The organism is Nonomuraea sp. NPDC049480, assembly GCF_044465905.1.
Classification (GTDB): domain Bacteria; phylum Actinomycetota; class Actinomycetes; order Streptosporangiales; family Streptosporangiaceae; genus Nonomuraea.
On sequence record NZ_JBITMD010000003.1, the window covers coordinates 511,400 to 625,809 of the forward strand.

Genomic DNA, 114,410 nt, shown 5'->3' on the forward strand with positions numbered 1-114,410 from the left:
ACCTCCGCCACGGCCGCGTACGGGGCCGCGAGCCACGCGATCGCCCAGTTCGTCGGCACGTACCCCAGCTACTTCGAGGCCGTCAACAAGCCCGTGACGAAGGGCACGTACTTCTTCAACGACGACGTGCTGGCCGCCAGGAAGGTCGTGGTGCTCGGCCAGACGGTCGTGGAGGAGCTGTTCGGGACCGTGGACCCGATCGGCAAGCAGGTCAGCGTGTCCGGCGTGCCGTTCACGGTGGTCGGCGTGCTGAAGGAGGCCGGGTCCACCGGCATGCAGGACGCCGACGACGTGGCCATCGCGCCGCTGCCGGCCGTGCAGCAGAGCCTGAGCGGGTTCGGCTCGCTCAGCTCGATCGTCGTCCAGGCCACCGGCGCGGAGACCACCACGACGGCGCAGTCGGAGATCACCGCTATCCTCAACCAGCGACATGGCATCACCGGCAACACCCCTGACTACCGCATACTCAACCAGGCCACGCTGCAGGAGACCGTCAGCGCGGCGACCGGCACGTTCACCGTGCTGCTCGGCGCCGTCGCCGCGATCTCGCTGCTGGTGGGCGGCATCGGCATCACCAACATCATGCTGGTGACCGTCACGGAGCGCACCCGGGAGATCGGCATCCGCAAGGCGATCGGCGCCCCCAGGAGCGCCATCCTGGGCCAGTTCCTGCTGGAGGCGACGCTGCTGAGCCTGGTCGGAGGGCTGTCGGGGGTCTTGGTGGCGTTCGCGGGGACCCGCGTCACCATCGCCGGCATCGAGCCGGTCCTTGTGCCCTCGTCGGTCGCGCTGGCGCTGGGCGTGTCGGTGGGGATCGGGCTGTTCTTCGGCAGTTACCCCGCCAACCGGGCGGCCAAGCTCAGGCCGATCCAGGCCCTGCGCCACGAGTAGGGCGCCACGAACAAGGAGATGCACATGGACCAGCTCGACTCCTCCCCGTACCCGGACGACCTGCGGGAGGAGCTCGCCGTCCGGCCCGCGAAGGGCATGTCCAAGCTCACGCTGGCGCTGGCCGCCGGCGTCGTGCTGGTGGCCGGGGTCCTCATCGGCCTGCAGGCCGGCAAGCTGTCCGGCGCCGCGGCCGCCGCGCCGGCCGCCGGACCGGGGGCGCAGCAGCTCCCACCCGGGTACGGCGGCCGGCAGGGCGGCTTCGCCCAGCGCATGGGCGGCGGCACGATCGGGACCGTCGAGAAGGTCGAGGGCGGCAAGGTCTACGTCAAGACCATGGACGGCTCCACCGTCACCGTGACCACCACCGGCCAGACCACGGTCCAGATCGCCGAGCCCGGCAAGGTGTCCGACCTGAAGGCGGGCACCACGGTCACGGTGCGCGGCCGGCAGGGCGGCGACGGATCGGTGACCGCGGAGTCGATCACTCAGGGAGGCGGACCGCGATGACCGAGCCCGAGGCCAGGCTGCTGGTGGTCGACGACGAGCCCAACATCAGGGAGCTGTTCTCGGCCAGCCTGCGCATGGCCGGGTTCGAGGTGCTGACCGCCGCCGACGGCAAGGAGGCGCTGCGGGTGGCCGAGGAGAGCTCGCCCGACCTGGTGATGCTCGACGTGATGCTGCCCGACCTGGACGGCCTGGCGGTCGCCGGAAGGCTGCGATCCCGGGGCCGGCGCGTCCCGGTGCTGTTCGTGACCGCCAAGGACTCGCCCGAGGACCGCCTCGCCGGGCTGGGCCTCGGCGAGGACTACGTGACCAAGCCGTTCAGCCTGGAGGAGGTCATCGCCCGCATCAGGGCCGTGCTGCGCAGGACCCGCCGGGGCGCGCCGCCGCCGAACCGGATGCGCGTGGCCGATCTGGAGCTGGACGAGGAGACCCACGAGGTCTGGCGCGACGGCATCCCCGTACGCCTGTCGCCGACGGAGTTCAGGCTGCTGCAGTACTTCATGCTCAACGTGGGGCGGGTCCTGTCGAAGACGCAGATCCTCGACCACGTCTGGAACGGCGACTGGCGCACCGACGTCGGCCTCGTCGAATCGTACGTCTCCTACCTGCGCCGCAAGGTCGACATCGGCGACCGCAAATACCTGCACACGCTGCGCGGGGTCGGCTACATCCTGCGCCCGCCCCGCATATGAGGAAACATCTGGCCCGCACGCCGCTCTGGCTGCGGCTGGTGTCGGCGACCCTGCTGCTGGTCACTCTCGCCATCACGCTGACCGGCCTGTTCGCCGTGCGGCTGCTGCGCGGCTACCTCGTCGAACGCATCGACCAGCAGTTGCACCTCGCCAGCAGCCCGCGCGACGCGCCCCCGCCGCCCATGCCCCGCCCGCCGGGCAAGCCGCAGCGCTTCTTCGGGCTGTTCCACGTGGTGGTGCTGGACTCCTCCGGCCTCACGATCGGCACGCTCAGTGAGTCGCCCGGGGACCACCGGCCCGCCCTGCCCCGGCTGACCGCCGCCGACGTCGCCGCGCTCGGGCGCCGGCCGTTCACGGTCGAGTCGCATACCGCCGGCGGCCCGAACTGGCGGGTCGTCGCCGCTCCCGGGCGCGTGGGCGAGAGCCGGGTGATCGCCGTCAGCCTGGGCGACGTGGACGCCACGGTCTCCCAGCTGGCCCTCATCGTGGCGATGGCCGGCGGCGGCACGCTGGTCGTGCTCGCGGTGGCCTGCTACGGGCTGGTACGCCGCAGCCTGCGCCCGCTGCGCGACATCGCGCACACGGCCAAGGACATCGCGGGCGGCGACCTGTCGCGCCGCGTGCCGCTCTGGGCGGGCACCACCGAGGTCGGCAAGCTGGGCCGCTCGCTCAACACCATGCTCGCCCGGATCGAGTCCGCGGTGCGCGAGCGGGAGGAGGCGGCCGAATCCGCCCGCAGGTCCGCCACGGCCGCCCAGCGGTCGGAGGAGCTGATGCGCCGCTTCATGGCCGACGCCTCGCACGAGCTGCGCACGCCGCTGACGTCGATCAGGGGGTTCGCCGAGCTGTACCGGCTGAGGGAGGAGAAGGACCTGGCCGAGGCCGTGCGGCTGCTGAGCCGCATCGAGGGGCAGGCGGCCAAGATGGGGCTGCTGGTGGAGGACATGCTGCTGCTGGCCCGGCTCGACCAGCGGCGCGAGCTGGCCATGCGGCCCGTGGACCTGCTCAGCCTCGGGGCCACGGCGGTGATCGACGCCCAGACGCTGGCGCCCGACCGGCGGATCGAGCTGGTGCGGCTGTTCGGGGGAGAGGGCGCCGTGGTGGTGACGGGCGACGAGCCGCGGCTGGGGCAGGTGGTCGGCAACCTGGTGAGCAACGCCCTCACGCACACCCCGCCGGGCACGCCGTTCCAGGTGCGGGTCGGCGTGGACGGGGACCGGGCCGTGGTGGAGGTGGCCGACGAGGGGCCCGGGTTCCCTCCGGAGGTGGCGGAGCGGGTGTTCGAGCGGTTCTACCGGGCCGATCCGGCGCGCAGCGCGGGCGGGTCCGGGCTGGGGCTGTCGATCGCGGCGACGCTGGTCGAGGCGCACGGCGGGATCATCGTGGCGGAGGGAGAACCGGGCAAGGGCGCCCTGTTCCGGGTGATCCTGCCGATCGACGGGGCGGCAGACCCAGGCGGTCAGCCGAAGGCGTAGCCGTACAGGCCGGTCCCCTGGCCGAGCCGGCGGACCTTGCCCAGGCGCAGGCCCGCCTTCCTGGAGCCCGGCGCGTACATGACGAGGCCCTGGTCCGGGGCGGCCACCACGAGGCCGTAGAGCGGGTGGCGCTTGTCCAGCGGACGGTAGCGCTCGCCCAGGGGCAGCGCGGCCAGCGAGGCGCCGAAGTCGCGTCCCTTGCCCTTGATCAGCAGGTTCCCGACCCGGGTCAGCCCACCGGAGGCCCGGCCCTGGAGCACCTGGACCGCCCGCTCGCCGGGCACGCCGACCGCCAGCTCGTCCCTGCCGTCGCCGTTGAAGTCCCCGGCCGCCAGCGACGCCCCGAACCGGTCGTAGTAGCGGGGCTTGCCGTCGAGGCTGTTCTGCGACCACGCCTCGCTCTTGTGCGTGCTCAGCCCGTTGCGGGAGCCGTACAGGACGTCCACGGTGCCGTCGCCGTAGTCCAGGGCGCGCTGGTTCTTCGTGATCCCTTCGCCGGGCACGCCGATGGCCAGGTCCGCGCGGCCGTCGCCGTTGAAGTCCCCGGTGGCCAGCGACGCCCCGAACCCGTCCCATTTCTCCGACGCGCCCTTGATGCCCGGGCTGCTCTGGGTGAGCTGCCGCGCCCGCCGGCCCCGTACGTCGATCACCGTGACCGACCCCTGCCCGTCCAGCGTGACGCTGTCGGCAGGAGCGCCGACGGCCAGCTCGTCCCGCCCGTCCCCGTTGAAGTCCCCGGTCGCGAGCGAGGCTCCCCACTGGTCGGTCACGCTCGCCGCCTGCCGCACCCACCGCGTCTTCTGCGTGATCTGGTACGGCTTGCGCCCCTTCATCCAGTACACCGTGAGCGACCCGCCCGACCGGTGGCCGGGCGCGCCCACAACGAGCTCGTCCCGCCCGTCCCCGTCCAGGTCCCCGGCGGCCAGCGAGGCCCCGAACCGGTCGCTCGACGGCTTCGCCGGCGCCAGCTCCCTCCCCTTGACCAGCCCGTCCACGGAGCCGGTGAAGAGCTGGACGACGCCGTTCCCGTCGCCGAGGTGCACCCGCTCGCCGACGAACTCCTCCGACACGCCGACGGCCAGGTCGGCGCACTTGTCCCCGTTGAAGTCGCCCACGGCCAGCGCCGAGCCGAACGCGTCACCCGGCTCCGCGCCGTCCTGCGTGAGCTTGACCTTCCTTCCGGACCCGTACATCACGGTCACGGAACCGGCGCGCGCATTGTCGTAGGGGGCGGCCACCGCGAGGTCCGGGCGGGCGTCGCCGTCGAAGTCCAGGGGGTGCCCGCCGCACGAGCGGGCGGCGGCGGGGGTGGCACCGGAAACGAGGGGAAGAACCAGGCAGGCGGCGAGCAACGCATTCATACCTACAGGTATGTCCGCCGTGCACGACCAGGGTGTGAACTGTTGTCGGCGCTCGCTATGCGAACCTATGTCTGGCCGTAGAACTGTGTTGGTTCTCTCGGCCGGCATGCGGCGAGGCTACGCTGATGTCCGGTTCACTCATGTGCGCACGGAGCCGAAGACGCTTCAGCACCGTGGGAACGTGCCAGGATGGACGGGTGCACATCGACCTCGCCGACCTGGATTTCTGGCGTAAGCCGCTCAAGGAGCGGAACGAGGCGTTCGCCCGGCTCCGCCAGCTGGACCGTCCGGTGTTCTTCCCCGAGAAGAAAGTGCCGTTCCTGCGCTCCGGCAAGGGCTTCTACGCCCTCGTACGGCACGCGGACGTGGTCGAGGCCAGCCGCAACGCCAAGATCTTCTCCAGCGAGCCCGCCGTCACCAACCCCGAGCCGCCCGGCTGGGTGAAGCAGGTGTTCGGCGAGTCGATGGTCAACCTGGACGACCCGCGCCACGCCCGCCTGCGCCGGATCGTCACCCGCTCGTTCAGCCCGAAGATGCTGGCGAATCTGCAGAGCGACATCGAGGCCGCCTGCGCGCGCATCGTGGACGATGTGATCAAGGACGGCCCGCGTGACTTCGTCACCCAGGTCGCGGCCCGCCTGCCGATCCACGTGATCTGCGACATGCTGGACATCCCGGACGAGCTCCGGGAGAAAGTCCACCAGCACGTGGACATCTCCACCGCCTACACCGGCGTGCGCCCCAGCCTCGCCCGCAGCGTCCAGCTGGCCGGCCAGAACATGCTGGCCCTGCTGGCCCTGCAGCGCATGGTCATCAAGCTCGGCCACGAGCGTGTCGCCAACCCCAAGGGCGACCTGGTGTCCCTGCTGGTCAACGCCAACGTCGACGGGGAGAAGCTCACCGACAAGGAGCTCGGCTCGTTCTTCGCGCTGCTGCTGGTCGCGGGCAACGAGACCGCGCGCAACACGATGGCGCACGGCATCAAGCTCCTCACCGACAACCCGGCGCAGCGCGAGCTGCTGATGAGCGACTTCGACACGCACATCAACGGCGCGATCGAGGAGATGGTCCGCTACGTGTCCCCGATCATGCAGTTCCGCCGCACGGTGACCGAGGACTACGCGCTGCGCGGCCTGGAGCTGAAGAAGGGTGACAAGGTGGTGTTGTTCTACGGCTCCGCCAACAGGGACGAGTCGGTCTTCCCGGACGCGGACGCGTTCGACATCACCCGCGACGCCAAGCCGCACGTCGGTTTCGGCGGCCCCGGCCCGCACTTCTGCCTGGGCGCCAACCTGGCCAGGCAGGAGATGCGCACCATGTTCCGCGAGCTGCTGATCAGGCTGCCCGGCATCCGCTCGGTGGGCGAGCCGGAGCTGCTGCTGTCGAACTTCGACAACAGCGTCCGCAGCCAGCCGTTCGCTTTCTAGTCCTCGGCGGCCAGGACGTTCGTCCTGATGGTGAGGAACGTGGTCAGCGCCGACACCAGCATCATCCCGGCGCTGATGAGCATCGCCAGCCGGAACCCGGCGTCGAACACCGGCGGGTTCCGGAACGCGTCGCCCACGAGCCCCACCATGGGCGGCACCGCGGCCACCGCGAGCAGGCTCCCGGTGCGGGCCACCGCGTTGTTGACGCCGCTGGCGGTGCCCGCGTAGCGCTCGTCGGCGGTGGCCAGCACCGTGGAGGTCAGCGGCGCGACCGCCGCCGCCAGCCCCAGCCCGAACACCGACACGGCGGGCAGCACCTGGAACGGGTACGAGGCGCCGGCCCCGATCGTGCTCATCCAGATGAACCCGGCGCCGGCCACCAGGATCCCGATCGTCATGGGCCACCGCGGCCCGTACCGCTTGGCGACCTCACCGGCCCGCGCCGACAGCAGCATCATCAGGATCGTCGTCGGCAACATCGCCAGCCCCGCCGCGATGGGCGAGAACCCGGACACGACCTGGAGCTGCACGACCAGCAGGAAGAACACCACGCCCATGGCCGCGTACATGATCAATGTCACCACGTTCACAGCCGTGAACACGTGGTTGCGGAAGATTCCGACCGGCACCAGCGCGTCGGGCGACCTGCGGATCTCGACCACCACGAACGCCGCCGCCAGCAGCAGCCCCGCGATCAGCGGCACCGCCGCGCCCGTCTCGATCAGCCCGTACGTGATCCCGGCCAGCGCCAGCGCCGCCAGCACCGACCCCAGCACGTCGAACCGGCCCACCGCCTGCTCGTCCCTGCTCTCGGGCACGTGCCGCAGCGCGACGAGCACGACCATCAGCGCGAACGGCAGGTTGATCAGGAACGCCCAGCGCCACCCCACCGTCTGCACCAGCCACCCGCCCAGCAGCGGCCCGATCGCGGCGGCCACCCCGCCGAGCCCCGACCACGCGCCGACCGCCCGCGGCCGGTCCCGGCGTACGAACGACGCCTGGATGATCGCCAGCGACCCCGGCGTCAGCAGCGCCCCGCCGATGCCCTGCAGCGCCCGGGCCGCGATCAGGACCTCGATGTTCGGCGCCAGCCCGCACAGCGCGGACGCCACGGCGAACCACACCGTGCCGACGAGGAAGACGCGTCGCCGGCCGTACCGGTCGCCGAGTGACCCGCCCAGCAGGATCAGGCCGGCGAGGGTGAGCGTGTAGGCGTTGATCGTCCACTGCAGGCCGTCCATGCCCGCGTCGAGCTCCCTGCCGAGGAACGGCAGCGCCACGTTCACCACAGTGCTGTCGAGCAGCGCCAGCCCGGACCCGAGCACGGTCGCCAGGAGCACCCACCGGCCGGGGGCCGACTTGAACTCCAGATGGCCGTCGGTCTGGACCTCTTCAGGGCCGTGAGTCATGGCCCCATCCTGTCACCGCACCCGCCGCTCGATCATCGCAGGGCCCGATGACCGATCATCGGGAGAATCCGCTAGACAGGAGCCTCCGGACTCTCTGGACGGTCACCCAGGGACTCGTTGCCGAGGGCCCGCAGGACGAACTCGCACACCAGCGCCTCCGCCGCCTCCACCGTGACGGCCCCGCTGATGAGCGGAACCCGCTCGGCGCCGACGACGGCGAGGATCATGCGGGCGGTGGCCGGAACCTCGATCACCCGGAAGTCGCCCGACACGACACCGCTCTCCAGGATCTCCACCAGGATCCGCTGCATGGGCGCGACATGCTCGGCGAGCTGCTGGTAGGCATCCGGCCCCAGAGCGGCGCTCAGGTCGGCGGCCCCCGGATGGGGATGGGCGAGCAACCCGGCCAGCTGCAACCGCACGAACGCCCGCAGCCGATCGGCGGGCGAGGCGTCCTCGGGCAGCTCCCGCTCGTAGCTGTCGATGAAGTATTGGGTCACCCGCTCGGTGAACGCCAGCAACAGCGCAGCCTTGTCCGGGAAGTAGTTGTAGAGGACGGTCCGGGTGATGCCGGCCTCGCCGGCCACGTCGGTCATGGAGATGGCGTCGATGCCCTGCGTTCTCGACAGGCGGGAGACGGCCTGCAGGATGCGGTCGCGCGTCTGGGCGCGGTGCTCTCCGATGGTGGCGGCCGAGATGCGGGGCATAGGGCCATGGTAGGCCCACCCTGTGCACGGCGTCCGTGCTTAAGATTCCAAAGAAACCCTTGACATCATGGGATCTTGCTCGCAAGATTCCAAGCATGTCTTTGGAATCCGCGGCGAACCGGCCGAGGCACCTGCTCGACGACCCGGCCGCGATGCGGGCCTTCGCTCATCCGGTCCGGCTGGCGCTGCACGAGTTGCTCATGCGCTCGGGCGCGCTCACCGCGGCGGAAGCGGGCCGGCAGGCCGGCATCAGTCAGGCGCTGGCGTCGTACCATTTGCGCCAGCTGGCCAGATACGGCTTCGTCGAGCAGGCGGAGGCGCGCGACGAACGCGAGCGGCCTTGGCGGGCCACCGAGAGCACCCAGGCATGGGACGACGGCGGCGGCGGACCGGACCAGGCGGCCGCGCGGAGCCTGCTGGAGCAGGTCATCGCCGAGCGGGCGCTGTCGCGGCTGGTCGAATGGCAGCAGCGGCGCCACGACGAGCCCGGGCCCTGGCAGGGGATCGGCGGGGTGGGCAACACGTTCCTCTACGCCACGCCCGAGGAGTTCACCACGCTCGCCGCCGCCATCGAGGATCTTCTGGAGCCGCTGATGGCCCGCATCGACGACCCCTCCGCACGGCCCGAAGGGGCGCGTCCGGTGCTGCTGACCCAGCTGGCGGTGCCGCTACCGCCCACGGCCTCCGGTGACTGAGCCGACGGCGCGTGCGGCGGACGGCGGGATCCGGACCCTGCTGGGTGCCGGCAACCGTGACTACCGCCGGTTGCTCCTGGCCACACTCGCCTCTCAGACCGGCGACTGGGCGATCAGCGCTGCCCTGGCCTTCCACATCTACCGCCTCACCGGATCGACGCTGTCCACTGCGATCATGCTGCTGATCTCGCGATTACCGGATGTCGTGCTCGGCTCGGTGGCCGGGGCGCTGGCCGACCGCTGGGACCGCCGCCGCCTGCTGGTCGCCGCCGACCTGCTGCTGGCACTCGGGCTGCTGCCCCTCCTGCTGGTACGGAATCCGGCCCAGGTGTGGATCGTGTACTGCGTCGCGCTCTGGACAGGCATCCTCAGCACGCTCCTGGCCCCGGCGCAAAAGGCGCTCGTCCCGCAGCTCGTGACGGAGTCCCAGCTGGTACGCGCCAACGCCTTGCTCGGCCAAGGCGGACAGATCGCCCGCCTGCTGGGGGCGATGCTGGGCGGTGTCGCCGTCAGCGCAGGCGGCCTGACCACCGTTGTCCTCATTGACGTAGCCGGCTTCCTGATCTCCGCGGCTCTGCAGTCCACCCTGCGAACCCCGCGCCGTCCGGCGCCGATCGCGGCGAGGCTCAGCAGGCAATGGGTCGCCGGGGTGCACCTGGCCATGGGCGACGCCGGGGTCCGCCTGCTGGTCGTCTACATGATGATCACAGGGCTCGGCGAGGGCGTCTTCGCCACGCTGGCGGCTCCGTTCGTCGCGGACGTGCTGGGAGGCGGAGCCGACGCCTACGGGCTGTTCCTGTCAGTGCAGGCGGTCGGCGGGATTGTCGGCGGCCTCGCCGTCGCCGCGCACCCGGGCAACGCCGCTCCCCGGCTGCTGCTGGGCACCGCGACGATCACCTTCGGCGTCGTGGACCTGGCGTTGTTCGCCTACCCGCTGGCTCTGCCCGAGTTGTGGCCCGCCTTCGTGCTGATCGTCTTGGCCGGAGGGCCTGCGGCGGCCGCGATGGCCGGCTTCACCACCCTGGCCCAGACCGTAACCGCCGATGACCACCGCGGTCGCGTCTTCGGGCTCCTCGGCAGTGCCCAGGCCACAACGGCGCTTATGGGAACCGCGCTGGCCGGTGTCCTGGGCGGTTGGATCGGTATCGTCCCAACGTTATGCCTGCACGCAGGCGGACTCATCGCCGCAGGTCTCCTAGTTCTCGTTAATCGGGGCAATTTTGATTAAATCATTCAGTTGTTTGACTGGATGATTTAATCGTGCTTCTCTTGATGTCATGCTCTACGGCACTCCCTCGCTTGAGCCCGTCGACAAGGCGGTGCTGTCTGAAATCGAGGACATGCGTCAGGACCTGAAGTACCGCCTGGCCGAGACCCATCGCTGGGACGGCCAGTTGCGCAGGCAGCTCCAGGCCCGTGCCATCCAGGGGTCGAACGCCATAGAGGGCTACAAGGCGAGCGTCGAGGACATCGAGTCGATCATGGCGGGGGAGGATCCTCTTGACGCGTCCGCCGCCGTCGCGAAGGAGATCGCCGGTTATCAGCAGGCACTGACCTATATCGGCCTGCTGTCGCGGGCCTCGGTGTTCCGCTACGACGTCGGCGTGCTCAACGCGCTCAACTTCATGATGATCGGTCATCACCGGCACAAGACCCCTGGGGTGGTTCGACCAGGAAGCATCTGGATCCGGGACTCGTCCACCGGGGAAGTCGTGTACGAAGGGCCGGAGGCCGAGCGCGTCCCCGCACTTCTGGATGAGCTGGTCGCGTGGCTCAACGAGGGCGATCAAGACATGCCGAGTTACGTGCGGGCCGCGATGGCCCACTTCAATCTGGTGAAAATCCATCCGTGGCGCGACGGAAACGGCCGGATGTCGCGTGCCCTTCAGACTCTGGTCCTCGGCCGGGACCAGATCATGACGCCGGAATTCAGCTCCATCGAGGAATGGCTCGGGCAGCAGCGCACCACCATCGAGTATTACGACGTGCTCGGTGCGGTCGGCCACCGGCGCTGGAGTCCTCATGGCGACACCCTCGACTGGGTGCGGTTCTGCCTGAGAGCGCACCATATGCAGGCGCAACGGGTATGCCAGCGCCTGGCTGAGGCAGGCGAGATCTGGATGCTGCTGGAAGAGCAGGTCGACGCCGACGGACTCAACACACGGTGCGTGTCCGCCCTCTACGAGGCATTCGTGAGCAGGCGTCTGCGCCGGAGCAGATATCAGGCCGACGAGGAGCTCAGTCAGGGGCAGGCCGCCCGCGACCTACGGGATCTCGCCGTCAAAGGCTGGCTTCAGCCGTACGGCGAAACAAAGGGCCGCTACTACCAGGCGGGCCCCCGGTTGGCGAAGCTCAAGGCCGATTTCGCCGACCGGATCACCCCGTTGCGAGACCCCTATCGCGAGGCGGGTTGTTAGGCGGCGGTCTTGACCACGTGCATGAGCTCGGTCAGCACCTCGGTGTTCAGCTGATAGGCGAGCTTGACCTCGCGGATGATCCGCTGCCGCTCCCGCTCGTCGAGCTCCAGCGCATCCAGCCGGGCCCGGTATTCGTTCTTGAAACGCGGCAGGCTGCCCAGCTCGTCGAAGATGTAGAAGTCCACGCCCCCGCCCTTGGCGTAGCCGTAGATCTTCTGCAGCTCCATCCGGATGAACTGGCCGCCGGACAGGTCGCCCAGGTAGCGGGTGTAGTGGTGGGCGATGTAACCGCCCGGCCAGTCGGCCACCTGGCGGATCCTCGCGACCAGGGCGCCGGTGGACGTGGACGGTGCGATCCTGTCCCGCCACCCCGGGCCGTAGATCGTCGACAGGTCACGCTCCAGCGCCGGCTCCCGGTAGAGCTCGGGGAACACGAACCGACCGGCCACCGGATGGTCGGCGAGCTGTCGCGACACCCCGTCGAGCGCGAGGTAGGCGAAGTAATGCTGGGCGACCATCTCGCCGTACTCGTGCTCGCTCAGCCGGCCGCCCATCAGCTCCGTGAGGTAGCCCTCGGACTCGGCGGACTGGTGGTCGCCCCAGGTGGCGTTCCTCAAGGTCTCGGAGAACGACGTCGTCACGGCCCACCTCTACTCGCACTAACGTTTCATGACGAAGTGTCACAAACGCGGGCGTCGCGCGTCAAGCTTTTGACGACACCATGTCACCAAAGCTCATCTCCCTTCTCACGTACCCAGAAACGAGGGAGTCAAGAGGTCACCCGCTCGGGGTGGCCGAGGGCGATCAGGGCGAGGTTGCGCAGGGACGGGGTGCCCGACCGGAAATAGTCGCTGTGGCCCCCGCGACCCACCTCGAAGATGTGCGCGCCGTAGCCGGGGCTCATCGGGTCGGTGCCGAAGCCCAGCGGGCCGATCTTGGTCTTGGGGACGAACCTGATCCAGTCGTTCTCGCCGAGCCCCGCCCATACGCGCAGAGGCGAGGGTGTCGCGGCGCTCGTCTCGTGGGCGGATGGGAGCGCTGCCCCGGCTGTCGCGTGGCGGGTCGCCGGCCGGGGGAGCGCATCGGTGCCGGGTGCTTCCGCGGGTGGCGTGGTGTGCAGGGCGGCGGCGGACGGGGCGCCGAGGCCGGGGCTGCCGAAGACGGCCAGGTCGGTGACCGGTAAGCCGGGGACGGCCCTGGCGCACAGCACCGAGCCATAGCTATGACACAGCAGGGAGATGGGGGCGGTCGTCCGCGTGCGCAGGTCGCTGACCGTGCGGCGGAGCTCTGCGGCGCCTTCGACGGCCGCGTCGTCGATGATCGCGCCGAGGCTCAGCGTCGGAGGAGCGTCATACCCCAGCCAGGCCACCACGGCCAGCCGCTCCCCGGGAGCCAGCCGGGCCGCCTCCGCCAGCAGCGCTCGCGCCGCGCCCCCCGGCCGTTTCGTGCCGGCCTCGAACGTCTCCACCGTCGTGTCGGCGCCGGGCACGATGATCGCCACCCGGCCGGCCGCGGCCAGGTCGCCGTAGACCTTCACCAACCTGCCGCTGGGCTGTCCCGGCCACATGAGGACCGCGCCGGCCGCCGTCATGATCCCTGCGAGTGCCATCCATCTAAGCATGCCGCGACATTACGGAGCGTGGCTGATCGCGCGCGTCACCGTGAGGTTTGAACTCGCGCGTAGTACCGGAGGGGGACCGCGGTTACCGCGGGCCGCGATGGCGGGATGGGGGTCAGCGGGTGTAGCGGTGCTTGGCGCCCGGCGGGAAGTACTCAGGGTCGCCGGCTTCGCGCAGGCGGATGAACGGCATCTGCTGGGCCGGCGGCACGTACGCGGCGAACTCGCTGTTCAGCCGCAGGAGCTGGGTCAGGATCGACTCACCCACGGCCTGGGCCGTCTCGTCCGCCGGCTTCTCGCCCGGCATCAGCTCCACCGTCACCGTCAGGTGCCGGTCGTGGCGGGAGTCCTCCGTCACCTCCATCACGAACTTGCCCGTCACCGAGCCGCTGACCTCGGGCTGCTCCAGGCCGATCGCGATGTTCTCCGGATAGACGTTCGCGCCGTAGTAGGACACCGTGAAATGGCTGCGGCCGAACACGTACACGAACGGCCGCTCGGGGCTCGGCGCGGTGGGCGCGAAGCCGTGGCGCCGGACGAAGTCCAGCATGCGGTCGTACGGGATCACGCCGCCCTCGTCGGCGATGTGGTAGCGGATGAGCGGGATGCCGTTGTCGCCCGAGAAGAGCAGCGTGCCCTGGTGCTCCTCGAAGAAGCGCACCTCGGGGTCGTACTGGACGAGGGTCGGCAGCCTGGACTCGCCGAACAGCTCCCTGGCGATCCCCGGACGAGCCGACAGGAAACGGCGGATCTCGACCGAGAGCGTGGTCTCGTTGCCGAGGACGCCCGCGTCGGCGGTGCCGTACAGGGAGGCGATGCCGCGGACCGGATCCGCCATCCCGGCGCGCTCGGCGACCAGCGTGCGCCACTCCTCGCTGAACACCTCGCCCGCCGTGACCAGCTTGACGTTCCAGGCGGCCCAGGGGAGGTCCTCGGTGTCGATCACGTTCTTCAGGAACGGCGGGTAGCCGAGGAGCACCACCTGGTCGAAGTACGGGGCCAGCTCCGGCAGCACCCGCGCGATCTCCCTGCGGTCCGTGCCGGGGGCGACCACGGTGATCGGGTAGCCGCGTTCGGCCAGGTGACGGCAGCAGTTGATGGTGAACAGGCCGCCCACCCAGGTGCCGAGCGCGAAGCAGACCACGGCCAGCGTACGGTGCTCGCGGGCGGCGAAGGAGTCGCGGAAGACCTCTTCGAAGCGGGCGGCGATCACGCGTTCGTCCGACGCCGAGCGAGGCCAGAACGAGGGCTCGCCCGTCGAGCCCGACGACACCGCGACCATGTCGCCGATCACGCCGTCCCGGCAGAGGTCGGGCAGGGCATGGCGGTGGGTGTAGGTGTCCTTCGTGGTCATCGGCAACCGCTCGAAATCACCAAATGTCGTGATTTCTGCGGGATTGACGTTGTTCTCCGCCAGAAAGGCCCTGTAGGCGGGCACGGTCGCCGCCACCTGATGGAAGAGCTCAACCGGGTCCATCAGCCGACTGTACGGCGGTCAGTCCCCAGGACGCACCAGCCCCGTCTCGTACGCGAAGACGATCGCCTGCGCCCGGTCGCGCAGCCCCAGCTTCATCAGCACCCGCCCGACATGAGTCTTCACCGTCTGCTCCGCCACGAACAGCTTGTCCGCGATCTCCTGGTTGGACAGTGCCTGGGCCACCAGCGTGAGCACCTCGGTCTCGCGCTCGGTCAGCTCCGCCAGCCGCCGGCCCGCCGCCGGGCGGGGCGCGCCGAGCTTGGCGAACTCGTGGATCAGCCGCTTGGTGATCGCCGGGGCGATGAGCGCCTCCCCGGCCGCCACCACCCGCACCGCCTCGGCCAGCTGCGCCGCGGAGGCGTCCTTGAGCAGGAACCCGCTGGCCCCGGCCCGCAGCGCCTCGTAGACGTAGTCGTCCAGGTCGAACGTCGTCAGGATCAGCACCTTCGGCGACGGACGGCGCGACAGCAGCTCCCTCGTCGCCTCCAGCCCGTTCATGACCGGCATCCGCACGTCCATGAGCACCACGTCGGGAGCCAGAGCCACTGCCTGCTCGACGGCCTCCCTGCCGTTCGCCGCCTCGCCCACCACCTCGATGTCCGGCTGCGCGCTCAGGAACACGGTGAACCCCGTGCGCACCATCCCCTGGTCATCGGCGATCAGCACCCTGATCAAACGCTCCTCCTCGTCCGCGGGCGGGTGTGCCTCATCGAGCGGTCTCCTTCGTCCTTCGTCCTTCGTCCGGCTGGTCGGCAGGGGCACGAGGGGGTGTGTGCCTTCCTCATACGGAGGCCTTGCCGCCGGCGATCCTCATACGGAGGCCTTGCCGCCGGCGATCGGCAGTGTCGCGCGTACCTCGAAGCCTCCGCCCTGTGTCGGACCGGCGTCGAGCGTGCCGCCGAGCAGCGCCGCACGTTCCCGCATTCCGACCAGCCCTTGACCCGCCCCCGGTGGCCCGCTCTCCGCGGCGCCCGGCCCGTTGGCGATGCGCAGCCGCAGCTCGTCCCCGTCACGGACCAGGTCCACTGCCACGGCGGTACCCGGCGCGTGCCGCATCGCGTTGCTCAATGACTCCTGGACGATCCGGTACGCCGACAGCCCGACCGCGGGCGGGAGCCCGTCGAGCGATCCCGCCCGCTTCACCAGCACGGCCAGCCCGGCGGCGCGGGCGTTGGCGACCAGCTCGTCCACCCGGTCGAGCCCCGGCTGCGGTGTGGTGTCGGTGCGGCCGTCCTGGTCGCGCAGCACGCCCAGCACCTGCCGGAGCTCCGCGATCGCCTCCAGCGACAGCTGACGGATCTCCGCCAGCCCCGCCTCCAGCTGCGCGGGATCGCCCGCGGCCTTGAGGGGCACCGCCTCCGCCTGGATCGCGATCACCGACATGTGGTGCGCGACCACGTCGTGCAGCTCGCGGGCGATGCGGGTGCGCTCCTCCAGCACCGCCTGCGCGCCCTCGGCCAGCTGGGTGCGCCGCTCCTCCTCGATCAGCCGCGCCGTGGCGGTCCGCCTGATCCGGACGTTGTAGCCGAACAGCACCGCGATCGTCGCAAGGACCGTGACGAGCGGCATCGAGTTGGGATGGACGATCCAGGCCAGCAGGACCGTGATGATCCAGACCGCCAGCGTGATCTGCCGGTCGCAGCGGACGGCGACCGAGTAGAGGACCATCAGGTACGTCAAGACCGCCGGCATGGTGTAAGGCGGGTCGGCGGCACCGACGGCGATCGTCAGCCAGATGATGAACGGCATCACCACGATCGCGACCCGCCAGGCGGCCAGCGGCCACCGGTCGCGCAACGCCACGGGCAGCGCCACGGCCACGCCGGCGAGGTAGGCGAAGCCCTCCGGGATCGGCTCGGGGCCGCCTGAGGTGCGCGCGGCCGCGACGATCCAGTCGATCAGCGTTACGTGTGTCAGGCTGTACAAGTAGATGGCCAGCGCCAGCTCCGCCACCTGGATGAGGTTGTACGTCCTGAGCGGCACGAGCACGCCGATCCAGCGCGGCACGTTGAACGTCAGCCGCCGCGACTGGGGCGGCGGGTCGGCGTCACCCTGGAACAACGCCAGCCCGAACGGCCGCGCCACCGCCCACCCGGCCCTCCTCACCCTGTCCTGCCATCCCGGCCCCTGAGGACCGTGTCCACGCTCGCGCCGCCTCCACCACCCACGGCCGGGCCCGCGCCGCCCCGCCGATCCTCGACCGGCCCCCTTCCCGCCCACGTCCGGAATGACGTCGTCGGGGGCGTGCCCGTGCTCGCCCGGGGGAGCCTGATCGGTTCGGCGTCCGTGCACGCCGGGGGGAGCGTCGTCGGGTCCACGTCCGCGCACGCCCGGGGGAGCCTGATCGGTTCGGCGTCCGTGCACGCCCGGGGCCGTGTGGTCGGGCCCGCGTGCGTGCACGCCCGGGGGAGCGTGATCGGTTCCGAGACCGGGCGCGTCCGATAGCGCGTCGTCGAAGGCATGTCCGCCCGGCTGTGCGTGGCCGGACCCCTGGCCCGGCTCATCGGGGACGGTGCCGGGGTCGGATTCCGCGGGGACCCCTTCGCGCAGCCCGTCACCCGCCGACGGCTCCCGCAGACGATCACTCTCATCCGCCGGCGTCCGGTAGCGATCCTCGCCCTGTCCGGCGGGTGGCTCCTGGCGGGCGCCTGCATCGAGTGGGCCGGGAGCGGCCTGCTCGCGCTCCCGGCCGGAGTGGCGGCGGCCGAGGCCGAGGGCGCGGAGGACGGAGATCACCTGGTCAAGCCTACGTACACACTCCCGCGACGGCGTCACCCCAGGGGTTGATCTCACCCCTCACCCTCAGGTATCGCTTACATGATTACGATCGCCGTGAGCGAACATCAGCAAAGAAGGGAACAATGAGGGGCTCCAATGAATTGAGTCGGTATAACTCAACCCTTTGGAGTTCGCATGAGTGAGAGCTTGATCCTCCCGGTCCTGCCGCTCGACGACGAGGTCGTCCTGCCGGGCATGGTGGTTCCGCTGGACCTGTCCGACTCCGAGGTGCGCGCCGCCATAGACGCGGCCCGTGCATCCGGTGGCAACAAGCCACAGGTCCTCCTCGTTCCCCGGATTGACGGCCGCTACGGCGCGATCGGCGTGCAGGCCGTCGTTGAGCAGGTCGGGAGGTTGCCCGGCGGCGAGCCCGCCGCGGTGGTCCGCGGCGTCGACCGCGTCCGCGTGGGCACCGGCACGACCGGCCCCGGCGCCGCGCTCTGGGTGGAGGCCGACACGATCGACACCGTCGCCGCCGGCGAGCGCGCTCACGAGCTGGCCAAGGAGTACAAGGCCCTGGCCACCACGATTCTGCAGAAGCGCGGCGCCTGGCAGGTGGTCGACCAGGTCAACCAGATCGACGACCCGTCGGTGCTGGCCGACAGCTCCGGTTACACCCCCTGGCTCTCCACGGCGCAGAAGGTCGAGCTGCTCGAGGCCGCCGACCCGGCCGACCGGCTGGCCAAGCTGATCGAGTGGTCCCGCGAGCACCTCGCCGAACTCGACGTCGCCGAGACGATCCGCAAGGACGTCCAGGAGGGCATGGAGAAGCAGCAGCGTGAGTTCCTGCTGCGCCAGCAGCTCGCCGCCGTACGCAAGGAGCTCAAGGAGCTCAACGGCGACGCCGGGACCGAGGAAGAGGACTACCGGGCCCGCGTCGAGGCCGCCGACCTGCCGGAGAAGGTGCGCGAGGCCGCGCTCAAGGAGGTCGACAAGCTGGAGCGGACCTCCGAGCAGTCGCCCGAGACCGGCTGGATCCGTACCTGGCTGGACACCGTCCTCGATATCCCCTGGAACACCCGGACCGAGGACAACTACGACATCACGGGCGCACGGGGGGTGCTCGACGCCGACCACACCGGCCTGAAGGACGTGAAGGACCGCATCATCGAGCACCTGGCCGTGCGCAAGCGCCGCCAGGACAAGGGACTCGGCGTGGTGGGCGGCCGCCGCAGCGGCGCCGTGCTCGCCCTCGCCGGCCCTCCCGGGGTCGGCAAGACCTCCCTGGGCGAGTCCGTGGCCCGCGCGATGGGCCGCAAGTTCGTCCGCGTCGCGCTCGGCGGCGTACGCGACGAGGCGGAGATCCGCGGCCACCGGCGCACGTACGTCGGCGCGCTGCCGGGCCGCATCGTGCGCGCCATCCGCGAGGCCGGCTCCATGAACCCGGTCGTCCTGCTCGACGAGGTCGACAAGGTCGGCGCCGACTACCGCGGCGACCCCACGGCCGCGCTGCTGGAGGTGCTCGACCCGGCGCAGAACCACACGTTCCGCGACCACTACCTGGAGGTCGAGCTCGACCTGTCAGACGTGCTCTTCCTGGCCACGGCCAACGTCCTGGAGGCCATCCCCGGCCCGCTGCTGGACCGGATGGAGGTCGTCACGCTCGACGGCTACACCGAGGACGAGAAGGTCGCGATCGCCCGCGACCACCTGCTGCCGCGCCAGCTGGAGCTGGCCGGACTGACCGCCGGGGAGGTGACCGTCGAGGACGGCGCGCTGCGCAGGCTGGCCGCCGAGTACACCCGCGAGGCCGGCGTGCGCTCCCTGGAGCGGGCGGTCGCCAGGGTCCTGCGCAAGGTGGCGGCCAACGACGAGCTGCCCGTCACCGTCGGAGAGGGCGACCTGGTCGGCTACCTGGGGCGGCCGCGGTTCGTGCCGGAGTCGTCGCTGCCCGAGGCCACCCAGCGCACCTCGGTGCCGGGTGTCGCGACGGGCCTGGCGGTGACCGGCGCCGGCGGCGACGTCCTGTACGTCGAGGCGTCGCTGGCCGACCCGGAGACCGGCGAGACCGGCCTCACGCTGACCGGCCAGCTCGGCGACGTGATGAAGGAGTCGGCCCGGATCGCGCTGTCCTACCTGCGCTCGCACGGCGCGGAGCTGGAGCTGCCGGTCACCGCGCTGAAGGACCGCTCGGTGCACGTCCACTTCCCGGCGGGCGCCGTGCCCAAGGACGGTCCGTCGGCCGGCGTGACGCTGACGACCGCTCTGGCCTCGCTCCTGTCCGGGCGTCTGGTCCGCGGTGACGTGGCCATGACCGGCGAGATCTCGCTGACCGGGCGGGTCCTGCCGATCGGCGGCGTCAAGCAGAAGCTGCTGGCCGCGCACCGGGCGGGCATCACGACCGTCCTCATCCCGGCCCGCAACGAGCCGGACCTGGACGACGTGCCCGAGGAGGTCCGCGACGAGCTGACCATCCACGCGGTGAGCGACGTACGCGAGGTCCTCGACATCGCGCTCGCCCCGGCCGAGGTCAGGTCCACGGTCGCGGCCTGACCCCGCCTGCCGCCCGCCGCACCCGGAGCGATCCGGGCACGGCGGGCGGTCGCATGTCCGCGGCTCAGCCCGCGCCGTGGGAGTCGTCGGTGATCAGCAACGTCTCCAGCTCCTTCAGCAGCGCCACCGCTCGCTCGGCGTCCGCCGGATCCGGCACCGCCTGCCGTATCGCCTCGTCCACGGGCTGGGTCGCCCGCCGGAACAGCGCATGCATGGCGACGTCTGCCACCCGTACCCGGACGCGCCGCCCGTCGGCCGGATCGGGACCGGTCTCCAGCAGGCCGCGCTCGCGCATCCGGGCCACCGAGGCCGACACGTGGCTCTGCACGAACCCCGTACGGGCCTGGATCTCTCCGACCGAGCTGCCCGGGTGCCCCATGACGTCCTCGAAGACGGCCTCCTCCCCGGGCGTCAGCGGCGACCCCTCGGTCTCGCTCACCTCAGCCTTCGACAGCTCTTGCAGCCTGCGTCCCAGCCTTCTCAGCCTCGCGACATTCATGGTCACATATTACATCTCTACCGATGTATCGTTGACGATATGACTGAGCGGGCGACTGCCATGGCCGGGGGCACGGAGGCATGGTTGTCGCGGTGCGTGATTCGGATCACGAAACGGATGAGGAATAGGGAAATCTCACCGTGTCGTTAGCAACGGCGTGAACGAGGCATACGGGAACGACCACGGCGCCCATCGGGGCATCGCGTGTTGTCGCATGCGTATGGGGCGAATGCCGATCCGCTAGCCCAGACCGTCCGCCCGTTCCCCTCGAAGGTCATCATGATCACACCTGGTTTCGTGCTGCGCAGGCTCGCCCACCTGCCGTACCACCCCGGCACCCGCTGACCCCACCCCGCTCCGGCGATGTCCGTTTCCCGCGGCCCCGATCGTGGCCGCCCTCAGTCGTGGGGATTTTCCGTGATCCAGGCATACGGCCTGCGCAAACAGTACGGCGAGACCGTCGCGCTCGACGGCGTCGACCTGCACGTGCGCGAAGGCGAGATCTACGGCGTGCTCGGCCAGAGCGGCGCCGGCAAGAGCACCCTCCTGCGCTGCGTCAACCTGCTCGAACGCCCCACCGCGGGCACCGTCACCGTGGCCGGCCAGGACCTGACCGCGCTGCGCGACGCCGAGCTCAACCGGGCCAGGCAGCGCATCGGCATGATCCACCAGCACTTCGCGCTGCTCTCCTCGCGCACGGTCGCCGGCAACGTCGCCTTCCCGCTCGAGGTCATGGGCGTGCCCAGGGCCGAGCGCGAGCGCCGCGTCGCCGAGCTGCTGGAGCTGGTCGGGCTCGAAGGCCGCGGCAAGGACCGCCCCCACCAGCTGTCCGGCGGGCAGAAGCAGCGCGTCGGCATCGCCAGGGCGCTGGCCGGTAACCCGTCCGTGCTGCTGTCCGACGAGGCCACCTCCGCGCTCGACCCCGCCACCACGCAGTCGATCCTGGCGCTGCTGAAGCGGCTCAACGCCGAGCTGGGCCTGACGATCCTGCTCATCACCCACGAGATGCACGTCGTCAAGAGCGTCTGCGACTCCGTGGCCATCATGGCGCGCGGCCGCGTCGAGGAGTCCGGCGCCATCGCCGGCCTCCTCAGGACGCCGGGATCCCGTCTCACCAGGGATATCTTCCCGCTGCCCGAGCCCGCCCCGGCCGGCTCGGTGACGCTGACGTTCACCGGCGAACCGGGCCGGCCGCTGGTGTCGGAGGTCGTGCGGAAGTTCGACGTGGACCTGAACATCCTGGGCGGCTCGATCGAGGACCTGGCAGGCGGCTCCGCGGGCCGGCTGCGGATCGCGCTCGAGGGCGCGGACACCGGGGCCGCGCTCGCGTACCTGCGTGACTCGGGCCTGATCGTCGAGGAGGCCGCATGACCTGGGAGGAGATGCTGCCGCTGCTCTGGCCGGCGACGCTGGAGACGGCACAGATGGTCGGCTGGGCGACGCTGTTCACCGTGCTGCTCGGCCTGCCGCTCGGCGTGGCGCTCGTGGTGTTCGACCGGGACGGGCTGCGGCCGATGCCGGTGCTGAAGCCGGCGCTCGGGTTCTTGGTCAACATCGGGCGGTCGCTGCCGTTCATCGTGCTGATGATCGCGATCATCCCCTTCACCCGGCTCGTCGTCGGGACCACCATCGGGACCGCCGCCTTCGTGGTGCCGCTCACGGCCGGCGCGGTGCCGTTCTTCGCCCGGCTGGTCGAGACCGCGCTGAGGGAGGTCGGCGCGGACGTCGTCCAGGCGGCCCAGGCCATGGGCGCGAGCCGGACCGCCATCGTGCGCAAGGTCCTGCTGCCCGAGGCCCTGCCGGGGCTGGTGGCGGGGCTGACCGTGACCGTCGTCGCGCTCATCGGCTACTCGGCCATGGCCGGCACGCTCGGCGGGGGCGGGCTCGGCGACCTGGCCGTCCGGTACGGGTACCAGCGGTTCGAGACCCTGCTGATGATCGTGACGGTCGTGCTGCTCCTCGTCATCGTGCAACTCATGCAGAGCCTGGGCGACTGGGTCGCTCGGCGCCTATCTCCCAAGTAGCGAATCAAGGAACAATCATGAAGATTCATCGTATTGCGGGTGCTGTCGCGCTCTCTCTGTTGCTCGCCGCATGCGGTACGTCGCAGACCGCCACCAACACCGCCGCCGAAGGCGCCGACACCGTGCTCAAGGTGGGCGCCAGCCCGGTGCCGCATGCCGAGATCCTCAACTACGTCAAGCAGAACCTGGCCCCGGCCGCCGGGCTCAAGCTGGAGGTCGTCGAGTTCACCGACTACGTCCAGCCGAACGTGCAGCTCGACGAGGGCCGGCTGACCGCGAACTTCTTCCAGCACAAGCCGTACCTCGACGACTTCAACGCCTCCAAGGGCACGGAGCTGAGTTTCGTCGCCCCGGTCCACCTGGAACCGCTCGGCCTGTACTCCAAGAAGATCACTGCGCTGTCCGCCCTGGCGAGCGGCGCGACCGTGGCCGTGCCCAACGACGCCACGAACCTGGGCCGCGCGCTCAAGCTGCTCGCCGACAACGGCTTCGTCAAGCTCAAGGACGGCGCGGGCACCGCGGCGACCGAGCGCGACGTGGTGGAGAACCCGAAGAACCTGCGGTTCAAGGCGCTGGAGGCGGCCCAGCTGCCGCGCTCACTCGACGACGTCGACGCCGCGGTGGTCAACGGCAACTACGCCATCGAGGCCGGGCTCAAGCCCGCCACGCAGGCCCTGGCGCTGGAGAAGACCGAGGGCAATCCGTACGTCAACGGCCTCGTCGTCCAGGCCGGTCACGAGAAGGACGCCAACGTCGTCACCCTCGGCAAGCTCCTGCAGGACCCGAAGGTCAAGGACTTCATCCAGCAGAAGTACGCGGGCTCGGTGATCGCCGCCGAATGATCGCCGGAAAATGATATTGAAAATCCTGGTGTTGGTCGGCAATATCATCTTGTCTCGCGTTTTGTCGCGTTAAGTGAATTGAAAGTACTGCGCAATGCGGCGGACGTACGAAAGCGGGGTCAGCAAAACCTCTCCCGAGGAGGACCCAAAGTGCGATTCGTTTCACGAATCCTGCTCGGCGTCACCGTCGCCACGCTCGTGGCGATCGGCGCGCCGGTCGCCGCCAACGCGGCGACCGCATCCGCGACGTCCGCCGCGAGCTCGTACGACGCGTGGGGACCCTATTTCTCCGGCGATCACAAGGCCAAGGCCTACGGCCACGTCAGCGTCGAGGAGAAGAAGTTCAAGCACTGGTTCTGGAAGTGGGTCACGGTCAAGAAGCAGACCTGCTGGAAGGACAAGAAGGGCGACAAACACTGCAAGTGGGTCGTGAAGAAGATCAAGAAGAAGTTCTGGGAGTGGCGCTACGACCACTTCTTCAAGGTCCACAGCACGCTTCACAACTACAAGTGGTGGGGCAAGAAGAAGTGCGCGTGGGAGACGTTCAAGGTCGTGAACAAGGACGGCTCGGCGTATTTCAAGCGCTTCTCCAACTGCTCCAAGCACCCGAAGGGCTTCACCTTCTACGGTAAGAACGCCGCCCACATCTACGTGGACGTGAGCCGCGGCACCTGGTCCCACCCGACCGGCCACCACTCCGGCTGGCAGGACGTCTACCACGCGGCCGCCTGATCCCTCTTTTCCGGAGCCGCGACCTCAACGGCGAGGTCGCGGCTTCGCCGTGCTGGCGGGGCGGACGATCAACCGCATACTGTTCCGTCATGCATCCGGGAGCCATCGCAGCAGTCACCCCAGACAAGCCCGCAGTGATCATGGCGGGCTCCGGACGGATCATCACCTACCGCGAGCTGGACGAGGAGTCGAACCGGCTGGCCCACCTGTTCCGCGCGGCCGGGCTGCGGCCCGGCGACCACATCGCCTTCATGCTCGCCAACCACCCCCTGTTCCTGGCCGTGGCCTGGGCCGCGCACCGCTCGGGCCTGTACTACACGCCGATCAGCTCCCGGCTGCAGACCGCCGAGCTGGCCTACATCGTCGAGAACTGCGGCGCCCGGGCGTTCGTCTCGAGCGCCGACCTGGCGGGCGTCGCCACTTCGATCATCGACGCCACACCCGGGGTCGAGCTGCGCCTCATGATCGACGGTACGGCCGGGGGCTTCACGTCGTACGAGCAGGCGGTCGCAGGCCGGCCGGTCACCCCGGTCGACGACGAGTGCGCCGGCGCCGACATGCTCTACTCCTCGGGCACCACCGGCCGCCCGAAGGGCGTCAAGCTGGCCGCCACGCACGGGCCGCTCACCGAGCCCGGCATGCTGCTCAAGCTCGTCGAGGCGCTGTTCACGCCCTCCGGCGACAGCGTCTACCTCTCGCCCGCACCCCTCTACCACGCCGCCCCGCTGCGCTACAGCATGACGTTCCAGCGGCTGGGCGCCACGGTGGTGGTGATGGAGCGCTTCGACCCCGAGCGCTATCTCCAGGCGGTCGAGCAGTACGGGGTGACGCACTCGCAGCTGGTGCCCACGATGTTCATCAAGATGCTGAAGCTGCCAGAGGAAACCCGAACAAAATACGATATTTCATCGCTTAGGTGTGCGATCCATGCCGCGGCCCCCTGTCCCGTCCCCGTCAAGGAGCAGATGATCGACTGGTGGGGCCCGATCATCCACGAGTACTACGCCGGCACCGAGGGCAACGGCTTCCTCTACGTCGGCTCGGAGGACTGGCTCCAGCACAGGGGCACGGTCGGCCGCTCGTTGTTCGGCATCGTGCACATCTGCGACGAGGAGGGCGACGACCTGCCGCCCGGCGAGCGCGGCACGATCTACTTCGAGAGCGGCGGCGCTTTCGAATACCACGGTGATCCCGGCAGGACCCGCGCCGCCCAGGATCCCAGGGGCCGGGGCTGGACCACGCTGGGCGACATCGGTTACCTGGACGAGGACGGCTTCCTGTACCTCACCGACCGCCGCTCGTACATGATCATCTCCGGTGGCGTGAACATCTATCCGCAGGAGGCCGAGAACGTGCTGTCGGTGCACCCCAAAGTGGCCGACGTGGCGGTGTTCGGGGTGCCCGACGAGGAGATGGGGGAGCAGGTCAAGGCCGTGGTCGAGCCGCTGTCCATGGCCGAGGCGGGCCCGGAGCTGGAGGCGGAGCTGATCGCGTACTGCCGTGAGCGCCTGGCCCACTACAAGTGCCCCAAGTCCGTCGACTTCCGGCCCGAACTGCCCCGCCACCCCACGGGCAAGCTCTACAAGCGCCTGCTCAGGGAAGAATACTGGTCGGCCCGGACCTGAGCCCCGAAGGCGGTTGTCGCCCCCGGCCGGGCGGCGGCCACGATGCTGTCCGTATGAACAGTGGCCGTCGCCTGACGTCGCCGGTCGCGATCGGACTGGCAGGGAACATGGTGACCAGCGCGGTCGAGGTGGACGCCTGGTGGTGGATGTGCCGCTGCGGACCGTTGGGCGAATGGAGGCGGTGCGAAGAGCGTCAAGCGGCCGGGAGCCGCCGCTCGTCAGCGGCATAAGGTCGTCCTCCCGGGTAGAGGATGCGTATGGCGAAGCTGATGGATCGAGTACGCAGATATCTGCACAGCCCGCAGGGCAGGCAGACGGTTGAGAAGGCGAAGCGGATGGCTCGTGACCCGAAGACGCAGCAGACGGCGCGGCGCTGGTTGAGCAAGCTACGGCGCCACTGAGCGTCTGCGATTCTCTCTATTTACCTGATTATTTCCGGCAAATCGGGCGGGCGTGGCCGTGGCGGGCCGTCCGCGTGCTTACCCAGAGGGAGGAGAGGTGCTTGGCCCGCCGGGCTCTGTCCACTCCCGGAAGGGAACGGGGCGGGCACCGTGCGCCGGTCGGGCACACGGCTGGAAGTCTTTGAGGTTTCTTCGCCGTGCCGGTGGGCCGCCTCTTGGATCTGTCCCGCGCCGCCGGTCGGGGGTGCAGGCCGGTTCGGGCGCGGCGGAGGACCTCAGAGGCTGTGGCCAGTTCGGCGAAGCGGGCATCGGCGGGTGTGATACCGGTCGGCAGCCGTTGCCGGCGTTCGCGTGCGGCGGCCACGTGTTCGCGCTCGGCCCAGCACGCGGTGGCGGTGGGCTCGATCGAGCTCCTGCCGCTGCGAATCCGGGATGGGCGCCGCGACCGGCGTCTTTCGGCCCGTCATCCCTCGCGTGGGGTACAAGCTCGTGCTTCGATGTTGCTTCGTCCGTACATCGCATGATCGCACGATGAGAGGTTGCCCATGCCGGATCTTGACGACCCGACCGCCACGTTCCAGGAGTTCGACCGCGACGGGGACGGATACATCACGCGCGAGGAGTTCGCGCTCGCGATGAACGCGCGCGGCGATGAGGTCACCGCCGCCGAGCTCGACTCGATCTTCAAGGTCTCGGACGAGCACGATGGGGACGTGGACGGGCGTATCTCGTTGGCGGAGTTCCTGGCGGCCTGGAATAAGTGACGGCGCGCTTGCCTACCGTAAACGATCACCCGGTCGCCCCGGTAGGCAGGCACCCGGTAGTACCGGCGCGCGTACTCCGGCTGGGACTTGCCGTCTCTGAACCTCTTGCTGCCCCGCGCCAACTGGGCCTGCGCCGGCGGGCGGTGGTGCGGCGGTTCTCGCGGGGCGCGAATGGGACGACGTTCCCAACCCATTCAGGCGGCCGGCGCGGAGTGACCATGGTTCCAACCAGCGGCGATATGGGGTCCGTGAGCCTTCTCATACTGCTCTGATCAGCGCCTTAACCAGGTCTTACGCGCCTCTTGCGACCCTAGAGTCATCGGGACCTAGGGAGTGACAGATGGACGCGAACGAGCCTCGCGAGCAGGGCACCGGGTGGAGCCAGTTCGGCGCGACCCCACCGGCCGCCGGGGGCTTCCCCCGGCGGGACACGATCATCATGGACCAGCCGCCGCCGCCACCGCCCGCGCCCCCGAGGAAGCAGGCGTTCTTCGGGAGCAAGGCCGTGGCCGGGCTCGCCCTGGCCGCCACCGCCATCGGGGGCGGCGTCGTGGGGGCCGTCGTCGCCAACGCCTTCCAGCCGGACCCGGTCTCCGTGACGACCACCACCAACTCCAACACCGGCACGCCGAGCCCGGCCTTCAAGACCACCTCCACCGAGCTCACCGTCGCCCAGGTGGCGGCGAAGGTGCAGCCGAGCGTCGTGATGATCCAGGGTCAGACCGGCGAGGGATCCGGCGTGGTGCTGTCGGAGGACGGGCTCATCTTGACGAACAACCACGTGGTCGTGGGTGCGGGGCAGGGCGGGCAGATGACCGTCAAGTTCAGCGACGGCAAGACGGCCAAGGCGAGCGTGGTCGGCACCGACCCGGCCACCGACCTGGCCGTCATCCGTGCCGAGGGCGTCTCCGGACTGACCAAGGCCACGCTCGGCAACAGCGACCTGCTGAAGGTCGGCGACGACGTACTGGCCATCGGAAGCCCGCTCGGCCTCGACGGGTCCGTGACGAGGGGCATCGTCAGCGCGCTCGACCGCACGCTCACCGTCGGTGGCGAGCAGAACCAGCAGGTCCCCCCGGGCTGGGGTCAGCAGCAGCAGAGCCAGGGGAACGCGCCCACCACGATCGGCGGCGCCATCCAGACCGACGCCTCGATCAACCCGGGCAACTCCGGCGGCGCGCTGGTGAACGCGGCCGGCGAGCTCGTCGGCATCAACACCGCGATCGCCTCGGACGCCGCGGGCGGCGGCGTCGGCTTCGCCATCCCGGTCAACACCGCCAAGCAGGTGTCCGACCAGCTCATCAGCACCGGCAAGGTCACCCACGCCTTCCTCGGCGTGAGCGTCACGGACGCGACCGGCGACGCGCCGGGGGCCCTCGTCAGGGAGATCACCGCCGGCAGCCCGGCGGAGAAGGCCGGTCTGAAGCAAGGCGATCTCATTACCAAAATCAATGACAAGGTGGTTGACGGAGGAGATACCGTAGTTGGGCAGGTCAGAGGTTTCAAACCTGGTCAACAGGTCAAGATCACATATATGAGGGACGGGCAGACGAACGAGGTCACCGTCACCCTCCAAGAGAAGAAATAACAGGACCCCCTCATGGACGGGTGTGCCGTTGAGATCGCTGCGGACTCGGCGGCACACCCCCCTCATGTGATCAGGCGAAACGCCGGCCCTCGTCGCGGCGGTAGGCCCACGCCGCGGCCGCGCCCAGGACGACGGTCCAGGCGGCCAGCATGACCAGCGCCACGGTGTCCGGCCTGTTGTCCGCGATCGCCCACCACATCAGCTCGCCCGCGCCCCTGGTGGGAACGTACGGCGAGATGACCTGGATGAACTCCGGCAGGAACTGCGGCGGCATCAGCAGCCCGCCGACGATGGCCATCGGGAAGAACAGGATCTGCGCCACCGCCATCGCGGCCTTCGACGACAGCAGGTTTCCGACGAGCAGCCCCATCAGCATGAACGGGATGATCCCCGCGACCAGCACGCCCAGCCCGGCCGACAGCTTGCCCGGCGTGATCGTCGCCTCCGTGAAGAGCGCGCCCACCAGCAGCACGGGGACGACCGACACCAGCACGACGGCGAGCGCCGTCAGGATCCGCCCCGCGAAGTGGGGGAACGGGCCGGCGGGCAGCGTGCGCAGGTACGGGTGCCACGGCTGTTCGCGATCCTGCGAGACCGAGATGCTGAGCCCCATCACCGCGGAGAACATCGCGCCGAAGAACATCAGCGACCCCGTCGCCATCGTCGCGATCTTAGGGTTCTGGCCCGCGGACGGCACCACGAACGCCACCATCGCGATGGCCGGGAACAGGGAGCTGGCCAGCAGGCCGATCGGCACCCTGATCTGCTCGATCATGAGATAGCGCGTGTGCGCGGCGATCAAGCTAGACATGTGCGCTCTCCTTGGCGGTGATGGCGAGGAAGGCCTCTTCCAGGGTGGTCGGCATGATCTCGAGCCCGGAGAACGGCGTGCCACTCCTGACCAGCTCGACGACCAGCCGGTCGGGGTCGGTGGTGACCAGGCTGACCCGGCCGTCCGCGCGTTCGGAGCCGAGCACTCCGGGCAGCTCGGGGAGGTCCTCGGCGACGAGGGAGACCCGCCGCACCCCCACCATGTCGCGTACGGCCCGCACCGTGTCGTCGGCCAGCACCCGGCCGTGGCCGACCACCACGACCCGCTCGGCCAGGGCCTGGATCTCCTCCAGGTAGTGGCTGGTGAGCAGCACCGTGCCGCCCTCCTCGTGGAACGCCTTGATGCCGTCCCACAGCGCCCGCCTGGCCTCGACGTCCAGCCCGGTCGTGGGCTCGTCGAGGAACACCAGCTTCGGCTTGCCCGCGAAGGCCAGCGCCACGGCCAGCCGCCTCTTCTGCCCGCCGGACAGACCGCCGACCTGCCGCCTGACCAGGTCGCTCAGGCCGAATCTGGCCAGCAGTTCCCCCTTTTCAGTCCGCTCGGGGAAGTGCGCCGACACGACGTCGACGATCTCACCGACGCGTAATGACTCCGGCAGCCCGGTCTCCTGCGGCGTCATGCCCATGCCACGCCGCATGGCCGGGTCCCGCGGCGAGCCGCCGAACAGCTCGACCGTGCCCGACGTCGGGCGGCGCAGCCCCACGAACAGGTTGATCAGGGTGGACTTGCCGGCCCCGTTGGGGCCGAGCAGCCCGACCAGCTCGCCCGCCCGGATGTCGAGCGAGACGCCGTCGAGCGCGAGCACGTCGCCGTAGTGGCGGGTGACCTCGATCGCTCTGGCGAGGATCGTCATGATGTTCCCCCAGCGGTGTCCAGCAAGGCGCGGATCGCCTTGGTGTAGTCCTCGAAGGCCAGCCGGCCGCGCTTGGTGAGCGCCACGTACGTGACCGGGGTGCGGCCCTTGTGCGTCTTGGTGATCAGGACGTATCCGGCCTCTTCCAGCTTGGTCAGGTGAACTGACAGGTTGCCCGCCGTCATCCCGAGCAGGTCCTTGAGCGCGGGGAACGCGATCTCGTCGCGTTCCCCGAGTGTGTTGAGCGTGGCGACCACCCTCAGCCGGGCCTGTGCGTGGATCACCGGATCGAGCTCGGGCAGGGCGCCGTCGGCGCTCACGAGCACCGCCTGAGCCAGAGACCGGCCGCGATCTGGCCGCCGCCGAGCAGGATCGCGGACAGCAGCGTGTGCCAGCCCACCCCGAGCACGACCCCCACGCCGTTGACCGCGGCGGTCCACGCTCCCATGAAGAACATCGGCCAGCTCGTCCAGATCGCGCCGCCGGTCATGTAGAGCAACGCCACGACGGTCAGGGATCCGCCCGCCCACAGCAGACTGACCTCGGCCTCCGGCAGCTGGAGAGTGAAGCGGGAGGCGATGAGCCCCATCAGGAACAGCCCCGCCATCCACGAATAGCCGTACATCGCGCCCTTGGCCGAGCTCTCGCCACGCACCCCCTTGCCGAGCCTCGATATCCCCAGGGCGGTCAGCGCGCCCGACACGAGCTCGGCTCCGAAGAGCACGCCCAGCGCCTGCCACAGGGAGATCGTGGCGTCGGGCACGCCGTCCAGCCCGTAGTGCAGGAAGAGCGCCCCGAACCCGAGCAGCCACGCGACCCCCCACGGCACGATGAGCAGCAGAGGGTCGCCACGCAGGTGCTTCACCGTGGCGGCACGCTGCTCCCCGATCAGCCGCATCGTCTCCTCGGGGCTCGGCACCGGGTCCTCGTCTGCCATCACAACTCCTCTTATGCTCAAACTGGTTTGTATTTTAAACCTCATGGCATCGCAAACTCAACCCGGGTGCCGGGCACGTCATCTTCTGGTGAGGACCTCGGACTCCCACAGGTCCCGGTAGTAGCCGGGGACGGCGACGAGTTCGTCGTGGCCGCCGCGCTGGACGACGCGGCCTTCCTCGAGCACCACGACCTCGTCGACGCTCTCCAGACCCTTGAGCCGGTGCGTCACGAGCAGCGTGGTGCGGTTCCTGGTCACGTCGAGCAGGTCGCTCATGAGGCGGTCGGCCGTCTCCTCGTCGAGCGCCTCCGCGGGCTCGTCGAGCAGCAGCACCGGCGGGTCGTACAGCAGCGCCCTGGCCAGCGCCAGCCGCTGCAACTGCCCGCCGGACACGGTTCGGCCGTCCTCGCCCAGCTCCGTGTCCCAGCCGGTGCGCTCGGCCCAGTCGTCGAGCCTGGCGTCCCGCAGGGCCCGTCCCAGCGTCTCGTCGTCCGCCTCGGGGCCGGCCAGGCGCAGGTTGTCGCGGAGGGTGGCGCGGAAGATGTACGGGTCCTGGGTGAGACCCGTCATGAGGGCCCGCACGTCGTCGCCGGCCAGTTCCCGGATGTCCACGCCGTTGACCCTGATCCGTCCGGACTCCGGCTCCACCAGCCGCATCAACGCGGCCAGCAACGTGCTCTTGCCCGCCCCGCTCGGCCCGACGATCGCCACCCTCTTCCCGGGCGTGAGCCGCAACGACACCCCATCCAGCGCCGGCCGCCCGCCGTTCGGGACCGGCGGCCCTTCTGCCGACGTGGGATGCCCGCCCGCCGACGCGGGCTGTCCGGCGGCCTCCGTCGGGCGGATGCCCTGCCCAGCCGTATCCGCCCCGCGTGCGATGCCGGATGGCACCTCCGCGCCGGGCGCGCCGCCGCCCGGCGCGACCTCGCCGCCCATGCCACCGCTCACCGGTACGAGGGACGTCCTGCCTGCAGCGTCGCGGTGTGGTGAGCGCGCGGGCTCTGGGGTGCCGCCGTGCGCGGGCGGCCTTTCCCGAGGCACGTCATCGGGGGCCGGAGCCGCGCCAGGGGCGGTGTCGTCCGTGCCGAGGCGAGGCGTGTGGCGTACCACGAGGTCGTCGATCTCGATGGTCAGCGGCGCCTCCGGCTTGGGGGCGGGGACGACGGGTTCGGTGACGGCGGGGATGGCCGAGCGGATCTCGCGCAGCCGCCGGAGCGCCGCCATGATCCCCGCCAGCCGCTCGCCCGCCGCCGCCAGCGGCAGCACGGGCTCGAAGGACACCAGCGCGGTCAGCGCGAGCACGGCCGTGCCCACGGAACCGACCCCCGCCCCCTGGGCGAGCAGGACCACGGCCGCGACCGTCAGCCCCTGCACCAGCGTGCCCCCGGCCAGGGCGGCGGCGTGGACGCGGGCCTGGCGGCGTTCGAGCGCGGCCAGCGCCTCGTCGGCCGCCAGCGCTTTGCTCAGGGCCGCGTCATCGGCGCCGTAGGCGGCCAGGTCGGCGGAGCCGTGCACCAGGTCGGCCACCCGCCCCGCCAGCGCCGCCCGGGCCGGGGCGATCCTGGCCGACCAGCGGCGGGCGGCCGCGGCCGTGCCGGCGGGCAGCAGCGCCCCCGCCAGCGCCAGCCCGGCCACCAGCACCAGCGCCGCCACCGGCAGGATGGTCAGCCCGATGACGACGGCGGCCAGCCCGGCCATCGCCGCGGCGGCCGCGGGCAGCAGGCAGCGAACGAGCAGGTCCTGCACGGCCTCGGTGTCGTCCACCATGCGGCTGAGCAGGTCGGCGCCGCCGTGGCGGGGGTGCTGGGGTGGGATCAGCGCCTGGTAGAGGTCCTCACGGGTGCCGGCCTGGGCGCGCAGTGCCACGTCGTGGCCGGTCAGGCGTTCGACGTAACGGAAGACGCCCTTGCTGGTGGCGAACGCCCTGGTCGCCACGATCGCCACGCTCAACGCGGCCAGGGGCGGCTGCTGGGCTGCCCTGGTGATCAGCCAGGCCGCGGCGGCGATCAGGCCCAGCCCGGCCAGGTCGGCCGCCGCCCCGGCCAGCACGGCCCACACCAGTCGCTTCCCCATACGACGGCTCATCGCCCGCCCTCACCTTCCTGCCCCGCCGCCTCGTCACGTTGAACGCCCGTGGGCTCGTCACGTTGAACGCCCGTGGGCTCGTCACGTTGAACGCCCGTGGCCTTGTCGTGTCGGGTGACCGTGGTCTTGTCACTTTGAGCGGCTGTGGTCTCGTCGTGTCGGGTGACCGTGGTCTTGTCACGCTGGGCGGCTGCCGTCTGTTCGCGCCGGGCAGGCGGTGCCTGTTCGCGCCGAACCGCCACCCCCTGGTCGTGCCCCCGCCAACCGCCCCGGCCCGCCCTCGCGCCGTCGGCCGTGGCTGTGCGGTCGGCTGTGGTGGTGCCGTCGGCTGTGGTGGTGTTGTCGGTCGTCGTTGTGCCGTCGGTCGTGGTCGTGACGCCCCATGCGGTGACGCCGTCTGACGCCGTTGTGCCCCCCGGCGCGGCGGCGCTTCCGGACGCCGTTGTGTTTCCCGGCGTCACCGCGCCATTCCGGCTGTCCTCCGTCACGTTCGCCGGCGTGCGCCGCTCTCCGCGGCCCGGCGACGCCGTGGGCTCCTCGCCGGTGGCCTGCCCGGTGGGCGGCGAAGCCGGGTCGTCGGCTGCCGGCCCAGAGGCGGTGGCCGACGGGCCGCGGTTCGCCCCACCGGCGAGGGGGCGGGTCGTGTCGGAGATGACGCGGCCCTCGTGGAGGCGGATGACGCGGTCCGCCAGGTCGATCATGGCGGGCCGGTGAGCGACGATGACGGCCGTGCGGTCGTGAGCCAGCTCCGCCGTCCCCGTCACCACGGCGGCCTCGCTGCGTCCGTCCAGCCGGGCCGTGGGCTCGTCGAGCAGGAGCACCGACGCGTCCGCGCGGCAGAAGGCGCGGGCCAGGGCGATGCGCTGCCGCTGGCCGGCGGACAGGTTGGCGCCCCGCTCGCCCACCACGGTGTCGAACCCCTGGGGGAGCGTGGCCACGAAGCCGGCGTGGGCGGCGGCAGCGGCGCGGCGTACCTCCTCCAGGGAGGCCGAGGGCGCCCCCAGGCGGATGTTGTCGGCCACAGACGTCGTGAACAGGTGCGGCCGCTGGGCCACGAACGCCAGCCGCGACCGCCAGCTCGCCACGTCCAGCTCGCGCAGGTCCGTCCCGTCGACCAGCACCCGGCCCTCCGACGGCTGAACGAAGCCGAGGAGGAGGTGGAGCAGCGTGCTCTTGCCGCCACCGCTCTCACCGACCAGGGCGACCCGCTCGCGCGGGTGGATCGTGAGCGTGACGTCCTCCAGCGCGGCGGCGTCCCTGCCGGGATAACGGACGGTGACGCCCTCCAACCGGATCTCCGGCGCACCCCCGGACCGCGCACCCCCGGACGGCGTACTCCCGGACGGGGTGGCGCGCCGTTCCCCGGAGCCGGCCGCGTCGTCCAGTACGGCGAAGGCCGCGTCGGCGGCCGCCACCCCCTCCATGGAGGCGTGGAAGCGCGTCCCCATGGCCCGCAGCGGCAGGTACGCCTCCGGCGCCAGCAACAGCACCAGCAGCGCCGTCGTCAGATCCAGCGACCCCCCGAGCAGCCGCAGCCCGATAGGCACCGCCACCAGCGCCAGCGACAGCGACGCGCACAGCTCCAGCACCAGCGACGACAGGAACGCCACCCGCAACGTCCGCATGGTGGCGCCGCGGTGCGCGTCGGCCACCTGCCGGATGACGGTGGCCTGGTAGCGCGCCCGGCCGAAGGCCCGCAGCGTGGGCAGCCCGCGCACCACGTCGAGGAAGTGCCCCCCGAGCCGCGACAGCGCGCGGTACTGGCGCTCGGTCACGGCCTTGGTCGTCATCCCGACGAGCGCACCGAAGACCGGGATCAGCGGCAGCGTGACCAGCACGATGACCGCGCTGCCGAGGTCGGCGGCGAACAGCCGGACGAGCACGGCCAGCGGCACCACCCCGGCCACCGCGATCGACGGCAGATAGCCGGTCAGGTAGGCGTCCAGCCCGTCGAGCCCGCGCCCGGCGAGGGTGACCAGCTCGCCGGAGCGGTGCGCGGTGAGCCGCGCGGGGCCGAGCTCGCGCAGGCGGGCCAGCAGCCGGTGGCGCAGCGCCGACTTGACGCCGGTCGCGGTGTGCCCGGCGTAGACGCCCTGCGTCCAGGCGAGCAGCGCCCGTATGCCCACCACCGCCGCCAGAACGGCCAGGGCGGCGACGGTGAACCGGCCGGACAGCACGCCGGCCAGCAGCTCGGCCTGCACGAGCACGAGCAACCCCGTCAGCACGGCCGCGGCCATGGTGACGGCCAGGTGGCGGCGTACCGACTGCTCGGCCCGGATGACCTTCGTGAGACCTTTATGCACGTGTCCTCTAGAAGAACGACGGGAGCTGGAAGGCGTCCTTGCCTGGGCGGAAAGTGCGCCACACCCATAGTTGCGCGCCCAGCATGATGGGCGCGAACGGCAGGACCATGAGACTGAGCACATTCAACGTGGCCGCGGGCGCGCTGTGCTCCAGCAGGTACGGCGCCGCCCCCGCCAGCACCCCCGCCGCGGGCAGCGCGGCCACGGCCCCGGACAGCAGCAGCGCCCGCCCCGACCGCGTCGCCCCGAAGTCACCCGGCGCCCGCCACGCCAGGAACGTCCACCCGTGCCAGGCGAACAGCAGGGTCACCACCACGCCCAGCATCAGCCCGACCGGATGCACAGGGGAGGCCTCGAAGCCGGTGGCCGCCGCGTAGAGCGCCATGCCCCACCCGAACGACAGCCCCAGCGACCCGAACGCGATCATCCCGTCCCAGAACCCGCGCCAGCGCGGGCCGTCGATCCTGCGGCGGAACCACAGACCGGCGTCCCGCAGGATCCAGCTCAGCAGCATCGCCACCACCACGGGGTACAGCGCGAACAGCACCTCGCCCTCCAGCAGCGGATAGACCCCGAACATCGTCCCGGCCACCGCCACCAGCCACACCTCGTTGGCCAGCACGTACGGCGCCACGGCCGCCACCATCCGGTCGCGCCCCTCCCGTGACCGGCCGAGGACGGGCAGCAGCAGCCCGACCCCCAGATCGAACCCCTCCAGCGCGAAGTAGCCGGCCAGCAGCACCGCGAAGAAGACGAACCAGATCATTTCCATGTCAGCACCCCTAGTAGTTCAGCGCCGGCGTACGCGGCTCGCGGGACGAGGACGCGCCGAGGTCGAGGCCCTGCGGCCCGCGCCTGATCACCCGCGCGATGAGCACGTAGTCGACGACCGCCAGCAGCCCCAGCACGACCACGAACCCGATCAAGGAGGCCGTCACCATGCTCGAGGTCAGACCGGGCGACATGGCGTCGGCCACGGTGAGCTTCTCCCAGATCATCCACGGCTGCCGCCCGACCTCCCTCGCCACCCAGCCCATGATCGACAGCAGGAACGGCAGCGGCGTCATCAAGATCAAGATCGGGTGCGTCCACCGCAGGCGCGGCAGGACGCGGATTAGCGGCAGCATCACGAGCAGCACGACGAGCGCCAGCAGCTGCCCGACCTCCATCATGACCAGGAGCCCGATCGCCGCCCCCGCGTTCGAGAATTTGCCGTCCTGGACCCCGGCGAACTGCGCGTACCCGAACCCCATCGTGATGAAGATCCCGATCGCGGCCACGACCACGCCGGTCCGCAGCGACCGGGTGAAGAACTCCGCGTGAGCGGTACGCCGCCGCAGCTGGTACGCGCTGGCCCCCACCAGCACCATCGCCCCGGTGAACAGCCCGGCCCCGACCACGTGCGGGAACGAGAACACCAGCGCCTTGTTGGTGAGCAGCGCGCCGAAGTCGACCAGCTCCATCCGGCCGTCGCGCACGACGGAGCCGGCCGGATTCTGCAGGTACGAGTTGGCCATCATGATGAAGAACGCGCTCGCGTACGCCGTCAGCGTCACGAGCCAGATGCACGCCAGGTGCAGCCACTTCGGCAGCCGGCCCCAGCCGAAGATCCACAGCCCCAGGAACGTGGACTCCAGGAAGAAGGCCACCAGCGTCTCCATGGCCAGCGGCGCGCCGAACACGTCGCCCGCGTAGTGGGACAGCCCGCTCCAGGACAGCCCGAACTGGAACTCCATCACCAGTCCGGTCACGATGCCGAGCGCGTAGTTGATGACGTAGATCTGCCCCCAGAACCGGGTCATCGCCTCGTTCATCGGCCTGCCCGAGAGCGCCCAGCGGGTGTGCATGATCGCCACCAGCGGCGCCAGACCCAGCGTCAGCACCACGAACAGGAAGTGCAGCCCGCTGGTCACCGCGAACTGCGTGCGTGCGAGGTCGAGTACATCCATCAGGTCTCCACGTGATTATGGCTGCCTACATATAGACAGCCTACATGTAGCCTGGCTACATGCGGACCTGTTGCCTAAGATCTGAGTCATGAATCCGGACGCGCTGCGCGGGCACATGGACGCCCTGCTGCTCTCAGTGCTGGAGCGGGAGCCGTTGCACGGCTACGCCATCATCGAGGCGCTCCAGGAGCGCAGCGGGGGAGCGCTGAGCGTGCCGACGGGCACGGTCTACCCGGCGCTGCGCAGGCTGGAGCGCATCGGCTACCTGTCCAGTGAGTGGGCGACCGTGGGCGGGCGCAAGCGCCGCACCTACAGGCTGACGGGCGCGGGCAGGAAACAGCTGGAAGGGGAGAGGTCGGCCTGGCGGGAGTTCACCGCCGTGATCGGCAGCGTGCTCCGCGCGGAGGCCAGGGCGTCAGGATGACGACGCGGAGCCTGCCGCGCCCGGGCGCGAGGCCCGGGTGATGCGCATGCAGCGCACGGCGCCGTAGACCTGCAGGCCCCACATGGCCGCGGTCACCAGGTTGGCCAGCACGGAGGGCAGGGCGTCCAGGGTGTTGGCCCCTTGCGCGCCGTGCGTGAGAATCTGGGCGAGCACGACGGTGACCGGCAGTGAGATCCACACGACCAGCCCGAGTGACCTGGTGAGCAGCCGGGGCCGGCGGATCCACCGGGCGCCGCGGCCCAGCGCGAGCAGCACGAGCCCGCCGTACACCCCGACGGCGAGCTGGAAGATGTCGAGCAGCCGGGAGACCGGCATGTACCACCCGGGCTGGTTGAGCACGACGTCGTCGGCGGCGGGATGGATCCGCCACAGCACCGACCACATGAGCGCGGTGATCGGCACGCTGACGAACAGCAGGAAACCCAGCCGCCGCCCCGACGCGGAGGTCAGCTCGGCCTGGTAGTCCGGCGCGATCTCGGCGACGGGCCCGAACTCGGCCACCGCGACCCGCTCCGCCTCCGTCCGGTCGAGCCCCTCGGCCTCCAGCGCGTCGGCGGTGTCCGTCAGGCTGTCGCGCGCCTCGACGACCAGGTCGCGCTTGGGCCCGGGCGGTCCGGTGATCGCGCGGTTGAGCTCGGCCACGTAGTCGTCGATCAGCATGATCCCTAGTCTACGAAGGGGGTCCTCAGGGGTTCACTCCGGGAATTCCCTGATATTTCGCGGATCGGGTTGTTATGTAGGAAAAACCCTACGTATAGTGGCTGACATGCCGATCTCCTCCATCCTCACCGTCACCGTGCCCGTCGCCGACCAGGAGCGGGCGCTGGACTTCTACACCCGCGTGCTCGACTTCGAGGTACGCACCGACAACCCGTTCCCGATGGGCCGCTGGCTCACGGTCGCGCCCAAGGGCGCCGAGACCACGCTCCTGCTGGCCTCCTGGTTCCCCGGCATGGCACCGATCGGCGGCCTCGTGGTGGGCGCGCCCGACCTCGACGCCCTGGCCGCCCGCCTGCGCGACGACGAGATCGCCTTCGAAGGGCCCACCGACGAGCCCTGGGGGCGGCAGCTGCTGTTCCAGGATCCCTTCGGCAACGGCTTCGTCGTCAGCCAGACATGACCGCCGACCACGTCTTCGCCGCCCTGGCCAGCCCTGCCAGGCGCGAGCTGCTGCGCCTCCTCCTCGAAGAGGGCGGCCAGCCCGCCGGCCGGCTGGCCGAGCGGTTCGACATGAGCCGGCCCAGCGTGTCGGAGCATCTCAAGGTGCTCAAGGACGCCGGGCTGGTGTCCGAGACCCGCAAGGGCAGGGAACGCCACTACCGGCTGGAGGCGGCCCCGCTGATGGAGCTCCGCGACTGGCTCACCCCCTACGAACGGTTCTGGCGCGAGCGGCTCAAGGACCTCACGACCCTGCTCGACGAGATGGAAGACCATGGACAAAGCAGCTGACGACCTCCGCGCGATCAGGCTCGACCAGTTCATCCCCCACCCGCCGGCGAAGGTGTGGCGGGCGCTCACCGAGCCCGAACTGGTCGCGCGATGGCTCATGCCCAACGACTTCAAGCCGGAGATCGGGCACCGGTTCACGTTCCGCACCGAACCCAAGAAGCAGGTGGGGTTCGACGGCATCGTCTACTGCGAGGTGCTGGAGCTGGAGCCGGGGAAGCTGCTGAAGATCAGCTGGAGCGACGGCAAGCGGGCCGACTGGACGGTCACCTGGCGGCTGGAGCCCGAAGGCAAGGGCACCCGGCTGTTCCTCGACCACGAGGGCTTCGACCCCGGCGACGAGCTGCAGCAGTTGTCGCGCCGGATCATGGGCGGGGGCTGGCGATCGTCCCACTTCCGCGCCATCGCCGCCGTCGCGGCGGAGCTGTAGCGGAGGCTGTGACGGGGCCGGCTCCTAGCGGGGCATCGCCGTGCCGTGGCCGGTCGAGGTCCACAGCGCGGCGGCCGCGGCGAGCGCGGTCAGCAGCGCGAACCAGGCCGCCGCGCGGCCCAGGCGCATGCCGTACCCCCACAGCAGCCACGACACCGACAGCCACCACCGGTGGCCGGCCCGGCGGCGCATCTCCATGGCCGCGAACGCGAAGTCGGCCGACGTGGCGCGGTCGCTGGGGCGTAACCCGGCGTAGAGAGCGGCCAGCCGGTCGGGCGTGACGGCCGGATCGGCCGCCGTGCCGCCCATGCCGTGCTCGTCGGCCAGCGCGCTGCGGCGGGAGAACCAGCGCAGCATCGGCCAGCGCAGGCTCACCCGCACGCCGCGCGGGGTGATCGCGAACCTGCAGTCCTTGACCCGCACCCCCGACGGATGGGCGAGCCCGGCGAACCGGCACGCGGACAGATCCAGTCCGCGCAACGCCAGGTCGGCCGCCTCCACCTGGCGCAGCGAGGTCAGCGTGGACATGCCCCTGCCGCTCACCGTGGCAGGACCGCGCAGCACCGCGCCCTCCAGGTCGGCGTGCGAGTCGGTGAGCCTCAGCGTGGTGGCCCCCGCGACCTCCGTCCCGCGCAGGTCCACGCCGCAGCGCGCGACGGCCACGTCCAGCAGGCCGTCGGCGCGGGCGCGGGCCGCCGACAACCGCCCGGTGGCCGACAGGTACGCGTCCGCGGCGAAGTGCGCGGCCTCGAACCCGGCGTGCCCGCTGACCTTGCGGAACGACAGCGTACGGCCGAAGCGCGCGCCACGGAACGCGGCCCCGTCGCCGAGGTGGGCGCCGTCGAAGGTGGCGTACCCGTCGAACCTGGCCCGCTCGCAGGACAGCCCGTGCCCGAAAACGGCCTGGCTGAACAGCGCGTCGCGGGCCATCACGGCCCGGTCGAGCGAGACGTGGCCGCGCACGGTGACGCCGTGGAAGGACAGCTCGCGGGCGAACCTGGCGCCGGCCAGCGACACATTGCCCTCGAAGCGGGCGCCGAAGAACGAGGCCAGCCGGTCGAACCTGGCGCCGTCGAGCGAGACGTCCCCGGCGAACGTCACGCCCGGCAGCCGGACGTCGCCGGTGAACCTGGCCCGGTCCAGCCGCGCCCGGCCGGGCCTGGCGCCGGTGGCCTCCAGCACCCGGGACAGCAGGTCGCTGGTGACGGTCGTGCCGCGCAGGTCGATCAGGCGGCCGGGGGAGAGCTGGGCGAGGGTCTCGGAGAGTTGGTCCGGTGACAGGTGGGCGAGGCAGAGGCCGGACGGCAGGCTAGCGATCCCGGTGCAGGCAGCGGAATGCGCGCAGGTGACCCAGTCCATGCACTGGTCATACCCGCGCGGGGCCCGTGTCAAGGTTCGATGTTTTAATCTTCTATCCACTTTTACGTGGAAATATGCGCTCAAAAATGGCTCTAAAGTTCCGGGCATGCGCGTTTTATCCCGAGCGTCCCTTGCTGCTCTCGTCGCGGTAGGTCTCTTCGCCGCCCCGGCCGCGGCCGCCCCCGCCGCTCCCTGCGACACCCCCGCCACCCACCGCGTCGCACAGGTGCAGGGCGACGGCGCCGCCACCCCGCTGGCCGGCCAGACCGTGCGGATCGAGGGCGTCGTGACCGGCGACTTCCAGCGCACCGACCAGCTCAGCGGCTTCTTCCTGCAGGACCCGAAGCCCGACGCCGACCCCAGGACCTCCGAAGGGCTGTTCGCGTTCGCCCGCGAGTCGTTCAAGGACGTCAAGGTCGGCGACCGGGTACTGGTCACCGGCCGGGCCATCGAGTTCAACGGATGGACCGAGCTGTCGCCCGTCACCGCCGTGGACGTGTGCGGCACGGGGAACGTGGCGGCGCAGGCGTACACGCTGCCCACAGCGGAGAACTCGGGCGGCCTCGAGCCGGTCGAGAACATGCTGCTGACGTTCCCGCAGCCGCTGACCGTCAGCGACCACTACAACCTGGGCCGCTTCGGCGAGGTCACGTTGTCCTCGCAGGGCCGGCTGTTCCAGCCGACGGACCGGCCCGGCGTCGATCCGGCGCTGAACGCGCGCCGCTCGCTGCTCGTGGACGACGGCTCCAGCCGGGAGAACCCGGCCACCCTGCCGCCCATCGTGCGCAGCGGCGACGTGGCCGCCGGCGTCACCGGCGTGCTCGGGTACGGCTTCGGCAAGTACCGGCTGCAGCCCACCAAGCCGATCGGCTACAAAAACCTCAACCCGCGCCAGTCCAAGCCGTTCCCGGTGATCGGGAACGTCAAGGTGGCCTCGTTCAACACCCTCAACTGGTTCACCACGCTCGGCTCCCGCGGCGCGACCAACGCCGAGGAGCAGCAGCGCCAGCTCGCCAAGCTGGTGGCCGCGCTCAAGGGGCTCAACGCCGACGCCGTTGGGCTCATGGAAGTCGAGAACAACGGCCAGATCGCCCTGCAGGCGCTGGTGGACGCGGTCAACGCCGAGGTCGGGGCGGGCACGTACGCGGCGCTCACGCACCCGTACCCCGGGACGGACGCCATCCAGGTCGGCCTGATCTACAAGCCCGGCAAGCTCACCCCGGCCGGCGAGGCCAAGACGTCGCAGGACCCGGTGTTCAGCCGCCCGCCCCTCATCCAGACCTTCCGCAGGAAGGGCGGGAGCCAGCCGTTCACGATGGTGGTCAACCACCTCAAGTCCAAGGGCAGCTGCCCCTCCAGCGGCCCGGACGCCGACCAGGGCGACGGCCAGGGCTGCTGGAACCCCACCCGCGTCGCGCAGGCCAAGGCGCTGCTCGGCATCATCGCGGAGCAGGATCTGCCGAACCCGATCGTGCTCGGCGACCTCAACGCCTACGGCGAGGAGGACCCGATCGACACCCTCGAGGCGGCAGGGCTGACCAGCGTGACCAAGAGGTTCGTGCCCGCGCCGCTGCGTTACAGCTACCTGTTCGACGGGCTCGCGGGCGAGCTCGACCACGCCCTGGTCGGCAGGCAGCTGCTCAGGCGGGTGACCAGCGCGACCATCTGGCACCTCAACTCCGACGAGCCGCGCATCCTCGACTACAACACCGAGTACAACCCGCCCGGCCTCTACAAGCCGGACGCCTACCGCTCCTCCGACCATGATCCGGTGGTCATCGGTCTGACTCTTCCGGGAGGGAGGTTCTGACGCCCGGCGGAACGAGCTGATGGAGCAGGCAGAGGACCCCGGCGAAGTCCGGGGTCCTCTCGTTTGGCGCCTCTTGCGGAGGCGCGGAGGCACAGCAAGGCCTTCCCCGGGCGAACACCACAATCCGTTGCAGATTGATCACAGTGTGTCACAAAATATTACAAATTACATGACTCCTTGTTCAACGTGACCCTTCACAGCACTTGCGTGCGTACCTGCTCTCGAAAGCGGAAAAGTCCCGTCCGACCTGTGGGGTCGGGCGGCCGCATGGAACAGAGTCTGAGGGCTTGGTCGCACCTGCAGACGAAGAGAGGGATCGTGTTGAGACATCAAAGTGGCTCACGCTTCCGTGGAAGGACGGCGGCCATACTCGCGGCCCTTGCCGTTGCGAGTAGTGGCCTCACGGCCGGCGCCGCCGACGCGGCGGCAAGCGGAGCGTCCGGAACGGCCTTCGCGCCGGCTATCTCCTGCCCCGCCGTGGAGGACAGGCTGGGTGAAGTCCCGGCTCAAGCTCAGGCGGAGGTCCAGCGGAACCTGCAGCAGTTGGAGACCCAGATCGCGGAGGCGAATCGGCGGCTGGCGAGCTCCGCGGGGGAGGGTGGCGCCAACTTCGTGCAGAACGCGATCCTCGGCCCGCTGCGGGACAAGCGGGCAGCCGCCCTCCAGCGGATCCAGATCGCCTTCCAGCGCACCGGCGCCCAGGCGCCCGCCGGGCTGCAGGGCCTGGCCACTTGCACTGTGCAGGATGACGGGACTGGGAACGACAACGGAGATCAGGGCAACGGGGACCAGAACAACGGGGACCAGAACACCGGCGACCAGAACAACGGTGATCAGAACACTGGGGACCAGAACAACGGCGACCAGAACACTGGAGACCAGAACAACAACGGGGACCAGAACACTGGAGACCAGAACAACGGCGACCAGAACACCGGGGACCAGAACAACAACGGGGACCAGAACACCGGCAATCAGAACAACGGCAATCAGAACAACGGCGGTGCCACCGGCCAGATCACCTGCCCCGCTGTGGCGGACAGGCTGAACCAAATCCCCGCTCGTGCCCAGGCTGAGGTTCAGCGGAACCTGCAGCTGCTGGAGACCCAGCTCGCGGAGGCGAATCGGCGGTTGGCGAGCTCTGCGGGGCAGGGTGGCGCCAACTTCGTGCAGAACGCGATCCTCGGGCCGCTGCGGGACAAGCGGGTGGCGACCCTTCAGCGGATCCAGATCGCCTTCCAGCGCGCCGGCGCCCAGGCGCCGGCCGGCCTGCAGACCCTGGCGACCTGTGAACTCAGGAACCCGGGCGGCGGAGGCAACAACGGAAACGACGGCAACAACGGCAACGACGGCAACGATGGGGGCGACGGCAACAACGGCAACGATGGGGGCGACGGCAACGACGGGGGCGATGGGGAGCAGGCCAGAGGGCCCGTCCCGGAGGACTTCGTCGACATCCGTACGGTGCGGCCGAACGTGAATGTAGCCCGCACGGGGCGGAACGGCTCCAGGGGAACCTTCAGCGTGGACTGCGGGCGCAACGAGAGGCGGATCTTCAACTCTGACAACGTCATCGTGGCGCCCGGCGTGTCCAACGGCGCGCAGCACACGCACGACTACGTGGGCAACGTGTCCACCAACAACCAGTCGACCAACGAGAGCCTGCTGGCGGCCGGTACCACCTGCCGCAACGGCGACAAGTCCACGCACTACTGGCCCGTGATCAGAGCGCTGGGTCAGCAGGAGTTCGACGCCAACCAGCGAGGTGGCGGACTCGACCTGAACGTCGGCAAGATCCTCACCCCGGCTCAGGTGCAGATCACTTTCAAGGGCAACCCGACCGCCAAGGTGGTGGCGGCTCCGCAATTCCTCCGCATCATCACCGGTAACGCCCGGGTCGGCGGGGCCGACCCCAACGCCGGGTGGACCTGCACCGGGTTCGAGAATCGCGAGTTGACCGACAAGTACCCGCTCTGCCCGCGAGGCAGCAGGCTCGTACGGGTCTTCAACTTCCAGAGCTGCTGGGACGGTCAGAACATCGACAGCGCCAACCACCGGACCCACGTCACCTTCCCCCAGGCCGACGGTAGCTGCCCGCAGGGCTTCCAGCCCATCCCGGCGCTGGAGCACCGGCTCGTCTACAACGTGCCGCAGGGCCCCAACTTCGCCGTCGACGGCTTCCCTGAGGAACTGCACAAGCCGATCACCGACCACAGCGACTTCATCAACCTGATGAATCAGCAGCAGATGCAGCAGGTCGTCAACTGCATCAACAGCGGCAGGCGCTGCCGCTGACCCTGCGTCAAGCAGGGTTCCCCCCAGAAGGGGAGGCTCGGCGCGGCCAGGCGACTGGCCGCGCCGTCTTCCTCGCCAGGAGTAAGGCCATATCGGCTGTGAGAAAGGGCAAGATCGTGGCTGGCTTCTCCCGCCCGCGATGCGTTCAGGGCGCCGCACCGGCGGCTGTAGCGCGTGTGACCGACCTCGTCAGGAGACGAGGTCATGGAGGCGTCGTCCTGTCGCTGCTGGCCATCGCCTCGGCGCTCACGATCACCGGATGCGGTGTACAGGCCGAGGCGGACAGTGGCGCCGGCAAGACGGGCTCCGGCAAGGCTCCACGGACGTACACCGTGGAGCAGCTGGCGGCCACCATCGGCTGCACCGCCCAGATCACCCTGAAGGCTCTCGACTACCGCAAGGGGGAATGCACCCACGACGGGATCCCCTATGTGTTCCTCGACTTCAAAACGGCCGAAGGCCAGCGTGAGTGGCTCGACTACGCCCAGATGTACGGTGGCCTCTACCTCGTCGGCGATCGGTGGGTGCTGTCGGCCAAGTCCGAGGCCTTCATGCAGGAATTGAGCAAGAAACTCGGGGGCACGGTTGAAGTACACGGCCCTGCCGGCTCGTCGCCGTCCCCATCCTCGTCCTCGTCCCCATCTTCGTCTTCGTCCGCGAGTCACCACCACTGATCCATGGAGGCCTGGAGACGTGTATGCGTGTCGCCGTCAATGGCGGAGTTTGTGCTTGCGCGGAGCTGGAATGCTGGTGGAGGGGTAGCGGTTCTACTCCGTGGACATCGACGACGACGAGCGAGGAGCCACTTGTGGCGACCACCGAAGTAACCGAGAAGAACTTCAACGACATCGCCGACAAGGGGATTGTCCTGCTCGACTTCTGGGCGGACTGGTGCCCGCCGTGCAAGAAGTTCGGGCCGATCTTCGAGCAGGCGTCGGAGAAGCACGACGACATCACCTTCGGCAAGATCGACACCGACGCGGAGCAGGCGCTCGCGCAGGGTTTCGACATCACCTCGATCCCCACGCTCATGGCCATCCGCGACGGCATCGTGGTCTTCGCCCAGGCCGGCGCCATCCCGGCCCCCGCGCTGGAGGACCTGATCCGGCAGGTGCGGGCGCTCGACATGGACGTCATCAGGGCCGAGCTCAGCGAGGAACTGAAGAACGCCGAGCAGAGCTGATCGGCCGCAGCCGCACACGAAGAGCCCCGCCTGTCCGGCAGGGCTCTTTTCCATCTCACGCCCGCTAGGGCTTGCGGCCGACTCCCACGTACCCGAAGTCGATGCCGTTCCCCGGGGCGTCCGGGTCGTCGGGACGCCACCCGTTCACATACGACAGGCCCGGCTCGGCGAGCTCGTACCCGTCGAAGAAGCGCAGGATCCCCTCGCGGGTCCGGAGGCTGAGCGAGGCCGTGGCCTTCCGGTAGATCTCCAGGGCCTGCGGGGTGGTGTCGGGCGTGGAGTCCACGGCGTGGCTGATCACCAGACGGCTGCCGGGCGCGCTCGCCTCCCGCAGCTTCGTCACCACGTCGTACGCGATGTCGTCGGGGATGAAGTGCAGGATCGCCAGCATCAAGAACGCCACCGGCCGGTCGAAGTCGATCAGGTCGTCCAGCTTGGCCAGCAGCGCGTCCGGCTCGCGCACGTCCGCCTGGATGAAGTCGACGTTCTCCTTCCTGGCCAGCAGCGCCCTTCCGTGCACGCACACCACCGCGTCGTAGTCCACGTAGACCACGCGTGCCTCCGGGGCGATCTCGTGGGTGTTGCCCTGGGTCGGCAGGCCGGCGCCCAGGTCCACGATCTGGTGGACGCCCTCGTCCACCACGTGCCGCACCGCCCGGCGCAGAAACGCCCGGTTCGCCCGGGCTCCCTGTTTGGTGTTGGGAAACGTCTTGAGAATCTGTTCCGCCGCTGCCCGGTCGGCCGCGAAGTTGTCCTTGCCGTCGAGAAAATAGTCGTACATGCGCGCGACGTTGGGGATGTTGGGGTCCACCCCCTCTGGGGCACTGTCCACGTTTACTCCCAGATTTCGTCCTATTTCGGGGTGATCATAGTGGCGCATCTCCACAATTCACCCGAAATCCGTTCGGTCCTAGGGCCCAATGAGACGCAAATCACCCGCCGTCATTGAATGACCCCTTGACCCGTCACGCCCCGCCATGCGTCGCTCACGGCCCGCCGCCCGCCGCCTGCTGCGCGCTGCCCATCGCACGAGGCGGGTCGCCTATGGCTCGCGCTGGCTGCCCGCTGTGCGTTGCCCGCTGCGCGCCGCCGCCGCGCAGCCGTCTGGGGCCGGCCGCGTTTCCTGGCCGGTGCACGTGTGGCGCTGCGTTTGCGTGCGGACTGCTGTGCGCCCCGTTCCTTCACGTGCGGTCGTGTGGGCAGCGGCGGGTGGGGCGAGCAGCGGCGGGCTCCGGCGCGCTCCGGCGGGCAGGGATGGTCAGCCGCGGTAGAGCTCCGCGACGCGGAAGGCCAGGTCGAGGGACTGGCCGCGGTTGAGCCGGGGGTCGCAGGCCGTCTCGTAGCGGGTGGCGAGGTCGCCCTCGACGATCCCGTGCCCGCCGCCCACGCACTCGGTCACGTCGTCGCCGGTGAACTCGATGTGGATGCCGCCGGGATGCGTCCCCAGCGCCCGGTGCACCTCGAAGAACCCGGCCACCTCGTCCAGCACGTCGTCCAGCCGCCGCGTCTTGTGCCCGCTGGGCGCCTCGAACGTGTTGCCGTGCATCGGGTCGCACACCCACGCCACCTGGGCCCCGGAGGCGGTGACCTCCTTGACCAGCGTCGGCAGGTGCTCGCGGATCTTGGAGGCGCCCATCCGGGTGATGAACGTGAGCCGCCCCGCCTCGTTGTCCGGGTTGAGCCGCTCGACCAGGGCGAGGGCCTCCTCGGGCGTGGTCGTCGGGCCGAGCTTGACGCCGATCGGGTTGCGGATGCGGGCGAAGAAGTCGACGTGCGCGCCGTCGAGCTGGCGGGTGCGCTCGCCGATCCAGACCATGTGCGCCGACACGTCGTACGGCAGCCCCGTACGCGAGTCGATGCGCGTGAGCGCCCGGTCGTAGTCGAGGATCAGCGCCTCGTGCGAGGAGTAGAACTCGACCGTGTGGAACTCCTCCGGATCGGCGCCGCAGGCGCGCATGAACGCCAGCGCCTGGTCGATCTCCCTGGCCAGCTGTTCGTAACGGCGCCCGGCCGGCGACTCGGCCACGAAGTCCTGGTTCCAGGCGTGCACCTGGCGCAGGTCGGCGTAGCCGCCCTTGGTGAAGGCCCGGGCGAGGTTGAGCGTCACGGCCGAGGAGTGGTACGCCTTGAGCAGCCGCCACGGATCGGGCTTGCGCGACTCGGCGGTGAACTCGAAACCGTTGACCATGTCGCCCCGGTAGGCGGGCAGCTCGATGCCCTCGCGGGTCTCGGTCGGCTTGGACCGCGGCTTGGCGAACTGGCCGGCCACCCGCCCGATCTTCACGACCGGCACCTTGCCCGCGTACGTCAGCACGATCGCCATCTGCAGCAACGTCTTGAGCTTGTTGCGGACGTTGTCGGCGGTGGCGCCGGAGAAGGTCTCGGCGCAGTCGCCGCCCTGCAGGACGAACGCCTCGCCGCGCGCGACCGCGGCCAGCTGGTCCTTGAGCTGGTCGCACTCGCCGGCGAAGACCAAGGGGGGCAGGCCGCCGAGCTCGGCGACGACCTTGTCGAGCTCGCCGTGGTCGGGCCAGTCGGGCTGCTGGGCCGCGGGGAGGGCTCGCCAGGAATCAAGATCCAGAATATTGCTGCTCACGAGATACGAGGGTATTCCACTGAGCACGCCGCTACCGACCCCGTTGTCCAGCATTTGGCACCCGCCCGGGCCCAGGACCGGCCATTTCTCCGCTACTTCGGGCGTTATGTGGATATTTCCGCAGATGGGCTCGGTCACATCTCCTTCGTGGCGACGTGCTCGGGACGGACCCCGAAGCCGAGGAAACGCGGCCCCACGCGGTTGAGCAGCGGGATCCGCGGCAGGTGGCGCGGCAGCCAGGTCGGGTCGAACCGGCCCCGCAGCGCCCTCCTGATCAGCAGGTTCTGGGCCAGGCGCTGGGCGGCCTGGGTGATCCTGGTCGGCGGCATCCGCCGTTTCTGCAGCAGGTGCAGGGTGGACTCGGGGATCGGCGCGCCGGACCTGAGCGACCCGGCCAGCAGGTTGGCGGCCGCGACCGCGTCCTGCACGGCCAGGTTGATCCCCACCCCGAACACCGGCGACATGGCGTGCGCCGCGTCCCCGATGCACAGGAACCCGGGCCGGTGCCACCGGCGCAGCCGGTTGAGCGCGACCGTGAGCACACTCACGTCGCCGTAGCCCGCGATCTGCCCCACCCGGTCCGACAGGAACGGCAGCAGCGACGCCACGGGCTCGCGGAGCGCCCCGATTCCCGCCGTGACGAGCCGGTCGTACCCGCCCTTGGGGATCAGGTACGCGAGCTGCCAGTAGCTCACCCGGTTGATCGCCACCATCATGTGGCCGCGCGAGATCCGCAGGAACGAGTCCTCGGGATCCCCGTCCCGCCAGGGCAGCCGGAACCACACCACGTCCATCGGCGCGCCCAGTTCCTCCGGCACGAGCCCCGCCCGTTCACGCAGCACCGAGTGGCGCCCGTCGGCCGCGACGGTCAGGTCCGCGCGGATCTCGTGCTCGCCGGAGTCGTCGCGGTACCGCAGCCCGCGCACGGCGCCGTTCTCGCGGATCAGGTCGTACGCCTCCGCCCGCATCAGCATCCGGAACCCCGGGTACCGCTCCGCGGCCGACGTGACCGTCTTCAGGAAGTCCCACTGCGGGAGGAAGGCGATGTAGTTGTACGGTCCGGGGAGCTCGCGCAGGCTCGCCAGCCGGATGTCGCCGGTGTCGCTCACCAGGCGGGGCTCGTACAGCTTCCTGTGGGGCAGTTTCAGCAGCTCGCCCGCCAGCCCGAGCTCGTCGAGCACCTGCAGCGTGGACGGGTGGATCGTGTCGCCCCTGAAGTCGCGTAGGAAGTCGGCGTGCTTCTCCAGGAGCGTGACCTCGACACCCGCCCTGGCCAGTTGCAGCGCGAGCATCGCGCCCGCCGGGCCGCCGCCCGCTATCACACAGGTCATAATTCATCACCTAGTGAGATTGTGCCACATCTCCGGAAATGAGCAAGCTCCGAGGCCATCCGACATGCCCGAACGGCCGAAGTACATGCGTGAGCCGCCTCTCACCGTGGAGTGAAAAAATGACCGACGACCTCCACACCCTCTCCGGTGCCTACGCTGTGCACGCACTGCCGTACGCCGAGTGGGTGCTGTTCGAGGAGCACCTGCGCGCGTGCCAGATATGCGGAGCCGAGGTACGGCGTCTGCGGGAGACGGTCGCCAGGCTGGCGGAGGTGGTGGCCGAGCCACCGCCCGCCATGCTCCGCGACCGCCTGCTCGCGGCCGCGCAGGAGTCGCGCCGCCGCGACGGCCGGCCGGAGCGGGTGCCCGACGACAGCCCCACCGTCTGGAGGCCCCCGGCGGCGCGCGGCCACGGCGGGGCGCCGCCGGACGCGCCCACGGTCGCCGTGCCGCCGGACGCGCCCACGGTCGCTGGGCCCCCATTCCATCGGGAGGGGGACGCCCCGACGCTCATGATGCCGCCGGGAGCCGGGTTCGGGCCGGCGCAGGTGACGCGGTTCCCCGTACAGCCGCAGGTCCCGGCCGGACCGGAGATCCCTGTGCGCCCGGAAGGCGGCGACAATGTCGTGCCGCTCAGGCGCGGACGGTCGAAGATCCTGGCAGGGCTGACAGCGGTGTCCGCGGCGGCCGCGATCGCGCTCGGCGCGGTGGCCTTCGACGCCCGCCGCGACCTCGGCGACCTGACCGCGCGGAACGAGCAGGTGGTCGCCGTGCTGGCCGCAGCCGACGCCCGGACCGTACGCCAGCCGATCACCTCGGGAGGCATCGGCACGGTCGTGATCTCCCGGGCCGAGGGCCGGATGGTGTTCACCTCGTCCGGACTGGCCGAGCTGCCGGACCACAAGGGGTACGAGCTGTGGCTGATGGGCCCCGACGGCCCGCGCCCGGCCGGGATGCTCGGCGGCGCCGAGGGGGGCGTCACCAGCCCCATGCTGCTCACACCCTCGACGAAGGACGACAAGGTGGCGCTCACGGTGGAGCCGGCGAGCGGCTCCGAGAAGCCCACCACTCAGCCCATCATGCTCGCCCGGCTGCCTGCCACCTGAACGGGGCAGGTCTGGGCAATGATCGTTTCCTGAGAGATAGTGCAGGGCATGCGTATCTTCGCGGCCTTGGTGCTGGCCGCCGCCATGTCATCCGTGCCGTTATCCGCGCCCCCGGCCCGGGCCTCCGCCGCCGAGCCGGGCTCCGCGACCGTCGTGCCCGTGCAGGTCACCGGCCCCCCGGCCAAGCGGTTCAACCTGATCCTCATGGGCGACGGCTACACCGAGGCCGAGCAGGCCGGGTTCCGGGCCGACGCCGACCGTCACCTCAACGTGATGTGGTCGATCGAGCCGTTCAAGTCGTACCGGACCTACATCAACGTCTACCGGATCGACATCGTCTCCGGTGAGTCCGGCATCAGCTGCGATCCCGGCCTCGACTCGCCGCGCCGGACGACACCGCTGAGCATGGGCTTCTGGGGCCGCTGCAACCCCGCCAGCGTGCAGCGCCTCATCACGATGGACAACGCCGCCGCCACCCGCTACGCGAACCTCGTGGCCGGCACCACGTCCGGCAACCGGCAGATCCTCGCGCTGGGCAACAGCGGCACCTACGGCGGCGCGGGCGGCACGTACGCCACCGCCTCCGGCAGCAACAGCATGTCCGCCCTGATCAGCCCGCACGAGCTGGGCCACTCGCTGGGCGGCCTGCAGGACGAGTACGACTACTACCAGCGCGGCGTCCCCGGCGGCGCCTACACCGGCCCCGAGCCGTCCAGCGAGCACCACACCCTGCTCACCGAGCAGCAGCTACGCGACCAGCAGAAGAAGTGGTGGCGCTGGCTGGGCGAGCCGAGCGAGTCCGGCGGCCCGATCGGCCGCTACGAGGGCGGCCTGTACTACACGACCGGAGTGTGGCGGCCCAGCGCGCACTCCATGATGAAGACCCTCGGTTACTACTTCGACCAGGTCAGCCGCGAGGTGATGACGCAGCGCATCACCGCCAAGACCATGGTGATCCAGGACTCGGCCCCCGTGGACGCGCCCGTCGGCGCCGACCGCGTGCTGTGGGTGGAGCCGATGCGCCCGGTGAGCCACCCGCTGACGACCACCTGGACCCTGGACGGCCGGGAGCTGCCGGGCGACCGGGACGCGTTCGACCTGCGCACGATGGACCTCTCGCCGGGCACGCACACGGTCACCGCCACCGTCGCGGACCCGACCGAATTCGTCAGGGAACCGGCGATCAGGCAGGCCATGACCAGATCCCGCACCTGGACGGTGGACACCGCGCTGACCACCCCGCCGGACGGCGTCGAGCCCGCCATCGTCTCCGCCACGCCCGCCGACCGGCCGCTCGGCCGCGACGACGTGGTGTACGTCGAGACCACCCACCCCGCCGCCGCCGTCCCCGAGATCACGTGGACGCTCGACGGTGAGCGGGTGAAGGGCTCCGCCGCCGACCTCGACCTGGGCGGGCTCGACCTCGGCCCCGGTCCGCACACGCTCACCGCCTCCCTCGGCGGCCGGACGATCACCTGGTCGATCGACGCGAGGCCGCCCGCCACCGCGTACGAGCTGTCCGAGCCGCTGGCCGGGTCCGGCGACACCTACGTCTACAACGGCCCCTTCTCGATGCGGCTCACCGGGACCGACGACCGCGACGGCCACGTGGTCTCGGAGTCCCGGGTGGACGGCGACGGCTGGTTCAACTACTTCGGCTGGCCAACGTCGTCGCAGCTGCCGTGGACGTTCTCGGAGCAGGGCACGGTCATCGACTCCCTCGTGTACGGCAGGCTGCCGCGCGGCCGCCACACGATCGAATACCGCTCCATCGACGCCGCCGGCAACTACGGCAAGGCGAGGAGCTTCACCGTCACCACGATCGCGCCGCCGCCCGCCTGCACCCGCACGATCACCGGCGCCCACAGGGGCGCGCTCGCCGTCGCCGGCGGCGTCACCTGCCTCGACCACGCCCAGGTGACCGGCCCCGTCACGGTGAAGGCCGGCGCCTCGCTGGTGGTCACCGGCGGTCGCATCACCGGCGCGCTGGCCGCGGCCAAGCCGGCCGCCGTGCACCTGCTCGGCGCCCGCGTCCAGGGCGCGGTGACCGTCACCGGCGCGACCGAGCTGATCGTCGTGGGCGCCGACGTGCGCGGCGTCGTGCTGCTGACCGGCAACACGGCGCCGATCCTGTCCGGCACCACGGTCAAGGGCGCGCTCGCCTGCGCGGGCAACACCCCCGCGCCGGCGGACCTCGGCGTGCCGAACAAGACGGCCGGCGCGGGCGCCGGCCAGTGCGCGAAACTAGCCCAGGGCGCTGAGGGAGGAGCGTACGAGGCGGTCCAGCACGTCGTTCAGTGATCTGATCGCGCCGTCGCGGATCCTGGCGTACTCGTCCTGCGGGTACTGCCGGGGTCCGTTCTCCACCAGCAGGATCAGGTAGAGGTAGGCCCGGTAGAGGTCGAACCGGATGAGCGCGGACGGGGTGAGCTCGAGCGGCGTCACCTCGCGGTAGCCCGCCAGCAGCGGGTCGTCCTCGCGCAGCTCCCCGAAGATCGTCGGTGTGACGAACTCGGCGATCGGGTCGCCCCAGAACGCCCGCTCATGGTCGATGATGGCCTGGATCCGCGGCGTCCCGCTCAGATCCAGGAAGACGTTGCCCGCCCACACGTCGAAGTGGACCAGGCACGGCGTCGTCACCTCGTCGAGGACGTGCGCGGCGCCCTCGAACACGGCCATGATCTCGTCGACCGGCCGGGGCAGCGGCGTCGGATAGCGCTCGGTGTCGCCGAGCAGCGCGCCCACCATGGCCAGGAACGCCTCCCGCCAGGTCGTGCCCACGATCCCGGCGTGCGGGTAGCCGAACAGCTCGCCGGTCACCGTGTTGAACCTGGCCAGGTGGCGGCCCAGCTCCCGGCGCAGCGCCTGCTCGCCCTCGGGCTTGACGTCGTTCCACGACACCCCGTCCAGCGCGGCCAGCATGAGATAGTCGCCGCCCAGCACCGGGTCGTCGTAGCCGGCGTGCACCAGCGAAGCCACCGGAACGCCCGCCCCGGCGGCCAGCTCGATGGCCTCGGCCTCCGTGCGCAGCAGGTTGCGCTCGTAGCTGAGCTGGTCGAGCTCGGGCGGCGGCGACAGCTTCAGCACCACCTGACGCCCGTCCTCGAGCACAAGCCGCCAGACGGCGTTGGCGTAGCCGTCGGTCAGCTCGGTGGCGGACGCCACACCCGTGCCCAGCGCCCGCCGGGCCAGGGCGGCGAGCTCGGCGAGGGATAAACGGCGCTTGGTCCTGCTGTCCACAGTGCTCCCTTCCGTGGGGATCCTCTCAGGCGGACTGCCGGCGTACCAGATGCGTGTCCAGGATCACCACGGGCTGGCGCAGCACCTCGCCGTTGATACGGGCCACCAGCAGCTGCGCCATCTGGCGGCCCATCGCCTCGGTCGGCTGGTGGACGGTGGTCAGCGGCGGGTCTGCGCTCACCGCGGCCTTCGAGTCGTCGAACCCGATCACCGCCACGTCCTCCGGGATCGCCCGCCCCGCGGCCTTGAGCACGCGCATCGCGCCCAGCGCCATCGGGTCGGACGCGGCGAAGACCGCGTCGAGATCGGGATGCCGCTCCAGCAGCTCCGCCATCGCCGCCGCGCCGCTCTGCTCGGAGAAGTCGCCGTAGGCCACGATCTCCGGCAGTCCCGAGGACAGCAGCGCGTCGCGGTAGCCGGCGAGCCGGTCCACGCCCACGCCCATGTCCTGCGAGCCGGCGATCGCGGCGACCGCGCGGCGGCCGAGGCCCAGCAGATATTTGACCGCCTGCCGGGCCCCTGCCCTGTTGTCCATGTCCACGTAGCTGTACGGATTGAGGCCGACGGGCAGGCCGCCGAGCACGGTCGGCACGCCCATCGCCTCCAGCCGACCCGGCAGCGGGTCGGCGCCGTGGAGCGACAGCAGCAGCACGCCGTCGACGTGCTGCCCCGTCAGGTAGTGCTCCAGCCGCGCGTGCTCCTCCGGGGAGCGGGCCATGGCGAGGATGAGCTGCAATCCGGTCTCGGCCAGGGCCGAGCCGATGCCGCGGATGGTGCCGGCGAAGTAGGGCTCGTCGAACACCCGGAATTGCGACTCGGACACCACCAGCGCGACGGTGTCCGTGCGGCGGGTCACCAGGGCGCGGGCGGCTCTGTTGGGCACGTAGCCGAGCTCGCGAATGGCCACCTCGACGGCCTCGCGGGCCTTGGCACTGACGTTGGGCGAGCCGTTGATGACCCTCGACACCGTGCCCCGGCCCACACCTGCCCGGGCCGCGACAGCCTCAAGAGTCGGTCGGTTCATGACGCCTATTCTGCCGGATGATCTCCGAGTACCAGAGCGCGCTGTCCTTGAGCCTCCGCTCCTGGCTCTCGAAGTCCACGTGGACCAGCCCGAACCGCTTGCCGTAGCCCCACGCCCACTCGAAGTTGTCCATCAATGACCAGGCGAAATAGCCCTCCAGGGGCACGCCCGCGTCGATGGCGTCCTTGCACGCGCGGAGGTGCGCCTCCACGTACGCCTGCCGCTCCCGGTCGTTGACCCGGCCGTCCACGAGCACGTCGTCGAAGGCGGCGCCGTTCTCGGAGACCACCATCGGGATCGGCGGGTAGTCGCGCGCCACCCTCGTGAGGATCTCGACCAGGCCGTCCTCGTCGATCTCCCAGCCCATCGCCGTCACCGGACGCCCGCCGCTGACGAACGACACGTGCTCGCTGCCGACCCACGGCGAACCCGTATCCGTGGGCGCCGCCGCCGCCGACTGCCTGCCGCCTGGTGCTCCCGAGACCGTGAAGCGGCTGTAATAGTTGACGAGCAGCACGTCGATGGGCGCGTTGATGATCTTCATGTCGCCCGGCTGGATGAAGTCCTTCTCGCCGGGCAGGTCGTTCAGCACGTCCTCCGGGTAGCGGCCGAGCAGCAGCGCGTCCAGGAAGAACCGGTTCTGCAGCCCGTCGATGCGGCGTGCCGCGTCCAGGTCCGCCACGCTGTCGGTGGCCGGCGTGATCGCGTACAGGTTGACGCAGCCGCCGACCCGCCGGGCGCCCATCGCCTGCACCGACAGCCCATGGGCCAGATTGAGATGGTGCGCGCCCCTGATCGCGTTCTCCGGCTCACGCCGGCCCGGGGCGTGCTCGCCCGAGGCGTAGCCGAGGAACGCGGAGCACCATGGCTCGTTGACGGTGCTGAAGGTGTGCACGTGATCCTTCAGCGCCTCATGGACCGTCGCCGCGTAGTCGGCGAAGCAGTAGGCGACGTCGCGGTTGGGCCAGCCGCCCTTGTCCTCCAGTTCCTGGGGCAGGTCCCAGTGGTAGAGGGTCAGCCAGGGGTCGATGCCGTGCCCGCGCAGCTCGTCGGTGAGCCGCTTGTAGAAGTCCAGCCCCTTCTGGTTGACCTTGCCGGAGCCGGTCGGCTGGATGCGGGGCCAGGAGACCGAGAAGCGGTAGGCCGACAGGCCCAGCTCCGCCATGATGGCGACGTCTTCCTTGAACCGGTGGTAATGGTCGATCGCCACGTCCGCGTGGTGGCCGTTGAGCACCCGGCCCGGAGTCTTGGCGAACGTGTCCCAGATGGAGGTGCCCCGCCCGTCCTCGCTGACGGCCCCTTCGATCTGGTACGCCGAGGTCGCCGCGCCCCACGCGAAGCCCGCAGGGAAGCGCAGCCCGGCACGCGTCTGTTCCTCTTGTGTCGTCACGCCTTGACCGCACCTTCCATGAGTCCGCCGACGATCTGGCGGCCGAATACGACGAATACCGCGACGAGCGGGATGATGGACAGCGCCGTGCCGGCGAAGATCAACGTGTAGTTCGTGGAGAACCTGGCGTTGAGCTGGGTGATCGCGATCTGCACGGTGGGATTGTCCGGGGTCAGCACGATCAGCGGCCACATGAAGTCGTTCCACATGAGCATGAACGTGTTGATGCCGAGCACCGCCATTCCCGGCCGTACGGCGGGCAGGACGACGTTCCACCAGATCCGCAGAGTGGCGGCGCCGTCCACCCGGGCCGCCTCGACCAGCTCCATCGGCACGGCCTGCCGCGTGTACTGCGTCATCAGGAACACGCCGAACCCGTTGAGCAGGTACGGCAGGATGACCGCCGTGAGCGTGCCCGTCCACTCCAGGCTCACCATCAGCCGGTAGAGCGGCACCACGCCCATCTGCTGCAGCGGCACCGCCATCGTCAGCAGCACCAGCACCAGCAGCAGGTTCCTGCCCTTGAACTTCAGGTTGGCGAAGGAGAAGCCGGCCAGCGTCGAGATGATGACGACGGAGACGGTGACGACGCTCGCGACGATGAACGAGTTCGTCAGGCCCAGCAGGAAGTGCGCGTCAGGATGGTTCAGCACCGCGACGATGTTCTCGCCCAGGTTGCCGCCCGGCAGGAACGCCGGCGGCACCGAGACCGCGTCCGCGTTGGTGCGCGAGGCGATGACCAGCATCCAGTACAGCGGGAACGCCGACAGCACGACGGCCAGGCCCAGCATGACCCTGGTGATGACGGTCGGAGACCAGTTGGTCATTTCGTGCCCCCGATCCTGCGCACGAACAGGAAGTTGATCGCGGCACCGATGAGAATGAGCAGGAACAGCAGCCAGGCGGCCGCGGCGGCGTAGCCGTAGTCGAACTCGCGGAAGCCCTGCTTGACGATGAACATGGCCACCGTCTGGAACTGGCCTTGCGACCCGCCGTCGACGTTGCCGTTGTAGAACGTGGTCGGCTCGGAGAACAGCGTCAGGCCGCCGATCGTGGAGTTGAGCACCACGAAGATCATGGTCGGGCGCAGCATCGGCAGCGTGATCTGCCAGAACTGCCGCCGCCGCGAGGCCCCGTCGATCGCGGCGGCCTCGTACAGGTCCCGCGGGATCGTCTGCATGCCGGCCAGGAAGATGATCGCGTTGTAGCCGGTCCAGCGCCAGTCGACCATGGTGGCGATGGCGATCCACGACGGGATGCGCTCGGCCCGCCAGTTCGTGCTCTCCACGCCGAACCAGCTCAGCACCCAGTTGACCAGGCCCCAGTCGCGGGCGTACAGCTGCGTGAACACCACCGCTACCGCCACCACCGAGGTCACCAGCGGCAGCAGCACGCTCATCCGGATCGCCAGGCGGAACTTGAAGCGCTTGTTGAGCGCGTTGGCGAGGAACAGCGCCAGCAGCATCTGGGGGACGGTCGCGAGGACGAACATGCCCACCGTGTTCGTCACGGCGTTCCAGAAGTCCTCGTCCGCCAGCAGCGCGGTGTAGTTGTCCAGCCCGGCCCACTCGGTGGTCCCGGCCAGGTCGTAGTCGTAGAGCGAGTAGTACAGCGTGAAGGCCAGCGGGAAGAGTCCGAAGGCGGCGAACAGGAGGAAGTACGGGGACACCAGGGCGTACGGCATCGCCTTGACGTCCAGGCGGGAACGCCAGCGGCGGCCGGGCGGGCGGTCGCGGCGGCGGTTGCTCCCCACCGCCCGCGGAAGGGTGTCGAGGCTCATGGCAGACCTTTCAGCAGCAGCAACGTGCCCGGCCCGCTTCCAGCGGGCCGGGCGGGGAGATCAGCCCGCGGCCTTGACCGCGTCGTCGACCAGCTGCTGCCAGGCCTTGTCGTGCGGGACGGAGCCGTCGTCCATGCCCTGGATGACGGACTCGATGGCGTTCTTGACCTGGGCGTGCTTCACGCCGAGGAAGACCGGCTGGAGGCTGGAGGCGGACTTGGCGAAGATCTCACCGATCGGGGCGTCGTTGAAGTACTCGTTCTTCGCGCCCTGGACGGCCGGGTCCTGCTGAGCCTTGGTGTTGCTCGGCATGTTGCCGAAGTCGCTGAAGATGCTCGCCTGCGTCGTCGCCTGCGTCAGGTAGTCGGCCACCATGGCCGCTTCCTTCGGGTGCTTGCTCTGCTTGGGCACGGCCAGCCAGGAGCCGCCCCAGTTGCCGCCGCCGCCGGGCACCGAGGCGACGTCCCACTTGCCCTTGCCGCCGTCGCCCGCGTTGCCGCTGACCACGCCGAGCATCCAGGAGGGGCAGCCGAGCGTGGCGAACGCGCCCTTCTGGGTGCCCGCAGACCACTCGTCGGTGAAGTTGCGCAGCTTGGCGGTCATGCCCTGCTGACTCATCTTCGTGGCGAAGTCGAAGGCCGTCTTCACCGCCGGGTTCTTGTCGACGATGAGGTTGTTGCTCTGGTCGAAGTAGGTGACGTTGCCGTTCTTGGCGGCCTCCTGGTACAGGACCACCTGGTAGAGCGTGTTGGTGCCGTCAGCCCACTTGGTGTCCTTGACCTTCGACTGGAACTGCTGGCCGACCTTCATGAACTCGTCCCACGTCGGCCACAGGGCGCTGACCTTCTCCCGGTCGGCCGGCAAGCCGGCCTTCTTGAACAGGTCCGCGCGGTAGCAGATGCTCATGCCGCCGATGTCGGTGCCCAGGCCGAAGACCTTGCCGTCGGCGGTGACGCCGTTCTCCCACTTCCAGGCGGGGAAGTCGGCCTTGCGGGACTCCAGGCCGTGCTCCTTCAGGTCGGTCCACCACTCCGGGTGGGCCTTGGCCAGACCCATGGCGCCCTCGTCGATGCCGACCACGTCGCCCGCGCCGTTGCCGGACTGCAGCCACTGGATCAACTGCGGCCAGTACACCTGCTCGAACTGGTCGGTGAGGTTCTCGTGCTTGATCTGGATGTCCTTGTGCTCGGCGTTCCACTTGGCGACGGCCTTCTCGTAGCCGAAGTTCGAGCCGCCGCCGAAGGTCTGCACGCGGATGGTCACGGGCTCGGCGGCCGCCGAGGATGCCGGAGCGCTGGACTGCGGCGTGCTGCCGGAGCCGCAGGATGCGACGGTCAGCGCCGCCGCGGCGAGGGCCGAGGCCGCGGCAAGACCGCGGCGCTTGCTGATCATCATGGTGGACCCCTTCTCGGGTGAATGTTGGGGGAGTGCACCGCGGCATGCGCTCCGCCGCGGTGGGAGTGTTTGGGAGCGCTCCCACAAAGGGTGCACTTACGTGGTCTGCACGTCAATCCACCGAAACGCAACCGTTACCAATGGTGCAGTTTGTGACAGTGAAATGGGATTTTCGGGCACAAACAACGCAAAGAGCGGATTGGGAGCGCTCCCACCACAAGAGACATCTTTTGTGTCGCTTCTGGGCATGTCGCCCGTACGGAAGAGGCTTGCTCCTGGTCAGCGACCCGCGTCACGACGGGGGTCCGGCGCGTCGCCGGCCGGGCGGCTCGACGGCCGCGTCCGCGAGCCGGATCCGCGCGCCGCGGATCAGCAGGCGGCGGCGCGTTCCTCCAGGAGGGCGCGTTCGCGGGCGTTGCGGGTCATCGAGGCCGCCCGCTCGAACTCCGCCCGAGCCTCCTCCCGCCGCCCCAGCTTGAACAGGAAGTCTCCGCGCACGCTGGGCAGCAGGTGGTAGTCCTTCAGCGACGGCTCGTCCACGATCTGGTCCAGCAGTTGCAGGCCCGCCTCCGGCCCGTACGCCATCGACAGCGCCACCGCCCGGTTCAGCTCGACGACGGGGGAGCGCGACAGCTTGGCGAGCTCCTCGTACAGGGCGGCGATGTGGACCCAGTCGGTGTCCTCAGCGGTGACGGCGCGGGCGTGGCAGGCGGCGATGGCGGCCTGGAGGGCGTACGGGCCGCGGGCGCCGCCGAGCGCCTCCGCACGCTCCAGCGCGGCCAGGCCGCGGCCGATGAGGAGCGGGTCCCAGCGGGCCCGGTTCTGCTCCAGCAGCAGGATCGGCTCGCCGGAGGGGCTCACGCGGGCGGCCGAGCGGGACGCCTGGATCTCCATCAGCGCCACGAGCCCGTGGACCTCCGGTTCCCTCGGCATCAGCCCCGCCAGCACCCGGCCGAGCCGCAACGCGTCCTCGCACAGGGCGGGGCGCATCCAGTTGTCGCCGGCCGTCGCCGAGTAGCCCTCGTTGAAGACGAGGTAGATCACCTCCAGGACGGCGGCCAGGCGGCCGGCCAGCTCGGCGCCCTGCGGCACCTCGAACGGGATCTGCTTGTCGGCCAAAGTGCGCTTGGCGCGGACGATGCGCTGCGCCGCCGTCGACTCCGGGATCAGGAACGCACGTGCGATCTCCTCGGCGGTCAGGCCGCCGAGCACGCGGAGGGTCAGCGCCACCCGCGCCTCCATGCTCAGCACGGGATGGCAGGCGGTGAAGACGAGGCGCAGCAGGTCGTCCTCGATCTCGTCGACCTCGGGCGGCTCCTCCTCGGCCTGATCCAGGCGGTGGCCGAGCTCGGCCAGGTTCCGCTCCAGGCGCTCGTTCCTGCGGATCAGGTCGATGGCGCGGCGCTTGGCGACCGTCATCAGCCAGGCGCCGGGGTTGCGCGGCACGCCGGACTCCGGCCACTGCTCCAGGGCGGCGACCAGCGCGTCCTGCGCCAGCTCCTCGGCGAGGCCGACCTCGCGTACCAGCCGGGCGAGCCCGGCGATGAGCCGGGCCGCCTCGATCCGCCATACCGCCTCGATCGCCCGGTGAGTGTCGGAAGCCATCACGGGGCCCATGAGACCAGCACCCGCATCTCATCGCAACCGGCGACCAGATCACTCAGGGGAGGCGGCGTGGGCCGAATCCCGCCACCCGCCGCTGCCGGTCAGCCGGCGATGGCGGTGCCGTACCCGCGCAATCCGCCGCCGGCCCCACCGGGGAAGCCGCCGTCATCGCCGCTTCACCTGCCGCTGATCCGGCCGTCTCCACACTGGTTCGGACACGGCGCGCAGACCGGAGCCGAATCAGGAGCCGGGCCGGTACACCCCGAGGCGCTCGCGCAGGGCCTCCTCGTGCTCGTGTACCTCGGTGGGCATCGAGTCGTCGGGTACGTCGGAGGCGTCGAACACCTCCCACACGTTCAGCGGGACCCCGTCGGCGCCCGGTGGCATCGGCAGGCGCAGCGCCCACTCGATGGCCTCTTCCCTGGACTTCACCTGGATCAGCCAGAACCCGGCGATGAGCTCCTTGGCCTCAGTGAACGGCCCGTCGATCACGGTCGCCTTGCCGCCGGTGTAGGCGATCTGCGCGCCGCGCGAACTCGGGTAGAGCCCCTCGGCGGCCAGCAGCACTCCGGCCTTGGCCAGCGACTCGTTGTAGGCGTGCATCTGGTCGACGTACTCCCTGTCGGGCAGCGCCCCGGCCTCGATCTCCATGTTGGACTTGCCCACGATCATGAACTTCATCGGTCTCTTCCCTTTCGCGCGTGCGGCTCTCGCCCATGCGTCGAACGGCCGGCGGATGGATCGACACTATTCCTGCGAGATCTGGTCATCAGGGTCACGGAGACCAACGGCATCGTGTTGCCAGAATGGCTGCGAGTAGACGAACGTCCCGGTCATCCATGGCTCGTATGCGGGAAACGTGATGACCTGGAAGGCCGCGTCGGGAATGCGCAGGGACGGTTTACGAAAGCCATGGAGGCTCCCTGGCTGGAAGCCGAAGCGACGGTAGTAGCCCGGGTCCCCTTCGAGGAAGACGAGGGGGACCGAGCGCTCGGCGAGCAACTCCAGGCCGCGCTGGACCAGGGCCGATCCGACGCCTTGCCGTTGGCACCCGGGCGCCACGGCCAGAGGACTGAGAACCTGCACCTCGACCAGCCGCCGTGGCGCGTCGAGCAGGCCCGAGGTGAACATGATGTGGCCGATGACCCTCCCGGCGTCCTCGGCCACCAGCGAGATGCCCGTGTCAGGTGTGATCGTGCCGCGCAGGGTGTCCACGAGATCGGCCACGACGGCTCCGTGGTCACCGAACGCCTGCAGATGCACCGTCCGCACGGGTTCTCTGTCGCTCCGCTGCTCATCGCGAAGATTCATTTCCCGGACATTAGAACACGGATCCGTGCCGAGCATCTGAATTTCCCCTGGTCGCGCCTCAGACCTGCATGGGAGGTTCGATGGGAAGTAGTGAATCTACAGTGTAAAGGCGGTCAGCTGGTCGAGGAACGCGCGGGCGGCAGGGCGGCAGTCCGCCAGCGACGGAACGGCCAGGGCCAGGGACCGGGTGGTCCTGGGCCGCAGGGGCCGGGTGACCACCGTGCCCGGGTCGGCGGGCAGGCCCAGCGTGGGCACGATGCTGACCCCGAGGCCCGCCGCGACCATCTCGAGGATCGCGGCCGGTCCGCTGGCCTCGAAGGCGATGTCGAGCCGCACCTTCGACTCCCGTGCCGCTGTCATGATCAGCGGCCGGCAGCCGGCGGTGGTCAGGATGAACGGCCGGCCGGCGAAGTCGGCGAGATGGACGACCGGCCCCTCGGCCAGCGGGTGGTCGGCGGGCAGGACGGCCACCATGTCGTGGGTGCTGAGCGGGACGGTGTCGAAGCCGGGGGCGGGCAGGGTGACGACGCCGACCTCGGCTGCGCCGCGGCGCAGCCAGGCGCGGATGTCGTCGTCGACGCCCTCGAACAGGCGTACGTGGACCTGTGGGTAGCGGTCGGTGAACGCGCGCAGCAGCCGCGCGATGAGCGTTCCCGTGGCGGTGGGGAGGCTGGCCAGGCGTAGCTCGCCGGTGATCTCGCCGGCGGCGGCGGCCACGTCGGCGCGGATGAGGTCGAAGTGGCGGAGCGCCTCGCGGGCGCGGTCGACGGCGCGGCGGCCGGCCTCGGTGAGGGCGATGCCGTCGCGGTGGCGGACGAACAGGGCGGCGCCGAGCTCGCGTTCCAGAGCGGCGACGGCACGGCTGACGGCGGGCTGGGACATGCCGGTGTGGTCCGCGGCGGCGGTGAAGCCGCCGTGCTCGGCGACCGCGATCAGTGCTCGGAGCTGCGCCAACGTCATACCGGCATACCCTAAGTGGTATTTGACCACCGATGTATTAGAACCCGATGGTTATGCCATGACGGAGCGAATGACGATCGAGGTCGACGGGCGGCAGGCCAGCTATCTGGCGGCGGGCGAGCAGGGTCCGGTGGTGTTGCTGGTGCACGGCACGTACTGGAGCCGGGTCTGGCAGCCGGTGATGGACGGGCTGGCGGCGGCGGGGCTGCGTCCCGTGGCGGTGGACCTGCCGGGGCTGGGACGGTCCGAGGGGGAGCTGACGATCGAGACGGCGGCGGTGCCGGCGCTGGCGGGGTGGGTGGCGCGGTTCGCCGCGGCGCTGGGGGCGGAGGAGCCGCTGTCCGTGGCGGGGCACGACATCGGGGGCGCCGTCGCCCAGCACCTGCTCGCCGGTGGCGAGGTCGGGGTGAGGCGGCTGGCGCTGGTCAATTCGGTCACGTACGACTCGTGGCCGGTGCCGGGCGTGGCCCGGTTCCGCGACCCGGAGGTGGTGGCGGCGGTGACGGCGGAGGAGCTGCTGGCGGCCCGCCGTACGGCCGTGAGCACGGCGCTGCACCGTCCCGCGACGGAGGCCGAGCTGGCCGACTACCTGGATCCGTGGAACGACGCGCGGGTGCGGCGGTCGTGGATGGCGCTGGCGGGCGCGGCCGACGGCCGCTACACGCTCGACCTGGTGCCCGCGCTGAAGGGTGACCGGACGCCGAAGCTGCTGGTGTGGGGGGAGGACGACACGTTCCAGGAGGTGCGGTACGCCGAGCGGTTCGCCGCCGAGATGCCGGACACCTCTCTGGTGCGCGTCCCAGGTGCCGGTCACATTCCGATGGAGAACGACCCGGGCGCGGTCGCCGGCGCTCTGGCGCGCTTCTTCCTGGGGTGAGCGGGCCCTCAGCGCGGGTGCGCCGAGGGCCCGGCCCGCCGGGCGGCTATTTGAGCCAGAGCTGGTAGTAGCCGGGGCCTTCGGTGCACTTGTACGCGTCGTAGTTCTCGCGCACGTACATCTGACCGGCGTCGACGCACGCCCTGTAGCTGCCGTACCGGGAGTGGGGCTCCCAGGCGGCGGCCTGGGCGGGGAGGGCGATTCCGGAGAGGGCGAGGGCGGTGATTCCTGCGCTTACCAACGCTGCTCGTACACGCATGTCAGACTTCCTCTCGATCTTGACAACGCTTCAGAGATCATTTCAGGATGATCTCCGTGCGGCGAGTGGCTACAGTTATCAAGTGACTTGATCAATATCGGTAGTTATTGCTCTTGTGCCGCGCCGCGTGCGGGTTGGCACTTCCTGGGTGAACCGGTCGCTGGCGGTGCCGGCCCCAGGGCCGGCCGGCGTTCCAGGGGACGGTGGGCGAGCTGGTCTCGCACGCGTATCACCGGGTGTGGACGGTGACCACGCCCGGCCCGGCGCCCGTGACGGGGCGGGTGGTGCCGGCGCTGCCGGAAGGGGCGGGGATGCGGTACCGGGTGGTGGCGGCCGCGCCGCCGGACCCGCGCGCCCGGCTGGTCGAGCCCACGCTGGAGGACGGATACCTCGCCCTCATGGACGGCTGAGACGCGACGAGCGCACGCCCCGTGCGGGGCGCGCGCTCGTTTCGTCGTGTGTGGTCAGGCGGCGTACTGCGGGTAGCCGTAGCCGACGACCTGCGACGTCGGCCGGATGCGCTCCTCGACCCGGCCGTTGCCGGTGTTGCCCTCGATGGTGGAGATGGTGCCGTTCTGGTTGTCCTTCACGACCATCCCGACGTGGTTGATGTCACGGAGGTCCTTGCTGCCGCTCCAGGAGAAGAAGACCACGGCGCCGGGCTTGGCGAGGGTGCCGAAGCGGTTGTTGGCCCTGAACCACTTGGCGTAGGTGACGGTGTAGGCGTCCCAGCCGACCGTCGGGCGGGCACCGGTCTTCTCGCCCAGCCAGGAGATGAACATGGCGCACCAGGGGGCGTTCAGGTAGGCGGCGCGCTCGCCGCCGTCGCGGGCGATGGTCTCGGCGGCGCGCTGCGAGGCGGCGTACCACTGCTGGTACGGGGTGCCGCCGCCGGCGGCGTTCTCGGTGGTGCCGACCTGGGACCTGGCCAGGGCCAGGACCTGCGCGGCCGTGACGTTGACCTTGGTCTCGTCGGCCTTGGGAGCCTGGACGCCGGCATGGTCGTCGGCGGCGATGATCGGCTGCTCGACGGTCTCGGCATAGGCCTGCGACGTGGCGTGGGCGGTGAACGCGGAGGCGAGGACGGTCGCGCCGATCATGGCGCGGGCGATCGTGGTTTTCGGCGCAGCGGTAATACGGAACTTGGCCATCGAGGGGGTTACTCCTTGCTTCCATGCCGCTTACCGGGTTAGCTGACGGGCTCGGGCGTGGAAGCTGCCCTACGGCACCGAAGTGCCGATTCGCCCCAAAGGACTGGGTCCCCGGTTCCGCACGCAGGCGGATTCAGCGGTCACAGGTGGGTCCTGTGATGTTTCGTGCGATGGTCAGACATAGCCGGACAAACCGGACGTATGCCGCGAGATGCCCCATAAGGTAATACATGCGGCAAGAAGATTACAACTACATAAACGCCCAGCTAGGCGAGCTGCCTGCGAGCGTCGGCCAGAAGCCCCATCATGGCAAGGGATTCATCAAGAGGCATGATCGAGCTTTCGGTCCTGCCTTCGGCCGTCGCGGCGCGGACTTCGCGGAGCTCCCCGGCGTATCCGTTGTCCGCCGGATCGAGCAGGTGCTCTTCCGGCTCCATGGAGGGCCCGGTGAGGAGGATCCGCTGCGGGGCCCAGAACGGCGCCTGGATGTCCGCCCGCATCTGTGTGCCCACAACGCAGGCCTGGTTCGGGTAATTCCCGAGCAACGAGGTCGCCACGAGAGCATGCCTGCCGCCGGGGTAGCGCAGCATCCCGGCGGCCTCCGCGTCCACCCCGTTGGGGGCGAGAGAGCCGGTGACCTGCATCTCCAAGGGCATGCCGAGGAGCAGCTGGGCCAGCCCGAACGGGTAGATCCCCAGGTCGAGCAGCGCGCCGCCGCCCAGCTCCGGCGCCCACAGCCGGTGCGCGGGGTCGTAGGGCATGCTGAAGCCGAACGACGCCTGCACGGAGCGGATCTCGCCGAAACGTTCGTCGGAGGCGATCTTCCGGATGAGGGGGTTGAACCTCATCCACATCGCCTCCATCAGGAACACGCCGGCCTCGCGCGCCAGGCGCACCATCTTCTCGGCGTCGTCCACCGTGGCCGCGAGGGGCTTCTCGCACAGCACGGCCTTGCCGGCGGCGATGGCGGCCTCGGCGACCTGCAGGTGCTGGGCGTGCGGAGTCGCGACGTAGATCGCGTCCACGGCGGGGTCGGCGCACAGCCGCTCGTAGGAGTCGTAGGCCGACTCCGCGCCCAGCGTCGCGGCCAGGGCCTGCGCCCGGCCGAGGTTCCTGGAGCCGACGGCGGCCACCCGCATCCCCGGCTCGGCCGCGATGGCCGCCCCCACGGTACGCGCGATGCCGCCGGTCGCCGCTATGCCCCACGCAAAATCTCGCACAAAGCGAGATCGTAGACGTCTCAGGTCATGCTGAACGTATCGGGGTCGGGTCCGATGCGCTTGCCCCGGTTGAGCGCGCCGATCGCGGCCATGTCCTCGGCGTCGAGGATGAAGCGGAACACGTCGATGTTCTCCTTGATCCGCGACGGGTCGGCGGACTTGGGGATGGCGACGTTGCCGAGCTGCAGGTGCCAGCGGAGCACGATCTGCGCGGGCGTCTTGGCGTACTTGTCCGACAGCACGCGCAGCGCCGGGTCGTCGAGCAGGCCCTGGCCCTGGCCCAGCGGGCTCCACGCCTCGGTCAGGATGCCGTTGGCCTCGTGGAAGGCCCGCATCTGGCGCTGCTGCAGGTACGGGTGGAGCTCGATCTGGTTGATGGACGGCCGGATGCCGGTCTCGTCCATCAGCCGGGTGAGGGTCTCGACGGTGAAGTTGGAGGTGCCGATGGCCTTGGCCCGCCCGTCACGGTAGATCTTCTCCAGGTCCTTCCACGCCTGCACGTACTTGTCTCGCTTCGGGACCGGCCAGTGGATGAGGAAAAGATCTACGTAGTCGAGGCCCAGCCTGGCCAGGCTCTCGTCGAAGGCCTGCTCGGCGCGTTCGTGGTCGGCGTTCCACAGCTTGGTGGTGACGAACACCTTCTCGCGCGGCAGCCCGCTGGCACGCACGGCCCGGCCCACGCCCTCCTCGTTTCCGTACGCGGCGGCGGTGTCGACGTGCCGGTAACCGGCCTCGAAGGCGGTCCGCACGGCCTGCTCGGCCTTGTTGTCAGGGATCTGCCAGACGCCGAACCCGAGCTGCGGGATCTGCACGCCGTCGGTGTTGAGCATGAGCGAGTTCATCTGAGTTGTGGCGCGGAATCCGGTCCTTCGGCTTCAGGGCCGGGAGGAAGCGCCACGCCTCCTTTCGAAACAGTATGGAAGAGGTTGGTGACAATAGGTGATGGGCCATGTCGCAGGTGCGCGACGGCGATCCGCCGCTCCCCGCCAAGCGGAAGGGCTTGCCGTCGGTGGTGCGGCTCCGGCTCACGCCCACCCCTGCTAGCCGATGCCCTCATAACGGCCATGCAAGCATGCGATCGGGCGGCCACTTGCGTTTCCGCCCGGCCGGGCGGCACCGTACAGCCGGTGACAGTTGACTGTTCACGTTGCGTTCCGGGCGGCTTAAGGCGGCGGGGCTACCTTGGAGCGGTCATGAACGGGCCATCAGCGGGCTGGGAGGGCAACGAGTGGTCGAACAGGCGTCGGCCTGGGTGGAGTCCCCGCTCCAGATGCTGTGCGCCGTCGAGGCCCACCATGCCGGGCTCCTCGGGCCCACGACGGCCGTCGTACCGCGAGCGGGCCTGCGGCCGCTGAAGGCCACGCGTAAGGAGCTGCGCTCCCTCGCCCTGCCGGACGGCCTGGAGCTGGCCGAGCCGCGCGAGCGCATGCCCCGCCGGGTGCAGGCCGTGGGCGACGCGTTCTCCGGCAAGGTGCAGCTGCGCTGGCTCATCTCCAACCCGGGCCGCATCGTGATCGTCGACGACGGGCTGGCCACGATCCGGCTGCTGGAGCTGCTGGCCGCGGGGCCGTACCAGCCGCTGCTGCGGGCCCGTGCGCAGCCCACCAAGCTGCGGGCCGCGCTGGGCCTGGCGGCCGCGCTGCGGCTGCGCCTGAGCAACGTCTCCGTCTTCACCGCGCTGGACGTGGACGAGGAGCTGGAGGAGGCGGTTCGCCGCGCCGGGGTGCATCTCGTCCGCCACGACTTCGCCTGGCTGCGCTCCCAGCCGCCCAGCGCCGAGGGCCCCGCCGAGCGCACCGTCGTCCTGGGCACCTCGCTCGTCAGGAACGGCCTGGTGCACCGCGACCGTTACCTGACCTGGCTGACGAACCTGGCCTCCCAGGAGCCGGTCGCCTATTACCCGCACCGCCGCGAGGACCCCGTGGACGTCGCGTTGATCCGGGAGCGGCCCGGCATCACCGTGCACGACGCCGGGATCCCCGCCGAGCTGACGCTGCGCGGCCTGGACCAGGGCCAGCGCGTGCTCAGCCTCCCCTCGACCGCGATCACCTCGCTGCGGGTGCTGCTCAGCCCGCGCGGTGTCGCCGTCGAGCCCGTGGACGTTCCCGAAGACTGGTGGACCAGCAGGGCGGTTCCCGCCCTTCGCTCGCATCTGACTGGAGTGTCCGGTTGAAAGTGTTGGCGGTCGCCGACTCCGACTCGTACTTGAAGTGGGCGGCCTGCCTGCTCGCCGATCTGCCCGCGGGCTGCGAGACGGAGCTGGTGGTGGTGCGTACACCGATCGCGCCCTCGGCCGAGCAGATCGCCGCCGCGGTGAGTGGGCGGGAGGCGCCGCCGGTGCTGTCGGCCCGGTCGGTGCGGCGGGCGGCCGAGCGCATGCGCCCCGACGTGATCCTCGTGGCCTGCACGGGCCCGGTCGTGGACGTGCTGGTGGCCGAGGTGCTCGCGGGCCTGCGGCCGCGCCCGGTGTTCGTCAGCGGGCTGCCGGGCATCTCGGTGCCCGCCACCGAGAAGGCGTGGTTGTTCCGCAGCGGCTGTGACCTGTTCGTCGTGCACAGCGAGCGGGAGGTGGAAGAGTTCTCCGAGATCGCCCGGCGGCTCGGCGGGGGAGGGGCGCTGGGCCTGGCCAGGCTGCCGTTCCTGCGGTTCGAGGCGGCCGCGCGGGGCGGGAACCGGGTGGTGTTCGCCACCCAGGCCAAGGTGCCGCGCGAGCGCGGGCAGCGTGAGGCGATCCTGCTGGCGCTGGCCGGGCTCGCCCGGCAGCGGCCCGATCTCGACGTGGTGGTCAAGCTGCGGGCGCTGGAGGACGAGCGGCAGACGCACAACGAGCGTCACCACTACCAGCGGCTGTGGCGGGAGATGGGGGAGCCGGGGCGGCTGGCGTTCGCGGCCGGGCCGATGCACGAGCAGCTGTCGCAGGCTGCCGGGTTCGTCACGGTCAGCTCGACGGCGGCGCTGGAGGCCATCGCGCTGGACGTGCCGTCGCTGGTGCTGAGCGACTTCGGCGTGAGCGCCGAGATGATCAACCTGGTGTTCGAGGGCAGCGACCTCCTGGGAACGCTGGACGAACTGGCCGCCGGCGACTTCCGCACGGCCTCGGCCGCGTGGTGCGCGGCCAACTACTTCCACCCGGTGGAGCGCGACGACTGGGCGGGGCTGCTGACGGGGCTGGTGATCTCCCGGCCGCGGGTGTCGGCCAAGTCGCTGCTGGACGGGCCCGAGCACGCTGCCGCGCGGCGGCGCGCCAGGCTGCGGGTGGAGGTGCCGCCCACGATGCTGCGGGCCGGCTACAAGGCCAAGCGCCGCGTGCGCCGCTACCTGCGCGCGCTCACCTGACCCGGCTCGCCCCGAGCGGGTAGGTGAGCGCGCGTGGCGCGGGTGGGAAGCCCGTGGCGCGTGCCGTCAGATGGCTGATCTGATCTTCCTGCGCAGCCGGGTGAGCGCGGTGGGCTTGGCCACCAGTCCCAGCGTCTCCAGGCGCTTGCGCTTGAAGTAGCGGGCGTCGAAGTCGAGGCTCGCCGGCCGCAGGTCGGGGTAGGTCTCGGCCTGCATGCAGTAGCCCACCGCGCGTACCAGCGCCGGCAGGTCCACGATCGGCGGCCGGTCGAGGTGCCCCTCGGCCGACAGCCGCGGCAGCAGCGCGTCGACGATCGTGGCCGGGATCCGGTTGCTGTTCTCGTACGGCGTGAGCCGGTCGAGCACCAGTCGCGTCCCGTACGAGGCCACCTCCAGGCCGAAGTAGCGCTGCGCCGTCATCAGCCCGGTGGAGAAGCAGCCCACCACGAGCTCGGGCCTCAGGGCCGCGAAGCACACCTCGGCAGGCACGCTCTCCCCGGGCACCGACAGGCGAACGCCCGAGCGCTCGGCCGCGGCCCGCATGAGCTGGGCGTGCCGGCGCCCTGCGGCCGGGTGCGGCTTGAACACGACCTGGGTGTAGCCGCGGGCGGCCAGCGCCTTGAGCATCGTCTCGTGCAGCCCCGCCTCCTCCTCGGCGGTGAGGAGATCCAGCGCCGACATGTACTGGCCGAGGATGACGGCCTGCCCGGCCATCATGTCGGGGGCGGTCGCGGCCACCTCGGCCACGATCGACAGGAAGCGCTCGCCGGGCAGGATCTCGGGCGCGACGCCGTACTCGCTGAGCAGCAGCGGCGTCAGGCCCGGCACCAGGTCCAGGTGGAGCAGCCGGCCGATGCGGCGGAAGATCTCGGCGGGCAGCGGGTCGCGGGTCGGCCCGTAGCTCATCAGCCCGTCGGAGTAGACCGTGATCGGGCAGTCGCGCACCAGCCCCGCGATCGTCCGCGCCGGCGGCACCGCGATCGACTCCAGCACCAGCTCCTCGACGCCGTCCAGCCCCCAGTGGGAGCGGATGAGGCGCTCCATCATCGGCACCTCGATGATCCGCGCCCGCCAGTCCGACGGGTGCAGCGGCGCGATCAGGTCGTTCCACGAGTGCACCTCGTCGAAGCGCGAGCGCAGCACCGCGAAACCCGGCGTCTTGTCGAGCGGCATCGCCACCTCGGGGATGGCCGCGTTGTTCGACACGACGAGGACGCGCCGCCCGTCGCCGAAGCGGCCGTCGTCGATCGCGGCGGCCAGCGACATCGCCCCGAACAGCGTCGAGGCGTAGAAGACCCTCATCTATGTCTCCTCCCGGTCGCGGCGGACCCGGACGTGCGGGCTGGGGGGCAGGTCGGGCACCAGGGCCCGCAGCGTGGTCTCGCGCTCGACGGACATGCGCGCCACCGCCTCGGACACGACCTCCGGCGGCAGCGAGCGCACCACCTGCGCGCCGCGCTCCTCGAAGCGGGAGCGCAGCGCGGGCGTGAACCGGTCGGCGATCTCCAGGTGGTGGGCCAGCAGCGCGCAGAAGTTCCGCACCGCCTTCGGCATGAACTCCGGCTCCAGGTCCTTGAAGACCAGCTCGAAGGCGTCGAAGAAGTGCAGTTGCCGCTCGTCGCCGACCTGCGTCAGCGACCCCGACACCATGCGCCGGTAGAACACCCCGGCCAGCGACACCGCGGCGAACGTGGCGGCCTCCCGGTGCAGCCGCCAGATCCACGGCCGGTCCTCTGCGGTGTGCAGCGAGCCGGGGAAATGCAGAAGGTCCCGCAGCGAGCGCCGGTAGATCCCGGCCCACGCGTAGGGGTAGTCGACCATGGTCCGCACGTTCGCCGGAAGGATCGCGTCACGGGGGTCGAGCACCGTGCCCCGTCGCGCCAGCGGCGCCCGGTGCACGACTCGTTTGCGGCCCTCGACCTGCACGTGGTCGACGCGTACGAAGTCGCAGCCGAGCCCGTCGATGGCTTCGACGAGCCGGGTCAGGTAGCCGGGGGCGAGCCAGTCGTCGCCGTCCATGAACGTCACGTACCTGCCGGACGCCGCCGACAGGCCCGTGTTGCGCGCGTCCGCCAGCCCGACGGGCTGGGCGTTGCGCAACACGGTCAGCCCGGGAAGATCGGCGCGGAAGTCGTCGATGATGTCCCCCGTGGCGTCCACGGAACCGTCGTCGACGACGATGAACTCGAAGTCGTGCCGCGCGTTACGGCAAAGCGAGGTGAGCGCGTCGGCGATGAAGCGCTCGCCGTCTCGAATCGGCACGACGACCGAGAGCGTGATCAATGGTTCGTTCTCCAGACGGTTCAGACGGTCACCCGGCGCAGGCGGGCCTTGGGGGCCTCCTCGCCGGGGAAGACGCGCTTGAGGCCGTCGCCCATGGCCTGCTCGATGATCCGGATGTCGCGCACCAGGTGCTCGAGCCCGGACGGCTCCAGCGAGGCGGCGTGGTCGGAGCCCCACATGGTGCGGTCGAGCGTGATGTGCCGCTCCACGCACACCGCGCCGAGCGTGACGGCGGCCAGCGAGATCTGCAGGCCGCGCTCGTGGCCGGAGTAACCGACCGGGACGCCGTAGCGCTCCTTGAGCGTGGTGATCGTGCGCAGGTTGGCCTCTTCGGGAGGCAGCGGGTATGTGGACGTCGCGTGCATCATGATCAGCTTGTCGGTGCCGAGGATCTCCACGGCCGCGTCGATCTCCGACAGCGTCGACATGCCGGTCGACAGGATGATCGGCTTGCCGGTGGCGGCCAGGACGCGCAGCAGCTCGTGGTCGGCGACACTGGCCGAGGCCACCTTGTGCGTCAGGACGTCCATCTCCTCGAGGAACTCGACGGAGGGCACGTCCCACGGCGAGGCGAACCAGTGAACGCCGCGCTCGTCGCAGTATTTCGCGATCTGCCGGTACTCGTTGCGGCCGAACTCGGTCCGCTCCTTGTACTCCAGGTACGTCATCTCGCCCCACGGCGTCTGCCTGATCTGGCCCTTCTGCTCCTCGGGCACGCAGATCGCGGGGGTGCGCTTCTGGAACTTGACCGCCTGGCAGCCGGCGTCGGCGGCCACGTCGATGAGCCGGCGGGCGATGTCGAGGTCGCCGTTGTGGTTGATGCCGATCTCGCCGATCACGTAGACGGGCTCGCCGTGGCCGACCAGCACGTCGCCGATCGCGACCGGGCCCAGCCTCGGCTTGACCTCGACCTTTGCCTCCGCCACCGCCACCTCGGGACGGGCGGCCACGACGCGGTCGCACAGCTCGCGTACGGCGCCGGAGCCGCCGGGCCTGGTCAGCACCACCCGGGCGGCGGCGCGCACCCGCGGGTGGGCGTCAGGCGTGGCGATCGGCCAGCCCACCTCCGACATCGGGCCCAGGTCGTTGACGTCGTTGCCGACGTAGGCCACGCGGGCCGGGTCGAGGCCCTCGATGCGCAGCCAGTCCCGCAGCACCGTGCGCTTCTCCGTCAGGCCCTGCAGCACCGGCACGCCGAGCTTGCGGGCGCGGGCGGCCACGACCGGGTTGTGCTCGGTGGACATGATCAGCACCTTGACGCCGGAGCGGCGCAGCAGTGACACGCCCATCCCGTCCGAGCGGCTGACCAGCACCATCTCGCGGCCGTCGGAGTCGACGTAGGCGCGGTCGTCGGTGTGCACGCCGTCGAAGTCGGTGATGACGCAGTCCACGTCGATCGGCTCCGGACGGTCGATGAACGGCGCCAGCGCGCGCACCAGCTCCAGGTCCTCGGGGTTGTCGACCTCGATGGCGTGCTGCGGCGGCACCGGCTGCACGGCGGTCGTGCCGAAGAAGCGGTGGCCGTGCTCGCGCAGGCCGGAGGCGCGCATGACGTAGAAGGCGCCGTTCTCGCGGAACTGGGCCTCGCGGTCCTGCCGGCGTTGCCGGACGGCCGGGTCGTGGTTGACGCCCGCGCCCGCCGAGGTCCACAGGAACTCGTGCGTGGGCAGGCCTGACACCACCGAGTCGGCCTCGCCGTCGAGCACCTTGCGCACCGCGGCCGACAGGTCGTCGGGGTCGATGAACGCGCTCGTGCACTGCACGAGCACGACGACCTCGGGGTCCGCGCCGAGCGTGTCGAGCGCGTGCAGCACCGCCGACTCGCTGGAGGCGGTCGCGCCGCTCAGCTCCTCGGGGCGGTCGATCACGAGCGCCCCGGCCTCGCGGGCGGTCTCGGCGATCCGGTCGTGGTCGGTGCTGACCACGACCTGGTCGACGAGCTCGGCGCGCAGGCAGGCCCGCACCGCGCGAGTGACCAGCGGGACGCCCCCGACCAGGGCGAGGTTCTTCAGGGGTACGCCCGCCGAACCTCCGCGGGCGGGAACAACGGCCAAGACTCGCAAGGTCTCTCCTCAAAGCTTCGGGATGACCCAGAAGCTAGAGGTCCGGATTGAACGGCCAGCGTCACTGTCATTAACGTTCCATGGGGATCCGGTAGAGAAGCTCTGGCCGGCCCACCGCGCCGTACTGGGGCATGCGGGCCGCCACACCCAGCTCTACCAGGTGTTCCAGGTAGCGGCGGGCGGTCACACGGGACACTCCGATCGCGTCCGCCACGGCCTGCGCCGCCATGCCCTCCGGCCGCTCGCGCAGCTTGGCGGCGACGGCGTCCAGCGTGTCCTGCGACATGCCTTTGGGCAGCTCCGAGCTGCCCCTGAGGGTGCCGAGCAGCCGGTCCACGTCGCCCTGTCCGACGGCGGCCCCCGCCTCCTCCTTGAACCGGGCGTAACGGCTGAGCTTTTCGAGCAGTGTCGCGTACGTGAACGGCTTGAGAAGGTACTGGGAGATGCCGAGCGACACCGCCGAGCGGACCATGGCCAGGTCGCGGGCGGAGGTGACGGCGATGATGTCGCACATCAGGCCGCCGGCGCGGACGGCCCGGCAGACCTCCAGGCCGTGCATGTCGGGCAGGTACAGGTCGAGCAGGATGAGGTCCACGGACCGCTTGCCCAGGAAGCGCAGCGCCTCGCCGCCGGAGCGGACCACCCCGGCCACCTCGAAGCCGGGCACCCGCTCGATGTAGATGCGGTTGGCCTCAGCGGTGATCTCCTCGTCCTCGACCACCAGCACCGAGATCATCGCACTCCCTTCGGTACGGGCAGCCGCACGGTGAACACCGAGTCTTCCACGTCGATGGTGCCGCCGAGCCGCCGAACCGCCTGCCCGACGAGCGCGAGGCCCAGGCCGTGGCCGTCGCCCTTGGTCGTCCAGCCCTTGCCGAACGCCGCCGGATCGGTCAGCCCCGGCCCGTTGTCGGCGATCCTGATCAGTACCTCCTCATCGTCGGCGCTCAGGTGGATCTCCACCCTGCCGGCGGCGTCGATGGCGTTGTCGATCAGGTTGCCCACGATCGTGACCAGGTCGCGCGGGTCCAGGCCCAGGTCGTCCAGCTCGCTGTCCTCGCTGATCACCAGCTCCACGCCGCGTTCGGCGGCCTCGGCGCTCTTGCCCAGCAGCAGGGCCGCGAGGACCGGCTCGCGTACCGAGCCCACCACCCGGTCGGTCAGCTCCTGCGCGGCGCGCAGCTCCGCGGTGCCGAGCGCGACGGCCTGCTCGGTGCGGCCCAGCTCCACCAGCGTGATCACGGTGTGCAGCCGGTTGGCGGCCTCGTGCGCGGCCGCGCGCAGCGTGTCGGCGAAGCCGCGCTCGGCGTCGAGCTGGCCGGTCAGGGACTGCAGCTCGGTGTGGTCGCGCACGGTCACGACCGTGCCGAGCCGGCTGGCGGCGCTGTTGACGGCCAGGACCCGGTCGCCGACCAGGTGGACCCGCTCCTCGCCGCCGGTCAGCATCTCCGCCAGCCCCAGCTCGTCCACGTGCCGCCCCTCGGCGTCGCCGGGGAGGCCGAGCAGGTGCCGTGCGGCGTCGTTGCACAGCGTCAGCGTGCCGTCCCTGCCGACCAGCAGCAGGCCCTCCCTGACGGCGTGCAGGACCGCGTCGTGGTGGTCGTGGATGCGGCCGAGCTCCACCGGACCGAGCCCGTGGGTCTGGCGGCGCAGCCGCGCGGTGACCAGCCACGTGCCCGCGGCTGCCAGGCCGAGCGCGAGCGCCACGATGAGCCCGACCGCGGTGAGTTGCTCGCGCAGCCTGGCGCTGATCTTTTCGACCGTGATGCCCGCGCTGACCAGCGCGACCACCCGGCCGCCGGAGATGATGGGGGTGACCGCTCGCACGGAGGGGCCGAGTGTGCCGGTGTAGGTCTCGACGAACGTCTCGCCGCGCAGCGCCTGCTCGGTGTGGCCTCGGAACTTCTTTCCGATCTCGGCGCGGTTCGGATGGGTGTAGCGGGTGCCGTCCGGCTTCATGATCGTGATGAAGTCGACGCCGGTGCTCTCGCGCAGACCCTCCGCCACCGGCTGCAGCCGCGCCGTCGGGTCCGGTGAGTTGAGGGCCTCCAGCAGGCCGGGCGAGGAGGCCACGGTCACCGCGACGGTTCTCGCCGTGGTCGTGGCCTCGGCGGCGAGCAGTTCGTGCGCCTGTACCTGGGAGAGCACGGCGCCGCCGGCGGCCATGATCACGACCACGAGCAGCTGCAGGAACAACATCTGCCCCGCGAGACTCCAGCGCCGCATATTAACGACTCTTTTCGTGAACGTAACTTACGCAATCGTGACCTGGGTCACTTGTGCAGCGCATAGTCGCACAACCGGAACTTCCCGACAAAACGCCTGGAGAACCCCCCTATGCGTGATCGCACTCGCTACCTCTATCTGGCCGTCATCGCGGCCGTCCTGCTCGGGATCCTCGTCGGGTTCATCTGGCCGGACGTCGGCAAGGAGCTCAAACCGCTGGGGACCGGATTCGTCGCGCTCATCAAGATGGTGATCGGCCCGATCATCTTCTGCACGATCGTGCTCGGCGTCGGCTCGGTCAGCCAGGCGGCCAAGGTGGGCAAGGTCGGCGGCCTGGCACTCGGCTACTTTATCGCGATGTCGACGGTCGCCCTGGTCATCGGCCTGGTGGTGGGCAACGTCATCCACCCGGGCGAGGGTCTCCAGATCACCGACACCGCCAGGCAGGCGGCCGAGGCGGAGGCGGCCAAGGGCGCCGAGAGCGGCACCACGGTCGACTTCCTGCTCGGCGTCATCCCCGACACGCTGGTGTCGGCGCTGACCGCGGGGTCGGTGCTGCAGGCGCTGCTGGTGGCGCTGCTGGCCGGGTTCGCGCTGCAGGCCATGGGCGCCAAGGGCGCGCCGATCCTGCGTGGTGTGGAGCACCTCCAGCGGCTCGTGTTCCGCATCCTCGCCATGATCATGTGGGTCGCGCCGGTGGGCGCGTTCGGTGCGATCGCCGCCGTCGTGGGATCGACCGGCATCGAGGCGCTCAAGAGCCTGGCGATCATCATGGTCTCGTTCTACATCACTTGCCTGCTGTTCGTCGGCGTGGTGCTCGGCCCGCTGCTCTGGCTGGTCGCCCGGGTCAATCTGTGGTCGCTGCTGCGCTACCTGGGCCGCGAGTTCCTGCTGATCCTGTCCACCTCCTCCTCCGAGACGGCGCTGCCCCGGCTCATCGCCAAGATGGAGCACCTGGGCGTGAGCCGCGCCGTGGCCGGCATCACCGTGCCGACCGGCTACTCGTTCAACCTCGACGGCACCGCGATCTACCTGACGATGGCCACGCTGTTCATCGCCACGGCGACCGGCTCGCCGCTGGAGCTCGGCGAGCAGATCGCGCTGCTGCTGTTCATGATGATCGCCTCCAAGGGCGCGGCGGGCGTGACCGGCGCCGGGCTGGCCACGCTGGCCGGCGGCCTGCAGGCGCACCGGCCCGAGCTGGTCGACGGCGTGGGTCTCATCGTCGGCATCGACCGGTTCATGTCCGAGGCCAGGGCGCTGACGAACTTCGCCGGCAACGCCGTGGCCACCGTGCTCGTCGGCACCTGGACGGGCGAGTTCGACCGGGAGCGTGCCGGGCAGGTGCTCGCCGGGCACGCCCCGTTCGACGAGGCCACGCTGCTGGACGAGGACGAGCCCGCCGAGCCCGAGGGCGGCGAGAAGGAGCTGGCGAAGGTCTAGGGCTTGCGGCCGATGCCCGCGTACGCCATGCGGGCGAAGTCCTCGTCGATGGGCAACGGGTGGTCGGGATCGAACGGCCACCCGTGCGGCCCAAGACCGTTGACCAGGCCCGGTGGGATGAGCTCGAAGTCGCCGAAGAAGGCGCCGATCTCCTCGCCGGGTCTCGGCGTGAACGCGGCGTTGGCCTGCTTGTAGAACTCGCTGACCTTCATCACCCGCTCAGTGGCCACGTCGTTGCTCACGTGCGAGAGCGCCAGATAGCTGCCCGGCGCCAGCGCGTCGCGGTAGGCGGCCACGAAACGGTGCGGCTCGTCCTCCTCCGGGATGAGGTGCAGGATGAACATCATCAGCACCGCCACCGGCCGGTCGAAGTCCAGCAGCGCGCGGACGGCCGGGTCGGACAGGATCTCCTCCGGCCTGCGCATGTCGCCCAGCACCATGGCCACCCGGTTGGGGTTGGCCAGCAGCGCCCTGCCGTGCGCGGCCACCACGGGGTCGTTGTCGACGTACACCACGCGGGCGTCGGGTGTGCGGCCCAGCACGACCTCGTGCACGTTCTCCTGGGCCGGCAGGCCGGAGCCGAGGTCGAGGAACTGCGTGATGCCCTGGTCGCACAGGTACTGCACCACGCGGCCGATCATCGCCCGGTTCTCCCTGGTGCCCTCGCGGACCTCGGGCAGCACGCTCAGCACCATGTCACCAAGATCGCGGTCGGCCTTGAAGTTGTCCTTCCCGCCGAGGAAGTAGTCGTACATCCGCGCCGCGTTCGGAATATGCGGATCAACGCCTTGCGGCGCCTCTTCAGTCATGTCTCCATGATCCACTATGGGGCCGCGAAATGGGACTAAACGGCAGGAAGTCGGAGAACGAATCTCGCGCCGCCCGGGAAGTCCTCCGCGGTGATCTGACCGCGGTGCGCCATCGCCACGTCCCGCGCGATCGCCAGGCCCAGGCCGGTGCCGCCGGCGTCGCGGCTGCGGGCGGCGTCCAGGCGGGTGAAGCGCTCGAAGATGCGCCCGCGGTCCGCCGCGGCGATCTCCACGCCGTCGTTCTCGACCGAGAGCACGGCCATGCCGTCCTCCTTCGTCACCGTGACCCGGACGTAGGTCTCGGCGTGCCGCTGGGCGTTGTCCAGCAGGTTCGTCAGCACCCTGGCCAGCTGGAGCCGTACGCCGTCGACCACCACGCCCTCGGCCAGCTCGGCCCGCACGCAGACCTTGTCGCTGCGGACGGAGAGCTCCTGGCGCACCAGCTCGGCGAGGTCCACCCGCTCCCGGGCCGCGTCCACCCGGGAGCCGATCCTGGCCAGCAGGAGCAGGTCCGTGATGATGGCCTCCAGCCGGTCGGTGTCGCGCAGCGCGCTGCGTACCAGCGCGTCGACGTCGGTGTCCTCCGGGTAGAGCTGAGCGCTCTCCAGCTGGGCGCGCAGCCCGGCGATCGGGGTGCGCAGCTCGTGCGAGGCGTCGGAGGCGAACTGGCGCTGCTGCTCGGCGGAGCGCTCCAGCCGGGCCAGCGTGCCGTTGACGGACCTGGCCAGCTGGGCCACCTCGTCCTCGCCGGGCGGCTCGGTGACGCGGCTGCTCAGGTCGCCGGTGTGCACGGCGTCCAGCTCCGCCCGCATGGTCGCCACCGGCCGCAGCGCCCGGCCCGTGACCAGCCAGGTGGCCCATCCCGCCAGCGCGATCATCACGACGATCTCGGCGAACACGATCATCTCGAGGGAGCGTGTGCTCAGCAGGTCGGGAGTGCGGCGGCCGGCGTACACCACGGGGGAGTCGGCGAAGATGGTCACCCGGACCGCCGTCAGGTGCACGCACTCGGTCGGCAGGCAGTTCGTGGTGCTGATCGTCCGGTGCTCCGGCGAGGGGCGCACGTCGCTGAGCGGCGGCAGGTTCCTGGCGGCGTCGCTGGTGGCGAGTATCTGCCCGGTGGGGCCGACGACCTGGATGAGGTCGACCGACGACGTCACCACGGGGATGGAGGCGCCCATGGGCAGGGCGCCTCCGCGCATCTCGTACGCGACGCGCTCGGCGGTGTCCCGGGTGTCATCGAACACGCCGCCCTCGATCACCGATCTCGACACGGTGACCCCGACGATGCCCACGGGGATGAGCACGAGGGCGGCTATCGCCGTCGCGATGAGGGTGACGCGCCCCCGCAGGGACCCCGCCCACAGGGCTGACACCCACTGAGATTACCGAGAGTAACTACCACCATATGCCGCGTAAAGGGAAAGATTCCCCCAATGTCAGCGCTGGATCCAGGCCGCGGTGTCCGGCGGGATCGACCCGTCGGCCGCGAGCGGGCCGCTGGACAGCAGCACCCGGCCCGCGATGTCGAGGCGCGCCGGCTCCTCGCCCGTGTTGAGCACCACCACCAGCCCGGGGTCGCGCTCGATGGCCAGCACGTCCTTGGGGGAGTCGATCCATGTGAGAGTGCCGCCGCCGAGCGCCGGGTGCTCCCTGCGGATCTTCAGCGCGGCCCGGTACAGGTTCAGCGTGGAGGCCGGGTCGTCCTCCTGGGCCTCGGCCGACAGCTCCGTCCACTCCGGCGGGATCGGCAGCCACGGGTCCCGCCAGCCGCAGCCGGGGGCCGTGGTCCACGGGAGCGGCACCCGGCAGCCGTCGCGGCTCTCGCCGCGGCGTTTGAAGGCCGGGTCCTGGCGCAGCTCGTCGGGCAAGTCGAGGACCTCGGGCAGCCCCAGCTCCTCGCCGTTGTAGAGGTAGGCCGAGCCGGGCAGGGCCAGCATGAGCAGCGTGGCCGCCCGCGCGCGGGCCAGGCCGCCGTGCCGGGTGACGTGGCGCGGCTTGTCGTGGTTGGACAGCACCCAGGTGGTGGGCGCGCCGACCAGCTCGGCCTCCTTGAGCGACTTCTCGATCACGGTGCGGAACGACTTGGCGTGGAAGTCGGCCATCATGAACTCGAAGTTGAACGCCTGGTGCAGCTCGTCCGGCCCCACGTAGCGGGCCAGCCTCTCGGCCGAGGACACCCACGCCTCGGCCACGGCCATGCGCCCGCCGGGGTAGGAGTCGAGGATCGGCCGCCACTCGCGGTAGATGTCGTGCACGCCGTCCTGGTCGAAGTACGGCAGCTGCTCATCGCCCAGCATCTCGGCCTGCGGGCCCTCCTTCGGCCCCACGTCGGGCAGGCCCGCGGCCTTGATCATGCCGTGTGCCACGTCGACCCTGAAGCCGTCCACGCCCCGGTCCAGCCAGAAGCGCAGGACGTCGCGGAACTCGGCGCGCACCTCCGGGTTCTCCCAGTTGAGGTCCGGCTGCTCGGGCGCGAACAGGTGCAGGTACCACTGGCCGTCCTCGACCTGCGTCCAGGCCGGTCCGCCGAAGATCGACTCCCAGTCGTTCGGCCGGTCGCGGAAGATGTAGCGGTCACGCAGCCCGGCCTTGAACCACGGGTGCTGGTCGGAGGAGTGGTTCGGCACCAGGTCCACGATGACCCTGATGCCCTTGTCGTGGGCCTCGGCGATGAGCGCGTCGAAGTCGGTGAGCGTGCCGAACATGGGGTCCACGTCACGGTAGTCGGCGACGTCGTAGCCGCCGTCGGCCATCGGAGAGGTGTAGAAGGGGCTCAGCCAGATGGCGTCCACACCCAGGTCGGCGAGGTAGCCCAGGCGGGCGCGCACGCCTTCGAGGTCACCCATGCCATCGCCGTCGGCGTCGGCGAAGCTCCGCGGGTACACCTGATACACGACGGCGTCCCGCCACCAGTCGTCGTTGCCGAGCATGGCTGTCCTTCCCCCGGATGACCCGAGCTGTCGGGTGATGTTCTGGTGAACAATGTCGTGATCGCCCGATCCGAGTCAAGCGCAACTTTCGGAAAGTTGCAGATATCACGTTCGGGTCTGGTAACGCTCTTGCGCAAGTTCTTCCAATTCTTGCAAAGAGCGGCTAACGTCCCGGAAAAGTCTGGCTTTCCTCTGCGGCGGCGCGCGCCCGCGCGACGCCGCTCCTGCGTGACCTCAGGAGGTCCCCCCATGCGCATGCGGGCTCTGGGTGCAGCCACCCTCGCGACCCTGGCCTTAACCGCGACGGCGTGCGGCGGCGGCCAGCCGGCCGCTCCCGCCGCACCCAGCGGATCCGCGACCGCGAGCGCCGCCGGCGGCACTCTCGTCATCTGGGCCGACCCCAGCCGAGTCAAGCCGCTCAAACCCTTCGCCGACCAGTTCGGCACCGAGAACGGCGTGACGGTCGAGGTGAAGGAGATCAGCAAGGACAACCAGCAGACCTTCCTCACCGCCTCCCAGCAGGGCAGCGGCCCCGACATCATGATCGGCGCGCACGACTGGATCGGCAACCTGGTGCAGAACGGCGCCATCGACCCGGTCACGCTGACCGAGGAGCAGAAGGCCGCCTTCTCCGAGAAGGCCATCCAGGCGGTGACCTTCAACGGGCAGATCTACGGCGCCCCGTACGCGGTGGAGAACATCGCCCTCATCCGCAACACCGAGCTCGCCCCCGACGCCCCCAAGACGATCGAGGACATGATCGCCAAGGGCAAGGAGCTCAAGGCGGCCGGCAAGGTCAAGGACGTGCTCTGCCTGCCCGTCGGCCAGAAGGGCGACGCCTTCCACGTCTACCCGATCTTCGCCTCCGGCGGCGGCGCGCTGTTCGGCACCACCTCCACCGGCGACCCCGACCCCAAGAAGGTGCTGCTCGGCTCGCCGGACTCGGTCAAGGCGTTCGAGAAGCTCAAGGGCCTGGGCGAGAAGGGTGACGCCGCGCTGCGCACCTCGATCACCAACGAGAACTACATCGTGAACTTCGCCTCCGGCAAGTGCGCCTACCTCATCTCCGGCCCGTGGGCGACGAGCGAGGTCAAGAAGGGCGGCATCACGTACGACATCACGGCCGTCCCGCCGCTCGACGGCGGCAACCCCGCCACCCCGTTCGTCGGCGTCCAGACGTTCTTCGTCGCCTCCAAGGGCAAGAGCAAGGCCCTGGCCCAGGAGTTCGTCGCCAACTACGTGACCAACAAGGACGTCGCCAAGGCCCTGTACGAGGCCGACCCGCGGCCCCCGGCGCTGACCGCCGCGCTGCAGGAGGTCCAGGCCACCGACCCCGACGCGGTCAAGTTCATGGAAGCGGGCAAGGACGGCATCCCGATGCCCGCCATCCCCGAGATGGCCGCGATCTGGGAGCCCTTCGGCATCGCCGAGACCGCCGTGGTCAAGGGCGGCGACGCCGCCGACGCGGCCGCGGCCGCGCAGAAGGCCATCGACGGCGCGCTGAAGAACTGACGCCCGTGGCTGTGGACGTACGCGAGGCCGCGCGGGAGACCCCGCCCGTGCGGCCCCGCCGGGAGATCACCACGGCGTTCGTGGTCAGCAGGATCGCGGTGCTCGCCGTGACGGCCGCGATCCTGCTGTACGCCGTGCCGCCGCTGGTCGCCGCCGGGGCGTGGGTCGCGCTCGGGCTGCTGTGCGCGGCCGGCGCGGCCGTCGCCTACCTCTACCTCACCCGCCGCTTCATCCCGGCCAAATACCTCATCCCCGGCACCGTCTTCCTCATCGCCTTCCAGGTGTTCCCCGTCGTCTACACGGTCACCACCGCGTTCACGAACTTCGGCGACGGGCACCGCGGCGACAAGGCCGCCGCCGTCACCGCCATCGAGACCGGCTCGGTCCGGCAGACCCCGGGCTCGCCCGAGTACGCCCTGACCGCCGCGCTGCGCGGCGACGAGCTGGTGTTCCTGCTGGTGGACCCGGCGACCAAGCAGGTGCGGCTGGGCACCGCCGAAGGGCTGACCCCGCTGGCCGGCGCCGAGGTCGGCGTCACCGGCAAGGTGCTGAAGGCACCGGGCGTGACCGTGCTCAAGGCCCCCGAGGCGGCCGCCCGCGCGCAGGAGATCTCCGCGCTGGCCGTGCCCGCCGACAGCGGGGTGATCAAGGCCAACGGGCTCAGCCGCGCCGTCGAGGGCCGGGCGGCGCTGGTCTACGACGCCGCCTGCGACTGCGTGCGCGGCAACGGCGACACCTGGACGGCCGACGAGGAGCAGGGCTACTTCGTCAACGCCAAGGGTGAACACCTGGCGCAGGGCTGGCAGGTCGGCGTCGGGTTCGGCAACTTCGCCCGCGTGCTGACCGATCCCACCGTCTCCGGATATTTCGCGGGCGTGCTCGGCTGGAACCTGGTCTTCGCCGTGGCCTCCGTGTTCGGGCAGTTCGCCCTCGGCATGGCGGTGGCGCTGGCGCTGCACCATCGGCGGATGCGCGGCACCCGGTTCTACCGGATCGTGCTGATCCTGCCGTACGCGATGCCGTCGTTCGCCATGCTGCTGGTGTGGCGGGACATGTTCAACCGCGACTTCGGGCTGATCAACCAGCTGCTCGCGGCCGACGTGGACTGGCTCGGCGAGCCGATGACCGCCCGGCTGGGGGTGATCCTGGTCAACCTGTGGCTGGGCTTCCCGTACATGTTCCTGGTCACCACCGGCGCGTTGCAGGCCATCCCGCGCGAGCTGACCGAGGCGGCCTCCATCGACGGGGCCACTCCGTGGAAGGCCTTCCGCCGGGTGACGCTGCCGCTGCTGCTGGTCGCGCTCACGCCGCTGCTGATCTCGTCGTTCGCGTACAACTTCAACAACTTCAACGCGATCGCGCTCACCACCGAGGGCGGGCCGTTCCCGGCCGACAGCCCGCAGGTGGGCGGGACCGATCTGCTGATCACCTACACGTTCCGGCTGGCGTTCGGGGCGGGCGGGGCGCAGTACGGGTTCGCGGCGGCGATCTCGGTGTTCATCTTCGCGATCGTGGCGGTCATCTCGACGGTGGCCTTCCGCCGCACCCGCAAGCAGGAGGAGGTCTACGCATGAGGCTCGCCCGGTTCCACTCGGCACTGCGGCACGTCTTCGTGCTCGTCGTGTGCGCGTTCGCGGTGTTCCCCATCCTGTTCGTGGTGTCGGCCGCGATCAACCCGCTGGGCACGCTGGCCTCCACCGACCTGCTGCCGAACGGCGCGAGCGCGGGCAACTTCGCCGACCTGCTGAGCTCCGACTCCTACCCGTTCGCGCGGTGGTTCTTCAACTCGGTGTTCATCGCGCTGGTGTCGTCGTTCGCGAGCCTGATGTTGTCGATGTTCGCCGCGTACGCCTTCAGCCGCATGCGCTTCGCCGGACGGCGCGTGGGGCTGCTGGCACTGCTGCTCATCCAGATGTTCCCGCAGTTCCTGGCCATCGTGACGATCTTCATGATCTTCACCGAGGTGACGGAGCTGTACCCGGCGTTCGGGTTCAACACCGCGTGGGGGCTCCTGCTGCTCTACCTGGGCGGCGCGCTCGGCGTGAACACGTGGCTGATGAAGGGCTTCCTCGACACCGTGCCCAAGGAACTCGACGAGGCCGCCACCGTGGACGGTGCCACGCACGCGCAGATCTTCTGGCGCGTCATCATGCCGCTGGTCACGCCGATCCTCGCGGTCACCGCGCTGCTGGCGTTCATCACCACGATGAGCGAGTTCCTCATGGCCAACGTTTTCCTGCGCGACCCCGAGAGCAAGACCCTCGCCGTCGGCATGTACGGCATGATCGCCGGCGACCGCCGCAACGCCAACTTCGGCATGTTCGCCGCGGCGACGCTGCTGACCGCCGTTCCCACGGTCGGTGTGTTCCTCTGGTTGCAGAAGTACATCGTCTCCGGGCTGACGGCCGGGGCTGTCAAGGGATAGGTGCGTGTGCGTTACCTCGGGGAGCCGCATCACGACGGCTCGGCTCTGTACGTCTCCGACCAGGCGCCCGAGCTCGGCGCGCGGGTGACGCTGTGGCTGCGGGCGCCGCTCGCCGCCGGCGTCACCCTCGTGAGCGTGCGCGCGGTCCACGACGGCGAGCCGCGCTACGCCCAGGCGTCGCCCGCGGCCCGCGACGTCAGGGGACTGGGCAGGAGCGACGTCTGGTGGCGGGCCGAGATCACCGCCGTCAACCCCGTCACCCCGTACCGCTTCCTGCTCACCACGGCGAACGGCCAGGCGTGGCTCACCGCGGCCGGGCCCGCCGCGCACGACGTGACCGACGCGGCCGATTTCCGCCTGGTGTGCCACGAGCCTCCGCCGTCGTGGATGGCCGGCGCGATCGTGTACCAGATCTTCCCCGACCGCTTCGACCGTTCCCCCGAGGCCCGTCCCATGGTGGACCTGCCGGACTGGGCGCTGCCCCGCGACTGGGACCGTGACCCCGTCATCCCCAGCGGCCCCGGCACCTCCCGGCAGTTCTACGGCGGTGACCTCGACGGCATCGTCCGGCGGCTCGACCACGTCCAGAGCCTCGGCGCCGGCGCCGTCTACCTGACGCCGATCTTCCCCGCCCGCTCCAACCACCGCTACAACGCCTCCAGCTTCGAGACCGTCGACCCGCTGCTCGGCGGCGACGCGGCCCTGCACCGCCTGTCCGGGGCGCTGCACGCGCGCGGCATGCGGCTGATCGGCGACATCACCACCAACCACTGCGGTGACACGCACGAATGGTTCACCGCCGCCGTTTCCGACGTGAACGCCCCCGAGCGCGAGATGTTCTACTTCGACCCCGACACCGGCGACTACGAGTCCTGGTGGGGCGTCAAGACGCTGCCCAAACTCAACTGGGGCAGCGACCTCGTACGTTCCAGCATGCGGGCCGTGCTGAAGAAGTGGCTCGGCCCGCTGGACGGCTGGCGCGTCGACGTGGCCAACATGACCGGCAGGCGCGGCGCCGACGACTACAACCACGAGGCCGCCGCCATGCTGCGGCGCGCCCTCGGCCCGGACGCGGCCTTCATCGCCGAGCACAACCACGACGCCGCCCCCGACCTCGACCGGGACGGGTGGCACGGCACCATGAACTACGGCGGCTTCACCCGCCCTGTCTGGGCCTGGCTGCGCGGCCCCGACCTGGACCTGGAGCACTTCCTGGGGGTCCCCGGCGGAGTGCCCCAGCGCGACGGGCCCGCCGCGCTGGCCACGTTCCGGGCGTTCGCCTCCCGCATGTCGTGGCGCTCGCTCACGCACTCCTGGCAGCTGCTCGACTCGCACGACTCGCCGCGCATCCGCACCGTCACCGGCTCGCGCGAGCGCCACCTCCTCGCCCTCGGGCTTCAGGCCACGCTGCCCGGCACGCCGATGGTGTTCGCCGGCAGCGAGTTCGGGCTGACCGGCGTGAACGGCGAGCACTCCCGTACCCCGATGCCCTGGAACCGGCCCGCTGACCAGGACCTGGAGACGCTGGCGGCCTACCGGACGCTGCTCGGGCTGCGCCGCGCCGAGCCCGCGCTGCGCCACGGCGGCCTGCGCTGGCTGCACGCCGACGCCGACTGCCTGGTCTACGCGCGCGAGACGTACCAGGAATCGCTCCTGGTGTGCGTGCGCCGCGCGCCGGGGGAGCCGCTGCCGCTCGGCGCACGGGCCGAAGGCGTGTACGGCGCGCAGGACGGCGACGTGATCCCTGGCGACGGACCTGCGCTCCGTATCTGGCGCCTCACGCAGTGATGACGCTATGTTGCGTCTGTCGATTCCTGTTTCAATAGATAGTGGTGTGCCCCGATGAGGTTGCTCTCCGTAGCCGTCATGGCCTTGCTCCTGCCTGCCGTTCCGGTCGCGGCCGCCTCAGCCCAAGCGGGCACGACGTACTACGTGGACTCCAAGGCGGGCGGCGACGCGGCCGCGGGCACCAGCGCCAGGGCGCCGTGGAAGTCGCTGGACCAGGTCAACGCGGCCGACCTCAAGCCGGGCGACACCGTCGCGTTCAAGCGCGGCAGCTCCTTCACCGGCACGCTCACCCTGGCGGCCGAGGGCACCGCGGCCCGGCCCATCTCCGTCAAGCCGTACGGCACCGGCCCGCTCGCCAAGATCAGCGGCGATGACGCCGACTGCGTCGTGATCAGCGGAGACCACTGGCGGGTCAGCGGCCTGCGCGCCTCCGGCTGCCGCTGGGCCGGCTTCCAGATCGACGGCGACCACAACGAGCTGTCGGGCGTGCAGGCCGACCGCAACATCGCCGGCGTGCACGTCACCCCCACCGGCTCGCGCAACACCATCCGCGAGAGCGTCATGACCGGCAACACCCGGATGAGCGTCAACGACGACGGCGGCGACGACGACTCCGGCGCCTTCGGCGTGCTGCTCAACGGCGACGACAACGTGGTCACCGGCAACACCATCACCGGCAGCTACGCCAAGAGCCGGGACTACGGCATCGACGGGGCCGCCGTCGAGGTCTTCAACGGCGACCGCAACGTGATCACCCGCAACGTCTCCAGGGACAACGCGACCTTCACCGAACTCGGCGCCAAGAAGGGCGAGACCGCCACCGGCAACCTCTTCGCCTTCAACGTCGTGACCTCCTCCCGCAGCCGCGGCTCCTTCCTCGTCACCCGCGGCCCCCGCCACATCGTCGGCCCCGTCAAGGGCACCGTCGCCGTGCACAACTCGGTCTATCTGCCCGCCAAGGGCACCATCGGCTGGTCCTGCCACGACGGCTGCGCGCCGTCGATACTCAAGCTCCGCAACAACGTCATCGTCGTCGGGGGCGTGGCCGGCTGGGAGGACGGCAAGGGCGCCGACGAGGGCGGCAGCGTGTACAGGGCTCGGTCGGCCGAGTTCAAGCTCGGGCCGAAGTCGGTCATGGCGGACCCGAAGTTCGTCTCCCGCACGGACCTGCGGCTGCGGCCCGGCTCGCCGGCGCTGGGGCGCGGCATGGCCCTCACCCCCAGGTGGTACGGCGGCAAGGCCTTCGCCAAGGACGCCACGGGCCGGCCCATGGCGGGCGCGCCCGACGCGGGGGCGTACCAGCAATGATCTGGCATCGGCGCCGTGGCGGTGGTTCTGACGGTGCCGGTGTCTAGAGTGGGCCCGTGCTTGTTCCAGATCTTCGCCAGCCGCTCGTCCGGCAGCTCGCCGAGTCCGACGCCCCTCGCCGCTACTGGCACATGGCCGACTCGGACGGCCGCGCCTGGTTGTTCGAGAGCGTCGAGGGCGACGGTGAGCAGTGGGCGATCAGGCAGGTCGAGGTGGGCGCCGATCGGGTGGCGCGCCGTTACTGGTGGGGGCGGCTGCAGGACGAGCAGGGGTTCCTCACCGACCAGCCGCTGGAGATCTGGGAGCTGACCGAGATCACCGAGGACGCCTTCGAGGCCGTCTGGCAGGCGTCGGCCTGACCCACTCGCCAGGAGCGGGGGCCGGCCGCCCGCTGCGGCGGGCTTCCTCGCTGGTCGCGGGCGTGGCGGTGCTCGTGCTGTTCGCCGTGCGCCTGCTGCGGCGGCAGATCAGCCCCGTCCCCCCAGGCCGTGGATGATCAGGTTGATCGCCGTGTCGAGGTTGCGCGCGGTCTCCTCGGGATCGTCCGGCAAATGCCCCTGGAGCTCGGAGAGGACGAGCCCGGAGACGAACGCGTGCAGCACGTCGCTCGTCCGCCGCAGCTCCTCCTCCGGCACCCCGGCCAGCCGCAGGACCCGGTCGAGCACCTGCCACATCGACATCCGCCGGTCGGCGACGATCTCCGGATGGTTGTGGACGTGGATCCACAAGGCGGGATGCGCCCGAGCGTGCCCGTAGTAGGCCAGCGCCAGAGCCCTGAGCTGGTCCTGCCATGGGGCGCCGTCGTCCGGTGGCAGGTGCATCCGCTCCGCCGCCGTGGTGCAGATCATCCTGAGCAGCGCGTCCTTGCTCTCCACGTGGTGGTAGAGCGACATCGGGTTGACGTCCAGCTCCGCCGCCAGCTTGCGCATGGATATGCCCTCCACGCCGCCCTCGTCCATCAGCCGCAGGGCGGTGGAGGTGATCTCTTCGAGACTCAACGGCGCACCCCTGCGCGCGCTCACTGCCATACACCGTATGGTAGCGTCTGCCATACGGTGTATGGCTATGCTTTCAGGGAGCACTTCATGGCGAGCATCCCGGCCCCACAGGGCCTGCCCATTCTGGGCAACACGCTGCAGATTCCCTCGCACGCGCCGATCGAGCACTTCGTCCAGGTGGCCACCCGATACCAGGAGGAGGGCATCTTCCGGCTCGAGGTCGCCGGCCGCACGATCGTGCTGGTCTTCGACCCCGACCTGGTCGCGGAGGTGTGCGACGAGAGCCGGTTCGTCAAGCGCATCAAGCCACCGCTGTCGATCGTGCGCGACTTCGGCGGCGACGGGTTGTTCACCGCGGAGCAGGACGAGCCCGTGTGGGGACAGGCGCATCGCATCCTGATGCCCGCCTTCGGCCAGCGCTCGATGAAGGCGTACTATCCGCAGTTCCTGGAGGTCGCCGAGCAGCTGGTCGAGTCGTGGGCAGGTCGCCAGGGGGAGGACCTGCCCGTCGCCGACGACATGACCAGGCTCACGCTCGACACGATCTCGCTGACCGGGTTCGGCTACCGGTTCGACTCCTTCGACTCGCCCGAGCTGCACCCCTTCCTGCAGGCCATGGGCGGCGCGCTGACCGAGGCCATGCTGCGCAACCAGCAACTGCCCTTCGTCACCAAGCTCCGGCGCAGGCAGGAGGAGGCCTACCGGCGCGACATCGCCACCATGCAGGAGCTCGTCGACGACGTGATCAGACGGCGCCGCACCGAGGGCGGCGCCGGCGCCAAGGACCTGCTCGGCCTCATGCTGGAGGCGTCCGACCCGCAGAGCGGCGCCCGCCTGTCCGACGAGAACATCCGCAACCAGGTCCTCACCTTCCTCATCGCCGGCCACGAGACGACCAGCGGCCTGCTCTCCTTCGCCCTGTACAACCTGCTGCGCGAGCCGCACACGCTGGCCCGCGCCTACGACGAGGTCGACCGGCTGCTGCCCGGCGACGAGCCGCCGGCGTACGAGACCGTGATGAAGCTCGACGTCATCCCGCGCATCCTCGAGGAGACGCTGCGCGTCTGGTCGCCGATCCCGGCCTTCAGCGTGAGCGCGATCGAGGACACCACGCTCGGCGGCTACCCCATCCCCAAGGACCAGGGCGTGGTCGTGCTGCTGCCGACGCTGCACCGTCACCCCAAGGCGTGGGAGCGGCCCGAGGAGTTCGACATCGACCGGTGGCTCCCGGAGAACAAGAAGCACCACCACCCCGGCGCGTACAAGCCGTTCGGCAACGGCGAGCGGGCCTGCATCGGCCGCCAGTTCGCGCTCACCGAGGCCAGGCTGGCGCTGGCGATGATCCTGCGCCGCTTCGCGCTGTCCGACCCGGACGCCTACCGCATGAAGATCAAGCAGACGCTCACGCTCAAGCCCGACGGATTCACGCTCCGGGTCCGCGAGCGCCGCGCCCACGAGCGGACCGTCGCTCTCACCGAGCAGGAGGAGGTCGCCGAGCAGCACGAGATCGCCGTCACCGGCGTGCCGCTCACCGTCGCGTACGGCTCCAACCTCGGCACCAGCGCCGACATCGCCGAGCGGCTGGCCGAGCGGGCCGGGCGGGCCGGGTTCGCCACCACGCTGACCACGCTCGACGAGCTCCAGCCGCTGAGCGAGGGCCTGCTCGTCGTGGTCGCCTCCTCCTACAACGGCAAGGCGCCCGACAACGCCCAGCGCTTCGACGCCCTCGACACGCTGCCCGACCTGTCCGGGGTGCGGCTCGCGGTGCTGGGCTGCGGGAACACGCAGTGGCCCACATACCAGGAGTTCCCGCGGCGCGCGTACGAGAAGCTGACGGCCGCCGGGGCGGTGCCGCTGATCGAGCGGGGCGAGGCGGACACCGACGGCGACTTCGACGGCGACGTGTCGGCGTGGACCGCCCGCCTGTGGGCGGCGCTGGCCGAGGAGTACAGCGCCCACTCGGATCTGGGCGCCGGCTCCGCCGGGCCGCGCTACGAGATGGACGTGCTCACCGAGTCCGAGGTCAGGCCGGCCGTCGTCTCCGAGCGAGCCTTCCCGCTGACCGTCGTCTCCAACGAGGAGCTGACCGGCGACCCTGCCGGGCTCTGGGACTTCTCGGTGGAGGCGCCGCGGCCCGGCGTGCGCTCCATCGTGGCCCGGCTGCCCGAGGGCGTCACGTACACGGCCGGCGACCACGTGGCCGTCTTCGCCAAGAACGACCCCGAGCTGGTCGAATGGGCGCTGCGCTGCCTGCGCGTCCCCAGGGAGCGGGTCGTGCGGCTGCGCGCCGCCGGGGCCACCCACCTGCCCGTGGACACGCCGGTGACGGCCGGGCTGCTGCTCACCGAGTTCGCCGAGCTGCAGGAGGTGGCCACCAGGTCCGACCTGGAGGCGCTGGCCGCGCACACCGCCTGCCCGTGGACCCGCGGCCAGCTGGCCGAGCTGACCGAGAACTACGCCGACGAGATCCTCACCAAGCGTGTCTCCCCGCTGGCCCTGCTGGAGCGCTTCCCCGCGATCGAGCTGCCGCTGCCGGTGTTCCTGGAGATGGCCGGGCCGATCAAGCCCCGCTACTACTCCATTTCCTCCTCTCCGCTGGCCGACCCGTCGCTGGTCCGGCTCACCGTCGGCCTCGTCGAGGGGCCCGCCTGGTCCGGCGCCGGCACCTACCACGGCATGTGTTCGGCGTACCTCGCCGGGCTGAAGGAAGGCGAGGTGTTCTACGGCTACGTCCGCGTCCCCGCCCCGCCTTTCCGGCTTCCCGGTGACCCCGCCACGCCGGTGATCCTCGTCGGTCCCGGCACCGGGTTCGCGCCGCTGCGCGGCTTCCTCGAGGAGCGGGTGCTCACCGGCGCCACCGGGCGGGCCGCGGTGTTCACCGGGTGCCGCCACCCCGGGCACGACCTGCTGTACGCGGACGACCTGGCGGTTTGGGGCGTCTCCGCGCACACCGCGTTCTCGGCCGTGCCCGGGCACCCGTACCGGTTCGTCCAGGACGCCGTCGCCGCGCACGCCGACGAGGTGTGGGAACTGCTCGAACAGGGCGCCCACGTGTACGTCTGCGGCGACGGGCTGCGGATGGCGCCGGCGGTGCGGCAGACGCTGCTGGACATCCACCGGCAGAGGACCGGCCTGGACAGCGCTGACGGGGCCGCCTGGCTGGCCGGGCTGGAGGCGGACGGGCGCTACCAGCAGGACGTGTTCGCCTGACCTTCCGCGAGGCCCCGATCAGGAGAACGCGGCCAGGAGAACGCGGCCGGCAGAACATCGTCAGCAGAACACCGTGGCCAGGGCCTTCGGCAGGGCGTCGGCGGGGACCTGCCCGGTGTACGGGTTCGCGGAGATCACCAGGGTGCGGCCCTCGTCCGAGCGCAGCGCGTACGTGAGGTAGCCGAAGATCCCGCCGCTGTGCCCGTACACGCGCTTTCCGCAGGTCAGCTGGAACTCCTGGAGGCCGAGGCCGTACCCCATGCCCTCGCCGGCCGCCCGCGTGGTCCGCATCTGCTTGAGCGCGGACGCGCTGGTCAGCTTGCCGCCCATGAGGGCGTCGAAGAAGCGGGTCAGGTCGGCGGTGGTCGAGATCATCTCGCCCGCGCCGTACTCCAGTGACGGGTTGATCCTGGTGGCGTCCACGATCTCGCCCTTGTACGCGGCGTAGCCGCGGGCGTGCGGCCTCGGCATGGACTTGTCGTGGCCCGGCAGGAACGTGTGCCGCAGGCCGAGCGGGCGCAGGATCCTGGCCTTGATCGCCTCGGCGTACGAGCCGCCGGTCAGCTTCTCGATCAGCATGGCGGCCACCACGTAGTTCGTGTTGGAGTAGCGCCAGCCCGTGCCCGGCGTCTTGAAGTAGGGCGGCCTGGACAGGCCGACGGCCAGCAGTTCCTGCGGCGTCTGGTCGTACAGCGACTCGACCGGCCGGAAGTCTCGCGCCGACCAGCCGGGGATGCCGGCGCCCGCGTAGTCGAACAGGCCGCTGGTGTGCTGGAGCACCTGCCGCACCGTGATCGTGCTGCCGTCCGGCAGCGCGCCGGGCAGGTGTCCGGCGACCGGGTCGTCGAGTGACAGCTTGCCTTCGTCGGCGAGCTGGAGCACGACGGTGGCCACGAACGTCTTGGTGACGCTGCCGATCCGGAAGTGGCCGGTGGCGTCGGCGGGCTTGCGCGAGACCATGTCGCGGTAGCCGGCCGCGGCCGTCCAGTCCTTGCCGTTCTCGCTCACCCGGACGAGCGCGGCCGACACGGCCTTGGTCTTCACCAGAGCGCCGAGTTGCTGTTCGAGGGAGTCCTGGGTGGGGGAGAGAGTGGTCAAGGCGAGTGTCAACGCTGCGATCTTGGTGAGAATCATGGGGAAGACGTTAGAGATCCGAGGGTATGCCGGACCATGCGGGCGACCGTACGATGACCTGCGGAAAACCGCAGGGACCAATTCTCGACAATCCGGACTTAACCCTTCATCTTGGGATATAACCGCAGCGTGTGTGACATATCCGTGGAACCTGCTCGAAACCTTTCCACGGCACTGTGAGAGCTCTGGAAAGGGGGCGCAATGCTGCTTCGACTGAGGGTGTCGCTGCCGGATCGGCCAGGTGGGCTGGGGCAGGTGGCCAAGGCGCTGGGCACGCTCGGAGCCGACATCCTGCAGGTCACCGTGCTCGAACGCGAGGCCGGGCGGGCCGTGGACGACTTCACCGTCTCCTGGCCGGGCTCCATGACCCCATCGGAGGCCCGGGAGCGGCTGTCCGCCGTGCCCGGCATGCGGGTCGAGGGTGTCTGGATGACCAGAGAGGTGCCGGGCTCGGCACTGGACTACGACCTGCTCATGCATGTGGTGGCGGAGCCGGCCCGCGGTTTCGCCACGCTGGTGGACGCCCTGCCCGGGCTGTGCGGGGCGGAATGGTCGCTGGCCGTGGCCGACGGCGCCGTACGGCACGCCTCGCTGGCCGCTCCCGCCACGTTCGACCTGCCCGAGCCGCCGCCGCGGGCGGTCGCGCTGGACGCCCGCGACGTGCGCCTCATGCTCCTGCCGGTGCTGACGCAGGGCATGCACGTGATCGTGGCCCGCGCGGAGGGGCCGGTGTTCCACCGCGCGGAGCTGGAGCGCGCCGCGCGCATCGTGGACGTGGTCGCCAAACTGGCGGCTCGCGCGGTAAAGGTCGGTGATTGACCAAGTAAGCATGGAATTATTAACGTGAGCTGCCTGATCAGTTTGTGCACCAGGGATCGAGGCAGATGGATTTCGAGCTGACCGGCGAGCAGAAGGCCTTTCGCGAGATCCTGCGCGCCTTCGTGGAGAAGGAGATCCTGCCGGTCGCCACCGAATGGGAGCACTCCGGCAGATATCCGGCCGAAATCATCGACAAGATGAAGCAGATGGGGCTGTTCGGCCTGTCCGTGCCGGAGGAGTACGGCGGCATGGGGGCCGACATGGTCTCGTTCGCGCTGGTCTTCGAGGAGATCGCGCGGGGCTGGATGGGCGTGGCCGGCACGATCGGGTCCCACTCGATCGCCTGCTGGATGATCGCCCGCCACGGCACCGACGAGCAGCGGCGGCTCCATCTCGAGGACCTGGCGAGCGGCGCCCGCCGTACCGCGATCGCGCTCACCGAGCCCGGCGCGGGCACGGATCTCCAGGGCATCCAGACCCGGGCGGTGCGGGACGGCGACCACTATGTCGTGACCGGCACCAAGACCTGGATCACCAACGCCCGCCACGCCGACCCGCTGCCCGTCCTCGTCAAGACCTCGATCACCGAACCCGCGCACCGGGGGATGTCCGTGCTGCTCGTCGACCCGTCGTCGGCGGGCTTCAGCGTCAGCCGCGACCTGCCCAAGCTGGGCTACAAGGGCACGGAGACCTGCGAGGTCGTGCTCGACGACGTACGCGTGCCGGTGTCCTGCCTGCTCGGCGGCGTCGAAGGGCGCGGCATGCAGCAGGTGCTCGGCGGGCTGGAGATCGGGCGCATCAACATCGCCGCCCGCGCCGTCGGCGTCGCCCAGGCCGCGTACGACGCCGCCCTGGCCTACGCGCGTGAACGGACCGCGTTCGGGCAGCCGATCGCCGACTTCCAGGCCATCCAGCTCAAGCTCGCCGACCTGGCCACCGAGATCCAGGCGGCGCGGCTGCTCACGTACTGGGCGGCGGCCCAGGCCGACAGCGGCAAGCGGGTGGACATGGAGGCGGGCATGGCCAAGTACTTCGCCTCCGAGGTGGCGCTCAAGGCATCGCTGGAGGCCATGCGGATCCACGGCGGGTACGGCTACTCGCAGGAGTTCGTGGTCGAACGGCTCTACCGGGACGCGCCGCTGATGGCGATCGGGGAGGGCACCAACGACGTGCAGCGGCTGGTGATCGCCCGGTCGCTCGTCTCCGGCAAGGGGAAGATCGGCTGGTGATCAGTCATGGCGGGGGAGTCCGGAGACCTCGTGGCCGGCGTGGAACATGGCCTCGGCGATGAGCGCCCGCACGTGTGAGTCCCGGGCCCGGTAGAGCACGCGGCGGCCATCCCTGCGTGTGTCCACCAGACCGGCCAGGCGCAGCTTGGCGAGGTGCTGGGACACCGACGGGCGGGGTACGCCGATGGCCTGGGCGAGCGAGTTCACGTCCAGCTCGCCGGACGACAGCAACCACATCAGCCTGAGCCGCGTGGCGTCGCTGAGCATGCGAAACGCGTCGACGGCCGCGTTGACCTGGGCGGGAGTGGGTTGCTCCTGCGAGGCGCCGGCATCTGAGAGGTTGTCGCGTGCGTACATAACTACATATCCTGGTCAAAAGGGATGAATTGCGCAAGCGAGGGATGCCATGTCTGACCAGCGGGATTCCGGCACGACACCGCACCACGCCCATCCCGGCGGGACCTCTCCCGACGGTAAGGGGCACGGGCACGGGCATGAGCACGAGAACGGGCACGGGCACGGGCACGGGCACGGGCACGAGGGTGAGCAGGGTTCGCGGCGGGGGCTGATGGCGGTGCTCGGGCGGGTCGTACACGCCGTCGCGCCGCACAGTCACGACAGCGCCGACAAGACCGACGCCGCCCTGGAGTCCAGCAGTCGCGGGATGCGCGTGCTGGCCGTCTCGTTCGCCGTGCTCATGGTCACCGCCGCCGTCCAGGCCGTGATCGTGCTGGCGTCCGGCTCGGTCGCGCTCCTCGGCGACACCTTGCACAACTTCGCCGACGCGCTCACCGCCGTCCCGCTGGCCATCGCGTTCTCGGTGGGCCGCCGCGCCGCCACCCGCCGCTTCACCTACGGGTACGGCCGGGCGGAGGACCTCGCGGGCATCGTCATCGTGCTGCTCATCGCCGCCTCGGCGGCCCTCGCCGGGTACGAGGCCGTCATGCGGCTCATCGACCCTCAGGACATGCGGGCCGTCTGGTGGGTGGCGGCCGCGGGTGTGGTCGGGTTCCTGGGCAACGAGTGGGTGGCTCGCTACCGGATCAAGGTGGGCAAGGAGATCGGATCGGCCGCGCTGGTGGCCGACGGCCTGCACGCCAGGACCGACGGATTCACCTCGCTGGCCGTCCTGCTGGGCGCGGGCGGCGCCGGTCTGGGCTTCCCCATCGCCGACCCGATCGTCGGCCTGCTGATCACCGGCGCCATCTGCTTCGTCCTGCGCGACGCCGCCCGCGAGATCTACCACCGGCTCATGGACGCGGTCGATCCCGCGCTCGTGGACGCCGCCGAACGTGTCATCGCCACCGTGGACGGTGTCCAGGAGGTCGGGTCCGTACGGCTGCGGTGGATCGGGCACGCGCTCCACGCCGAGGTGGAGATCCTCGTCGATCACGACATGTCGGTCGTGGACGCGCACGCGGTGGCGGTGGAGGCCGAGCACCGGCTCATCCACGAACTGCCGCGCCTGAGAGCGGCCACCGTCCACACGGACCCGCACGGGCCCGCCGGCGCCGACCACCACGCCACCCTGGCGACGCACCGCACCACCTGAGCCGCCTCTCCGCACACGTGTCCAGGGCGCCCACGCGTGAGTGAGGCCGGAGCCGGGACCGGCAGATCGCCGCGGGCTCTCGCCCGTATCCTCAGAAGCCCTCGGCGGGGGAGACCCGGCCCTCCAGCGGGGCGCCCTCGCCGAAGCGCCGCACGTTGGCGGTGACGCGCTCGGCCAGCCCGCGCCAGTAGGCCGGGCGCGGGTTCGCGCAGTGCGGCGTGATCAGCACGTTGTCCAGCTCCCACAGGGGATGCCCGCCGGGCAGCGGCTCGGGGTCGGTGACGTCGAGCGCCGCGCCGCCGATGCGGCCCGCGCGCAGCGCCGCCACCAGATCGTCGGTCACGACGAGGCCGCCGCGGGCGACGTTCACGAGCCAGGCGTCCGTACGCATGATCTCGAACTCGCGCGCCCCGAACATGCCCCTCGTGTCCGGGGTGGCGGGCGCCGCGACGACCACGTAGCCGGCCTCGGGCAGCGCCTCGCGGTACCGGGCGCGCGGGACGATCCTGGCAGCGCCGGGCGCCTCGCCCCGGTCGGTGACCGCGACGACCAGGCAGCCGAACGGCTCCAGCAGGCGGATGAGCGCCCGGCCGATGCCGCCGCAGCCCACGATCGCCACCGTCGAGCCGGCGAGCTCCCTGGAGTCGTTGGCGCCCCACCGCGTGGCCCTGGCGTGCCGGTGCAGCCCGCGCGCGGCCGCCAGCATGAGGGCGAGGGCGTGCTCGGCCACGGCGGGACCGTAGGAGCCGCCGGCCGCGGTGAAGACCGGGTCGTCGGTGATGACGCCCGCGTCGGCCCACCGCTCGATGCCCGCGTGCGGCAGCTGCACCCACCGGATGCGGTCGTGGATCATGGAACGCAGCTCGCCGGGGTCGTCGCTGCCGTAGTAGACGATCGCCTCGGCCCGCTCCAGCGGCACGACCTGGCCGCCCGCGCGGCGTACCGCGTCGATGAGGACGGGGACGGGCTCGGGTCCGACGTGGACGGCTGCGGTCATGATGGTGCCTCCTGGGTCGTACGGTCCGGAGAGATCATGCGCCCCAATGGCGCTATCAAATCACGTTTGTCTGATCTGGCGGGAATCCCACGCGGCTGCCTTGACCACTCGGCGACCGTAGGCAACTCTGAAGCGGGAAACATCGCCGGGAGCATCGCGCGTGAGGCGTCCATTCATCACCTTGCTGGCCGCCAACGCACTCTCCGTCACCGGGACCATGCTCTCCATGCTGGCCGTGCCGTGGTTCGTGCTGGAGACCACGGGAAGCGCCGCGCTCACGGGACTGGCGGCGTTCGCGACCACGTTCCCCATCGTCGTGTCCGCGGCCTTCGGCGGGAAGCTGGTGGACCGGCTCGGGTTCCGCGGCGCGAGCGTGCTGTCCGATCTGATCAGCGGGGGCGTCGTGCTGGCCATGCCGGCGCTGTTCTGGACGACGGGGCTGTCCTATCCGGGGCTGCTGGCGCTGCTGTTCGTGCGCTGGCTGGTGGCCACCCCGGGGGAGACCGCGCGCAAGGCCATGGTCCCCGAGCTTTCGGCGCTCGGGGACGTGCGGATCGGGCGGGCGGCGGCCGCGTACGACGCGGTCTACCGGGGGGCCGCGATGGTCGGCGCGCCGGTCGCCGGCGTGCTGATCGTCTGGCTCGGCGCGGGCGTGCTGCTCGTCGTGGACGGCGTCACGTTCCTGCTGTCCGCGCTCCTGATCGGCGGCGGGGTCCCGCGGGTCGGGGGAAGCGTGCCCGGAGACGGCCGCTATCTGCGAGACGGGCTGGCGTTCCTCTGGCGCGACCGGCTGCAGCTGAGCGCCACCACGATGATCGTGATCGTCAACATGCTCGACACGGGCGTCACGCAGGTGCTGCTGGCGCTGTACGCCCGGGACGTGACGCAGGATCCGCGCGCGTTCGGCCTGCTCGCCGGCGCGGTCGGGGCGGGCGCGCTGGCCGGAGCCATCGTCTACGCCGCCGCCGGCGAGCGATTACCCAGGAGACTGACCTACGGGCTGGCCTTCCTCCTCGCCGGGGTGCCGCGCGTGCTGGTGCTGGCACTCGGCGCGCCGCTGCCCGTCGCCCTGGCCGTCACCCTGCTCTCCGGCTTCGCCGCGGGCGCGATCAACCCCATTCTCGGCGAGCTCCAGTACGGCAGGATCCCCGCCCGGCTCCGGGCCCGCGTGATCGGGACCATGACGGCCGCGGCGTACGCGGGCATGCCGGTCGGCGGGCTCATGGCCGGCTCGCTCACGGAGCTGGCCGGGCTGAGGCCGACGCTGTACGCGTTCACCGTCGTCTACCTGCTTGCCTCGCTTCCGCCGTTCGTCGGCCGGGCCTGGCGGGAGCTGGACCGCCCCGGCGCTACCGGGCGGCCAGGCCCAGCAGATGGGACTCGGTGATCGGGGACTCGTGGGTGCCGGCGACCGTGCAGGCGTGCGCCCCGGCGATCGACCCCAGCCGGACGCATTCCTCCAGCGGCCGGCCGCGCAGAGTGCCGTACAGGAAGCCGGAGACGAACGCGTCGCCGGCGCCGTTGCTGTCGGCCGCCGGGCCGCGCAGCGGCGCGGCCCGGAAGGCGCGCACGCCGGAGCCGCGGGTCAGCACGAGGCAACCGTCGGCGCCGCGCGTGCAGACGACCGTGTGCGCGCGGCCGTCCGCCAGGACGGCCCGCATCGTGGCCGCGGGGTCCTTCAGCGCGGCGGCCGACAGGAACACCAGGTCGGACCGGTAGGCGAAGTCCTTGTGGTGGTCGTTGGTCCCGTCCCAGTCGTGCAGGTCCGTGGAGATCGGCACGCCGTCCAGGTCGGGGTAGACGTGACGGCAGAAGTCCATGATCGACACATGGACGTGCCTGGCCGGGACGTTCGCGTACAGCTCCCTGGGCAGGCGCTCGCCGGGTGTGACCTTGGCGTCGTAGAAGGAGGTGCGGCGGCCGTCGGGGCCGACAAGGAGCACGCTCCTGCGCGTGCCCGCCCCCACGCGCAGGCGAGGTCGCGCAACTCGTGCCTGATCAGCGCGCCCTGAGGGTCGTCGCCAATCAGGTCGGCGAACGCGACGTCCAGCCCGAGCGCGTGGCAGCCGAGCGCCACCCCGGCGCCGGTGCCGCCGATCCGGTCGACGACCGGCGGCACCTGGTAGGTGTCCTTGTACGGCAGCGGCAGTTCCGGCACGTACACCGTCGTGTCGACCCCGGCGCCGCCGAGGACGAGGACGTCACGCGTGCTTATGGCCTCACTCCGTGAGGCGGGCGACGGCGCTCACTCACCGGTTGACCAGGGGGCCCGAGCCGGTGGAGCCGCGGACGACCAGCTCCGGCTGGAAGATCAGCTCGACGTGCTTGGCGGGCGCGCCGTTGACCTCCTCCAGCAGCGTCTGCACGGCCGCCGAGGCCATGGCGCCGATCGGCTTGCGCACGGTGGTCAGCGGCGGATCGGTGAACGCGATCAGCGGCGAGTCGTCGAACCCGACCACGGACACCTCCCCCGGCACCGCCAGCCCCTTCTCCCTGCAGGCGCGGATCGCGCCCAGCGCCATGAGGTCGCTGGCGCACACGATGCCGGTGCAGCCGCGAGAGAGCAGTTGTGCGCCGGCGGCCTGCCCGCCCTCGACGGAGAACAGCGAGTGCGCGATCAGGTCGTCCACGTCGGCCGCGCCCAGCAGGTGCGCCATGGCCTGTTTGTACCCCTCGATCTTCCTGATCACCGGCACGAACCTGCGCGGCCCCAGCGCCAGCCCGATGCGCTCGTGGCCGAGATCGACCAGGTGCTGCACGGCCAGCCGGACGGCCATGCGGTCGTCGGGCGAGATGAAGGGCGCGTCGATGTGCTCGCTGTAGCCGTCGACCAGCACGATCGGCAGCCCGCGGTCGACCAGGCGGGTGTAGCGGTCCATCCGCGCGGTCGTGTCGGCGTGCAGCCCTGACATGAACACGATGCCGCTCACCCCGCGGTCCACCAGCAGCTCGGTGAACTCGTCCTCCGGCGCGCCGCCGGGCAGCTGGGTGCAGAGCACCGGCGTGTAGCCGTGCTGGGTCAGCGCCTTCTCGATGGCCTGCGCGAACGCCGGGAAGATCGGGTTGTCCAGCTCGGGCGTCACCAGGCCGACCAGCCCGTTGCTGCGCTGCCGCAGCCGGGGCGGACGCTCGTAGCCCATGAGGTCGAGCGCGGCCATCACCGACTGGCGGGTGGCGGTGGAGACCCCGGGCTTGCCGTTGAGCACCCGGCTGACCGTGGCCTCGCTCACCCCGGCCTGGGCGGCGATGTCGGCGAGGCGAGCGTGACCGTTCATGGCCCTCACTTTACTTTCAACCAGACGGCCGAATCCCCTGCTCCAGGGACATCCGAGGCCGGCAGGAGCGTTCCTTCGACGCCGAAGTCCACGGGGGTCTCCGTGAGGTTGACGGCGCACAGGAGATCGCCCCGTGAGAACACCAGCGTGCCCTCCGGGGAAGCGTGCCACGTCCCGTCGCCGTCGCCGTCGGCGAAGCTGCGCACGTACACCTGGTAGATCGCGGCGTTCCGCCACCACACCGTCATGGTCTTCCCCCGAACGTTTCGATAATGAAAGCGGTTTCCGCAAGTTTACGCAAGCCCTTCCATCGCCCCAGATCCGGAAATGTCGGCGTACGGACACCCAAAAACCCCTGACCGAAATTGCCTAGAAGGAGATTCTTTATGTCAAGGGTGGACATGGCGCGTTAAGGCGCGATGTACTACCTCTTCAATCAGCCCCGTCACAGGTGACACGCGTGCAAGGTGTGGGCCCATGAGCTCGGTCGTTCTCGACAAAGTGACCAAGGTGTATCCGGGCGACTACCTCGCAGTCGACCGGCTGAGCCTGCGGGCCGAAGACGGCGAGTTCCTCGTCCTCCTCGGTCCCTCCGGTTGCGGCAAATCCACGTTGCTCCGCATGATCGCGGGTCTGGAGGAGATCACCGAGGGAGAGCTCTGGCTGGACGGGCAGATCGCCAACCACCTGGCCCCACGCGATCGTGACGTCGCCATGGTGTTCCAGAACGGTGCCCTGTATCCGCACCGGACCGTGCGCGGCAATATCGCCTTCCCTTTGGAGATCGCCAAGTCGGACCCGAATTTGGTGCGTGAGCGGGTCACAGAGCTGTCGAAGGCGTTGCACATCGACGAGACGCTCGATCGCCGGCCGGGCACGCTCTCCGGCGGCCAGCGCCAGCGGGTGGCGATGGGCCGGGCGATCGTCCGGCAGCCCAAGCTGTTCCTGATGGACGAGCCGCTGTCGAACCTGGACGCCGGCATGCGTACCGAGCTGCGCATGGAGATCTCGGCGCTGGTCAGGTCGCTCGGCGTCACCACGATCTACGTGACGCACGACCAAGTGGAGGCGCTGACGCTGGCCGACAGGATCGCCATTCTGAATCGCGGCGTCCTGCAGGACGTGGGCACTCCGGCGCAGATTTACAACGATCCGGCGACGGCTTTCGTGGCGGCCTTTCTCAACTCGCAGCAGTTGAACCTGTTGGCGGCCAATGTCAGGACCCCGCAGAACCAGTACGTGATGCTCGACTTCGGCCCGCACCGGCTGACGCTCCCGTGGAGCGATCCGAGGGCGTACGCGATCTCGCAGCACACGGGCGGCCAGGTGCTGGTGGGGATGCGGCCCGACGGGCTGGCGCCGGTGCCGGAATCATACGAGGGGCCGTCGTTCTTCGGGCGGGTGCGGGCGCTGGAGTACCACGGGCACGAGTGGCTGGCGTACCTGGAGTGCGGCATGCCCCCCGTACCGGTGCCCGAGCCCCCGGACCGGAGCGGGCGGCTCAACGGCGCCAAGAACGGCTCGGGCAAGCTGTCGGGGCTGATGCGGCGGATGTTCTCACCTCCGAAGGAGGAGCCTCAAGAGCAGGAGCGCGTGGGCCAGAACCCGAACAGCGGCATCCACCGCCGCTCCGACCTGATCGTCCGCCTGGGCAACCGGCCGGTCTGGCGCACCGGCGACGCGGCCAAGGTGGCCGTCGACCTGTCCCGCCTCATGATTTTCACCTTGGACGGCGCCCGCATCGACCCCCCGCGCCGCTAGCGGTGTCGTGGTCCGGTGAGCCAGGCCGGGTCGAAGGAGATAGGGAACGGCTCCGTGATCGTCAGCATGTCCCCGGCCTTGGCCTCCGCGACCAGCTCGTAGCCCTGCGCGCCCAGGTTGAAGACCTCGACCCGCGGCGCGTCGTCGCCGTGGAGCTCGACGCGCATGAAGACCGGGATGCCTGCCGCGGCGTATTTGGGCGGCTTGATCTCGTAGTCGCGCCGATGGCCGCCCTTGCCCGGGCCGACGATCTCGACCACACACACGACCTCCGCGGCCATGAGCATGTCCGCACCAGCTGTCATCACCGCGGCGTCTCCCACCACGATGTCGGGGCAGAGGCCGTCCTCGCCGACATTGACGTTGCCCGTGGCGATCTCGTAGTCCTGAGGGCGCGTGTCATCCAGGACGCCCACCAGTCGCGTCTTTGCGAGCGCATGAGCGGTTGCGGGCATGGGGCTCACGACGAAGCTCCCGTCGATCAGCTCGATGCGCTCTCCGGTCACGGGCAGCTTGAGCCAGTCTTCGACAGTGTAGGCGCCGCCAGTCACCGGCAGCGCGAACAGCCTGACACGCCCTGGTGGCGGATGCGCGACCAGCCATCCATCGCGAGGAAATGCAGTCATCGCCTTCCCGTCGAGCCGAATCCCGCAACGACGACAACAGCCATCTGTCGCGACGCGAACACTAGGAGTGACGAGACTACGCTATCGTGCCTTGACCATCCCGGCAGCCTGTTCGGATCACGGCGCAGGCGTCCAGCGGGCCCCGTCCGGGGTGTCCTCGATCACGACGCCGCCCGCGTGCATCGCCGCCCGCAGCGCGTCCGCCACGTCATACCGCCCCTCCTCCCGCAACTCGGCCCGGAGCGCGAGTAGCGGCTCCACCAGGGACCGGAGCCCGCCCGTGGAGGCGAGCTCCCCGAGGCGGGCGATCAGCAGCCGCATCAGCTCCCTGGCCTGCTCCACCCCGCCCGCGTCCTCCTCGGTGTCGGCCGCCCACTTGACCATCTCCGCCTCGAGGTCGAGCACGGCCTGGGCGGCCGCCACCAGGTCCGCCCCGCCCGCCGCGGCCGTGAACCGCTCCTCACAGGACCGGATCGTCTCCTCCAGCGTGACCTCGGGAGCCGCGGCCTCCGGCACGACCTGCGACGACGGCGGCGCCGAGGTGCCCGCGGCGCCCTCGGCCAGGCGGCGGAGCCCGGCGAGGTCGGTGCAGGTGCCCGCGGGCAGCACCACCACGGACCCGGGACGCCGGACGGTCAGGCCGCCGCGCCCCGCCACCCGTACGGCCTCGCTCTCCAGGTCGATGACCACGGCGGTGTGCTCGTCGATGCCGAGGACCGCGGTGCCGGCCGGTAGCTCGCGCTCCATGCGGGACAGCCGGCGCTCGCCCAGGTAGCAGTAGCGGGTGTCGTGCGTGCCGCCTTCGGCGTTGTCGAAGTGCGGGATCAGCACGGCCTGCAGGCCGAGCGGCTCCAGCAGGTCGATGCCCTCGCGCCAGTGGGGCTCCGCACCCACCTTGTAGATCTCGTAGACCGGCACGGTGGCGAGCCCGGCCGTGCAGGCGGCCGCCGAGGCCAGCACGGTCACCCCCTGACGTGCGCGGACCCGGGCCCGCAGGTCGCCGGCCACACCGGAGCCGGCCCACCGCTCCAGCGCGTACGTCGGGCTGCCCGGCCCCGAGAAGACCCAGTCGGCGCCGGCGATCCCGGTGGCCACCTCGACATCCAGGCCGACGCTGCGGGCGAAGTACCGGCAGGCGCGGGCCGAGATGTCGGCGCGGTTTTCCTGGAAGGCGTAGGGGGTGTCGAGCAGCACGGCCCGCGCCCCGGGGCGCAGCGTCCGCGTCGCGGCGCGGTGGATCTCGACCATGGTCGGGCTCGTCTCACCCGACCCCATCAGCACCAGCAAACCGGGCATCACTGTCGGCCTCTCTTTCGCACGCCCTCGACTACAGCCGGGCCCGCCGCGGTGTTCAAGAGCGGGAGCCATATGCGTTGGTTAGGCAGTTGCATATGAGTGGCAGTAAGTTGGTGACGGTGACGGGAAGACACGTGGTCTCGGTTGAGACGCTCATGCTACGGGTGGGCACCGACAATCGCTGGTCGTACCGGCATGCCTTGACCCGGCCGCGACGCGGCGAGAGCCCGGACCAGGCCGCGCGGCGGCTCGGCGGGGTGGCGGCCGCCGACCGGGACACCGTCGTGCACTCCACCAGCTGGCGGTATGAATCTGACGGCCGGATCGTGCTGACGTACGCGGTCTGCCCCGATCCATCCCCCTGGCTGCCCGCGATCGAGCTGCCCGAGCTGGAGATCGCCCGCGGCGGGGCGCCGGCGACGCCGTCACCTGAGCGCGTCGCCCTGGCCAACGTGGTCGCGCACGCCGTCAGGCACCTGGCCTTCCTCGTGGCCGAGGACCCCGTCGTGGCGCGTGCCCTGTCCCGCCACCCCCGGATCGGCCCCGCTCTGGAGCCCGCGGGCATTCCGGCCTGAGACGCGCCGGCCCAGCGCCTGCCCGGGCCGTTCGATGTAGCGGTAGGCCAGCGCGCTCGCGCCCAGCACCACGGCCACGGCCAGCGCCGCCATGCCCAGCTGGAGTGGCAGCTCCGCCTGGCGCAGATCACCGGTGATCTCCACGAAGTACTTCAGCAGCGGATGATGCACCAGGTAGAGCGAGTAGCTGACCAGTCCCAGCCAGACCATCACCCGCGGCAGCCGCCGCCCCCGCAGCGCCATCGCGCCCGCGAACGTGGCCCCGGCCAGCGCGATCGTGGTGAGCCACACGTCCGCCTGCACCCACCACCAGCCGCCCTCGAGGGCCCACAGGGGCGCGATCGCCACCAGCGCCGTCGTGACCGCCACCGGCCACAGCCCGCCCGTGCCGCGTTCCCACCGGTGGATCGCCGTGCCCGCGAACATCACCGCCAGCACCGCCGTCCCCAGCCACGGCACCCGGCTGCTCAGCAGCAGCGACGCCAGTGCCATCAGGCCGAGCACGCAGGCGGCCGCCGTGCGTGCCTTCCCCCATATCACGCACGCCAGCCCCGCCACGAACGCCGCGCCCGACACGTACGCCGGCCACCCGCCCACCAGCACCGCGCCCGGCGCCACGAGCCCCACGACCACCGCCGCGGCTGCGAACGCCATCGACAGCAACCCGCTGCGCTCCTGCGCCCCGACCAGGAACAGCGCCGTGACCATCAGGTAGAACACCATCTCGTACGACAGCGTCCACATCGTGTCGGCCACGCCGCCCACGCTGACCACGTCGAGCAGCATGGTCGCGTGCGCCGCCACCGCGCTTGCGTCCCGCGGCACCTCCCCGCGCACCGGCACCCACCAGGCGAGGGCCAGGACCAGGGCGATCACGCTCAGGTAGAGCGGGTAGAGGCGGAAGATCCGGCTGATCCAGAACGCCCGCACGTCGCCGTGCCGCTCCAGCGACGTGGGGATGATGTAGCCGCTGACCAGGAAGAACACCAGGATGCCGTAGACGCCCATGCTGAACCAGTACGGCCGGAGCGCGGGCAGGAACCACGGGAGCAGGTGCTCGGCCACCACGGCGAGCGCGCCGATGCCGCGCAACGCGTCCAGCCAGGCCAGCCTGGTGACGGCGGGTGCGCAGGCAGGAGAGGCGGGCAGGGCTGGGGCGGCGGCGGACACCCGCACCAACCTACCCGTACCGGACCGGGTGATGCGGCACCGTTCCGTGATATGTCACTCGCCTGCCGGCGGGCTGGGCAGCGGGGATGGTCGTCAGTAGTCCAGGTTGACCCTGGCACCCGTGCTCAGTCCGGAGTCGTGCACTTCGAGGCCGACCGGCTGGAGGTTCCTCGGCAGCTCGAACACCAGCGTGCCGGTGAACGCGCCACCGGCCTCGATGCGGATCGGCGTGATCTCCTTGCCGCCCTTGTCGAGGAGCTTGGTGCCGCCGTGCAACTCGTCGTCCTCGTCGATCAGCTTCTGCTGGCCGGGGTAGAGGACCCTGGCGTCCGGGCCGACGTTGTTGATCTTCACGCCGATCTGGCAGGTGCGCTTCGTGGCGCCCTGCGAAGGATTGGAGCATTTGGTGCTCGTCACGGCGAACCTGAGCTTTCCGTCCTGCACGGGGCCGTCGGCGCCGGCCGCGGGCGAGCGGAACACCCAGGCCAGCGCGGCCAGCAGCAGCACCAGCAGCACGGCCGCGATCACCAGGACGGTCACGCAGCCCGTGAACAGGCCCCGCTTCCCCTTCGCGGGCGGGTAGCCGGGCAACCGCCCCTGACCGGTGGTCGAGTGGTGGAGGAGCGGCCCCTGCCCGGTCTGGTGGTGGGGGAGCGGCGCCCGCCCGCTGAGCAGCGGCCCGGTGCGCTCCGGATGCGGCGCCTGACCCCGCCCGGGCCCCTGCGGCCCCCGCCCGGTCCCCGGCACGGGCCCGGTCCGCTCGGGATGCGGCGGCTGCGGCCCTCGCCCGACGCCGGGTGTGGGTCCTGTGCGTTCGGCGGGTGGCGGCTGCGGTGCCCGGCCGGCTCCGGGTGTGGGTCCTGTGCGTTCGGCGGGTGGCGGCTGCGGTGGCCGACCGGCTCCAGGTGTGGGTCCTGTGCGTTCGGCCGGCGGTACGTGGAGGTCGGCGTGCGGCGGCACCAGCCCGCCGCGCGCGTCCGGGTGCGGCGGCACCTGACCACCTCGCGGGTCCGGGGCGGGGGGCACCTGGCCACCACCTCGCGGGTCCGGGACGGGGGGTGCCTGCCCGGTGCGGGCTTCGGGGTGCGGCGCCATCTGCGGGCCGCGGCCGGGCGCCTCCTGGCGCGGGCCGCGGGCGTCCGGGCGCGGCCCATGGCCGGTGCCGGGGACGGGGCCGGTGCGCTCCGGGGGCGGCACCGCGTGCGGGCCCTGGGCGAACGGCGCGAACTCCGACGGGTTCCACGCGTTCGTGAGGTGCTTGGTCGCGGCCAGCTGCGCCGCCGGCTCGTCGGAGGCCTCCACCAGCTCCAGCAGCAGTTGCTTGGCCGTCGGCCGCCGCGCCGGATCGGGGTGGATGGCCGCCGCCACCAGCCGGTCCAGCGGAGTGGGCAGCCCTCGCAGGTCCGGCGGCGCCGTACGGGCCCGGGCCGCCATGACGTAGGCGTCCCCTTCGCCGAACGGATGCCCGCCCAGCCCCGCGTACGCGATCAGCGACCCCCACGCGAACACGTCGCCCGCCGGGCTGGTCTTCCCCTCGAAGACCTGTTCCGGAGCGATCCATCCAGGTGTGCCCATGACCATGCCGGCGTTCGTGTGCCGGGACGGGACGTGCGTCGAGCGGGCCAGCCCGAAGTCGATCACCCGCGGCCCGGCCAGCGTCAGCATGACGTTGGCCGGCTTGAGGTCGCGGTGCACCAGCCCGGCCGCGTGGATCGCGGTCAGCGCGGCGGCCACGCCGACCGCGGCGGCGTGCAGCACGGACGGCGACAGCGACCCGTGCTCGATCAGGTGGTCTTCCAGCGAGATGCCGTCGATGTACTCGGTGACGAGGTAGAGCACGCCCCGGTCCTCGCCGTGGTCGAGCACGCGCGCCGTGCAGAACGAGGCCACCTTGCGCGCGTTGGAGACCTCTTCGTGGAAGCGCGCCCGGTAGACCGGGTCGGCGGTGTAGTCCCGGCGGATCGCCTTGAGCGCCACCCTCGACCCGTCGGCGGCCTTGGCGAGGTAGACGACCCCCATGCCGCCGGAGCCGAGACGGCTGATCAGCTCATAGGGGCCGATCGCCGGCGGGTCTTCCGGCTTCAGCGGAGTGCCTGCGGAGCGCCCCAATGTCGCCGTCCTCTCGCCGTCGTCATCCCGTCTCAACCCGAACCGTTCCTCCGCCCGGCATGCCCTTTTGTACCCCAGACTCTAACGGAGTAAGGGGCTCAGCGTAGGCCACTGGCCCTGAGCAGGCATCGTTCAGGGCCGGTCGGATTTGCGGCGGACCGGCCGCATGGTGACCCGCAGCCGCGAGACATTGAGCGCGTGCGGGAGCGGGCGGTGCGGGGAGAGCACCCGGCCGATCGGCTTGGGGCGGGCCGACCTCAGGATGCCGCCCAGGAATGCCGTGCCGACCGCGAGCGTCAGATGCACGCCGTCGCAGCCCGGCATGGCCCACCACTCGTGCAGCGCGGTGCCGTCGAGCCAGATCTCGGGCGTGAACGTGTTCGCGTACGGCAGGCGGGTGCTGCGCTGGTGCGCCGCGAGCGGCACGAGCACGGTCGTCCCGGCGGGCAGGGCGGTGCCGTACCACTCGGTGCGGATGGCGCTGACCCGGGACAGCGCCGGCACGGGCGGCCACAGGCGCAGCGCCTCACGCAGGCAGGCCCGCAGGTGGTCGGGGTCGGCGCGGGCCGCCTTGCGCTGCGCCGGATGGGTGGCCAGCAGCGCGAGCGTCTGCATCAGCCCCGACGCCGTCACCCCGAGCCCCATCAGCCAGAACGCGGCCTGCATGAGCTCGCGCGACCCCGCCTTCCCCGAGGTCTGGGCGATCAGTCCGGCCAGGCTGCCCGGCTCGGCGCGGCGCAGGTGGTCGAGGACGCGCGTGTCGTAGCGGCCGGAGAGGATCTCCCTGCGGCGCCCGGCCCGCCGCCTGCCCGCCCGCGTGACGCCCGCCAGCAGCCGGGTGAGCTCCTCGTCGCCGGCCGCGCCGTCGCCGTAGACGCAGCGCCTGGCCACGCGCTGCCACCGGGCGTCGAGCCGCCGGTAGTCCACCACGCCGCCGGTCAGCTCCCCGGCCTCCTCACGGGCGATCTCGGCGAAGGAGGGGCGCAGGACGTCCGCGGGCAGGCCCAGGGGGCGCTCCTCGACGGCCGGAGCGTAGGCCTCCCGGTCCTCGGACAGCACGCGCAGCGCGTCCCGCTTGGACAGCACCAGCAGTGCCGGGCCCCGCGGGCCGCGGACCAGGACGGGGCGGCCGCCGTACCGGGATTCGAGTTCGGCCAGCAGGGACCGGGCGCGTAGCAGGTCGCGGCCGGGGGGCACGTGCGGTGCCCCCGGCCGGGCGAGGGCGGCGGCCAGGCGCAGGCTCTCCAGCGCGGTCGCCTTCGGCAGTCCCCTAGGCACGCCCGGCCTCTGACGGGTTTACCCGGCGGGGGAATCGCTTCCCTGATACGGTCTCTGCGTTCCGAACGGGCAGGGCTTGTCCGTCGCCTACCTCAGCCGAGGGAAGCGAGAAGCCGCTCTCTTCAGGGAGTGGAGGAGTCACAGGCACGATGTGATCGCGATGACGCGGCTGCCGCAATTGGAGATTTCGGCCAGTGGAACGTTTCCGGTCGCGAAGCAGCCGGACGTTCCGGTGACCGGAACGTCTACATGCCGAGGAGGGCGGCCGAGATCGCCTGGGCGGCGCCGCGTACGGAGATGCCCAGCCTGCCCAGCGGCACGGAGCAGGCGGGTGCGGCGACCCCCAGCGACATGCAGATCCGGCCGCCGGGGCCGAACACCGGGGCCGCCACACAGGCCACCCCGTCGGTGAACTCCTCCTGCGAGTACGCCACGCCGTGCCGGCGGACCTGGGCCAGCTCGCGTTCGAGCCCGGCCAGGCTGGTGATCGTCCGGCGCGTCATCCGCTCGAACGAGCCGCGGGCCAGCAGCTCCTCGCGCAGCTTCGGGTCGAAGGCCAGCAGCGCCTTGCCGGTGGCCGTGCAGTGCAGCGGGGCGCGGTCCACGCCGTCGGAGCGGGAGCCGACCCGGTTGTGGCCGTACAGCCGCTCGACGTAGCGGGCCTCCAGGCCGGAGGGCACGGCCAGGTTCACCGTCTGGCGGGTGGTCTCGTACAGGTAGAGCAGGTACGGCAGCACCGCCCGCCGGGTGCCGGGCACGCGGGCGCGGGTGATGCCCGGCATCGACTCCAGCAGCTCGCCCGGCAGGTAACCGTTGCCCACCCGCCGGGCCAGCTCGCGCGTGCAGAGCACGCCCAGGATCCGGTGCGCCGTCGACTTGGGCAGGCCCGTGCTGCGGCACAGCTGCGCGAGGCTGACCGGCCTGGAGGCCGCGCTGAGCGCGAGGAGGATGTCGATCCCCCTCTCCAGGCTCCCCGGCTGCGACACCGGGCGGTCGTCGGTGAGCGTTGGCACTTGGCCGGCCGTTCGCGTGAGCATCAATGTCCCTTCGCTCTCCGAGAGCAAGAGGGGGCTTCCCCGAGGTTGTGGCTTTTCCCTTTCCTGACCTACCCGGGCGCCGAGCCTCCGAATACCCTCCGATCAGCGCAGGCTTATAAGCTCCGCGTACACCGACACGGCCACCTCACCGGGCGTTCTGGCCCCTATGTCCAGACCCGCCGGAACGTGCACCCGCTCACCTCCGTCCACACGCGCCAGCACCGCCGCGCCGCGCCTGCGGCTGGCGATCAGCCCGATGTACGGCACGCCCTTGGCCAGCGCCTCCCGCAGCACCGGCTCCTCGGCGACCCCGTGGGAGGCGACCAGCACGGCCGCCGTGTCGCCGGCGATCGCGGCCAGGGGGTCCGCGCTCACCTCCACCTGATAGCCCATCGCCCTGCCCACGGCGGCGAAGGCGCGGGCGATGGGGCTGTCGCCGTACACGTGGACGAGCACCGGCGGCAGCACTGCCTCCAGGAAGATCTCCAGCGTGCCGCCGGACAGGCACGGCTGGCCCACCGCGATCAGGCCGTCCTCCTCGCGCGGCTCCTCGGCCTCCGGCGTGATCCGCAGCAGCACCGACCGGTCGGTCCGCCGGAGCTCGAGCAGGCGCAGGCCCTGCGCCCGCACGGTGTCGGTGGCGCACACCCCGCCGACGAACCCCTCCATCGTGCCGTCCGACAGCACCAGCGCCCGGTCACCCGCCTTCGCGCTGGTCGGCCGCTGCGCCCGCACGACCGTGGCCAGCACGTACGCCTCCCGCCCCGACCGCAGCTCCGCCGCCCGCGCCTGGAGATCGGCGGCGGCCGGCGCCCGCCGCCTGGGCGCCGGCATGCCGATGAACTCGCTCATCGCACCTCCTCCTGTCGCGTTTCCGGGCATGCGCGCCGGGCCGGTAGAGCCGCGGCGGAGGTCAAGGGATCGCCAGGTCCGTGCGGAACGGGTCGCCGTTGACGACACGCCACACGTTCGCCGGGGTGAGCGGCATGTCCGCGTGCCGCACCCCGTGCGGCTTGAGCGCGTCCACCACGGCGTTGACCACGGCCGCGGGGGAGCCCACCGTGGCCGACTCGCCGACGCCCTTGGCCCCGATCGGATGCGTCGGCGACGGCGTCACGGTCTCGCCCAGCTCCCACGACGGGCACTCCATCGAGGTCGGCAGCAGGTAGTCCATGAACGACGCCCCCAGGTGGTTGCCGTCATCGTCGAACGCCATCACCTGCATGAGCGCCATCCCGATCCCGTCGGCCAGACCGCCGTGGATCTGCCCCTCGACGATCATGGGGTTGATCCGCACGCCGCAGTCGTCCACCGCCACGAACCTGCGTACCTTGACCTGTCCCGTCCCGGGATCGACGTCCACGACGCAGATGTACGCCCCGAATGGATACGTCAGGTTCGGCGGGTTGTAGACGGTCACCGCGTCCAGGTGCCCCTCGACGCCCTCGGGCAGCTCCAGGTTGGAGTGCGCGGCCAGCGCGATCTCCGCCAGGGACTTGCCGGTGGACGGATCGCCCACCACCGACCACTTGCCGTCGGCCCACTCCAGGTCCTCCGGGGAGGCCTCCAGCATGGCCGCCGCCACGATCTTGGCCCGGTCGCGCACCTTCCTGGCCACGATGGCCGT

The 114,410-nt window shown here is 70.6% G+C and carries 104 protein-coding genes and 1 riboswitch (2 of these 105 running past the window's edge); of the genes, 45 read left to right on the plus strand and 59 right to left on the minus strand.

The window, feature by feature from the left end; translation table 11 throughout:
• The 4 genes in view from ACIBX3_RS12095 to ACIBX3_RS12110 are tightly spaced (at most 24 nt apart) and all read left to right on the plus strand, a layout consistent with a single transcriptional unit that may run on beyond the window.
• Positions 1-891 carry the 3' portion of an ABC transporter permease gene (locus ACIBX3_RS12095; protein WP_397115929.1) on the plus strand. 339 nt of this gene lie to the left of the window's left edge, so 891 of the gene's 1,230 nt are visible here — the last part of the coding sequence; the start codon falls outside the window, past its left edge; its stop codon occupies positions 889-891.
• A gap of 24 nt (positions 892-915) precedes the next feature.
• On the plus strand, positions 916-1,398 hold the full coding sequence (locus ACIBX3_RS12100; RefSeq protein WP_397115931.1) for a hypothetical protein: 483 nt from the start codon (positions 916-918) through the stop codon (positions 1,396-1,398).
• Complete coding sequence (locus ACIBX3_RS12105; RefSeq protein WP_397115933.1) at positions 1,395-2,087, plus strand: response regulator transcription factor; 693 nt, start codon at positions 1,395-1,397, stop codon at positions 2,085-2,087. The genes ACIBX3_RS12100 and ACIBX3_RS12105 overlap by 4 nt, the downstream gene beginning before the upstream one ends.
• A complete protein-coding gene (locus tag ACIBX3_RS12110) occupies positions 2,084-3,562 on the plus strand; it encodes a sensor histidine kinase (RefSeq protein ID WP_397115935.1) in 1,479 nt (492 codons plus the stop codon). The genes ACIBX3_RS12105 and ACIBX3_RS12110 overlap by 4 nt, the downstream gene beginning before the upstream one ends.
• Here ACIBX3_RS12110 and ACIBX3_RS12115 read toward each other — a convergent pair.
• Positions 3,547-4,923, minus strand: a complete 1,377-nt coding sequence (locus ACIBX3_RS12115) for an FG-GAP and VCBS repeat-containing protein (protein ID WP_397115937.1) — start codon at positions 4,921-4,923, stop codon at positions 3,547-3,549. The genes ACIBX3_RS12110 and ACIBX3_RS12115 overlap by 16 nt on opposite strands.
• Before the next feature lie 197 nt (positions 4,924-5,120).
• On the opposite strand from ACIBX3_RS12115, the gene ACIBX3_RS12120 reads away from it, so the two are divergent.
• Positions 5,121-6,350, plus strand: a complete 1,230-nt coding sequence (locus ACIBX3_RS12120) for a cytochrome P450 (RefSeq protein WP_397115939.1) — start codon at positions 5,121-5,123, stop codon at positions 6,348-6,350.
• Here ACIBX3_RS12120 and ACIBX3_RS12125 read toward each other — a convergent pair.
• Both ACIBX3_RS12125 and ACIBX3_RS12130 read right to left on the minus strand, forming a co-directional pair.
• A complete protein-coding gene (locus tag ACIBX3_RS12125; protein ID WP_397115941.1) occupies positions 6,347-7,759 on the minus strand; it encodes an MFS transporter in 1,413 nt (470 codons plus the stop codon). The two genes, ACIBX3_RS12120 and ACIBX3_RS12125, sit on opposite strands and share 4 nt — an antisense overlap.
• Before the next feature lie 71 nt (positions 7,760-7,830).
• Positions 7,831-8,466 carry a TetR/AcrR family transcriptional regulator gene (locus tag ACIBX3_RS12130; protein WP_397115943.1) on the minus strand — a complete coding sequence of 212 codons (636 nt, stop codon included), beginning with the start codon at positions 8,464-8,466 and terminating at the stop codon, positions 7,831-7,833.
• Positions 8,467-8,561: 95 nt separating this feature from the next.
• On the opposite strand from ACIBX3_RS12130, the gene ACIBX3_RS12135 reads away from it, so the two are divergent.
• The 3 genes from ACIBX3_RS12135 to ACIBX3_RS12145 are packed head-to-tail and all read left to right on the plus strand — an operon-like array spanning position 8,562 to position 11,578.
• Complete coding sequence (locus ACIBX3_RS12135; protein WP_397115945.1) at positions 8,562-9,161, plus strand: ArsR/SmtB family transcription factor; 600 nt, start codon at positions 8,562-8,564, stop codon at positions 9,159-9,161.
• Positions 9,154-10,389: an MFS transporter gene (locus ACIBX3_RS12140; RefSeq protein WP_397115947.1), complete on the plus strand. Its 1,236-nt coding sequence runs from the start codon at positions 9,154-9,156 to the stop codon at positions 10,387-10,389. Before ACIBX3_RS12135 ends, ACIBX3_RS12140 begins: the two co-directional genes overlap by 8 nt.
• 49 nt (positions 10,390-10,438) lie before the next feature.
• A complete protein-coding gene (locus ACIBX3_RS12145) occupies positions 10,439-11,578 on the plus strand; it encodes a Fic family protein (RefSeq protein ID WP_397115949.1) in 1,140 nt (379 codons plus the stop codon).
• Here the strand turns inward: ACIBX3_RS12145 and ACIBX3_RS12150 are convergent.
• The 5 genes from ACIBX3_RS12150 to ACIBX3_RS12170 form a co-directional block, all read right to left on the minus strand.
• Positions 11,575-12,219 carry a heme oxygenase (biliverdin-producing) gene (locus ACIBX3_RS12150; protein WP_397115951.1) on the minus strand — a complete coding sequence of 215 codons (645 nt, stop codon included), beginning with the start codon at positions 12,217-12,219 and terminating at the stop codon, positions 11,575-11,577. The two genes, ACIBX3_RS12145 and ACIBX3_RS12150, sit on opposite strands and share 4 nt — an antisense overlap.
• A 128-nt stretch (positions 12,220-12,347) precedes the next feature.
• Positions 12,348-13,187 (minus strand): alpha/beta hydrolase, encoded by an 840-nt coding sequence (locus tag ACIBX3_RS12155; protein ID WP_397115953.1) that lies wholly within the window; start codon positions 13,185-13,187, stop codon positions 12,348-12,350.
• A gap of 124 nt (positions 13,188-13,311) precedes the next feature.
• Positions 13,312-14,673 (minus strand): phenylacetate--CoA ligase family protein, encoded by a 1,362-nt coding sequence (locus ACIBX3_RS12160; protein ID WP_397115955.1) that lies wholly within the window; start codon positions 14,671-14,673, stop codon positions 13,312-13,314.
• 18 nt (positions 14,674-14,691) lie between these two features.
• Positions 14,692-15,348, minus strand: a complete 657-nt coding sequence (locus tag ACIBX3_RS12165) for a response regulator (RefSeq protein ID WP_397115957.1) — start codon at positions 15,346-15,348, stop codon at positions 14,692-14,694.
• A 135-nt stretch (positions 15,349-15,483) separates the two neighbouring features.
• On the minus strand, positions 15,484-16,758 hold the full coding sequence (locus ACIBX3_RS12170; protein ID WP_397115959.1) for a sensor histidine kinase: 1,275 nt from the start codon (positions 16,756-16,758) through the stop codon (positions 15,484-15,486).
• Positions 16,759-17,133: 375 nt separating this feature from the next.
• Between ACIBX3_RS12170 and ACIBX3_RS12175 the strand changes: the two genes are divergently transcribed.
• Entirely contained in the window at positions 17,134-17,460 is a 327-nt protein-coding gene (locus ACIBX3_RS12175) for a hypothetical protein (protein WP_397115961.1), read from the plus strand.
• Positions 17,461-17,586: 126 nt separating this feature from the next.
• Positions 17,587-19,944 carry an endopeptidase La gene (gene lon / locus ACIBX3_RS12180; RefSeq protein ID WP_397115963.1) on the plus strand — a complete coding sequence of 786 codons (2,358 nt, stop codon included), beginning with the start codon at positions 17,587-17,589 and terminating at the stop codon, positions 19,942-19,944.
• A 64-nt stretch (positions 19,945-20,008) separates the two neighbouring features.
• Here the strand turns inward: lon and ACIBX3_RS12185 are convergent, their stop codons facing one another.
• Positions 20,009-20,443, minus strand: a complete 435-nt coding sequence (locus ACIBX3_RS12185; protein WP_397115965.1) for a MarR family transcriptional regulator — start codon at positions 20,441-20,443, stop codon at positions 20,009-20,011.
• A gap of 417 nt (positions 20,444-20,860) precedes the next feature.
• Between ACIBX3_RS12185 and ACIBX3_RS12190 the strand changes: the two genes are divergently transcribed.
• The 7 genes from ACIBX3_RS12190 (at position 20,861) to ACIBX3_RS12220 (ending at position 28,419) form a co-directional block, all read left to right on the plus strand.
• Positions 20,861-21,814, plus strand: a complete 954-nt coding sequence (locus tag ACIBX3_RS12190) for a methionine ABC transporter ATP-binding protein (protein ID WP_397115967.1) — start codon at positions 20,861-20,863, stop codon at positions 21,812-21,814.
• Positions 21,811-22,467, plus strand: a complete 657-nt coding sequence (locus ACIBX3_RS12195; RefSeq protein WP_397115969.1) for a methionine ABC transporter permease — start codon at positions 21,811-21,813, stop codon at positions 22,465-22,467. The genes ACIBX3_RS12190 and ACIBX3_RS12195 overlap by 4 nt, the downstream gene beginning before the upstream one ends.
• A gap of 17 nt (positions 22,468-22,484) precedes the next feature.
• A complete protein-coding gene (locus tag ACIBX3_RS12200) occupies positions 22,485-23,309 on the plus strand; it encodes a MetQ/NlpA family ABC transporter substrate-binding protein (RefSeq protein ID WP_397115971.1) in 825 nt (274 codons plus the stop codon).
• 150 nt (positions 23,310-23,459) lie between these two features.
• Entirely contained in the window at positions 23,460-24,041 is a 582-nt protein-coding gene (locus tag ACIBX3_RS12205) for a hypothetical protein (protein ID WP_397115973.1), read from the plus strand.
• 89 nt (positions 24,042-24,130) lie between these two features.
• Positions 24,131-25,666 carry an AMP-binding protein gene (locus ACIBX3_RS12210; protein ID WP_397115974.1) on the plus strand — a complete coding sequence of 512 codons (1,536 nt, stop codon included), beginning with the start codon at positions 24,131-24,133 and terminating at the stop codon, positions 25,664-25,666.
• 946 nt (positions 25,667-26,612) lie between these two features.
• Positions 26,613-26,831 carry an EF-hand domain-containing protein gene (locus ACIBX3_RS12215; protein ID WP_397115975.1) on the plus strand — a complete coding sequence of 73 codons (219 nt, stop codon included), beginning with the start codon at positions 26,613-26,615 and terminating at the stop codon, positions 26,829-26,831.
• Between the two features lie 340 nt (positions 26,832-27,171).
• The gene (locus tag ACIBX3_RS12220; protein ID WP_397115977.1) at positions 27,172-28,419 is read left to right on the plus strand and encodes a S1C family serine protease; all 1,248 of its coding nucleotides are present in this window, start codon (positions 27,172-27,174) and stop codon (positions 28,417-28,419) included.
• A gap of 70 nt (positions 28,420-28,489) precedes the next feature.
• On the opposite strand, the gene ACIBX3_RS12225 is transcribed toward ACIBX3_RS12220, so the two are convergent.
• The 8 genes from ACIBX3_RS12225 to ACIBX3_RS12260 all read right to left on the minus strand — a co-directional run bounded on the left by ACIBX3_RS12225 (position 28,490) and on the right by ACIBX3_RS12260 (position 37,378).
• A complete protein-coding gene (locus ACIBX3_RS12225; RefSeq protein ID WP_397115979.1) occupies positions 28,490-29,230 on the minus strand; it encodes an ABC transporter permease in 741 nt (246 codons plus the stop codon).
• A complete protein-coding gene (locus tag ACIBX3_RS12230) occupies positions 29,223-30,104 on the minus strand; it encodes an ABC transporter ATP-binding protein (protein WP_397115981.1) in 882 nt (293 codons plus the stop codon). The genes ACIBX3_RS12225 and ACIBX3_RS12230 overlap by 8 nt, the downstream gene beginning before the upstream one ends.
• A complete protein-coding gene (locus ACIBX3_RS12235; protein ID WP_397115983.1) occupies positions 30,101-30,424 on the minus strand; it encodes a transcriptional regulator in 324 nt (107 codons plus the stop codon). The genes ACIBX3_RS12230 and ACIBX3_RS12235 overlap by 4 nt, the downstream gene beginning before the upstream one ends.
• Positions 30,421-31,041, minus strand: a complete 621-nt coding sequence (locus ACIBX3_RS12240; RefSeq protein ID WP_397115985.1) for a hypothetical protein — start codon at positions 31,039-31,041, stop codon at positions 30,421-30,423. Before ACIBX3_RS12240 ends, ACIBX3_RS12235 begins: the two co-directional genes overlap by 4 nt.
• Positions 31,042-31,119: 78 nt before the next feature.
• A complete protein-coding gene (locus ACIBX3_RS12245; RefSeq protein ID WP_397115987.1) occupies positions 31,120-33,114 on the minus strand; it encodes an ATP-binding cassette domain-containing protein in 1,995 nt (664 codons plus the stop codon).
• 8 nt (positions 33,115-33,122) lie between these two features.
• Positions 33,123-35,429 (minus strand): thiol reductant ABC exporter subunit CydD, encoded by a 2,307-nt coding sequence (gene cydD, locus ACIBX3_RS12250; protein WP_397115989.1) that lies wholly within the window; start codon positions 35,427-35,429, stop codon positions 33,123-33,125.
• A 7-nt stretch (positions 35,430-35,436) separates the two neighbouring features.
• Positions 35,437-36,201: a cytochrome d ubiquinol oxidase subunit II gene (locus ACIBX3_RS12255; RefSeq protein ID WP_397115991.1), complete on the minus strand. Its 765-nt coding sequence runs from the start codon at positions 36,199-36,201 to the stop codon at positions 35,437-35,439.
• Between the two features lie 10 nt (positions 36,202-36,211).
• Positions 36,212-37,378 carry a cytochrome ubiquinol oxidase subunit I gene (locus ACIBX3_RS12260; protein WP_397115993.1) on the minus strand — a complete coding sequence of 389 codons (1,167 nt, stop codon included), beginning with the start codon at positions 37,376-37,378 and terminating at the stop codon, positions 36,212-36,214.
• A gap of 88 nt (positions 37,379-37,466) precedes the next feature.
• Here ACIBX3_RS12260 and ACIBX3_RS12265 point away from each other — a divergent pair, with 88 nt between their 5' ends.
• Positions 37,467-37,802, plus strand: a complete 336-nt coding sequence (locus tag ACIBX3_RS12265) for a helix-turn-helix transcriptional regulator (protein ID WP_397115995.1) — start codon at positions 37,467-37,469, stop codon at positions 37,800-37,802.
• Here ACIBX3_RS12265 and ACIBX3_RS12270 read toward each other — a convergent pair.
• Entirely contained in the window at positions 37,794-38,483 is a 690-nt protein-coding gene (locus ACIBX3_RS12270; RefSeq protein ID WP_397115997.1) for a permease prefix domain 1-containing protein, read from the minus strand. The two genes, ACIBX3_RS12265 and ACIBX3_RS12270, sit on opposite strands and share 9 nt — an antisense overlap.
• Before the next feature lie 106 nt (positions 38,484-38,589).
• On the opposite strand from ACIBX3_RS12270, the gene ACIBX3_RS12275 reads away from it, so the two are divergent.
• From ACIBX3_RS12275 to ACIBX3_RS12285, 3 genes are read left to right on the plus strand one after another with little or no spacing between them, the layout of a single operon-like run.
• The gene (locus ACIBX3_RS12275; RefSeq protein ID WP_397115999.1) at positions 38,590-38,943 is read left to right on the plus strand and encodes a VOC family protein; all 354 of its coding nucleotides are present in this window, start codon (positions 38,590-38,592) and stop codon (positions 38,941-38,943) included.
• Complete coding sequence (locus ACIBX3_RS12280; protein WP_397116001.1) at positions 38,940-39,272, plus strand: ArsR/SmtB family transcription factor; 333 nt, start codon at positions 38,940-38,942, stop codon at positions 39,270-39,272. Before ACIBX3_RS12275 ends, ACIBX3_RS12280 begins: the two co-directional genes overlap by 4 nt.
• Positions 39,256-39,699, plus strand: a complete 444-nt coding sequence (locus tag ACIBX3_RS12285; protein ID WP_397116003.1) for an SRPBCC domain-containing protein — start codon at positions 39,256-39,258, stop codon at positions 39,697-39,699. The genes ACIBX3_RS12280 and ACIBX3_RS12285 overlap by 17 nt, the downstream gene beginning before the upstream one ends.
• Positions 39,700-39,723: 24 nt before the next feature.
• Here ACIBX3_RS12285 and ACIBX3_RS12290 read toward each other — a convergent pair whose 3' ends face one another.
• The gene (locus ACIBX3_RS12290) at positions 39,724-41,058 is read right to left on the minus strand and encodes a pentapeptide repeat-containing protein (RefSeq protein ID WP_397116005.1); all 1,335 of its coding nucleotides are present in this window, start codon (positions 41,056-41,058) and stop codon (positions 39,724-39,726) included.
• A 106-nt stretch (positions 41,059-41,164) separates the two neighbouring features.
• Here ACIBX3_RS12290 and ACIBX3_RS12295 point away from each other — a divergent pair, with 106 nt between their 5' ends.
• The 4 genes from ACIBX3_RS12295 to trxA all read left to right on the plus strand — a co-directional run bounded on the left by ACIBX3_RS12295 (position 41,165) and on the right by trxA (position 46,346).
• Positions 41,165-42,868: an ExeM/NucH family extracellular endonuclease gene (locus tag ACIBX3_RS12295; RefSeq protein ID WP_397116007.1), complete on the plus strand. Its 1,704-nt coding sequence runs from the start codon at positions 41,165-41,167 to the stop codon at positions 42,866-42,868.
• Between the two features lie 477 nt (positions 42,869-43,345).
• Entirely contained in the window at positions 43,346-45,163 is a 1,818-nt protein-coding gene (locus ACIBX3_RS12300) for a DUF1996 domain-containing protein (protein WP_397116009.1), read from the plus strand.
• Positions 45,164-45,339: 176 nt separating this feature from the next.
• Positions 45,340-45,837 (plus strand): hypothetical protein, encoded by a 498-nt coding sequence (locus tag ACIBX3_RS12305; RefSeq protein WP_397116011.1) that lies wholly within the window; start codon positions 45,340-45,342, stop codon positions 45,835-45,837.
• Positions 45,838-45,971: 134 nt separating this feature from the next.
• Positions 45,972-46,346 (plus strand): thioredoxin, encoded by a 375-nt coding sequence (gene trxA, locus ACIBX3_RS12310; RefSeq protein ID WP_397116013.1) that lies wholly within the window; start codon positions 45,972-45,974, stop codon positions 46,344-46,346.
• Positions 46,347-46,410: 64 nt separating this feature from the next.
• Here the strand turns inward: trxA and ACIBX3_RS12315 are convergent, their stop codons facing one another.
• The 3 genes from ACIBX3_RS12315 to ACIBX3_RS12325 all read right to left on the minus strand — a co-directional run bounded on the left by ACIBX3_RS12315 (position 46,411) and on the right by ACIBX3_RS12325 (position 50,273).
• Positions 46,411-47,178 (minus strand): SAM-dependent methyltransferase, encoded by a 768-nt coding sequence (locus tag ACIBX3_RS12315; protein WP_397116015.1) that lies wholly within the window; start codon positions 47,176-47,178, stop codon positions 46,411-46,413.
• Between the two features lie 426 nt (positions 47,179-47,604).
• Positions 47,605-48,942, minus strand: coding sequence for a class II 3-deoxy-7-phosphoheptulonate synthase (locus tag ACIBX3_RS12320; RefSeq protein ID WP_397116017.1), 1,338 nt, complete (start codon positions 48,940-48,942; stop codon positions 47,605-47,607).
• 134 nt (positions 48,943-49,076) lie between these two features.
• On the minus strand, positions 49,077-50,273 hold the full coding sequence (locus tag ACIBX3_RS12325) for an FAD-dependent oxidoreductase (protein ID WP_397116019.1): 1,197 nt from the start codon (positions 50,271-50,273) through the stop codon (positions 49,077-49,079).
• Positions 50,274-50,392: 119 nt separating this feature from the next.
• On the opposite strand from ACIBX3_RS12325, the gene ACIBX3_RS12330 reads away from it, so the two are divergent.
• Entirely contained in the window at positions 50,393-51,379 is a 987-nt protein-coding gene (locus tag ACIBX3_RS12330; RefSeq protein ID WP_397116021.1) for an anti-sigma factor domain-containing protein, read from the plus strand.
• 48 nt (positions 51,380-51,427) lie between these two features.
• Positions 51,428-53,680 carry a M64 family metallopeptidase gene (locus ACIBX3_RS12335; RefSeq protein WP_397116023.1) on the plus strand — a complete coding sequence of 751 codons (2,253 nt, stop codon included), beginning with the start codon at positions 51,428-51,430 and terminating at the stop codon, positions 53,678-53,680.
• Here ACIBX3_RS12335 and ACIBX3_RS12340 read toward each other — a convergent pair.
• The 10 genes from ACIBX3_RS12340 to ACIBX3_RS12385 form a co-directional block, all read right to left on the minus strand.
• A complete protein-coding gene (locus ACIBX3_RS12340) occupies positions 53,624-54,619 on the minus strand; it encodes a phosphotransferase family protein (protein ID WP_397116025.1) in 996 nt (331 codons plus the stop codon). The two genes, ACIBX3_RS12335 and ACIBX3_RS12340, sit on opposite strands and share 57 nt — an antisense overlap.
• 25 nt (positions 54,620-54,644) lie before the next feature.
• Positions 54,645-55,643 (minus strand): LacI family DNA-binding transcriptional regulator, encoded by a 999-nt coding sequence (locus tag ACIBX3_RS12345; protein WP_397116027.1) that lies wholly within the window; start codon positions 55,641-55,643, stop codon positions 54,645-54,647.
• Positions 55,624-57,033, minus strand: a complete 1,410-nt coding sequence (locus ACIBX3_RS12350; protein WP_397116029.1) for a GH1 family beta-glucosidase — start codon at positions 57,031-57,033, stop codon at positions 55,624-55,626. Before ACIBX3_RS12350 ends, ACIBX3_RS12345 begins: the two co-directional genes overlap by 20 nt.
• Entirely contained in the window at positions 57,030-57,860 is an 831-nt protein-coding gene (locus ACIBX3_RS12355) for a carbohydrate ABC transporter permease (RefSeq protein ID WP_397116031.1), read from the minus strand. Before ACIBX3_RS12355 ends, ACIBX3_RS12350 begins: the two co-directional genes overlap by 4 nt.
• A complete protein-coding gene (locus ACIBX3_RS12360) occupies positions 57,857-58,813 on the minus strand; it encodes a carbohydrate ABC transporter permease (protein ID WP_397116033.1) in 957 nt (318 codons plus the stop codon). Before ACIBX3_RS12360 ends, ACIBX3_RS12355 begins: the two co-directional genes overlap by 4 nt.
• Positions 58,814-58,873: 60 nt before the next feature.
• Positions 58,874-60,208: an extracellular solute-binding protein gene (locus ACIBX3_RS12365; RefSeq protein WP_397116035.1), complete on the minus strand. Its 1,335-nt coding sequence runs from the start codon at positions 60,206-60,208 to the stop codon at positions 58,874-58,876.
• A gap of 369 nt (positions 60,209-60,577) precedes the next feature.
• Positions 60,578-61,813, minus strand: a complete 1,236-nt coding sequence (locus ACIBX3_RS12370; protein ID WP_397116037.1) for an RNA polymerase sigma factor — start codon at positions 61,811-61,813, stop codon at positions 60,578-60,580.
• Positions 61,814-62,053: 240 nt separating this feature from the next.
• Positions 62,054-62,494, minus strand: coding sequence for a YciI family protein (locus tag ACIBX3_RS12375; RefSeq protein WP_397116039.1), 441 nt, complete (start codon positions 62,492-62,494; stop codon positions 62,054-62,056).
• A gap of 66 nt (positions 62,495-62,560) precedes the next feature.
• Positions 62,561-63,160 carry a GNAT family N-acetyltransferase gene (locus ACIBX3_RS12380; RefSeq protein ID WP_397116041.1) on the minus strand — a complete coding sequence of 200 codons (600 nt, stop codon included), beginning with the start codon at positions 63,158-63,160 and terminating at the stop codon, positions 62,561-62,563.
• Between the two features lie 60 nt (positions 63,161-63,220).
• Entirely contained in the window at positions 63,221-64,084 is an 864-nt protein-coding gene (locus ACIBX3_RS12385; protein WP_397116043.1) for a LysR family transcriptional regulator, read from the minus strand.
• Positions 64,085-64,142: 58 nt separating this feature from the next.
• On the opposite strand from ACIBX3_RS12385, the gene ACIBX3_RS12390 reads away from it, so the two are divergent.
• Positions 64,143-64,961, plus strand: a complete 819-nt coding sequence (locus ACIBX3_RS12390; RefSeq protein ID WP_397116045.1) for an alpha/beta fold hydrolase — start codon at positions 64,143-64,145, stop codon at positions 64,959-64,961.
• Between the two features lie 46 nt (positions 64,962-65,007).
• Here ACIBX3_RS12390 and ACIBX3_RS12395 read toward each other — a convergent pair whose 3' ends face one another.
• Positions 65,008-65,220, minus strand: coding sequence for a hypothetical protein (locus ACIBX3_RS12395; RefSeq protein ID WP_397116047.1), 213 nt, complete (start codon positions 65,218-65,220; stop codon positions 65,008-65,010).
• 203 nt (positions 65,221-65,423) lie between these two features.
• Here ACIBX3_RS12395 and ACIBX3_RS12400 point away from each other — a divergent pair, with 203 nt between their 5' ends.
• A complete protein-coding gene (locus ACIBX3_RS12400) occupies positions 65,424-65,630 on the plus strand; it encodes a hypothetical protein (protein WP_397116049.1) in 207 nt (68 codons plus the stop codon).
• A gap of 54 nt (positions 65,631-65,684) precedes the next feature.
• Here the strand turns inward: ACIBX3_RS12400 and ACIBX3_RS12405 are convergent, their stop codons facing one another.
• From ACIBX3_RS12405 to ACIBX3_RS12415, 3 genes are all read right to left on the minus strand, one after another.
• Positions 65,685-66,371 carry a CHAP domain-containing protein gene (locus ACIBX3_RS12405; protein ID WP_397116051.1) on the minus strand — a complete coding sequence of 229 codons (687 nt, stop codon included), beginning with the start codon at positions 66,369-66,371 and terminating at the stop codon, positions 65,685-65,687.
• Positions 66,372-66,383: 12 nt separating this feature from the next.
• Positions 66,384-66,520, minus strand: a riboswitch (cyclic di-AMP (ydaO/yuaA leader).
• Positions 66,521-66,637: 117 nt separating this feature from the next.
• Positions 66,638-67,591, minus strand: coding sequence for a Gfo/Idh/MocA family protein (locus ACIBX3_RS12410; protein WP_397116053.1), 954 nt, complete (start codon positions 67,589-67,591; stop codon positions 66,638-66,640).
• Between the two features lie 20 nt (positions 67,592-67,611).
• On the minus strand, positions 67,612-68,433 hold the full coding sequence (locus tag ACIBX3_RS12415; RefSeq protein ID WP_397116054.1) for an aldo/keto reductase: 822 nt from the start codon (positions 68,431-68,433) through the stop codon (positions 67,612-67,614).
• Between the two features lie 386 nt (positions 68,434-68,819).
• Between ACIBX3_RS12415 and ACIBX3_RS12420 the strand changes: the two genes are divergently transcribed.
• Positions 68,820-69,764: a hypothetical protein gene (locus ACIBX3_RS12420; protein ID WP_397116056.1), complete on the plus strand. Its 945-nt coding sequence runs from the start codon at positions 68,820-68,822 to the stop codon at positions 69,762-69,764.
• Between the two features lie 2 nt (positions 69,765-69,766).
• Positions 69,767-70,927, plus strand: coding sequence for a DUF6716 putative glycosyltransferase (locus ACIBX3_RS12425; protein ID WP_397116385.1), 1,161 nt, complete (start codon positions 69,767-69,769; stop codon positions 70,925-70,927).
• A gap of 66 nt (positions 70,928-70,993) precedes the next feature.
• On the opposite strand, the gene ACIBX3_RS12430 is transcribed toward ACIBX3_RS12425, so the two are convergent.
• The 5 genes from ACIBX3_RS12430 to ACIBX3_RS12450 form a co-directional block, all read right to left on the minus strand.
• Entirely contained in the window at positions 70,994-72,229 is a 1,236-nt protein-coding gene (locus ACIBX3_RS12430; protein WP_397116058.1) for a polysialyltransferase family glycosyltransferase, read from the minus strand.
• Positions 72,230-73,189: a glycosyltransferase family 2 protein gene (locus tag ACIBX3_RS12435; RefSeq protein ID WP_397116060.1), complete on the minus strand. Its 960-nt coding sequence runs from the start codon at positions 73,187-73,189 to the stop codon at positions 72,230-72,232.
• A gap of 41 nt (positions 73,190-73,230) precedes the next feature.
• Entirely contained in the window at positions 73,231-75,273 is a 2,043-nt protein-coding gene (locus ACIBX3_RS12440) for an N-acetylneuraminate synthase family protein (RefSeq protein WP_397116062.1), read from the minus strand.
• Positions 75,274-75,343: 70 nt separating this feature from the next.
• A complete protein-coding gene (locus ACIBX3_RS12445) occupies positions 75,344-76,009 on the minus strand; it encodes a response regulator (RefSeq protein WP_397116064.1) in 666 nt (221 codons plus the stop codon).
• A complete protein-coding gene (locus ACIBX3_RS12450) occupies positions 76,006-77,499 on the minus strand; it encodes an ATP-binding protein (protein WP_397116066.1) in 1,494 nt (497 codons plus the stop codon). Before ACIBX3_RS12450 ends, ACIBX3_RS12445 begins: the two co-directional genes overlap by 4 nt.
• Positions 77,500-77,610: 111 nt before the next feature.
• Here ACIBX3_RS12450 and ACIBX3_RS12455 point away from each other — a divergent pair, with 111 nt between their 5' ends.
• Entirely contained in the window at positions 77,611-78,942 is a 1,332-nt protein-coding gene (locus ACIBX3_RS12455; protein WP_397116068.1) for a cation:dicarboxylate symporter family transporter, read from the plus strand.
• Here ACIBX3_RS12455 and ACIBX3_RS12460 read toward each other — a convergent pair.
• From ACIBX3_RS12460 to ACIBX3_RS12470, 3 genes are all read right to left on the minus strand, one after another.
• On the minus strand, positions 78,939-79,751 hold the full coding sequence (locus tag ACIBX3_RS12460) for an SAM-dependent methyltransferase (RefSeq protein WP_397116070.1): 813 nt from the start codon (positions 79,749-79,751) through the stop codon (positions 78,939-78,941). The genes ACIBX3_RS12455 and ACIBX3_RS12460 overlap by 4 nt on opposite strands.
• A 35-nt stretch (positions 79,752-79,786) precedes the next feature.
• Positions 79,787-81,127, minus strand: a complete 1,341-nt coding sequence (locus ACIBX3_RS12465) for a sensor histidine kinase (RefSeq protein ID WP_397116072.1) — start codon at positions 81,125-81,127, stop codon at positions 79,787-79,789.
• A gap of 63 nt (positions 81,128-81,190) precedes the next feature.
• The gene (locus ACIBX3_RS12470) at positions 81,191-82,684 is read right to left on the minus strand and encodes a glycoside hydrolase family 13 protein (protein WP_397116074.1); all 1,494 of its coding nucleotides are present in this window, start codon (positions 82,682-82,684) and stop codon (positions 81,191-81,193) included.
• Between the two features lie 249 nt (positions 82,685-82,933).
• Between ACIBX3_RS12470 and ACIBX3_RS12475 the strand changes: the two genes are divergently transcribed.
• From ACIBX3_RS12475 to ACIBX3_RS12500, 6 genes are read left to right on the plus strand one after another with little or no spacing between them, the layout of a single operon-like run.
• A complete protein-coding gene (locus tag ACIBX3_RS12475; RefSeq protein WP_397116076.1) occupies positions 82,934-84,196 on the plus strand; it encodes an extracellular solute-binding protein in 1,263 nt (420 codons plus the stop codon).
• Positions 84,197-84,201: 5 nt separating this feature from the next.
• Positions 84,202-85,770: an ABC transporter permease subunit gene (locus ACIBX3_RS12480; protein WP_397116078.1), complete on the plus strand. Its 1,569-nt coding sequence runs from the start codon at positions 84,202-84,204 to the stop codon at positions 85,768-85,770.
• On the plus strand, positions 85,767-86,621 hold the full coding sequence (locus ACIBX3_RS12485; protein WP_397116080.1) for a sugar ABC transporter permease: 855 nt from the start codon (positions 85,767-85,769) through the stop codon (positions 86,619-86,621). Before ACIBX3_RS12480 ends, ACIBX3_RS12485 begins: the two co-directional genes overlap by 4 nt.
• On the plus strand, positions 86,622-88,409 hold the full coding sequence (locus ACIBX3_RS12490; RefSeq protein ID WP_397116082.1) for a glycoside hydrolase family 13 protein: 1,788 nt from the start codon (positions 86,622-86,624) through the stop codon (positions 88,407-88,409).
• Positions 88,410-88,463: 54 nt separating this feature from the next.
• Positions 88,464-89,717, plus strand: coding sequence for a right-handed parallel beta-helix repeat-containing protein (locus ACIBX3_RS12495; RefSeq protein WP_397116084.1), 1,254 nt, complete (start codon positions 88,464-88,466; stop codon positions 89,715-89,717).
• Between the two features lie 56 nt (positions 89,718-89,773).
• Positions 89,774-90,076 carry a hypothetical protein gene (locus tag ACIBX3_RS12500; protein ID WP_397116086.1) on the plus strand — a complete coding sequence of 101 codons (303 nt, stop codon included), beginning with the start codon at positions 89,774-89,776 and terminating at the stop codon, positions 90,074-90,076.
• Positions 90,077-90,184: 108 nt separating this feature from the next.
• On the opposite strand, the gene ACIBX3_RS12505 is transcribed toward ACIBX3_RS12500, so the two are convergent.
• Positions 90,185-90,745: a TetR/AcrR family transcriptional regulator gene (locus ACIBX3_RS12505; RefSeq protein WP_397116088.1), complete on the minus strand. Its 561-nt coding sequence runs from the start codon at positions 90,743-90,745 to the stop codon at positions 90,185-90,187.
• A 57-nt stretch (positions 90,746-90,802) separates the two neighbouring features.
• Here ACIBX3_RS12505 and ACIBX3_RS12510 point away from each other — a divergent pair, with 57 nt between their 5' ends.
• Positions 90,803-93,925, plus strand: coding sequence for a bifunctional cytochrome P450/NADPH--P450 reductase (locus tag ACIBX3_RS12510; protein ID WP_397116090.1), 3,123 nt, complete (start codon positions 90,803-90,805; stop codon positions 93,923-93,925).
• Between the two features lie 60 nt (positions 93,926-93,985).
• On the opposite strand, the gene ACIBX3_RS12515 is transcribed toward ACIBX3_RS12510, so the two are convergent.
• Positions 93,986-95,059 (minus strand): serine hydrolase domain-containing protein, encoded by a 1,074-nt coding sequence (locus tag ACIBX3_RS12515; RefSeq protein WP_397116092.1) that lies wholly within the window; start codon positions 95,057-95,059, stop codon positions 93,986-93,988.
• 201 nt (positions 95,060-95,260) lie between these two features.
• Between ACIBX3_RS12515 and ACIBX3_RS12520 the strand changes: the two genes are divergently transcribed.
• Both ACIBX3_RS12520 and ACIBX3_RS12525 read left to right on the plus strand, forming a co-directional pair.
• Positions 95,261-95,878, plus strand: coding sequence for an ACT domain-containing protein (locus tag ACIBX3_RS12520; RefSeq protein ID WP_397116094.1), 618 nt, complete (start codon positions 95,261-95,263; stop codon positions 95,876-95,878).
• Between the two features lie 65 nt (positions 95,879-95,943).
• Complete coding sequence (locus ACIBX3_RS12525) at positions 95,944-97,107, plus strand: acyl-CoA dehydrogenase family protein (RefSeq protein ID WP_397116096.1); 1,164 nt, start codon at positions 95,944-95,946, stop codon at positions 97,105-97,107.
• Here ACIBX3_RS12525 and ACIBX3_RS12530 read toward each other — a convergent pair whose 3' ends face one another.
• Complete coding sequence (locus ACIBX3_RS12530) at positions 97,108-97,464, minus strand: ArsR/SmtB family transcription factor (RefSeq protein ID WP_397116098.1); 357 nt, start codon at positions 97,462-97,464, stop codon at positions 97,108-97,110. It abuts the gene before it with no gap.
• A 49-nt stretch (positions 97,465-97,513) separates the two neighbouring features.
• Between ACIBX3_RS12530 and ACIBX3_RS12535 the strand changes: the two genes are divergently transcribed.
• On the plus strand, positions 97,514-98,659 hold the full coding sequence (locus ACIBX3_RS12535; RefSeq protein WP_397116100.1) for a cation diffusion facilitator family transporter: 1,146 nt from the start codon (positions 97,514-97,516) through the stop codon (positions 98,657-98,659).
• A 91-nt stretch (positions 98,660-98,750) separates the two neighbouring features.
• On the opposite strand, the gene ACIBX3_RS12540 is transcribed toward ACIBX3_RS12535, so the two are convergent.
• Positions 98,751-99,656 (minus strand): D-isomer specific 2-hydroxyacid dehydrogenase family protein, encoded by a 906-nt coding sequence (locus ACIBX3_RS12540; protein ID WP_397116102.1) that lies wholly within the window; start codon positions 99,654-99,656, stop codon positions 98,751-98,753.
• 160 nt (positions 99,657-99,816) lie between these two features.
• On the opposite strand from ACIBX3_RS12540, the gene ACIBX3_RS12545 reads away from it, so the two are divergent.
• The gene (locus ACIBX3_RS12545; RefSeq protein ID WP_397116104.1) at positions 99,817-101,043 is read left to right on the plus strand and encodes an MFS transporter; all 1,227 of its coding nucleotides are present in this window, start codon (positions 99,817-99,819) and stop codon (positions 101,041-101,043) included.
• Here the strand turns inward: ACIBX3_RS12545 and ACIBX3_RS12550 are convergent.
• A complete protein-coding gene (locus ACIBX3_RS12550) occupies positions 101,006-101,599 on the minus strand; it encodes a PfkB family carbohydrate kinase (protein ID WP_397116106.1) in 594 nt (197 codons plus the stop codon). The genes ACIBX3_RS12545 and ACIBX3_RS12550 overlap by 38 nt on opposite strands.
• Positions 101,600-101,646: 47 nt before the next feature.
• Between ACIBX3_RS12550 and ACIBX3_RS12555 the strand changes: the two genes are divergently transcribed.
• The gene (locus ACIBX3_RS12555; protein ID WP_397116108.1) at positions 101,647-101,886 is read left to right on the plus strand and encodes a hypothetical protein; all 240 of its coding nucleotides are present in this window, start codon (positions 101,647-101,649) and stop codon (positions 101,884-101,886) included.
• Positions 101,887-101,905: 19 nt separating this feature from the next.
• Here ACIBX3_RS12555 and ACIBX3_RS12560 read toward each other — a convergent pair whose 3' ends face one another.
• Both ACIBX3_RS12560 and ACIBX3_RS12565 read right to left on the minus strand, forming a co-directional pair.
• Positions 101,906-102,931, minus strand: a complete 1,026-nt coding sequence (locus ACIBX3_RS12560; RefSeq protein WP_397116110.1) for a LacI family DNA-binding transcriptional regulator — start codon at positions 102,929-102,931, stop codon at positions 101,906-101,908.
• A gap of 5 nt (positions 102,932-102,936) precedes the next feature.
• Entirely contained in the window at positions 102,937-103,179 is a 243-nt protein-coding gene (locus tag ACIBX3_RS12565) for a hypothetical protein (protein ID WP_397116112.1), read from the minus strand.
• Positions 103,180-103,408: 229 nt separating this feature from the next.
• Between ACIBX3_RS12565 and ACIBX3_RS12570 the strand changes: the two genes are divergently transcribed.
• Positions 103,409-104,692 carry an ABC transporter ATP-binding protein gene (locus ACIBX3_RS12570; protein ID WP_397116114.1) on the plus strand — a complete coding sequence of 428 codons (1,284 nt, stop codon included), beginning with the start codon at positions 103,409-103,411 and terminating at the stop codon, positions 104,690-104,692.
• Here the strand turns inward: ACIBX3_RS12570 and ACIBX3_RS12575 are convergent.
• The 8 genes from ACIBX3_RS12575 to ACIBX3_RS12610 form a co-directional block, all read right to left on the minus strand.
• A complete protein-coding gene (locus ACIBX3_RS12575; RefSeq protein WP_397116116.1) occupies positions 104,689-105,318 on the minus strand; it encodes a Uma2 family endonuclease in 630 nt (209 codons plus the stop codon). The two genes, ACIBX3_RS12570 and ACIBX3_RS12575, sit on opposite strands and share 4 nt — an antisense overlap.
• Positions 105,319-105,435: 117 nt before the next feature.
• Positions 105,436-106,614 carry a hypothetical protein gene (locus tag ACIBX3_RS12580; protein WP_397116118.1) on the minus strand — a complete coding sequence of 393 codons (1,179 nt, stop codon included), beginning with the start codon at positions 106,612-106,614 and terminating at the stop codon, positions 105,436-105,438.
• 425 nt (positions 106,615-107,039) lie between these two features.
• Complete coding sequence (locus ACIBX3_RS12585; protein ID WP_397116120.1) at positions 107,040-108,359, minus strand: acyltransferase family protein; 1,320 nt, start codon at positions 108,357-108,359, stop codon at positions 107,040-107,042.
• A gap of 93 nt (positions 108,360-108,452) precedes the next feature.
• Entirely contained in the window at positions 108,453-110,504 is a 2,052-nt protein-coding gene (locus ACIBX3_RS12590) for a protein kinase (protein ID WP_397116122.1), read from the minus strand.
• Positions 110,505-110,600: 96 nt separating this feature from the next.
• Positions 110,601-111,746: a cytochrome P450 gene (locus ACIBX3_RS12595; RefSeq protein ID WP_397116124.1), complete on the minus strand. Its 1,146-nt coding sequence runs from the start codon at positions 111,744-111,746 to the stop codon at positions 110,601-110,603.
• Positions 111,747-111,991: 245 nt separating this feature from the next.
• Positions 111,992-112,783: an IclR family transcriptional regulator gene (locus ACIBX3_RS12600; protein WP_397116126.1), complete on the minus strand. Its 792-nt coding sequence runs from the start codon at positions 112,781-112,783 to the stop codon at positions 111,992-111,994.
• A gap of 102 nt (positions 112,784-112,885) precedes the next feature.
• Entirely contained in the window at positions 112,886-113,635 is a 750-nt protein-coding gene (locus tag ACIBX3_RS12605; protein WP_397116128.1) for an XdhC family protein, read from the minus strand.
• Between the two features lie 61 nt (positions 113,636-113,696).
• A protein-coding gene (locus ACIBX3_RS12610; RefSeq protein ID WP_397116130.1) for an aerobic carbon-monoxide dehydrogenase large subunit crosses the window boundary here: on the minus strand, positions 113,697-114,410 show its final stretch. 1,635 nt of this gene lie beyond the right edge of the window; 714 of the gene's 2,349 nt are visible here — the last part of the coding sequence; the start codon falls outside the window, past its right edge — the gene reads right to left on this strand; the stop codon is at positions 113,697-113,699.

Coding starts and splice junctions, on each gene's coding strand:
- ACIBX3_RS12100 (WP_397115931.1), top strand. CDS start 916: ATGGACCAGCTCGACTCCTCCCCGTACCCGGACGACCTGCGGGAGGAG.
- ACIBX3_RS12105 (WP_397115933.1), top strand. CDS start 1,395: ATGACCGAGCCCGAGGCCAGGCTGCTGGTGGTCGACGACGAGCCCAAC.
- ACIBX3_RS12110 (WP_397115935.1), top strand. CDS start 2,084: ATGAGGAAACATCTGGCCCGCACGCCGCTCTGGCTGCGGCTGGTGTCG.
- ACIBX3_RS12115 (WP_397115937.1), bottom strand. CDS start 4,923: ATGAATGCGTTGCTCGCCGCCTGCCTGGTTCTTCCCCTCGTTTCCGGT.
- ACIBX3_RS12125 (WP_397115941.1), bottom strand. CDS start 7,759: ATGACTCACGGCCCTGAAGAGGTCCAGACCGACGGCCATCTGGAGTTC.
- ACIBX3_RS12130 (WP_397115943.1), bottom strand. CDS start 8,466: ATGCCCCGCATCTCGGCCGCCACCATCGGAGAGCACCGCGCCCAGACG.
- ACIBX3_RS12135 (WP_397115945.1), top strand. CDS start 8,562: ATGTCTTTGGAATCCGCGGCGAACCGGCCGAGGCACCTGCTCGACGAC.
- ACIBX3_RS12145 (WP_397115949.1), top strand. CDS start 10,439: ATGCTCTACGGCACTCCCTCGCTTGAGCCCGTCGACAAGGCGGTGCTG.
- ACIBX3_RS12155 (WP_397115953.1), bottom strand. CDS start 13,187: ATGGCACTCGCAGGGATCATGACGGCGGCCGGCGCGGTCCTCATGTGG.
- ACIBX3_RS12160 (WP_397115955.1), bottom strand. CDS start 14,673: ATGGACCCGGTTGAGCTCTTCCATCAGGTGGCGGCGACCGTGCCCGCC.
- ACIBX3_RS12175 (WP_397115961.1), top strand. CDS start 17,134: ATGTCCGCCCGGCTGTGCGTGGCCGGACCCCTGGCCCGGCTCATCGGG.
- lon (WP_397115963.1), top strand. CDS start 17,587: ATGAGTGAGAGCTTGATCCTCCCGGTCCTGCCGCTCGACGACGAGGTC.
- ACIBX3_RS12185 (WP_397115965.1), bottom strand. CDS start 20,443: ATGAATGTCGCGAGGCTGAGAAGGCTGGGACGCAGGCTGCAAGAGCTG.
- ACIBX3_RS12195 (WP_397115969.1), top strand. CDS start 21,811: ATGACCTGGGAGGAGATGCTGCCGCTGCTCTGGCCGGCGACGCTGGAG.
- ACIBX3_RS12200 (WP_397115971.1), top strand. CDS start 22,485: ATGAAGATTCATCGTATTGCGGGTGCTGTCGCGCTCTCTCTGTTGCTC.
- ACIBX3_RS12210 (WP_397115974.1), top strand. CDS start 24,131: ATGCATCCGGGAGCCATCGCAGCAGTCACCCCAGACAAGCCCGCAGTG.
- ACIBX3_RS12215 (WP_397115975.1), top strand. CDS start 26,613: ATGCCGGATCTTGACGACCCGACCGCCACGTTCCAGGAGTTCGACCGC.
- ACIBX3_RS12220 (WP_397115977.1), top strand. CDS start 27,172: ATGGACGCGAACGAGCCTCGCGAGCAGGGCACCGGGTGGAGCCAGTTC.
- ACIBX3_RS12225 (WP_397115979.1), bottom strand. CDS start 29,230: ATGTCTAGCTTGATCGCCGCGCACACGCGCTATCTCATGATCGAGCAG.
- ACIBX3_RS12230 (WP_397115981.1), bottom strand. CDS start 30,104: ATGACGATCCTCGCCAGAGCGATCGAGGTCACCCGCCACTACGGCGAC.
- ACIBX3_RS12240 (WP_397115985.1), bottom strand. CDS start 31,041: ATGGCAGACGAGGACCCGGTGCCGAGCCCCGAGGAGACGATGCGGCTG.
- ACIBX3_RS12245 (WP_397115987.1), bottom strand. CDS start 33,114: ATGGGGAAGCGACTGGTGTGGGCCGTGCTGGCCGGGGCGGCGGCCGAC.
- ACIBX3_RS12255 (WP_397115991.1), bottom strand. CDS start 36,201: ATGGAAATGATCTGGTTCGTCTTCTTCGCGGTGCTGCTGGCCGGCTAC.
- ACIBX3_RS12260 (WP_397115993.1), bottom strand. CDS start 37,378: ATGGATGTACTCGACCTCGCACGCACGCAGTTCGCGGTGACCAGCGGG.
- ACIBX3_RS12265 (WP_397115995.1), top strand. CDS start 37,467: ATGAATCCGGACGCGCTGCGCGGGCACATGGACGCCCTGCTGCTCTCA.
- ACIBX3_RS12270 (WP_397115997.1), bottom strand. CDS start 38,483: ATGCTGATCGACGACTACGTGGCCGAGCTCAACCGCGCGATCACCGGA.
- ACIBX3_RS12275 (WP_397115999.1), top strand. CDS start 38,590: ATGCCGATCTCCTCCATCCTCACCGTCACCGTGCCCGTCGCCGACCAG.
- ACIBX3_RS12280 (WP_397116001.1), top strand. CDS start 38,940: ATGACCGCCGACCACGTCTTCGCCGCCCTGGCCAGCCCTGCCAGGCGC.
- ACIBX3_RS12285 (WP_397116003.1), top strand. CDS start 39,256: ATGGACAAAGCAGCTGACGACCTCCGCGCGATCAGGCTCGACCAGTTC.
- ACIBX3_RS12290 (WP_397116005.1), bottom strand. CDS start 41,058: ATGGACTGGGTCACCTGCGCGCATTCCGCTGCCTGCACCGGGATCGCT.
- ACIBX3_RS12295 (WP_397116007.1), top strand. CDS start 41,165: ATGCGCGTTTTATCCCGAGCGTCCCTTGCTGCTCTCGTCGCGGTAGGT.
- ACIBX3_RS12325 (WP_397116019.1), bottom strand. CDS start 50,273: ATGACCTGTGTGATAGCGGGCGGCGGCCCGGCGGGCGCGATGCTCGCG.
- ACIBX3_RS12330 (WP_397116021.1), top strand. CDS start 50,393: ATGACCGACGACCTCCACACCCTCTCCGGTGCCTACGCTGTGCACGCA.
- ACIBX3_RS12335 (WP_397116023.1), top strand. CDS start 51,428: ATGCGTATCTTCGCGGCCTTGGTGCTGGCCGCCGCCATGTCATCCGTG.
- ACIBX3_RS12345 (WP_397116027.1), bottom strand. CDS start 55,643: ATGAACCGACCGACTCTTGAGGCTGTCGCGGCCCGGGCAGGTGTGGGC.
- ACIBX3_RS12355 (WP_397116031.1), bottom strand. CDS start 57,860: ATGACCAACTGGTCTCCGACCGTCATCACCAGGGTCATGCTGGGCCTG.
- ACIBX3_RS12360 (WP_397116033.1), bottom strand. CDS start 58,813: ATGAGCCTCGACACCCTTCCGCGGGCGGTGGGGAGCAACCGCCGCCGC.
- ACIBX3_RS12365 (WP_397116035.1), bottom strand. CDS start 60,208: ATGATGATCAGCAAGCGCCGCGGTCTTGCCGCGGCCTCGGCCCTCGCC.
- ACIBX3_RS12370 (WP_397116037.1), bottom strand. CDS start 61,813: ATGGCTTCCGACACTCACCGGGCGATCGAGGCGGTATGGCGGATCGAG.
- ACIBX3_RS12375 (WP_397116039.1), bottom strand. CDS start 62,494: ATGAAGTTCATGATCGTGGGCAAGTCCAACATGGAGATCGAGGCCGGG.
- ACIBX3_RS12380 (WP_397116041.1), bottom strand. CDS start 63,160: ATGCTCGGCACGGATCCGTGTTCTAATGTCCGGGAAATGAATCTTCGC.
- ACIBX3_RS12385 (WP_397116043.1), bottom strand. CDS start 64,084: ATGACGTTGGCGCAGCTCCGAGCACTGATCGCGGTCGCCGAGCACGGC.
- ACIBX3_RS12390 (WP_397116045.1), top strand. CDS start 64,143: ATGACGGAGCGAATGACGATCGAGGTCGACGGGCGGCAGGCCAGCTAT.
- ACIBX3_RS12395 (WP_397116047.1), bottom strand. CDS start 65,220: ATGCGTGTACGAGCAGCGTTGGTAAGCGCAGGAATCACCGCCCTCGCC.
- ACIBX3_RS12405 (WP_397116051.1), bottom strand. CDS start 66,371: ATGGCCAAGTTCCGTATTACCGCTGCGCCGAAAACCACGATCGCCCGC.
- ACIBX3_RS12415 (WP_397116054.1), bottom strand. CDS start 68,433: ATGAACTCGCTCATGCTCAACACCGACGGCGTGCAGATCCCGCAGCTC.
- ACIBX3_RS12430 (WP_397116058.1), bottom strand. CDS start 72,229: ATGAGGGTCTTCTACGCCTCGACGCTGTTCGGGGCGATGTCGCTGGCC.
- ACIBX3_RS12445 (WP_397116064.1), bottom strand. CDS start 76,009: ATGATCTCGGTGCTGGTGGTCGAGGACGAGGAGATCACCGCTGAGGCC.
- ACIBX3_RS12450 (WP_397116066.1), bottom strand. CDS start 77,499: ATGCGGCGCTGGAGTCTCGCGGGGCAGATGTTGTTCCTGCAGCTGCTC.
- ACIBX3_RS12455 (WP_397116068.1), top strand. CDS start 77,611: ATGCGTGATCGCACTCGCTACCTCTATCTGGCCGTCATCGCGGCCGTC.
- ACIBX3_RS12460 (WP_397116070.1), bottom strand. CDS start 79,751: ATGACTGAAGAGGCGCCGCAAGGCGTTGATCCGCATATTCCGAACGCG.
- ACIBX3_RS12470 (WP_397116074.1), bottom strand. CDS start 82,684: ATGCTCGGCAACGACGACTGGTGGCGGGACGCCGTCGTGTATCAGGTG.
- ACIBX3_RS12475 (WP_397116076.1), top strand. CDS start 82,934: ATGCGCATGCGGGCTCTGGGTGCAGCCACCCTCGCGACCCTGGCCTTA.
- ACIBX3_RS12485 (WP_397116080.1), top strand. CDS start 85,767: ATGAGGCTCGCCCGGTTCCACTCGGCACTGCGGCACGTCTTCGTGCTC.
- ACIBX3_RS12495 (WP_397116084.1), top strand. CDS start 88,464: ATGAGGTTGCTCTCCGTAGCCGTCATGGCCTTGCTCCTGCCTGCCGTT.
- ACIBX3_RS12505 (WP_397116088.1), bottom strand. CDS start 90,745: ATGGCAGTGAGCGCGCGCAGGGGTGCGCCGTTGAGTCTCGAAGAGATC.
- ACIBX3_RS12510 (WP_397116090.1), top strand. CDS start 90,803: ATGGCGAGCATCCCGGCCCCACAGGGCCTGCCCATTCTGGGCAACACG.
- ACIBX3_RS12515 (WP_397116092.1), bottom strand. CDS start 95,059: ATGATTCTCACCAAGATCGCAGCGTTGACACTCGCCTTGACCACTCTC.
- ACIBX3_RS12520 (WP_397116094.1), top strand. CDS start 95,261: ATGCTGCTTCGACTGAGGGTGTCGCTGCCGGATCGGCCAGGTGGGCTG.
- ACIBX3_RS12525 (WP_397116096.1), top strand. CDS start 95,944: ATGGATTTCGAGCTGACCGGCGAGCAGAAGGCCTTTCGCGAGATCCTG.
- ACIBX3_RS12530 (WP_397116098.1), bottom strand. CDS start 97,464: ATGTACGCACGCGACAACCTCTCAGATGCCGGCGCCTCGCAGGAGCAA.
- ACIBX3_RS12535 (WP_397116100.1), top strand. CDS start 97,514: ATGTCTGACCAGCGGGATTCCGGCACGACACCGCACCACGCCCATCCC.
- ACIBX3_RS12540 (WP_397116102.1), bottom strand. CDS start 99,656: ATGACCGCAGCCGTCCACGTCGGACCCGAGCCCGTCCCCGTCCTCATC.
- ACIBX3_RS12560 (WP_397116110.1), bottom strand. CDS start 102,931: ATGAACGGTCACGCTCGCCTCGCCGACATCGCCGCCCAGGCCGGGGTG.
- ACIBX3_RS12565 (WP_397116112.1), bottom strand. CDS start 103,179: ATGACGGTGTGGTGGCGGAACGCCGCGATCTACCAGGTGTACGTGCGC.
- ACIBX3_RS12570 (WP_397116114.1), top strand. CDS start 103,409: ATGAGCTCGGTCGTTCTCGACAAAGTGACCAAGGTGTATCCGGGCGAC.
- ACIBX3_RS12575 (WP_397116116.1), bottom strand. CDS start 105,318: ATGACTGCATTTCCTCGCGATGGATGGCTGGTCGCGCATCCGCCACCA.
- ACIBX3_RS12580 (WP_397116118.1), bottom strand. CDS start 106,614: ATGCCCGGTTTGCTGGTGCTGATGGGGTCGGGTGAGACGAGCCCGACC.
- ACIBX3_RS12600 (WP_397116126.1), bottom strand. CDS start 112,783: ATGCTCACGCGAACGGCCGGCCAAGTGCCAACGCTCACCGACGACCGC.
- ACIBX3_RS12605 (WP_397116128.1), bottom strand. CDS start 113,635: ATGAGCGAGTTCATCGGCATGCCGGCGCCCAGGCGGCGGGCGCCGGCC.